The sequence below is a fragment of the Dehalococcoidia bacterium genome (assembly GCA_035310145.1).
Classification (GTDB): domain Bacteria; phylum Chloroflexota; class Dehalococcoidia; order CAUJGQ01; family CAUJGQ01; genus CALFMN01.
In genome coordinates this window covers 1-92,731 of the sequence record DATGEL010000061.1, presented here as the reverse complement: position 1 = coordinate 92,731, position 92,731 = coordinate 1, and the positions used below count along the sequence as shown (strand labels likewise).

The window sequence follows — 92,731 nt, the reverse complement described above, 5'->3', positions numbered from 1 at the left end:
CGAACCCGCCCCGTTCGAGCCCAGCGCGTAGATGCTGTTCAGCGAATCCACGCCCAACGCGCCCAGCACCAAAAACTGCCCGCCACCGCGGCCGGCGCTGCCCCATTCGCCGAGATACTGCCCGCGCGTATCAAATTGCTGGATCCGATGTCCCCAGGCATCACCCACGTACACGTGGCCGTGCCGATCGATGGCGATGCCGCCCGCCTCGTGAAACTGTGCTGGCCCCGTGCCGTAGCGGCCAAACTGGCCAAGAAAGCGACCGCTGGCATCGAAAATCTGTACACGCTGCCGCCGATCGGCGTCATCGGTGACGTACACATTGCCCGACGGATCGAGCGCAATCTGTGTTGGAACGCCAAACTCGCCCGGACCGGTGCCTGGCCGGCCCCAGGACAGCAAGAACCTGCCGCGGGCGTCGAACTTCTGCACGCGCGCATTGCCGCCATCGGTCACGTAGAAATTACCTGCCGAGTCCACGGCCATTGCCGTGGGGTGGTCGAACTGTGCAGGGGCGTGTCCATGGCCAAAGAGATGCACACTCAAAAAGGTTCCGTGGCTGCTGAAGCGCTGCAAGCGCCCGGCAGCATCGAGCACGAGCACCGTGCCGCGAGCGTCCACGCCGATGGCGCCGGCGGGTCTCTCCTCCGTACGGAAGTTGAATTGCCCGTTCCCGGAACCGGTGCTTCCCCAGGCGCGGACCAGCCGGCCGTTACGGTCGAACTGCATGAGGCGATTCCTCGCGCCGTCGAGGACGTACACGGCGTCCTGCGGTCCGATCGCGAGGGCGAACGGTTCGACGAGTGGCTCCGCCGCCGTACCCGAGGTTCGCCAGCTGAACAGCACAGGGCCGCGCCCAACCGCACTGCTGGCTCGGTCGTCCGAGAGCGGCGTTGCGGTGTCAAGGCCTGCGGATCCGCCAGTGATCGGGCGATGCGGAACGTCTGGTACCCGCGCACAGCCGATCGTCAGTAACAGCATCGCGGCAAGCGCAAACGACTCGCGGGGAATCCCTATCACTGGCCACTGCCCAGGTGCACGCCGGACACGCTCCCCGAACCTCAGGATCCTTTAAACCACGCCGCTAAACCACGCCGCCGCCGGGCATCCCAGAAGCAGATCGCGTGCATGATCATGATGCTTCACGGCCACGCCTCGCCCGTGCGCCGGCGAGGGCCGCGGCCGCACCCGACCAGATCCGCTCGCCCTGGCCGCTTGCGTCAGCAACCCCCTGCCAGTACTGCACGTTGAACAGGGCACTGCAGGCGAGCCGTTGAAGCGGCGCCATCCGTTCGGGCAATCGTAACGCGAGCAGCGGACGCGCCGCCAGGATGATCAGGCGCTCGCGCCGGGCATGCCCGACGCAGAGTCGGGGAAGCGCACGATTCAAAAGGTGGCGGCGATGCCACTCATCGTACGAGTAGCGCAACACCGCCGGCCGCTCCATTCCGGCCAGCACATCAAAGCGGCCGTATTCTCTCGCTACGCGCAGCCAGCCAGCGAGCGTGCGATCCGGTTCATGCGTGACTACCGCCCGCGGCTCGAAGTGGAAGCATAAGCCGAGCGCCGCCAGGCGGTACGCCAGGTCCACATCCTCGGCCCGCCGGTAGCGCTCGTCGAATCCGCCGGCCCGAATGACATGCCTGCGCCTGACCGATGCATTTGCCGTGTAGAATTGCCGCGGTGTCGGTGTGAACTGTCCCGCGGCCATGGCGCGATACTGCTTTTGCAGCATCAGCGCTTCCCACTCGAGCCAGGGCGGCATCCGCCGTCCGCTGGGCGGCAACATTGGCCCCATCACCACGGCGTCGTCAGAATTCTGATGAATTGCCACGTGATGCGCAATGGTTCCCCGCTCCGGCACCACGTCGTCGTCGAGAAAGAGCACGATCTCGCCATGGGCTAACGTAATTGCATGATTTCGTGCCGAAGCTGGCCCACGATTTGCTTGAACAGCAGCAATCAGCGGGTATGGCGGATGAAACGTATTGATAAACGCGAGTGTATCATCATCCGACCCATCAATCACTACGACAACCTCAAACGAGTGAGGTCGAGCGTATTCCTCGGAGAGACGTTGCAACAAGCGGGATAGACGTGTTCGTCGATTGTGCGTGGGCACAACGATGCTCAACATACCACAGTTCTTTGCTAACGAATCGTTCTTCACCGCTTCGTCTTTCGGTACGATGTGAGATAGTCGTTGCACGAGAATGCGTCAGTGCATCGCGATTCTAGCGATACTTGTGCTCTCGGATATTCATCAGTCAGCTTGCTCCACGTGACCAACCATTTGGGCAAATACTGTGCCGTTCGGTGTCAGACACGTGCCGGATCGTCCATCCTTGCGGGACTGCAGGTGTCTACCCGCCGCCGTCAGAGTTCGTAGCGGGCAGTGTGTCAGGAAGCGGCGTGAGGAACGGTTGGGATCGTTCTGAGGCGCGAAGAGCATGCGCAAGCTGCCGTACCGAGGCGTCACGGAGTTCGCGCAGTGCAGCAGCTGGCACGAGACGCAGTACCCAGATGCTCGCGGCGTACACGACGGCGCCAGCGGCAATTGCCAGTGGCACAGACCAGTGTAGTGCAAGACTAGCCGCGGCAGCCAGGACGATGGCGCAGAGCACAAGCTTGCCCGCCTGTTTGATGCACGTCCGATCGAACACACCTTGCGGCAGCAGCATGACTGCGCCTGCCAGCATAATGATCTCGGTGATGACTTCGACTACCGCTGCCCCTGCCGCGGGATTCCCCGTCAGGTGGCCAGACAATGGCACAGCGATCAGGTTTGAACCGATGTTGAAGATCGCCGCGCCGATCGCGACCTTGAGCCAGTGACGCTCGCGGCCGAGGGCGAAGAGCGCCGTGCCGAGGAGGGTATCGACGGCGACCAGCGGGTAGGCGATCGTGAGCGTCATGATCAGCACACGGCTATGCTCGAACTCCGCTGGCCAGTGGAGCAACCCAGGAACGGCGGGGGCCAGCGCGAAGATTCCCGCGCTTGCCGGCACCGCCAGCAGCGCTGCGGCAAAGACCGTGCGGCGAAGGGTCCGCCGAAATTCGCTCGAATCATGCACCGTGCGGCTCAACGCGGGAAACAGGGGCGTGTTAATCAGCGTCGGTATGAAGGCGGGGATCGCAATGATACGGTAGGCTGCCGCAAGCCAGCCCGCCGCGCTGCTGCCCGCCAGCGCGGCGACGATCACGATATCGATCTGCGCCCGCACAATGATGGTCACGTCCCAGCCGAGGAATGGAAACCCGCCATGAGCAAGCCGGCGGATTCCGGCCGGTGACAGAGCCCGCCGGGTAAACTTGAGTCCGGCCCAGCGCCAGGCGACGATCGTCACCCCGATCGTGCCGAGCACATTTGCCGCGGCGAACGGCGTGACGCCGCCCCCCGCGATCAGCACCGCGATACCGGCCCAGGTGCTCACCACCACGCCGCCGGCGATACACCAGGCGTAGCGCGCGTGCCGTTCCTGGCCCTGCAGCAGCGACGTCATCAGCCCGAGGCAGTTGGCTGCCACGCTGCCCACGAGCAGCACCCGCAGCAGCCCGACATGTTCGGAGAAGACGCCGAGCCTGGGCAGAAGCAGGTCAGTCGCCGCGGCCGCCAGCAGGCTAACGGCGCCAACGTAACCGATTGCAAGGCTGACCAACTCCATCGCTATGCTGGGTCGCCGAGCGACCTCGCGTGTCAGGTACCCTGGAACGCCCATTGCTGAGAGCGCCTTCACGAGGCCGGTCACCGTCAGCGCGACGGCGAGGACGCCGAGTTCTCGTGCTCCGAGATAGTGAGGCAAGAGGGCGGCCAGCACGAAGCTGCTGATCCAGGTCAGCGGCTGCGTGCCGATCAACATCAGGGCTCCGCGCATAACGCTGGCCGAGGGCGAGTGATACGGCCCAGCGCCACTCCGAGCCGGGACACTCTCGGCTGGTACCGCCGTCGCGGCAGGGGTCGGAGACACCTTGAAGCTCACGCGCTCTCCTCGGCCGACTTGCGGCCCCATACGCCGATCACGCCCAGGGCCAGTCCGAGGAAGGCGCAGAGTCGCACGCTGGTGAGACCGATGTCCACGTAGCTGTAGATCGGAACCATCAGCAGCCCGCTCACCAGCGCGGCGATGAACGGCGCCGACTCGCTGCGGCTGCGTTGCTTAAGGAGTTGCACACCGCGGGCAATGCCAACGCCGATCAGCGTGAGGAAGGCGACGAAGCCCGCCGGTCCCGTCTTCAGCCAGAGCCACAACATGGCGTTATGGGGAACGTAGTGCCAGAAGGGCCACCAGCTCAGGTCGGGCAACGGGATATAGAAGACGTACGGTTGCCCGAAGCCGAGGCCCGTGAGGGGGTGCGCATGAATGTTTTGGCGCACGTCTCCTGTCTCCGTCTGGCGGTAGAGATTTGAGGACAGATCGCGGCCTTCGGGGTCGCTGATCGAGCGCACGGCCCGCGCCGGCTCCGCCAGCGCGCCCTGCGCGTTCCAGAAGGTGACCAGGTAGCCGCAGTAGATCAGCGCCAGCGGCAGCACCAACAGATAAAAGTGGGCGCGGCGCAGGCGGAACATGAAGACGGCCAGCAGAATCAGCGCAACGTCCAGTCCGACCCAGCCGGCGCGGCGTCCGGTCAGCATCTCCGCCCAGAGGATAATCGGCACCATGAGCACCCAGAGGCGCTGCCGCGGCCGCGCCGGCCAGATCAGGCGAGCCAGCAAGAGCACCACGGTGAAGTTCATGAAGACCGGCGTCTCGTGCCCGAAGGCGAGGTCGGTGGTGTCGGCGGCCGCGCCAGGCAGCACGGTGAACCGCCGCACGATAATCTCGACGCTCAGCACGACCACGGCCACGGCCATGACGCTGAGGAACCGCTCCGTTTGCGCCCGCGTCTCCAGAACGGCGGGAATGAGCAGCGCGATCGTGACGCCAACGACGAGGTTGCGCATCTCCCACAGCGCCTTGTTCGCGCTGCCGCCGCCGCGGCCCACGCCCCAGAGCACACTCAGCACGAGCAGCGCCAGGAATACCAGCAGCGGCCCGAGCAGTTGGGCGCGCGGTGGCGCCCGCCGATCCAGTACGGCGCGTCCGAGCACGGCCAGCGCGGTCAGCGCGACCAGCGCCTCGACCGGCGTGAAGACGAGGAAGGAGAGGGGACTCCAACTGCTGACGTCCGACTGCGCGATCCAGCCGACCGTCATCACGGGGTCGATCGTGATCGGCTCGAGGGCGACGGCCAGCAGCACCGCCAGATAGAGCCCGACGCGGGGCCGCCAGAGCGTGAGTGCGCCGCCCAGTACCGCCGCCATGACCGCCAGCGCGTACTGCTGCAGGACCAGCGTGGCCGCGACCGCAGCGAGCGAGGCAACCACCAGCGCCGCGCCCGGCAGCAGCCGCGGCGGCAGCGATGAGAGTGGGCGTGGCGCCCGAGCGGTTGCAATCACGTCATGAACCGTCGTGTGAAGAAATAGAGCGCCGTGGTCAGCAGCGCGCCGGCGAGCACCACGGCGTACAGCCGGCGATCGAGCCTATCGCTGAACAGGCCGACGCCAACCACCGCAAACAGATAGATCAGCAACAGTCGCATGTGCCGTCCTACGCCTGCATCAGGCGGCGTACCAGGTCGGGCAGTGCCGGCCGCACGCGATTGAGCAGCACGCCGTAGACGTTCGCGCCCTGGAGCAGCCCCATGGCTTGTTCGACGGCCCGCACGTCGGTGTTGCCGGTGCGCACGACAAACAGGGTGCCCTCGCTTAGCTGAGCCAGGACCGCGGCGTCGCTGCTGTAGAGCACGGCCGGCAGATCCAGGATCACGAAGGGGAAGCGCTCACGGGCCTCGTCGATCAGGCGCTGCATCCGTTGCGAGCGGAGCAGCCGGGACGGTTGGTCGGGTACCGACCCTCCCGGCAGAATCCAGAGATTGGGAATGGCGCTTTGGTGCAGCCCAAACTCGAGCTCGTCGTTCCACTCCAGCAGCCGGCTCAGGCCGGCGACGCTGCCCAGGCCCAGATCCGTGCGCAGTCGCGGCTGCCAGAGGTCGCATTCGATCACCAGCACGTCGCAGCTATGGTCGCGTGCCATCACCGTCCCGAGTGCGACCGATACCGAGGTTTTGCCTTCGCGCGGGACAGCGCTGCTGACCGAGAGGACGTGGCCGGGTCCCTCGGGGACCTGAGTCCAGCCGATCTGCGTGCAGAGATGACGCAGCGTTCGCTCGATCTCCCCATAGCCGAACCGATCCCACGTCTCCGCGGGACCCTCGATTCGCTCGGGCCGCGCCGGCATGTCTCGAAACGCGGGTTCGGCGAGTGCGAGGCGCTCGGCCTTAGCGCGAGGTTTCCAGGGTGCTCGGAGCACTCGCAGCATCAGGTATGTTCCTCTCTAGATCGCTGAATACGGGGTACTGTGCAGGAGCTGACGGCGTTTGTTGAGCGGCGGATCTCCCCCTGCGCGTGTGATATACCGGCCCATCGCAGTCGCAAACATTGGCTTTACTACTGTTCCGGAATCTCCGCACCTGCGCGTACGGTAGCGACTAATCGCCGTACCAGAAATCGGTCGCTAGATATCGCCGTTACGCCTCACGATCGTGCATGCCGGCGCTACCAGGCGAAGTCGCACAACATCGTGTGTCTTGCGCCGCCACAACCACCGCCGCGCGCGCAGCGCGTGCGCCCGGCGCTTGAACGGCCAGCGGAAACCACGCAGCTCACCAATCTCGCCAAGCACGGGCACCGCCAGCGCACCTGCAAAGTCGTACGAGCCACGAGCCGTCCGGTCGGTCAGCACAAGGAAGACCGCCGCCACCAAACTCAGCAGTAGTCCGAGGGTCAGGGCGATCGCCGGCAGCTTGTAGATGTCTACCCGCTTGGTCGGCACGGGCAACTGTGGACGCTGGGGCTGGTCGACCACGGTAAGGGTGAACGGAACACCCGCCTGGCCGGCCGCGGCGTCCTGCTGCAGCTGGCCCTGCTGCTTTTGCAGACCGTCGAGACTCTGCTGCGCCGCCGCGAGTTGGTCCACGAGCTTGGCGAAGTTGGGATCGCGCTCCAACGGCGAGAGGGTGCTATCCACGGACTTGCTGGTGAGCTGCGGGTGCGCGGTCAGATAGGCGCTGAGATCGTTCTGCGCCTTGGTCAGCGCGTCTTGCGCCTGCTTGGTCGCGTCGGTGTTGATCGTCAGTGCGGCCGAGGCCTGCGCCGAGCGCTGTGCCGCCAATGAGGCCTGAAAGTTGTCGAGCATACCTTGCATAATCTCGAAGGCGAGGTCGGGATCGTTCATCGTCACCGAGACGCTCATGAAGCTGTTGCCGCTCGGCGCCACGGCGACCGCGCGACCGAGCTGTGTCAGCGCCGCATCTTCGCTCGCGGGCGTCGCCAACTGCGGAGCCAGCCGCGTCTCCTTGAGGACCGCGATCGCGAAGCCGCGGGTGTGGATGAAGTCGTTCAGCAGCTGGGCCTGGTTGATCGCGGGCGTCGCGCCCAGACGGTCGTCGATGAACAGCGGACGATACTGGTCGACCCAGATTCCCGCCGTGACGCGCCACTTTGGCGCCGGCGTGCGCCGGGCGAGCAGCACGGCGATCGGTGCGATGAGCACCAGCGGCAGCAGGATCAGAAACTTGTGCTTGAACAGGACTTCCATCGCGTGCTGCCGCATCGAGTTCACTCCTCGGGCCTGCGCCGCCCAGCGATTGATCTTCGGCCTTCACCCTATCGGGGCAGAGGTTGAGAATCCGTCTTCCCGCGGTTCAGGCCAGGTGAAGAGACGAGAGAGCCAGGTTGCGGGGGCCGCGGCGCGCAGGCACTGCCTGCACCGCTCCTCTACCGGCTTGCGGCGCCACCTTCACCGTGGCGTATCTACTATGGGTTTCGGCGGTCGGCACGATACCTACGCTGAGAACTACGGTAGGGCCGGCCGTCCCAGCATCGCCACCTTGCAATCGGGTATCGAAGGAGCCGTGATGTCGGTTGGCGCTCCTCGTCCGAGCGGCAGTGGCGCGGCGGTCACGGCGGGCAGGGTGACACAAACTCGGCAACCCTCGGCGCCGCGCGTTCTCTTTCTCGGCACCCTCTATGCCGGCCATCGCACGCGGTTTCTCAACCTGCAAGCCAATACGCGGCTCGATCAGCGGATCCGTCCAACGTATCGCACGGTCACTGGCTGGCGTGAGCGGGGTCTGATTGAGCGGCTGACGTGGATCCCGCGTGCGGTTCGCGGCCGGGCGCGCGCCGTGCTCGAGGCCGCACCGTTCGCGACGTTGCCGCGTCCGGATGTCCTCTGGACATCGTCAGCCGAGGTTGTGCTGCCCCATCTGTGGGCGCAGGCCGGCCCGTTGCGCCGGCCGCTGATCCTGGACCTGGATTGCACCGCGCTTCAGCTCGATGATCTCGCGCCAACGTACTACGGCCGTACCAGCCGGCGCGGCGTCGCCCGCGCAGTGCTGGAGCGCCGCGAGCAGGCGCTGTGGCACTTCGTCACGCTCTTCACGCCCTGGTCGACCTGGGCGGCCGACGATTTGCGACGACGCGGCGTGCCGGACGACCGCATCCGCGTGCTGCCGCCGGGCGTGGACTTGGACACCTGGACTCCGCGCACGGCGCGCGCCACGACCACCGGCAGCCCACTGCGCCTGCTGTTTGTCGGCGCCGACTTTGAGCGCAAAGGCGGGCCGCTGCTGCTCGAGGCGCTCCGTGCGCCGCTCGACGTTGAGCTGGAGCTGGACATCGTGACCCGCAGTCCGGTTCCCGCCGCACCGGGCATCCGCGTCCACCAGGCCGAACCCAACTCGGACGCGTTGCGTGAGCTGTACGCCAGGGCCGACCTGTTCGTGCTGCCGACGCGAGCCGAATGCTTCGGCATTGCCACCGTAGAAGCGATGGCCTCCGGCCTGCCGGTGATCGTTTCCGACCTCGGCGGGGCGAGTGACATCGTGAGCGCTGGGCAAACCGGCTGGCTGATCAGACCGGCGATGTCCGATCTGGTGGCAGCCCTGCGCCAGGCGGCGGCATCGCGCGATCGGTTGCAACAGATGGGCAGGCAAGCTCGCCAGGTGGCGGAGCAGCGCTTCGATGGCGGCAGCAACGACGCCCGCATCGTGAGCTGGTTGATCGAGCTCTGGCAGCAATTCCGGCAGAGGAAAAGTGATGTCTCCGCAAACATACATGCCGTACGAGATTGACCGTACAAAGCAGGGACTGCACCCCGATCCGCTGGATCCCGCGCAGCCGCGGCCCGACCGGGCGAGCTGGACACCGCGCCGGCGGCGGGCATATGCGAGCGAGGCGATGCAGCAGTTCCGTTCGGGATTGATGCTGGAATCTTTCACGGACGTGCGGGGCGCCGTGCTCGACGATCTCAGCGTCTACTTCGGTCTGGAGCCGGAGGAGTGCGCGCAGCGGTGCATCAACTGGGAAGCGTGGAGCGTGGCCGAGTGGCAGCGGCGCTCACGCGACTCTTCGGCGGCGCTGGCCGAGTTCTATCACTCCACGCAGTCATGGGCGTTTGACCTGCTCTGGTACGCCTATCTTCAGGCCGAGGGGTATGCCTACCCGGTCAGCGTGGCGATCGCCGGCACTGTCCCTGCCAAAGGCGCAGGGAGACGGCACCTCGACTTCGGCTCAGGGGTGGGGACGACGAGCCAGCTCTTCCGCCGGCTCGGCTATGAGACGGACCTGGCCGACATCTCGACCTCGCTGCTCGCTTTCGCCAAGTTTCGGCACCGGCGGCGGGGCGAAAACCACCGCTACATCGATCTCAATCGCGAAACGCTGGAGCCTGGGCGCTACGATGTGATCACCGCGGTGGATACGCTGGTGCACGTGCCCGATCTCCCGGCGACCGCGCGAATGTTGCACCGCGCCCTGAAGCCCGGCGGCGTGCTGTTCGCCAACTTCGACACGCGCCCGCAGACGCCGGAGAACGCCTGGCACCTGTACACCGATGACTTGCCGCTGCGCTGGCACTTGCACCGCGCCGGCTTCGAGCCCAGGGAGCAGATCGATAGCTGTGCACACCGTTATAGCTACGTTCCGAGTCACGGGCCTGCGCACGTGCTGCGCGGAACGCGAGACTGGCTGCTTCTGCGAAGCCCGTTACGTCCGAGTTATCGCATGCTGCGAGCAAGAGCGCGGCGCATGAGGAGCGAGCGGCGAGCCTGATAGACCCTTGAGTCCCTGCTTTGGTCGGCGCTCTGGCGTCATTGAGCGCAGGGGATCCGCTTGAATGAAATCGGCCGGAGGAGCACTCTACCTGATGGTCCACAATAAGGAACATGTTAGACTGAAATCGATCAATCGTGTGATGTTTGTGCTAAATCCACTGGCCATAGGAGGCATGGAAACACTATGTTTGTATTTGGCGGATGAATACCGCAGGCGTGGTATCCAGGTTGGCGTCGTTATTCCTGAATCGGACTATCTGGATCCTCTGGCAGATATGTTCAGTAACTGCGATGTTGCTGTTACTCGGTTGGATACTGATCCGCGCAGCGGTAGATGGGTGCAGTTCTTACATCTCAGCAAATTGGCCATCAACTTGCACAAGTGGCATCCTGACGTGGTTCACCTGCACACTGGAGCATATGGAGGGGTCGGTGTTGCGGTGGTCACGCGTATCTTGAGCAATGCGACAGTCGTGGTCACAGAGCACGACATACCTGTTCCCCGTCCACCAATCTACGATAGGATTGGTAGATACCTATTGGATCGATTGGTTCATGCACTGGTATCGGTATCGAGACGTAACGCTGGTCTCCGGCGTCGTCGATTAAGAAATGTTACTTCTCGTACCGCAACAGTACTCAACGGCACACCACTGCGCGTCGTGACTTCGGCCGAATCTCTCGAGAATAGGACCAGGATTCGCCGTGAGCTGGGGATCGGCGACCAGACGGTAGTGATAGGCAGTCTGGTACGACTCGCTCCGGGCAAAGGCCTGCACGACCTCATTCAGGCATTTGCACGGCTGAAGCAGCGCGATTGCAGGCTCGTGATCGTTGGTGATGGTGAACTGCGAGACGAGCTGCAAGATTTGGTCCGCCGTCTCGATATCTGCGCATCTGTCCACATTCCAGGCTTCCATCCTGATCCTGCGCCCTTCCTCGATGCGTTCGATGTCTTTGTGCTGGCCGTGCCCAGTGGCTCGATGTCCATCGCCCTGCTTGAGGCGATGGACCGCGGCCTGCCGCCGGTCATCACCTTTGGCGGGCCAGAAGAGGCGGTGATTCCCGAGGTCACCGGACTTGTCGCTCCCCCGAGCGACCCCGCGGGGCTTGCCCAGGCGCTGCAGCGCCTGGTCGATGATCCGGCACTGCGGCGGCGTCTCGGCGCGGCAGCAGCAGAGCACGTTCGCTGTCACTATTCGATCGGCCGCGTGGCAGACGACTTGTTAGAGCTGTATGCGGGAGCGCGTGCCGGTCGGATTCCAGCGCGACTGCGTTCCGACGGGCCGCCGGATCCCTTCCCGGGACGGCGTCGGTCGCAGCAGGCCGCCTCCCTCACCGCGCAAACAGCGGATACACACGCAAACGCAATGGGGCCACTCGACTGAGGCAGGCCAACGGTTCGATACTCCACAACGGGGCGGGCTGCCGCGGCGTGATGTTGCCCAACGCAAGCCACATTAGCTCTCCGGTACAATGTCACAACCCCCGAAAGCGCGTGAGGAGTGCGAGGTTGGCCCGCATCATCTTCGGCCCACCCGCTGATGACGGGCGGCGGCATCTCCGCGGCGTGGTAGCGCGGTTGTTGCCGGTAGTCCTTGGCGTCTGCCTGGTCGTTGCCTGCAGCGGGTCGAAGACGCCGAAGCCCGTGGCGACAACCGGCACCGCGGCGCCGGCAGCGACGACGCCGGCGGCGGTGGCGCGGCCAACCGTCCGCGTGCTTACCATTCCGACGGCCGGCGCCGGCAGCGGCGGGACGGCGCCCACGCGGACGGCAACTCCGCCCAGCGCCGCCACGCCGCAACCAAGCGCAACGCCCGCGCCCGCCGGGCCCTGCCAGGCCGATCGGGAAGCGGTGCGCACGCTGGCCGATCCCGACGGTGCGCTCGTCAGCCTGAACCCGGCGGCAACGCGGATCGGCGACCTGGCGCGCCAGACGCCGCCTCGGCTGCTCGGCGATCTTCCCGGACGCAGCCGCGTCGCTCCACTGGAGTTGCAAACCTATGCGTTCACCGCCAACGTCTCCGGCGCTCAGCTCCTGGCAAACGGCGCGATTCAGGTCAGCCTGGTCGATCCGCAGGATGCCGCGGCGAAGCTGACGATCGAGCTGCCCGATCCGGCGGGACCGTGCGCCAAGTTCACGGAGCTTGGCGCGCTTGGCCGGATGAAGGCGGCGCGCGACGCCTTCGTGGCCGCCTTCGGGCAGCCGCCTGAAGGCGGCGTCAAATCCCTTTCGGGCAGCGTCCAGGTTGCCGGCACCGGCTTCTTCAGCACCGGCGCCAGCCAGCAGCGCTTCGGCGCTACGGCCGTGGAACTTGCCCCGGTGATCAGCTTTCAGGTGGCCGGGGCGCCGCCGCAACCGACGCCCACGACTCCGGCCGCGGCCGGGGGGCACACCTGGTATACGAGCGGCGCGGAGTTTACCGGCCTCTATTACTGTGATGACGACCCAGGCTGGAAACAGATCCCGGCCACAGCCCTGCGGGCGTACGCCTCCGTGGACGCCGTGAAGAACGCCAACCCCGTCAAGCGCCTCAACAAGTCCTGCGCCGACAGCAGCCACTGAACGCAGCGACAGGACGATAAGCCGCCGACCCGCATCGCCGAGGGTGCGCACAGCGAGCGGCGCGAGGGCACAGCATCCGCCGGACGGGCGATCGGTTCAGGCGGTGCGCCAGGCGGTGAGGTCGCGATCCAGCAACCGTTCGAGACGGCTGATCTCCTCCGCGAAGCTACCGATCAGCTCACGGCGGAGGGAATTCGGCAGCTCGGGGCGCCTCAGGTTGCGGCGCACGATTGCCCACTTCAGCTTCTGGCGCGGACCGGCGGGGAGGGCGATCCTGGCGAGACGTGCGGCCCGCCCGTCGCGCAGCAGCAGCCGGTGCAGGCGATGGTGCTTCGGCACATAAGACACATTCGGTCGTGCGGACGTATCGGGCACAAAGGCAGGATCGACGCCGATGAAGGCAAAGATGTCCTGGATCACCGTGAGGGGCGTGGCAAGAAAGTCATCGTACAGGTAGATGCGAAGCTGTTCGCGAGGAAAGATCGCCAGAAAACGCTCCAGCTGCTCTGCGTACCGGCCCATCGCCCGGTAGTGCCAGATCGGCTCCCAGCCGGCGGCGATCCTCCGCGGCTCGGCCTGCAGCGCCCTGGCGAATTCGGTTTCTGGCTCCCGCGCGTCGCGGTGCAGCATGGCGAAGGCCGAGAATGCCCGGTCAAGCGGATGGCGCAGCACGGCGATCAGCCGTGCCTCCGGCAGCATGCCGCGGATGCGATCCGGCACTTCCGGCCGGTACAGGTACCACGGAGAGGCCTCGCCGATCGCCTTTGCGCCGGCCGCCGCGGCGAAGAGCGACAGATACTCCGTCTGCGAAACGATTCGGCATTCGTCCAGCGCGCGCTCGTCACCCGGGCCGGAGAAGTGCAGCCGCTCGCCGCAAAAGACGAAGTAGTTCGTCTCCTTGACGGGACTCACGTACACCTCTGGATGTTGGCCCAGTTGACTGTAGATGGCATCCGTCCCGGCCTTCGCCGCGCCAAGCACGAGAAAGGTGGGGGTGACGGGCATGGTTGCAGCGGGCGGCCGAGAGGCCGCGGGCGCGGCCAGTCGATCAGACATGCCTATCCATACCCCCTGCCGCCACGCGATGCGTCAGATCGCCGCTCATCATGGGCTCGCGAAGGTGTCCGTTCTGGGAAGACGGCAGGGCAAGGAGGCTGCGTGCGCGAAGGCAATCAAGGATCGTCTCCACGCTCTCCTGCACGGACTGCCTCGCCGTGCGGCAGATAGCCTCCGGCGCAAGCGGCGGCTCGTACGGATCATCGATGCCGGTGAAATGCGCAATCTCGCCGGCGCGCGCGCGCCGATACAAGCCCTTCACATCCCGCTGTTCGCACACGTCGAGGGGTGCATCCACATACACCTCGATGAAATCGGCGATGCGGGCGCGGACCTCCGATCGTGCCTCGCGATAGGGCGAAATCGCCGCGACGATGGCGAAGACGCCGTGGCGCGTTAACAGCTCAGCGACGAAGCCGATACGGCGGATGTTCTCGTCCCGGTCTTCCTTGCTGAACCCCAGCCCCTTGCACAGACGTTCGCGCATCACGTCGCCGTCGAGGCACTCGACTCGCCGGCCGTGAGCGCGCAGCGCCGTCACCAGGGCCTGCGCGATGGTACTCTTTCCAGCTCCGCTGAGCCCGGTGAGCCACACCGTTGCGCTTCGCTCCGTCATCGCGCCACCTCGCTTGCCGCCTGGGCGTAGGCATCGGCCAGTATGCGGGCCACCTCGGGCCGTGTGAAGCGCTCGGGCAGCTGCTCGCCGCGCTGCAACATGCCGCGCACGGCCGTCCCGGAGAGGTGGACGTGCTCGGAGCGGTCGTGGGGGCAGGTCTTGGCGGTCGCCATCTGCGCACAGACGGTGCAGTAGAAGGCGTGCTCGAGTTTTACCGGGGTGATGCCCAGCTCCGCCGGAGCAAACTGGGCGAAGATCTCCTGCGCCGCGTAGGTGCCGTAGTAGTTGCCAACGCCCGCATGGTCCCGGCCGACGATGAAGTGCGTGCAGCCGTAGTTCTTGCGGGCGAGCGCGTGGAGGATCGCCTCGCGCGGACCGGCGTAACGCATGGCGGCGGGAAACACACCGAGCAGCGTCCGCTGCGCCGGGTAGTAGCGTTCGAGGATGACCTGATAGCTCTGCATACGCACCGCCGCGGGCACGTCATCGTCCTTCGTAGCGCCAACGAGCGGATTCACGAACAGGCCATCGACCGCTTCCAGCGCCGTCTTTTGCAGGTATTCGTGTGCGCGATGAATCGGGTTGCGCGTTTGGAAGGCGACGATGCTGCGCCAGCCGCGTCGCCTGAACTCGGCGCGGGTCTGGCTCGGGGTAAGACGCAGGTCCGCGAACTCTCGGGCGGGCAGCCGATCGATGAGCGAAATCGGACCGCCAAGATAGAGTCCGCCTCGGCCCATCAACGCAGCAACGCCGGGGTGGTCCGTGTCCGCCGTGCCGTAGACCTGCACCGCCTCTTCATGGAGGTCAACGGCGAAGCGGTCATCGACACGCATCAGCGCCAGCGGCTGGGAACGCCAGGTCAAGGCAATCTGACTGCCGGCAGAGATTCCCTCCGCCGCGTCCTGCGCGATGGAGAGCGTGATGGGGATCGACCACGGCAGACCGTTGGCAAGCCGCATCTCGCTCAATACGGAGCGATAATCCGCTGCGCCCATGAAGCCGCTGAGCGGAGAGTAGACGCCGGTGGCGATGCACTCCAGGTCGGCAAAGGCTCTGAGGTCAAGCTCTATATGGCGGAGGCCGGGCAACGCCGCGCGTGCGGCGAGCAGTGGTTCACCGACGAGCTGGCGGTCAACCAGCGTGCCGCCGTGCGGCGCGATCAGCTCCGAGGCGCCAGATCGCTCGCCGGTTTCGACGGCGCCGTTGGGGTGGAGCTCAGCGGCGGTGACTTGCGCCGGCAGGGACATCGCAGCGCACCTCGTGATCAAGCTCATACGTACCTGTCACTCACCTTATCCATTGCGGTGCACGGAACTGGTGCGCCGTGCGTGCGGTTCGAGTGGAGAGGCTGGGAACTGATGGCTGGCACGCGTGAAGGCACCTGAGCCGCGCCGGGGTGGTTCGGGCCACGGCGCGATCGGGCGCGCTGCGGCCAATGCGGGCTCATGCGACGATGTCGTCCATGCCCGTCAGGTCGTTCCGGCGGATGTAGGCCCAAAGCTGCCGCAGCCGTCGCCACATGCGTTTCGCTCCAAGCTCACACCCGAGCGGGCAGGGAGGATGGCCGGCGCGGTGCGGCGCCCTCCTGGCCGTGCGGGCGCCGCGCCGCTTCCGGCTGCGCCGCCGTCTCGAAGAAGGAGCGCACGGCCGCGCAGGTGCGCGCGATCTGCGCGTCGCTCAGTTCGGGATACATCGGCAGCGAGAGCATGCGCCGGGCAGCACGCTCGGCGTTCGGGAAGTCGCCGGCATGGCCGCCAAGCGCCGCGTACGCCTCCTGGAGGTGGATGGGCACGGGATAGTGAATGCCCGTCGCGATGCCGGCGTCGGTCAGGTGTTGCTGCAACGCGTCGCGCCGCTCCGTTTCCACGATGAACAGGTGGTAGATATGCGTCGACCACGTCGCGCAGACCGGCAGCGCAAGGTCGCCGACATCGGCGAGCTGCCGGCGGTACGCGGCGGCGTGCGCGGCGCGCTCGCCGTTCCAGGCGTCCAGATGGGGCAGCTTCACCCGCAGGATGGCGGCCTGCAGTGTATCGAGCCGGGCATTCAGACCCGGTTCGACATGGACGTACTTCGCCGTTTGGCCGTTGTCGCGCAGCCGGCGAATTCGCTCTGCCAGGTACGCATCGCCGGTCGTCACCGCCCCGCCGTCGCCGTAGGCGCCCAGGTTCTTGCTCGGGTAGAAGCTGAAACAGCCGATATCTCCCAGCGACCCGCAGCCACGCCCCTGATACCGCGTGCCGTGCGCCTGGGCAGCGTCCTCGATCACCGCGACACCGGCGCTACGGGCGATGCCGAGAATCGGGTCCATGTCGGCTGCCTGGCCGGCGAGGTGCACGGGGATGATCGCCCGCGTGCGCGGCGTCAATGCCGCCGGCAACAGCCGCGGGTCGAGCGTGTAGGTTCCGGGTTCGCAGTCGATCAGCACCGGGCGCGCGCCGACGGAACTGACCGCGAGCGCCGTGGCGATGTAGGTATTCGCCGGCACGATCACCTCGTCGCCCGGCCCGATGTCGAGCGCCAGCAAAGCCAGCCGCAGGGCGTCCAGGCCGTTACTGACGCCAACGGCGTGCCCCACATCGAGGTACCGCGCGAACTCGGCCTCGAAGGCGCCGACGTCCTGGCCGAGCACGAAGTCGCAGCGGCTCAGCACCGCGGCGATCGCGTGCTCGACTTCCGCGGCGATGCGCCGCTGCTGCGCCGCGAGATCCACGAAGGGGATCCGCTCCATCACGCCGTTACCTCGCTCTCGGACTCGCAGGCAAGCCCGGCAGCGCTCAACCGGTAGCGCAGACCGCAGGCGGCACAGGCAGCCCGATCGTGCGCAAGCGCGAGCGACTGCCCGCAGCGGCAGACCCAGCCTCGCCGCCGCGCCGGATTGCCGTAGACCAGCGCGTGCGCTGGAACATCGCGTGTGACCACGGCGCCCGCGCCAACCATCGCGAAGGCGCCGATCCGGACGCCGGCGACGACAACGGCGCGGGCGCCGAGCGAAGCGCCCGCCTCAACGATGGTCGATACCAACCAGTCGCGCTGCGGCGCGACGGCGGTGACAGCCTCCGTGCGGGCGGAGCGCGGGCGGCGATCGTTGGTGAAGGTGACGCCCGGGCCGATGAACGCGCCGTCGCCGATCGTCACGCCGTCCCAGATCAGGCAGCCGTTCTTCACCGTGACGCCGTCGCCGATGCGGCTGCCGCCCTCGATGAAGGTGTGGTCGCCGATGTTGCAGTTGCGGCCGATCCGCGCACCCGGGAGTACGTGAACGAACGCCCAGACGCGCGTGCCGGCGCCGATGTACTCCGATTCCACCAGCGCCGTTGCATGGACCATGGTCTCTTCCACAGACTCCTCCGGCCGAGCCGCGTCAGCGCGGCGGCAGGCTCACTCGGCCGCCGCTGTCCGCCGCCGCGGTCGCTTTATCAGCGCGCCAAACGTCGACCACAGGGCACCGGGACGTGGCAGATCGCGCAGGGCGTGGAGCGGCGCAATACGCAGCGCCCGCGTCAGCTCCCGTGCGGCAGCGCGTCGTTCGTTCGCATGCGCGTGTTCCAGGGCGCTCCACAGAGAGATGCCATAGTACCAACCGCAGTGCCGCAGGTAGCAGCGCGCCAGGTACGGGAGCGAGGGCCGGCGGCTACTCGCCCGGCGCACGTTGTTGAGAAAGACCCGCCGTGTGTACGGCCAGCGCCGCCAGCGCAGATCGTCGTCGGCCGTGACCGGCCGCTGGCGGAAGAGCACGCAGGGCACCGGCACAAAGCCAACCAGGTGCTTCAAGGCGATGCGGAGCTGCCAGTCCCAATCCTCGTCGCTCAGCAACGTCTCATCGAGCTCGCCGACCGTCTCGCGCACGGAAGCACGTGCCACGAGCGCACCGATTTGCGGCATCTGCGCGAACAGGTCGTGCAGCACGTCGCCGTCGCCCGCAAGCCGCACCGGCCCCGGGCCGTAGAGCGGTGTTCGCTGCTCGTCAGTGCACTGGGCCTGGCCCAGCACGGCGGCGAGCTCTGGCCGCCGCGAGAGCAGCGCCAGCTGGGGCCGCAGGTGTTCAGCCAGCCAGACGTCGTCGTCGTCGAGGAAGGCGAGGAATTCGCCGCTGGCGGCACGCAGGCCGGCGTTGCGCGCCGCGCTTGCTCCCAGGCGTTCCGCGCGCACGCAGCGGGCGCCGAATTCGCGAGCGACCGCGCCCGTCTCCGGATTCGCGCCGTTGTCCGCGACGATAACTTCAAGCGCCAGATCCGGTCCCTCCAGGGCGCGAATGCTGCCCAGCGCTTCGCGCAGCAGCGCCGGGCGGTCGCGGGTCGGTACGATTACCGAGACCAGTGGTGGCGCCGGCAGGCTCACACCCACTCCTCCCACGTGTCGAACGCGCCTCGCAGCGCGGCATTGAACAGACGTTTGCCGTCAAAGCGCGTGATGAACGTGCGGGCGACCGTGCCGGCCGGGCGTGTCTCCCCGGCCTGGGCGTACACCAGCTCGTAGCCGGCCGCCTCCGCTGTGGCCTGTGCCGTGGCGTTCCAGTTGTCAGACTGTCCAAGCGGGATAGCGAAGCTTTGCGGCACGATGCCGAGCCGCTGCTCGATCACCTGCCGCGACTGCTCCAGCTCAACGACCGTGCGGTGTTCGTCGAGCCGGCCGAAGTTCGGGTGCGTCACCGAATGGCTGCCGATCGCGGCCCCCTGCCCCGCCAACCGCTCGATCGCGGCCCAGTCGAGGAAGGTGCCGCGCTCAAAGTCATGCCTTCCCTCTGCCCAGTCCGTGACGACGAAGAGGGTCCAGGGAACGCGCACGCTCGCGAGCAGCGGTGCGGCGTTGCGCTCGACGCTCGCCAGGTTGTCGTCGAAGGTAAGCGCCACGTCGCGCGGGCCCGCCTGGCCGCGCGCGATCGCCTCGGCGGGCACGATGCGGCAGCCGGCGTCGAGCAGCCAGTGCAGGTGCTGCGCGAAGCGGCGCGGGCTGACATCGTTCACACCCCAGGCGGGCGTCCCGACCGAGTGATAGCAGAGGATGCGCCCACTCGCGGCCGTCCGGGAGCGGGGCACCGCCGCCAGCAGCGCCCGTTCACAGCACATCCGCGCGGCCGCGACATGGTGGCGACGGAGCCCTGTCCGTCGCGTGAGCCGCTTGAGCACTAACCTGGTCGACATGCCTGCTCTCCGGCTATCAGCGCAGCGCCGTGCGTAACGCTGCCACGACCGCGTCCTGTTCGTCCCCGGTCATGCCGACGTAGAGGGGGAGCAAGAGCGTTTCCGCCGCCGCGCGTTCCGTCTCCGGCAGGCACAGATCGGGCGTTTGTTGGCGGTAGTACGGTTCGAGGTGAATCGCCATGACGCCGCGGCGCGTGGCGATGCCCTTGCCGGCCAGCTCTGTCATGATCCGCGCGCGCGGCCGGCCGCCGCGCAGGCGCACGCAATACGATTGATACGTGTGCCGCCGGTCCGCCGGCTCAGCCGGGGTCTCGAGCCGCGCTTCGCCGGCGAAGGCGGCGCGGTAGCGTTCGGCCAGCCGCCGGCGCTCGCCGAGGATCTGCTCCAGCTTCTGTAACTGCACCAGCCCGACCGCGGCCTGCATGTCGGTCATCCGGCAGTTGAAACCCAGCTCCTCGTACGTCTCCAGCTCAATGCTGCCGGACCGGTGGCGGGCCAGGTCGGAGGTCGAGGCCGCGTGCGAGCGCAGGCGACGCAGGCGATCCGCGGCCTCGGTGTTGTCGGTCGTGATCACGCCGCCCTCGCCCGTGGTGATGCTCTTGCGCGGGTGAAAACTGAAGCAGGTGAACGACGCGAGGCTCCCGACCCGCGCTTCTCCCACCGTCGCACCAAGCGCGGGCGCCGCATCCTCCACGATCGGCAGACCGTGGCGTTCCGCGATCTCGCGGATCGCGGCCATATCGGCCGCCAGCCCGATCTGATCCACCGGCATGAGCGCCGCGGTTCGGGCGGTGATCGCCGCTTCCAGCTGCCCGGGATCGACGGTGTACGTTGCCGGATCGATGTCGACAAAGACCGGCGTTGCGCCGGCATGAACAATCGCATTGGCGGTGGCGATGAAGCTGAAGGAGGGGCAGATCACCTCGTCGCCGGGACGCACGCCGGCCGCGAGCAGGGCCAGGTGCAGGGCTGTCGTGCAGTTGCTGGTTGCCACCGCGCACCGCGCGCCGACATAGCGCGCCAACTCCACTTCGAAGGCCTGCACGCGGGGGCCCTGCGAAAGCCAGCCCGAACGCACAACCTCGGCCGCCGCCGCCGCTTCTTCCTCGCCGACCCATGGCCGGGTGATGGGGATCATGGCACGGCCGCCAGGGCGCCGGGCGCAATGCCCTCGAACCAATGGACAAGCGAGCGCAGTCCCTCACGCAGGCCGATACTCGTCTCGAAGCCGATGCGCTCGTGCGCCAGCGAGACCGACGCCTGTCTGCGGCTGACCGGGTTCACCTTCCGCGGCGCCTGGAACTCCGGCTCTATCTCCGGCCGTTCCATCGCCTCGCAGAGCAAGCCACACAGGGCGCGGAGACTGGTCTCCGTGCCGGAGCCAACATTCAGCACGACGTCGCTTGCCGGGGAAACTGCCGCGAGCAGGTACGCGCGCGCCACGTCCTCCACGTGCACGAAGTCCATGGTCTGGGTGCCATCGCCGAAGATCACCGGCCGCTCGCCGCGGGAAAGCCGTTCGAGCCAGCGGATCATCACCTCGGTGTAGACGCCGTAGATGTCCATCCGGGGGCCGTACACGTTGAACGGGCGCAGAGCCACGTAGTCGAGCGCATACATCTCGTAATAGGCCCGCAGCAGTTGCTCGTTGGCGATCTTGGCGGCGCCGTAGAGCGTGCGGTTGTTGAACGGGTGGATCTCATCCATGGGTAGGTAGCTCGCCTCGCCGTAGACGGAGGCGCTTGAAGCCGCAAGGATCTTCTGCACCCGCGACTCTCGTGCCGCGTCGAGCACGTTCTGCAGCCCGTGAACCATCACCTGGATCGCCCGCACCGGTTCCTCGGCGCAGTGCGTAATGCGCAGCGCCGCCTGGTGGAAGATGAGGTCAACCTCGCGGGTTGCCTCGAAGATCAGCTCGCGGTCGCAAATGTCGCCCTGCAGCACGGTGACGCGCCCGCCGGCGATCGCCGCGTCAAGGTTCTCCCAGCGACCGCGGACGAAGTCATCCACGACGACAACCCGCGAAGCGCCGGCCGCCAACAACTGATCGGTGATGTAAGAACCCACCAGCCCGGCGCCACCGGTAACCAGAGCCCGCACGCCAGTCAGATCACCCATCGCTTGTTTCCTTGGATTCTTGAACGGTCCGCACCGCGCCGCGAACCGCCGGCGCCTTTGTGCTCGCGGCGATCAACGGGAGAGGACCTGCGGCCGCCCGTCGTCTCGCAGCGATTGCTCGGCTGCCGCCAGCAGCCGGACCACGCGGAGACCGGCTTCGCCGTCGCTCTGGGGCGTCGATCCGCTGCGCACGCAATCGATGAAGTGGGCGCACTCGACCTCAAGCGCCTCGGTCTGGTCGAGCCGTGGCGCGTACATGTCGCCCAGGCGGTAGGCCACGTTCACCGTGCGGCGCAGGTCCGAGGGATCGTTCGTCCACAGCACGCCGCGGTCGTACACCTTCACTTTTTCCGTGGGTTCGATGTCGTCGTACAGCACCATGCGGCGATTGCCGCCGATCAGCACCTGCCGCACCTTTACTGGAGAGAGCCAATTGACATGAAAGTGGGCGATCAGGTTGTTGTCGAACTGCAGTGTGAGATAGGCCACATCGGCAACGCCTCCCGGAAAGTGCGCAGCGGCGAGAGCGCTGATTCGTTGTGCCTTGGCCGGGACAATGTAGTCGATAATGGATAGATCATGAGCCGCCAGATCCCACACGACGCTGACGTCTTGTTGAAAAGCTCCGAGGCTCACCCGAACCGAGTCGTAATAGTAGAGATCTCCCAGTTCTTCCGTGGCGACCAGTTGCTTGATACGCTGCACGGCTCCGGTATAGATAAACGTGTGATCGACCATGAGTGTCAGACGCCTTTGGCAGGCCAGGTCGACCAGCATCTCCGCGTCTGCCACCGATGCGGTCATCGGCTTTTCAATGAGGACGTGCTTTCCGGCCAGCAATGCCTGGCGGGCCAGGGTTGCATGCGATGAAACAGGGGTCGCGATCGCGACGGCCTCAACCGCCGGATCGGCAAGCATGTCGCTGAAATCGGTCGTCAGCGCGACGCTCGGATAGCGGCGGGCGATCGTTTGCAGCCGCTGCGGCTGCTGATCGCACACGGCGACAACGCGCGCATCGCCGAGCTGGGCAAAGTTCCTGATGAGGTTGGGACCCCAGTAGCCGGCGCCCACAACGGCCACGCCCACGCCCTGCGCCGGCTCGCTCGTCACTCGTTCCGGGCTGCCCAGTACCGTCGTCACGCGTGGCACCTCCACCGATGCGGCTGCATTGCTCTTCGAGCGGGGTAGCGCTGCAGATGCCGATCGTGAAGCCATATCCTTTTCCCCCGCGGCGTGGTCCAGTTCCCCACGCTCACCGTCACCGGTATCGATGGCCGGACGCCGATTCAGTAGGCGCCGTCGGTGCGGATAACCGCGACCACCGTGAGCAGCAGGATCTTCAGATCCAGCCAGAGCGACCACCGCTCGATGTACTGAAAATCCAGCTTGACCATCTCTGAGAAGCGCACGTTGCTGCGGCCGCTCACCTGCCAGAGACCGGTCATGCCCGGCTTCACCGCCAGGCGGCCGTGTTGCCAGGCTTCGTAGCGCGCCGCTTCCTTCGGCACCGGCGGCCGAGGCCCAACCAGGCTCATCTCGCCACGCAGGACATTCCACAGTTGGGGCAGCTCGTCCAGGCTCGTCTTGCGGATGAACCGTCCGACCCGCGTCAGGCGCGGATCGTGTTTCATCTTGAAGATCGGGCCATCCGCCTCGTTCAGGGCGTCCAGTTCTGCCTGGCGCGCTTCGGCGTCGGCCACCATGCTGCGAAACTTCAGAAAGCTGAAGAAACGACCATCCTTGCCCAGCCGCGTTTGGCGAAAGAGGATCGGGCCGCGGCTGTCCAGCTTGATCGCCAGAGCGATGGCCAACAGCAGCGGCGCCAGCACGATCAGCAGGATCGACGCGCCGACGACATCCATCGCTCGCTTGGCCGGACGCTGCCACCCATTCCAACTCGCCGCGTGGCACAGTTGCGGAACCTCGGCCGGCGTGTCGCGGGATACCGCTTCGCCATCCGTGGTTGCTGTCCCCAGTCGGATCGCCATCGCCTGCTACCTCATCCCCACTTCACCGCCGGCCACACCCAGGGGTGTCGCGGACCGATGATCCATCGCTTTCTGCCCATCAGCGCTGGCGCCAGCCTCACTTCAGGACCCATCCCGGCGAACGTGCCGCGTGCGCACCGTGCCGCCGTTAGGCGGGCATCGAGGCGAACGTCGGCTCGCTTGCGTTCGGCCGCCCGCCGTAGGCGAATTCGTCGGCCCGCTCCTCCACGGCCAGCGCTGCCGGGCGCCCGATCCCGGCGTACGTGAAGCCGCTCTGCCGCATCACCGTCGGCTCGAAGAGATTGCGTCCGTCTATCACCAGCGGCGAGCGCATCAACCGGCGCAGCGTGCCGAAGTTGAGCCGCCGAAACTCCTCCCACTCGGTGACGAGCACCAAGGCATCCGCGTCCCGCGCTCCCGCGTAGGCGTCGGCGCAAAGCTCGATGTCGGGCAACTCCCGGCGGGCCCGCTCCAGCGCCACCGGATCGTAGGCGCGAATGTGGCACCCCTCCTGGCGCAGCAGCTCGATCAGGTCGACGGAGGGTGCGTTGCGGAGGTCATCGGTGTTCGGTTTGAATGAGAGCCCGAGCAGCGTGATCGTCCGCCCCTCCAGCGAACCGAGATAGTGCTTCAGCTTCTGGATCACGCCCAAACGCTGGTCATGGTTGATCTCCACCACCGCGCGCAACAGTTGCGGATGCGATCCGCTTGCCGCCGCCATGTGGATAAGTGCGCGCACGTCCTTCGGAAAGCAGGAGCCGCCCCAACCGATGCCGGCGTTGAGGAACTGGGGGCCGATCCGCTGATCATAGCCCATTCCCCGCGCGACCTCGGTGACATCCGCACCGAGTCGTTCACAAACGGCGGCAATCTCATTGATGAAGGAGATACGGGTAGCAAGATACGCGTTCGAAGCGTATTTGATCATTTCTGCGGTGCGAATGTCCGTGATCAGTATCGGGCAGTCCAGCGGACCGTAGAGCGCGGCGACACGCCGAGCCGCCTCAGGATCGCGCGAGCCCAGCACGAGTCGATCCGGATGGCGGAAATCGTGTACGGCGGAGCCTTCGCGCAGGAATTCTGGATTCGACACCACGCTGAATGGAACACGAGTGCACTGAGCGATCAGGAACGCTACGAGATCGCCGGTGCCGATCGGCACGGTGCTCTTGTTGACGATGACCGTATCAGCACTCAGCAGTGGCCCCAGGTCGCGTGCCGCAGCCCTCACTGCCATCAAGTCTGCCTGGCCTTCGGCGCTTGATGGCGTATTGACGGCGATGAACACTGCCTCCGCACCGGGGATGGCGTCGGCATAATTATGCGTAAAGCGGATGCGACCGCTGGAACGCACCTGCACGAGCAGCTCGTCCAAACCAGGTTCGTAGAACGGCGAATCGCCGGCCCGGAGCTGCTGGACCTTGGCGGTATCGGTGTCCAGGCAGACGACGTCGTGTCCCCGTTCAGCCAGACAGGCGCCGGTGACAAGGCCGACGTATCCCGCCCCAATAACACAGATACGAGTCATGGTTTCGCTCTCCCCAGAGGCTGCAAATCAACCACCACCGCACCGTCCAGCCCCGCCATCGACTTCCTGTCTATTTCCGGCGAACGGTGCATCTCCACGTCTCGTTGTTCGGCTGGTCGGATCACTTGTCTGTTCATTAATCCGTAGCCGTAGCGCGGAAACGATCGAATCTCGATGAGTGTTCCACCAACCACCGATAACTTGTGACGGAGGCGCGAAATGTGCACTTTTAAGCTACGGCGTTCGCTGGCCGATGAGTCTGCCAGCGCGTATCGTGCGAGCTCGTCGGCGGGCGCGATGGTCTCAGCGCGCTCCATGAGGTATTCGAGGATACGAAACTCTGTTCGCGTCAGAGTCAGCGGTTGGTGGTTCTTCTGAACGGACATCCGCGGGCGATCGAGCACCAGGTCGCCGAAGATGACCTGGACGCTGTCGTGTCTCCGTGGTGTGGACGGCGACTGCACGCTTCGCCGCAGCAGCGCCTCGATTCGCAGCTGCAACTGCCGAATACCAAATGGCTTAATGATGCAGTCGTCGGCCCCGCTTTCATAGCCGCGAATCAACTCTTGCTCATCCAGGGGACGAAGGAACAAGACGACGGGAATCGCCGAGCTCAGGCGGATCAGCCGGCATACATCGAAACCGCTCAGCGTGGGCAGGTCCCCGTCGAGCAGCGCCACATCGTGGCGGCCGTTCAGCCAGAGCATGAGCGCGTCAACGCCATCGGCGGCGGTCTGCACCTCGTGCCCAAGCCACTCCAGGCCGTAGCCTGCGATGCCCCGCAGTGCCGTGTCGCCACTGGCAAACAGGACCTTCATGGGTTGCTCTCCGTCAACGCAGCGCCGGTGCCGGCAGCCGGCGACCGTGGTAGACAGAAGCGGTGCGCCGGCTCCAATGGTTACGGTATGGCTAAGGGCATCGCCGTTCGGGTGGGGCGGCCGTGAAGACTTGGTGGAGAAAACGGCGCTGGCGAGAGCGGGCCGGCATTGAACCGCATTCGGCCGGCCGCGGGCCGTGGAGGCCGGCGCTGGCCCTCAGCGCACTCTCGGCCAGGCGCGAAGGACGCAGGCGTCGCTGGATCTGAAGGTTCGAGCGAGGCCGAAGCTCGACTCCGGCGCGCAGACAGGTGGCACGGTGCGCCCTGGCCGGCCGGTTCGACGTTCGCGGCGCCGGCAAGGGCTGGCCGTTCGGAAGGTCGCCTCGGTGGGAGGATGATCGGCGCCGTTCAGCGGATATTGCCAAAGTTACGACCCAGGCGCTGCCCCTCGTTCTGGGCCGGATGTGGCAGAACGGGATCGCCGGGCGGCGCCGCTGCCCGGGCGCTAGCCGCCTCGGACCCCTTCGACCGCGGGCACAATCGTCGCATCATCCAGATCGACGTGCAGCGTGGCAGACAACTGGTGAAGAACGCCGCTCCGCTTCCAGCGCTCGTAGGTTTGCCATGCCCGGTCGTCGTGCGGCAGTTCGCTGGGAAGATCCAGCCATGCATCGCCGGTGATCGCCCGGTAGAGCACCGCATCCACGAGCGATCGACCGACGCCGAGATCCATCACCGTGGCTGGGTCGCCTCCGGCGATAATTGGGCGAAGACGATCCCAGAGGGCGTCCGAGATATGCGGTACGCTCGGCACGGCGGGTTCCCTCTCTGCATCACTTCGAAACGCGACGGCATATCAATTCGACGTTGCGAAGCGGCTGTTAGGATATAACGGTTTGGCGAGAGCATAGGGCGCGACGGCGGAACGAGCAAGACGGCATTCGGTGAAAGCCAGGTGCGGATCTGGCGCGCGACAGTTGCGAACGGTCGCGGTGTACCGACGCGCTGGTCGCCGATCGCCGGCCGACCGCTTCGGTGGCTGGTGATGCCCAGCCAACTCCGGCGCTCCAGGCGCCAGCGTGCCGCCGCAGCAATCCCCGCGGGGCTCAGCCGGGCAAGCGCACCTCACCGCCAGTCGGATCGAGCGCCTGGCAAACGATGGCCCGATAGAACGGCGACAGTTTGCTCGCCTGCTGAAATCGCCAGCGGCGGTGCTCGACGCTGAGCTGAATCGACCCGGGCATGAGTACAGCGCGATAGATCGCATGCAGTTGGCGGCCCGTGGCATCGCTGCAGGTGCCCACCCGCTCTAGCGCGGCGAAGGCGAGGCCGAGCTCCTCGAAACCCTCTCGACGCATTGCCGTGTCGAAGCTCTCGCCGAAGTCCACGGTTCCGCCGGGCAGCTGCCAGCGGCCCGAGTAGCTCGAGTGCAGGGTGAGCACCCGGCCGGCCGCATCCGTGACCACGGCATGCACACCCAGGCGGTAGCGCGGGGAGAGGAGCCAGACCAGCCGTTCCTTCACCCGCAACGGCAGAGGGAGGAAGCGGATCGTGTAGACCTGCAGCGCGTGCCAGGCCTTGTGTCGGGGAACGGTCTGCATACCCCTTCAGCCGCCTCCGGCGAGACCGTATGGCGATCGGTGGCCGCCTGTGGGACGTCCACCGGACCACCGCCGCGCACTGCTCCGTGCTGAGCTGCAACGCGCGCCCGGCGCATGGCGGCGTGGGAAGAAGTCCCTGAACGCCGCGAACACGCCCGGTCGGGTAATCGGCGCCGCGGGTGGTTGCTCACACGGCAGCATTTGCCGGTCCGTGCAGGCAGATTCCACGAAGCCGCCACTGCCGCAACCCGGGGCGAGCAGATGGTTGCTCCCGGTCGAAGCGGAGGCCGGGATCGGTGAGGACAGCATCGGCAGTCGCTCGCATCGAGCGTCCAGGTTGTGCAGCGCTACGGCGTCGCGGGCGTCGGGTCAGCGAGACAAGCCGACGCCAGCCATGAGACAGCCGTCTCGCTCAGGCGAGCACTGCCGCCCGCGCCTCACGGCAGCGCCCGAGTTTCAGACGACTCGGGTTTGCGGCGGAAGGTATAACCCACGCCGGCGACGGTCTGGATGTAGCCGGACGAAGCGGAGTCATCCTCGAGTTTCCGCCGCATATTGCGGATGTGCCCCTTCAACAAGCTCGCGTCATCGACGCCTTCGTACCCCCACACGCGGTCGGTGAGTGTCTGGTGCGGCAAGACCTGGCCCTCGTGCAGCACAAGTTCGTACAGCAACTTGAACTCGATCGGCGTCAGATGGATGTCGTGCCCCGAGCGCGTTACGCGGCGCCACTGCGGATCGAGGCGCAGATCGCCCGCGCTGATCGTCTGCCATCCCAGGCGCGGTTGCGTCGGATTCTCGTTCGTCCGTCGCAGAACGGCCTGCACGCGCGCGAGCAGTTGCGTCGGGCTGAACGGTTTGCAGATGTAGTCGTCGGCTCCCAACTGGAGCCCTCGCACGACATCCTCATCGGCCGAGCGGGCGGTCAGCATGATGATCGGCGTTGATGACTCGTCCCGGATCGCCTTACAAACCTCCCAGCCGTCCATGCGCGGCATCTGCACATCAAGCAACACGAGTTGCGGTTCCTTCCGCCTGAACAGCTCCAAAGCCGCGGCTCCGTCGCGTGCGGCGACAACATCGTGGCCGGCTCGGCGAATAGCGAAACAAAGGATATCGAGGAGATCAACATCGTCTTCGGCAACAAGAATCGTCATCCCTGCCACTCCGTCCCTATGCCCCCTATGCCGTGCGGGGCTGCGGCTTTCCCGGCTCCAGACGCGGGCTGATCCCGATTCGCCGCCTGCCGCCGGTCAATGTGCAGTGGGCCGCCGAAGCCCGCCGATGGCATCGGTGAACGGATCACCCCGCGCAGCGATCGGCCGCTCCGGCGTCTGCCCGCAAACCATTCAGCAACTCTACTGTGACCGGTGCGTAACCCGGTTACGCTCGCATCTGTTGTATGACACCGGCCTGCCCCCCGGCCAGCCTTATGGGTGGGCAGCGGGTAGAGATCCGGTTGGGAAGTCGTACGACTTCCCTGCCCACGCCTGCCTCGGCAGCCAGCGAGTTCCAGGCGAGCCACGGCGCCGGGATGGCGCAGCAGCCCGCGCGGTGGTGCCTGCCCAGGGTAATGATCGAAGCCGCGAGCGATTCCTGCAGCCTCAACCGCGATTCATGCCTCAGGCTTGCGACGCACGCTCGCGCCGCCACCGGGCGCATGAGGCCGGAACGGGCCACGAGGACATGCCACCGTGTGGCGTCAGCTCTGTGACAGCGGAATTGGGGCCCCTCAGCGTGTCGCTGCCGTCTCGCGATCGCTGGCCGGAGCGGGCGGCAAGGCGGCCGCCGGCCCAGGCAGGAGCCGGGCAAGGGCGACCACGGCAAGCGACCAGCCCAGCAGCCAGGCGCCGATCACCTCGTCGCTGTAGTGGTCGCCCACTGAGACACGGCTTACGCCAACCGCCAGCGCCAGCGCAAACAGGCCGAGCCGCAGGGACCGCCGTTTCACCACTGGCGCGCTCACGCCGGCGAGAAACAGCGCGCGCAGGGCGTGGCCGCTGGGATAGGACCCGGTGGAGGGATAGAACAGCCACTGTTTCAGTGCGGCCTCGATCAGCAATCCGACCGCGAACGCTGCGAGGATACCGGCGGCTCGCCAGGGGTTGTGCTGCGCGGTGGCCGCGCAGATCACCAGCACTACCGCGGCCGACAGGACCGGCGTGCCGGGGAGCGCCAGAACGCGGTCGAGCCGCAGCAGCCACGCGCTGTGCGCCGCTCGAATGGTATGATCGAGCGGATTCGATACCAGATCTGAGAGACCGAGACGGACGATTAGCGTCCAGGCCGCAAAGAGCAGCAAGCCCGCGCTTCCTGCCCGCAGCCCTGGTGTCAACCGTTTGGATTCGCGCATAATCCGGAAGCCGCTTCCCCGTGAAACTTGTTGGCCGCTTCCGCGCCGGCCGCGGGCAGATTCCCCACACCTGCCCCCGCCATGGTAAGCACTTTTCGCGGAGGACCCTCATGCAGCGCCGCGGCGCGAGCATGCTCCGCCACGCGGGCGGGGCGGTGGTCACTCGTCCCACCGCGAAGATCCAGAGGGCGACGGTTCACCAGAGCGGGAGCTCGACCCGCACGTCGACGGCCGCGCCACCCTGAGCCGGTTACGGTGGTGCGAGCGCGGAAGCGGCGCCGAGTCCGGCGCGAACCGGCCGGCCGAACGGCCACGTTTTCCTGCACCGGCGCGCGTCGATGAGGAGCGTGTGCGTCCGCCATCACTGGCGGAGGGCGTCGGTCTCACCCCGGCGGATCAACCGTGACGGTCGAAACGTCCAGAGGAGCCTGGCGAAGAAGGGAAGATCGTTGAGCAGGTACCGCCGCCACAACCGTCGCGGCTCCTGCTGCAGCCGGTACAGCCACTCGAGGCCCACGCGCTGCATCCAGCCTGGAGCCCGGGCGAGGCGGCCGCCGAGCAGATCGAACGTCCCGCCAACCCCCATACAAACCGGCACGCCAAGCTCGTGCAGATGCCGGTCGATCCAGAGGTCCTGTCGCGGCGCACCGAACGCCACAAAGAGAAACGCGGGCCGAGCCGCGGCGATCTGGCCAACGATCCTCTGCTCTTCGTCGGCGCCGAGCGGGCCGAAGGGAGGAGCGTAGGCTCCCGCAATGCGCAGTCCTGCGTGCCGGCGCCGCAGTGCCGCGGCCGCCTCCGCGGCTACCCCTGGCGCGGCGCCAAGCAGATAGATGCTCCAGCCACGCCGTGCCGCCAGGCCCGCCGCCTGCTCGACGAGCTCGACGCCCGTCACCCGCGCCGGCAGGGGAGTTCCGGCCAGCCGTGAAGCCCAGACCAGCGGTGCACCGTCGGCGACGGCGAGGGCCGCGGCGTTGAGCACGCGCCGAAACTCGGCGTCCCGCTGTGCCAGGCGCAGGAAGTCGAGGTTCACCGTGACGACCTGATGCGAGCCGCCGGCAGTGACGAGCGCCTCCAACCGCGCTGCCGCCTCGGGCAGCGTAACCCGGTCGATACCCACGCTCAGGATGCGGCACTCCTTCAGCACCATGACCTCCGGCGGCTGCGGTCGGGCAGGGTCGAGCCGTGTTTGCACGCTCGCATAGACGCTCCTGGAGTCCTGCAGCGAAGCGATCGTCGCCGCGATGCGGCTTCTCGCCGGGGACTCCAGGAGCACGAACCGAGGCTAGCCTGAGTCCGGCGCAGAGCGGGTGCAGGACGATGGACGATCCGGTGCAAAGGTTTCAATGCAGCGTGGGAGTCGAGTATTCAGCGCCGCACCGGCCCCTTTGGCCCGCGCGTCGGCGGGCATCACAGCGCAGCCGCGTCAGGGCCGGCTTCGGACCGATCCCACGCGGCGGCCGGCGGTTCGCTCTGCGGAACCACGCCATTGCGCAGGGCAAGCGCCACGAGCCGCGCCCTGCTGGTCGCGCCGAACTTGCGCTTCAGGATACGCAGTTCCGTCCGTATGGCACTCTCGGAGAGAAAAAGACAGTCACCGATCTTCGCGGCGCTCATGCCGCCCGCAAACAGCTCCAGAATCTGCCGTTCTCGCGCTTCGAGCGGCATGACCAGCGCGGGTCGATCGCTTCTCCTTGAGAGATACTCCTCAACCAGTTCGCCGACGAAGTTGCGGGGCAGTCCCCATTCCCCGCGCGAGACCGCCTCAATGCAGGCAAACAGCGAGCCGGCGCTGGCCCCGTGCGGAATAAACCCGCGGGCGCCGGCCAGCAGCGCGACTTCGATCTGAACCGGCTCATCCGGCGCGAGGACGACCACGGCGGGTTCGCTGCCCGCACCATTGAGCATGGTCGCGTCCGCGATGCGCTGGACGCGGCTGATCGCGTCGACGAGGACGACCGTTGGCGCCCAGGACTGCAGGGCATCGGTCAGCGCCCGCTCCTCACAGGCGACCCGGGTGACGATGCCGGGCCGCTCGTGAGCGAGCGAGCGGATACCCTCCGCCAAGAGGACGTGCTGCGTCGAGATCAGCAACCGTACCGCCGCGCCCTGATGATCCGCATCCGGCAGCGCACCCGCCTGCTTCATCAGCCCCCCTCCCGGAGTTCCACGACGTCGGTATCCGCGATCCCGCCGGGTGGACGCTCCTCCTGATACAGCCCGGCGCCGATCAGCCAGCTCACCGCCTGGGCGCGGTTCCGTGCGCCGATGCGCCTGTAGGCCGTCCGCAGGTGCGCCCGAACGGTGTGTTCGGAGCGGCCGAGTCGCCAGGCGATCTCGCGATTCGAATGGCCGGCGGCCACAAGGTCGAGCACCTCGAGTTGATGTCCTGTCAAGCGAGCCGGGGCGGCAGCCCGTGGCGGGGCAACGCCTTCGTCGGATGTGAGCAGAACTGGGAGAGCAAGGTTGCTGCCGGGACCGCGTCTCTCGACCTGGCGCGAGCCGACGACGCTCAGGAGCTGGACGAACTGTGCCGCGGTGGTATCTGGCGCGATGAGGCCACGAACTCCGGCGCGAAGCAGCTCACTGGCGGTATCCGCCGCAGGGTTCGCGCCATACACCAGCACCGTGGTATACGGCGCGGCCGAGTGTAGCCGATCGAGCCAGGCCGGGCTTGTGCTCAGCAGCACCGCGTGGGCCAGGCAGACGGCGGGCTGGTGGTCGGCGGACATCGCGCATGCGGACGCTTCACCATCGGCTTCACCGATGAGGACGATCCCTTTGTGCCGGCGCAGCACGTCGCCGATCGCCAGCCGCCGAATAGCGCTCGGATCGGCGATGAGGACACTGATCGCTTCCCGTGCAGGCAAGGGCTTCCTCAGCTCGGGGAGTGTCGCATCGCCAGGGCGGCGCTCGCCGTACCCCTGGCTCCGCAGGGAGCGTCTGCCGGCGAACGGAACATCCCAGCGGCGCCAATCATAGTCCAACTCGCTAGCCGTTGTCTCGCACCCGATACCCATTCGTGCACGAAAAGGACGACGCGCCGTGGTGAATCTCGGATCGTCACCGGGTTACGATAACTCGGGTCCTTCACCATTTCTACACCCGATGCCCGGTCAGATCGCACGAAAAGGTTGAGACGGCTGGCTTCAGATCCGTAGGATCGCGCGACACGCTGCACGATCACTGTGGTCGGGCGGCCTGGAGTAGAGGGCGGATGTTGCAGCAGCCAGCAGCCCGCGGTGGTTCGGCCGAAGGCCGTGCCGCCGCCGAACACGGTTTCGCCCGAGCGTGGGGTCCGGTGCGGCTGCTCGCAGGTGACGCAATCGCTGCCGTCCTCGCCATCGCCGCGTTGTACCTCGCCCATCAGCGTTGGCCATCGATACTTGATGTAGCTGGCCTCGGCATCATCGCCCTGGCCACCGGCGTTGCGGTCTTCGGCGTGCTTGCGCGCGCGAAGGCACGGAGGCCCAGGCCAACCGAGGTCGTGTTGCTCGTGCTCGCAGAGCTTACCCTCGCTGCCGTGGTCGCCATCGCCTGCGTCGTCCTGCTTGCCTGGACACCGGCGTTGACGCTGCTTGCGGTCCTCGCAGGTGCAGCGGCAGGCATCGCCGGTCGAATGCCGGCATCCGCGAAGGGCTGGCGCGCCCGTCGCTTCCATCGCCGGCGGACCACCGCGCCAGGCGGCGTCGAGAGTTCATACAGCGCCGAAGGCGCCGACCCAGACGCTGTCCTCTATCCCCTTGCGGCCCAGATCGCGGCCACCGGCAGCTTTGCCTGCGTCCGCGTCTTTACCCTGAGCGACGACCAGCGCGCCCTGGTCCTGCGTGCCGCGGCATCGGCCGAGCAGGGCTGGGTCGCGGCCCCGCCCGAACATGTGCGGCTCGTGCTGGATCGCTGCCCGCTCCTTGCCGAGGTTCTGAAGCACGGTTCGTGGCGGCAGCCTGGCCTGGGAATTGAGCGCGAGGCGTTTGGGCAAGACGTCGGCGCCGGCCTGAACGCGGACGCGATGATTGCGGCCGGCCCGCTGATCGCCACGGAGCCGGCGCGCGGTCTGGTGGTCGTGAAGGCGAACGCCACCGCTTCAGCCAGCGCCTTTGAACGCGATCTTGCGACCCTGCGTGTGGGCCTGGCCCGCCGCCGCCCCGAGATCTGCGCCGCCCTGGCAACGGATCTCGTCAGCCAGATCGGGCTGCCGTTCGGTCGCCTGCTGCGCGACCTCCCGTCGCCGCTGCTGCTGCTGAATCGCTACGCCCGTGTGATCGTGGTCAACGCCGCCGCGGAGCGGGCGCTGGGACGAGTCGCCGCCAGCCTCATCGGCCTCAGGCTCTGCGCTGGTCCGCAGGAATGCGACTGTGTGCTGCATAGGGCGCTGCGCGGCGAAGGTCCGATCGTGACCGCCCTGGACACCATCCTCGTCGACGTTGTTCTGGCCGAGTCCACGTCCACCGCCAGCGTCTGGGCGGTGGCAGCCCCGGGTCAGTCGGGCATCGTTGCCGTTAGCCTCGCGCCCGAGGGGCACGCGAAGGGCGGCACGCCGGAAGACGACCTGAGCGGGCTCGATCTTACCGCGATGATGGCCCACGACCTCCGCTCGCCCCTGACCGCGCTTCGCGTGGCGAGCCAGCTCGCGATCGAAGACGACGTCACCACCGACGAACGCCTCTATCTGATGGGCAACGTCGCGCGTCTCGTCGAGCGCACCGACAAGATTGCCGCCGATGTGCTCGACGCGTACCAGGCTTCGGCGCGTCCCGAAACCTGCCGACGTGACCGGGTAAACCTGCGCCAGGGGTGTACGGCGCTGATCGACGAGCTGGCGTTGTCGGCTGCCGACAGCTCGCGCATCCACATCTGCCTCGATCCGGCCCTGACCGTCTTCGCCGACGGCGCAAAGCTGCGGACCGTGCTGCGCAACCTGCTGACGAATGCGATTAAGCACACGTCACCAGACGACAGCATCTCCGTCTCTGCCTGCCGGTTCGACGGCGAGGTGCGCATCACCGTCCGCGACAGCGGTCCGGGGATCGCCGCCGAGGTGGCGCCGCGCGTGTTCGATCGCTTCTACCGGGGTGGAGCCGCGGACGAGCGCCCGGCCGGCCATGGCCTCGGTCTCTTCATCGTGAGGCGGCTGGTGCACACGATGGGCGGGCAGATCTGGTTGGAGCCCGGAAGCGGTCAGGGCGCCGCATTCACGTTCACGCTTCCCGAGCTCGCGCCGGTGGAACTCGTCAAGCCGGCACTCACGCCGACCGCCGTTGCCGTGGCTCGCAGCGCCTGAGCGGCCCATCCGACGGCGCCGACCCGCATCGCCATTCGACCATCCCCGGCGTCCGAGCCGCGGCGGTATGGGCTTGTTGCGGCACAGGTTCGAGTGACATACTCGGTGCGTGTGCGAGGCAAGACGGGCCGGCGAGCGAGTGTCCACCACGCCGGCTGCTCCCGCCGGCCATGAATCGCCAGACTACCTTGTCGATACTCGCCCGCGCGCCATCCGCGGTCTCGTGATCGGCCTGCTCATCAGCATCGTCTTTTGGTGCCTGGTTCTGCTCGTTCTTCTGTTTTTGGGCGTGATTTAGTCCGAACGCGACGGGGCGGCAGGCCCGCGGCCCTGCGCGCACGGAGAGCTCCGGCCGCCGCTCAGCGGCCGGTTTGATAGCCGGCGGCGTTGGCCGCGGCGACGTTCACGTAGCAGGTGACGGGCACCATCGCGGTGTAGCGGCTGCTGGTGACGTCGTATGCGCGGTTCTGCATCGTAACCTTCACGGGGAAGTCGATCGGGCAGCCGTTGTCGATCGGCGCGGCGGTCTGCGGCGGCGGGGTCGGCGCCGGCGTCGGCTCGGGCGTGGGCGAGGCGGTCGGCTGCGGGGTCGGTGACGGCGACGGACTCGGCGTTGGGCTGGGCGATGGCGTGGGGCTCGGCGACGGGCTGGCGCCGACCGCCGGCGACGCCGTGGCCGCGGGCGAGGCCGCCGCTCCTGCGTTCGGCGTGGAACGCACGATCGCCGCGACGCCGGGTACGCCCGCCGATGCTTCCGCCGTGGGCGTCGGCGGCAAGGCGGTGCCGACGGCACTGCTGCCCCGGTCGCTGCCGTTCACGCGCCGGCTCTCGTAACCACGGCTGAAGGCAAGGACGCCGGCAAACGCGAGGGCGGCGATCACCGCCGCGCCCGCGAACAGACGGCCCCGCCCGCCGCGCCGTCGCGAACGTCCGGAGGCCGGCGGCAGCACGTCCAGCGACACTGCGCCCCGCGTCTTCGTCTCTACAGCGGCCAGGCCGGCGTACTCCCGATGCTGCGGGCAGTCTGCCTCGATCAGTGCCTGCGCGGCCTGCGCCGCGCGATGCAGATCGTCCGCTGAGGCGCCCTCGGGCGCGTTGAGCGGGAAGACGCGCAGGCAAAGGGGGCAGTGCACGCCGCTTGCATCGGCGTCGTCGGGCGCACGTTCGCCCTGCGCACGCGCTTCCGCGCGTTCGAGCAGATCGTCGAGCGTGACAGCTTCTTCGGGCATGGTCGCGGTGCCGATCGCCATCGTCGCGGCGCGGTTGCCAAGGCGGCGTAAGAAGCCGAGCGCCGCCTTGCGATTCGTCTCTGGCAAGACGGCGGCGAGGCGCGGCCGATGCCCGGCGAGCCTGCCCAGCACGTCGCAACTGCGCAGCGTGTGCGTGAGAATCTCACCGGCCAGCGGCAGATCCGTCGCCGTCTTCAGGTCGAAGACGACGACCGTTAGCGGCCGGCGGTAGCGGCGCGCGCGATGGACCTCTTCACCGGCACGGGCGTTGAAGGCCGCCGGTTCCAGCATGCCTTCGGCCAGCGGCGCGTTCTGCCGCTCCAGGTGCCGGCCGGCAGCGGCCGCCGCGTGCGCCAGCACGCCTTCCAGCAGCGCCGACCGCTCGGCGCTGGCGACCATCGCGATCAGCGCCCCCTGCACGCCGCGCGAGCCGTCGATCGGCATGCACAGCGCGGCAGAGGTGCCGCAGCGCACTTCGAGCGCGGCGCAGGTGCGGGCGCCCCAGCTCTGGCCCAGCGTCGCCGCCAGTGGATACGGCGCGAGCGCTTCGGGCGGAGTAAAGCGGAAGGAAGCGAGCGGCACGCCAAGCTGATCGAGCGGCAACGGCCGGGCCGAGGCGTCGAGCAGCGCCGCCAGCCGCCACTCGTCGCTGGTGGTGTCGCGTACCAGCGCCAGCAAATAGCAGGCCGCATCCAACCGGCGCGCCGTCGCCACCGTGGCGCGCAACACGCCGGCGAAGTGTGGCTGGCGGTGTACCTCCAGCGCGTTCCAGAGCGAGACCGCGGCCAGGTGTTCGCCGGGCGACGGATCGACGGACTGTGCGTTCAACCTGCCCTCCCGGCGATACTCATCCCCCTGAGTCCCGGAATCAGTATCGGCGGGCAACAGCACGATCTTTACGTAACCGTTACGGCGCCAGGCGGCTGAGGTCGCGCGGAAACAGCGTCGCCTCGCGAATATTGGCGGCGCCGATCAGCCGGCCGACGAAGCGCTCCAGGCCGATGGCAAAGCCGCCGTGCGGCGGCATGCCGTGCTTAAACGCTTCGAGATAGCCGGCGAAGTCCGCCGGATCGAGGCCGTTCCGCGCCAGCGCCGCCAGGTAGTCGGCATACAGATGCAGGCGCTGGCCGCCGGTTACCAGCTCCAGCCCGCGGAAGAGCAGGTCGAAGCTGTTCGAGAAGGCGGGCCGCGCCGGATCCGGATGGGTGTAGAACGGCCGCTTCACCATGGGATAGCCCGCGACGAAGAGGAAATCGGAGCCGTGCTCGCGCCGCGTCCACTCGCCCAGCCAGCGCTCGTGCGCCGGCGCCAGGTCCGGCTCGCCACGCGGATCTTCACCGCTCTCGCGCGCCAGCAGCGCCTGCGCCTCGGCGAAGTGGATCGCGGGAATCGTCTCGGGCACGCTCGGCAGCTCGACGCGCAGCAGGCTGAGTTCGACGGCGCACTCTGCCGCGACGGCGGCCAGCATGCCGCGGAGCACGTCGCCGAGCACGGCCATCACGCTCGTGTGGTCGGCGATGAAGCCCAGCTCGGCGTCGAGCGAGACGTACTCGTTCAGGTGGCGCGGCGTGTCGTGGGGCTCCGCGCGGAACACCGGCCCCACCTCGAACACGCGCTCGAACACGCCCACCATGATCTGCTTGTAGAACTGCGGGCTCTGCGCCAGATATGCCGGCCGGCCGAAGTAGTCGAGGCGGAAGACGTTGGCGCCGCCCTCCGTCGCGGAGCCGACCAGCTTGGGCGTCTGGATCTCGACGAAGCGCCGCGCCCGCAGGGTTTGGCGGAAGCCCTCCATTGCCGCTGCGGCGAGGCGGAAGCGGGCACGGTGCGCCGGGTGGCGCAGGCTCAGCGGCGCGTGGTCGAGGATCGTGGGCAGCAGCGCCTTGATCGCGGGGCGGAAGAGGTCGAATGGCGGCGGTTCGGCGGCGGGCGCGATCGGCTCCACGCTCGGCTCGTGCAGCTCGACGCCGCCCGGCGCCTGCGGCATCGCCACCGCCAGCCCTTCGACCGCGAGCACCGACTCGGCGTGCAGTTCGGCCAGGCGCGCATCGAGCGCCGAGTCGTGGACGACGACCTGGGCGAGTCCGCTCGCATCGCGCAGCACGAGGAATGTCACCTCGCTCAGGCGGCGCAGGCGGTGCAGCCAGCCCTGCAGGCGCACGCGCTCGCCGGCATGGTTCGGCAGTTCGGATGCGAAGATACGTTCCACGGCGACACCTCCAGCGCGGCACGGCGCGCACAACAGCAACGCCCCCTCGTCGTGCGGACGAGGGGGCGCCCGTGGTGCCACCGCACTTCGCCGCGCCGGCCGGAACGCATTCCGGCGCGCTGCCGTGCTCAGACGGCACGACGCGGCCTTGATGCCTGCTAACGGGGGCTGGCCGGCGGGGCTTGGGGGCGAAGGGCGCCCGTTCTTCCCCGCGCTCGGGAGGGTCTTGAGCGGGCAGCGCAGGCCGCATTTGCAGCATCGGCGGCTCTCTGGGCTGCGCTGTGCTCCGCCGCTTCTCTCCGTCGTCGCGTTGGCGATGCAGGCGCGCGACGCGCCCTTGTCCCTCGATCATAGCCGCCGCCTGCCCGCGCGTGAAGCCGGCTGAGAAGGACAAGGCGTGAAGCGCCCACTTTGCCCGCTACCCTTCGCCCTCGCACCGGCGCTCAGCGGTGGGACCATATCCGGCGAAATCGTATGGTGCGTATGTAGGCATGCGGTTCATCCCGCAGGAGGATCCCTGATGCCCGACATTTCTGCCACCTTGCCGCTCGCGCTGGCGGCCGAGCAGCGCAGCGCTGCCGGTCTGCGCCAGTTCGTCGCCGCCCACCCCAACGTGCGTTTCGTTTCGCTGGTCGGCGTCGACCTGGGCGGCAACGAGACCGACGAGCGCATCCCCGTTTCCACCTTCCTGCCCGACGCCGAGACCTTGCTCGCGGGCGGCGTGCAGACCGACGGCTCCAGCGTGGTGCTGCCCGGCATCGCCACGCTGAACGACGGCAAGGTCGATCTGATCGCCGACCCCGCCGCCCGCTGGATCGTGGATTACAACGACGACTACCGCGACGAGGCCACGGGCCTGCCGGTAGGCACGGTCAAGATCCCCGCCTCTTTGGAGCATGCCGGCAAGCGGGTGGATGCCCGTGCCGTGCTGGCGCGGGCCGAGGCCTCGGCAGAGCGCCGGCTGCTGGCGCTGTTCGCGCAGCATCCCGCGGCGGCGCGGGCGCTGGGTTTCGAGCCCGGCGAGGTCGCAGACGTGCTGCTTACCAGCGCCACGGAGCTCGAGTTCTGGGTGCGCACGCCGGGCACGCGCGAGGAGGTCGAGCAGCTCGCCGTCTCGCAGGCGCTGCAGGAGCAGTACTGGAAGCCGACCCGGGGCGCCGTGCGCACGGGGCTCGAGCGGGCGCTGACCCTGCTTGAGGCCTGTGGCCTGCGGCCGGAGATGGGCCACAAGGAGGTCGGCGGCGTCGACGCGCGGCTGGCGGGCTCGCACGGCATCGCCGTGATGGAGCAGATCGAGATCGACTGGCGCTTCGCCACGGCCCTCGAAGCCGCCGACAACGAGCTGCTGGCCCGCAGCCTGATCGCCCGCGCTTTCCGCTCGGTGGGCCTGGAGGTGACGTTCCTGGCCAAGCCGATCGAGGGCGTGGCCGGCAGCGGCGAGCACACGCATATCGGCATCGCCGTGCGCCTGCGCGACGGCTCGGTCAAGAACCTGTTCACCGCCGCCGAGCCGGGGCGCGACTACCTGAGCCCGATCGGCTGGGGCGCGCTGATGGGCCTGCTGCGCCGCTGGGACGTGGTCAGCCCCTTCGTCACCTGCTCCACCGACGCTTTCAACCGGCTGAAGCCCGGCTTCGAAGCGCCGGTCTGCGCGGTCGCGGCCGTCGGCCACACGGTCGAAGAGCCGTCGCGCAACCGCAGCGTGCTCGCCGGCCTGGTGCGCGACCGCGAGAGCCCGCTGGCGACGCGCTTCGAGGTGCGGGCGCCGAACCCGCACACCAACAGCTACCTGGCGATCGCGGCGATGTACCAGGCGATGCTGGACGGCATCTCGTATGCGCTGAAGTCGGGCCGCTCCGCCGGCGAGCTGCAGGCCGAGTTCTCCAAGAAGCCGGGCGAGCCAGGCGCCTACCTGGAGACCGCGCGCGCCTACCGCAGCGAGGCGGACGTCTTCGAGCACTACGACCAGGCCGAGCGCGACCGTCTCTTCGGCAAGCCGCCGGCCACGGTCTTCGAGACGCTGCGCACGCTGGACGCCGATGCCGAGGGCCGCTCGGTGCTGCTGGCCGACGGCGTGTTCGACGAGCGCACGATCAATTCCTACGCCGAAGCGATGCGCACACGCTGGCTGCTGGAGCTGAGCGAGCGCATCCTGGCCGCCAACATGGACGCCGTGCGCGAGTGCCGTCGCATCCACGCCAACGAGCAAAGCGATCTGGTCGACGAGCTGTGGAGCGAGGTCGATGCGCTGCGGCGCCAGTTGGCGCAGGACCGCCGGCTTGAGCCCTCGCTCTTCTCGCGCGTGCGCGCCGCCATCGCCCACCCGGACCATGCGGAGGTGTCCGCGCTGCAGCAGGAGATGAACACGCAGATGGGAGAGCTGCGCCGGCGCTACGTCGCCTATACGCGCAACGTGCTCGATCCACTGCCCGATGCCGCCGCCGTGGACTCGCTGCGCCTCTTCTCCGCCGTGGCGGCCAGCGGCGCCGAGGTCTGAGACGGCAGGCAAGCATGGAGCCGCTGTTCCGCAGGATCGACAGCATCCAGATCGCCGTGCCCGACCTCGAAGCGGGGCTGGCCTTCTACCGCGACAAGCTCGGCCACCAGCTCAACTGGCGCAGCGCGACCGCGGCCGGTCTGCGCCTGCCGGAAGGTAGTGAGGAGCTGGTGTTGCAGTCCGAGCGGCCCGGCCCGGAGATCGACTGGCTGGTCGATTCCGCCGAGGCTGCGGCCGCGCGCTTCGTTGCAGCGGGCGGCAGAATCGTCGCCGGGCCGTTCGCAATCGCCATCGGCCGCTGCGTGGTGGTCGAGGATCCCTGGGGCACACAACTGGTGCTGCTCGATATGACCACCGGCCCGCTGCGCACCGACGCCGCGGGCAGGGTGATCGGCGCCGGGCCGGCCGAAGATGCGTTATGATAGCGTATGAGCATCAATGGTACGGCGCTAACCGCACGAGGGACGCCATGGCCGTCGAACAGGATCTCGATCTGATCACGGTGAAAGAGGCGGCGCAACTGCTCCGAGTCAGCCAGGTAACGATTCACCGCTGGCTGAAGCAGGGCCGGCTGCGGGCGTATCACGTCGGCCCGCGGGCGCTGCGCCTGCGTCGGGAGGATCTTGCGAACCTCGTGCTTCCGGTGACGGCAGCCACCCCGGCTGGAACCACCCGTACCGGAGCTGGCGGGGAGATACCGCGGCCTCGACGCCTGTCGGATGAGGAGGTGCGGCGCGGGCTGGCCGCGCTCGAGCGCTCCCGACAACGCATGGCGCGCATGCGTGCTGAGCGCGGCGCGCCGCTTGGCGAATCCTGGCCGATCATTCGCGCGGCCAGAGAGGATCCCGCGCGACATTGGTAGGAATCGCGCCAATCGTGGTCGATGCCAGCGTCGCCGTAAAGTGGGTGCTCGAAGAAGAGCACAGTCAGCAGGCGATCGCTCTCCTGATCGACAGCCTGCGAGAAGATTGTCCAATCACTGCGCCGCCATCGATGCTTCCCGAGGCAACCAATGCCATCTATCAGCGACTCCGTACAACCGATCCAATCATGGCGATCCCGTTGGCCGAGGCCGCCGGCGCTATCGTGGATCTTCTCGACCAACCGCTCGAAGTACTGGCGCCGTTTGGCATCTATGGGCATGCCCTCGATTTCGCCACGGCCCACCGCCTGCCGAGCGTCTACGACGCGATCTACGTCGTGCTCGCGCAGATGCTCGGCGCCGAGTTGTGGACGGCGGACCAGCGCCTGCTCACCGCACTCAACAGCGCCGCGCCGTGGGTGCGGGACATTGCCAGCTATCCTCTCGCTTGATGGTCACGCGCGACATAGCGCGTGCAGCCGGCTCAATGTATCCTGCATCTGCCACGGTATACCGTGCTATTAATGGAACGGAGCGTGTCACATGAGCCGCATCCGTTTGCGTCTTCCCGAACTCCGCGCCAGCCGGCGCCTGTCGCAGCGCCAGGTCGCCGCCGCCGCCGGGATACGGCCCGACACCGTTTCTTCGCTGGAACGCGGCGCGGTACACGGCATCCAGTTCGAGACACTGGCCCGGCTCTGCGACGCGCTCGGCTGTGAGCCCGGCGACCTGTTCGAGTTGGACCGCAACGGCAGCGCGGGTCGTAACAGCGCGGAGGCTGAGCAGATCGCTGCATTGCGGGCGCAGATCAGGCCGCTGACCGACGAAGAACGCGAGCGGGCGCTGGCGCTGTTAGAAGAGTCGCGCCAATCACTGGAGGAGCAACTGGCCGCGCGAGGCGGCGTGCCGTTCGATGAATCCTGGCCGCTCATTAATGCCGCGCGCGACGAGCGCTCGCGGCTGCTATGAATCGACCACCGGTGGTCATTGATGCCAGCGTTGCGATCAAGCTCGTAGTCATCGAGCAATCTACAAACAACGCACGCGCTTTGGTCGATGATTGCATTCGAGACGGACGCGGGATGTTCGCTCCGCCCCACATGCGCGGCGAGGCCGCCAACGGGATCTACCAGCGTCTCAGAACCGCCGACCAGGCGAAGCGGCTCGATCGTGTGGGAGTGGACAACGCGCTGAGCCAGTTGCTCCGCTACCCGATCGAGACGCTCGATCCGCCAGCCCTCTACGAGCGAGCGCTCGACTTCGCGGCGCTCCACCACCTTGGGGCGATCTACGACGCGCTCTACGTCGTGCTCGCGCAGCTATTCGGCGCCGAGCTGTGGACGGCGGACAAGCGCCTGCTCACGGCGCTCGGCGGCCGAGCGCCGTGGGTCCGGGACATCAGCAGCTATCCGCTCACGCCGTAGCGCTCAACCGCCACGACGTTCCCCTGTTGCACGCCATCGCCACCGAGCACATTCCCGCGATCCTGAATGTTCCGTACGCCGCGGGCAGGCCGAAGACGGGCGACCTCGCCCACGTCCGCGCCTACGATCTGCGCGTCAAAAGGTGTCGCCTACCGGCTGGTGTACACCATCGAAGCAGACGTCGTGGTCTTCGTCAGCAACGGCCCGCACGATACGGCATACGCCCGTGCACGACGGCGCTGGAGCCTGTTACGAACTTGGGTGCTCCAGTGCAAACGACTGATGCTGGGTCCGCACTGGGATCCCCCAGACGATCTGCGCAGCAACTTGGAGGGTTATCGAGCCGTTGGGATAGGACTCGATCAGTGACCGGCGTGCCTCCTGGTCGAAAGCCGCCGCTCGCTCCTTGCCCAGCCGCTCACGGGCGAAGCCAACACGGGAATGATACGACGCAATATAGGCATCAATCGACTGAGCAAAGGGAACCTTCTCGGTGACCCGTTCGCCGACAGCCTGGAAAAAGCCGCGCTGCTGCAATTCCTCGATCATCGGTCGCGCTGGCGCCCGATACGTATCAACGCGGTAGCGCGGGATGATATCGCCAAGCGCCGACCACACGTCCGGGGTGATCCGCTGCTCAATGAAGACGAGGTAACCGCCGCACGCAAGAGCGGCCTGGAGACGCGGGAAGACGACGGGCCACGCCATCCAGTGAAGGCTGGCGCCGGCCGTAATGAGCGCATAGGGCGGATCAAGGGGTGCATCTTCGATAGCTCCACAGAGCCACCGGAGCCGTGGATCGTGCCCTCCAGGAAGCTGCTTCCCCGTCTCAATCATGGCTGACGAGAAATCCACAGCATCGACGTGCTCGACCCGCCGGACGAGGTAGCGTGCTATTTCCCCAGATCCACAGCCGACATCGAGAACCCGATGCGGCACCACCGTGATCAGATTGGTGAGGAGATCGAATACCTCCTCGGGGTACGGCGGTCGATATCGGTAGGCTGCCACAACGTCCGGGTTGTGGAAGACCGCTGCATCTGCGGCTGCAATATTCTCACGATCCACACTCACCTTGCTCACGCTCCATCTCGCGTGACGGACCAAAAGAATCGCCGTGCGACTTACTCACTGCGCTCTGGCCGTTGGACCTATCGGCCTCACCCGTGGCGTGGGATGGGATGCATCGAGATTAAGCGAAACGCCCAGCCGCACTCATCGCTCGTTGGCCGCTTACGGCGGCTCAGTGCACCAGCTCTTTGAGGCTGCGCAGGTGGCGGTGGACGATCGTCATCGGGCCGTCTTCGGTCAACGCCAGGTGCGGCGCGGCCTTCCAGAAGAGCGGCAGGTAGGCGTCCCAGTTGTCGAGGATCTGGCGGGCGCGCTGGCTGCCGGTCAGCTCGTGGTGACGGCGGATCAGCGTCTCCATCATCTCGATGTCCGCCGCACCCGTCACCTGCGCCAGCCCCACCAGCTCCGGGTTGATCTTCTTGGGGAATTCGCGGCTCTCGTCCAGCACGTAAGCGACGCCGTTGGACATGCCCGCGCCGAAGTTGCGCCCCGTCTCGCCCAGGATCACGACCACGCCCTCGGTCATGTACTCGCAGCCATGGTCGCCCACGCCCTCGACCACGGCGAGGGCGCCGCTGTTGCGTACGGCGAAGCGCTCGCCGGCGCGGCCCGCCACGAACAGCTTGCCGCCCGTGGCGCCGTAGAGCACGGTGTTGCCGACGATCGTGTTCTCGTGGCTGGCGAAGCCGGACTCAGCCGGCGGCCGCACCACCACCTCGCCGCCGCCCATGCCCTTGGCCACGTAGTCGTTCGCCTCGCCCGTGAGCACAAGCTGCATGCCCTTGTAGGTGAAGGCGCCGAAGCTCTGGCCGGCGCTGCCGGTGAAGTGCAACTCGATGTTGCCTGCCGGCAGGCCGTCGTCGCCATGACGGTAGGCGATCTCGCCGGCCACGCGGGCGCCGACGGTGCGGTTGCGGTTGGTGATCTCGTAAGAGAGCCGGATGGGTCGCGGCGACGCGATCGCGTCGCCCAGGTCGGCGAGGATCCGGTCGTCCAGCGGCTGGTCACCCGGCTCCGTGTTGCGTTCCTGCTCGTGCCGGTGCGGGCGCCTGCCCTCCGGGTCCACCTGCTTGAGCACGCGCGCGAGGCTGACCAGGTGTACGCGCGGATCTTCGCCGGCGCGCACCTGGCGCAGCAGGTCCGTACGGCCGACGATCTCGTCTACCGAGCGGAAGCCGAGGCCGGCCAGCGTCTCGCGCACGTCCTGCGCCAGGTGCATGAAGAAGTTGACCACCATCTCCGGCGTGCCGATGAACTTGGCGCGCAGGTCCTCGCGCTGCGTGGCCACGCCCACGGGGCAGGTGTTGAGATGGCACTGCCGCGCCATCTTGCAGCCCACGGAGACGGCGGCCGCCGTGCCGAAGCCGAACTCCTCGGCGCCCAGCATCGCCGCCACGATCACGTCACGCGCCGTCTTCATGCCGCCGTCCGCGCGGACCTTCACCCGGCCGCGCAGATCGTTCATCACCAGCACCTGCTGCGTCTCGGAGAGACCCAGCTCGAAGGGGGCGCCGGCGTTCTTGATCGAGGAGAGCGGCGAGGCGCCGGTGCCGCCGTCATGGCCGGAGATGTGGATCGTGTCGGCGTAGCCCTTGGCCACGCCGGCCGCGATCGTACCCACGCCCTCTTCGGCCACCAGCTTCACGGCCACGCGGGCGCGCGGGTTCACCATCTTCAGGTCATAGATCAGTTGCTTCAGGTCTTCGATGCTGTAGATGTCGTGGTGCGGCGGCGGCGAGATCAGCGGCGTGCCCGGCAGCGTGTGGCGCAGCGCCGCGATCGTGGCCGAGACCTTGAACGCGGGCAACTGGCCGCCCTCGCCGGGCTTGCTGCCCTGCGCCATCTTGATCTCGAACTCCTCAGCCGAGGAGAGATAGACGGGCGTAACGCCGAAGCGGGCCGAGGCCACCTGCTTGATCTTGCTGTTGGCGGTATCGCCGTTGGGCAGGATGGCGCGGCGCTCGCTGTTCTCGCCGCCCTCGCCGGTGTTGCTCTTGGCGCCGAGCCGGTTCATGCCGGTCGCAATCGTGCCGTGCGCCTCGGGCGAGAGCGCGCCCAGCGACATCGCCGTGGCGACGAAGCGCTTGACGATCTGCTCGGCCGGCTCGACCTCATCGAGGGGCACCGGGTCGCCGGGCACAAACTGCAGCAGGTCGCGCAGCGTGGCCGGGTGGCGGCTGTTCACCAGCTCGGCGTAGGCCTTGTGCTCGGCGAAGTCGCCGCCCTGCACCGCCTTGTGCAGTTGCCGCCAGACATCGGGGTTGAAGCTGTGGTACTCGCCGTCGCGGCGGTAGCGGTAGTAGGCGCCGGCGTCCAGCGCGGGCGCGGAACCGTTGGCGAAGGCGACGCCGTGCCGCTGCAACGTCTCCTCGGCCAGGTGGCGGATGCCGACGCCGCCGATGCGCGACTCGAGGCCGGCGAAACAGAGGTCGAGCGTGGCCTGGTCGAGGCCGATCGCTTCGAAGATCTGGGCGGCGTGGTAGCCGCTGATCGTGGAGATGCCCATCTTGGAGATGATCTTGAGCAGGCCGGCGTCGATCGCCTTCTCGTAGTTCTCGGCGGCCTTCTCCTCGCTCGTGCCCTTGAGCGTGTCCTTGGCTGAGGCGTTTCCTTCCTCGACCAGCGCCCGCAGCGTGGCGTAGGCCAGGTACGGATTCACCGCGCTGGCGCCAAAGCCGATCAGCAGCGCGATCTGGTGTACGTCGCGCGCCTCGCCGGTTTCGGCGATGATGCTCGCCTTCATGCGCTTGCCGCCGCGGATCAGTTGATGATGCACCGCGCCCACGGCCAGCAGCATCGGGATCGGCGCCTTCGTCGCCGTGATGCCACGGTCGCTCAGCACCAGGATCGTGGCGCCGTCCTCGACCGCGATCTCAGCCTGGGCGCAAAGCCTCTGCAGCGCCGACGCCATGCCCTCGGCGCCGTCCGCGACATCGAACGTGCAGGGGATCGTGATCGCGTGGAAGGCCGGCTCGGCGATGCGACGCAGCGCGTCCATCTCCTCGTCGATCATCAGCGGGCTGGCCAGGTGCATCAGGCGCGCGTGCTGCTCCGTCTCTTCGAGCAGGCTGCGCCGCCGGCCGAGGTAGCTGTCCAGCGACATCACCAGCTCTTCGCGGATGGGGTCGATCGGCGGGTTGGTGACCTGCGCGAACTTCTGCTTGAAGTAGGAGGAGGCGAGGCGCGGGCGCGAGGCGAAGACGGCCAGCGCCGTGTCGTCGCCCATCGAGCCGACCGGCTCCTTGCCCTCGGCCGCCATCGGCTTGAGCACGAACTCCAGCTCTTCGGAGGTGTAGCCGAAGACCGCCTGCGCCCGCTGCAGATCGAGCGGGTCGGCGGGCAGATCGCTGGGCGAGCGCGTCTCCAGCCAGGAGTCGAGGTGCAGCAGTTGCCGCTTCACCCAGGTGCCGTAGGGCTGCTGCGCGGCGATCGCGTCCTTGATCTCGTCGTTGTAGAGCAGCTCGCCCTTCGCCGTGTCGACGCCGATCAGGTGGCCTGGGCCGAGCCGGCCCTTCTCCACCACGTCCGCCGGGTCGAGATCGACCATGCCCGCCTCGGAGCCCATCACGATCATGCCGTCGCGGGTGAGCTGGTAGCGCGCGGGCCGCAGGCCGTTGCGATCGAGCGTGGCGCCGACGAAGACGCCGTCGGTGAAGGCCATGCTGGCCGGGCCGTCCCAGGGTTCGCTCAGGCAGGCGTGGTACTCGTAGAACGCCCGCCGCTCTTTGGGCATGTTGGGCATGTTCTCCCACGCCTCGGGGATCAACATCATGAAGGCGTGGCGGATGTCGCGGCCGGAGAGCACGATCGTCTCCAGCACGTTGTCGAGCGCCGAGGAGTCCGAGCCGCCCGGCTGGATCAGCGGCTCGATCTCGCGCACCGCGTCGCCCCAGATCCCGGACTGCAGCTCGGCCTCACGCGCCCGCGTCCAGTTCGTGTTGCCGGCCAGCGTGTTAATCTCGCCGTTGTGCGCGAGCATGCGGAAGGGCTGCGCCAGGTACCAGTTGGGGAAGGTGTTGGTGCTGTAGCGCTGGTGGAAGACGGCCAGCGCCGTTTCGTAGCTCGGCTCGCGCAGGTCGCGGTAGAAGGTCGGCAACTGGTGCGCGACGAGCAGCCCCTTGTAGACGAGCGTACGGTTCGAGAGCGAGGGCAGATAGAAGCCCTGGATGTTCCCTTCCAGGGCGCGCCGCTCCATCTCCTTGCGCGCCAGGAAGAGCCGCCGCGTGTAGTCGAGCGGCTTGAGCGCAGCCGGCCGGCCGACCAGCACCTGCTCGATCCAGGGCCGCTCGCGCGCCGCCATCTCACCCAGCACCGAGGCGTCGACCGGCACGGTGCGCCAGAGCAAGAGGCGCAGCCCCTGGCGCTGCAAGGCCGCCTCCGCGATCGCCCGCGCCCGCTCACGCGCGGCCGGGTCGCCGTTGGGCAGGAACACCATGCCCACACCGAGGTCGCCGTCGTCTCCCAGGTGCAGCCCTTTGCGCTCCAGCAGCGGGCGGAAGAGCTTGTACGGGATCTGGGTGGTGATGCCGGCGCCGTCGCCGGTGCGGCCGTCGGCGCTGATCGCGCCGCGGTGCGTCAGGTTCGTGACGCACTCGATCGCCGTGGCGAGGATGCGATGGCTCCGCGCCCCCGAGGTGTCGGCCACGAATCCCACGCCGCAGGCATCGTGCTCGTGTTTCGGGTTGTACAACGACCCGCGCAGATCGAGCGCCTGGGCGCCGGGGCCAGCCGGCAGAGCAAAGGGGGAACGTTCAGTCATCGGCCCGCGTCTCTCATAAATGCGAATGCCGCCGATGCCGTCTCGTCTGTGCTGCGAATCGCCCTGCTGCGACGAGCGGCGCCTGCGTGGGGTCCAGCAAATGCCCGGTAGACCGCCGTGGGGATGATCCGCGTACGCCCGAGTTGACTCGTGATCGTACCACGGATCCGAAGCTCGTCAAGACGCCGGGCCCGCGGATTTTGCCGCGGGCATGTGTGAAATTATACACATTCCGCCGCGCCGCACCAGCCCTGGCCGTGATTCGGCCAGATTGCCGCGCGGCGGGCGCCCGGAACGAGCCATCGCGACCGATCCACGGCGGCCACGGACGCCAGGCAAACGGCGGCGGCATGGCCAGCTCGAGGCCACTCAAGGCCAGGGCAACCGGTGTAACGTGAGCCGGCCGAGCGCGGCGAAAGACGACTCGGCCCCGCTCGGGCGCCTCGTGCAGCGTGCCCTCTGGCCGTGCGGCGCTCAGGCGGCGGCTTTGGTCGTGGCCAGGCGCCCGCGCAGCAGGGCCATCGGGATCGTCCAGCCCCACGCGGCGCCAGTACGCAGCGCGAACGCTTCGACCGCGGCGGGCGGGGCGGTGGCGAAGACGGCTTTGATCGCGGCCACGCGCTCGGGCGCGGTGCGGCTGCGCTCCACCCAGGCATCGCCTTCCAGCGGAATCGCGCCTTCCAGCAGCGTCTCGCAGGCGAAGCCGGCCGTGCTGAACAGCCGCGTCCACTCGGAGATGCGGCAGTTGCGCACATGCGAGGGGTCGCGCAGCAGCTCGACCGCGTTGAAGAAGGTGTCGAGGAACGGCGTCTCCGGCGCGGACGTGTCCACCAGCAGAAAGCGCCCGCCCGGACGCAGCACCCGCGCCGCCTCGCGCAGCGCCTGCTGCGGATCGGCGTAGTGATGGGCGCTGTAACGGCTGGTGATGACGTCGAAGCTGGCATCGGCGAAGGGCAGGGCGAGCACGTCAGCGCGGCGGAACTCAACATTCGTCACGCCGCGCTGCACGGCCAGGCCCGCGGCCACCTCCAGCATCTCCGGCGTGACGTCCACGGCGATGACCCGCGCCACGCGCGGCGCCGCGGCCAGCGCCGTGTGCCCGGCGCCGCAGCCGAGGTCGAGCACGGTCTCGCTGGCGGTGAACTCGGCGGCCTCGATCAAGTGCGCCAGGTCCGGCCCGGAGGCGTGCACAGCGCTGACGGCGTAGGCGGCCGCGATCGCGCCGAACTGCTCGCGCACGCCGGCCACATTATGTCCCGAATCCACAGCCATCGCCTCGCCCCGTCTTTCAGCAAAGAATCCATGAGGTCAGTATCGCCCGTGCAATGCCACGCGACTACGATATGGATCGCATCGCTTGCATAGACGAAGGGCATGAGGTGGAGCTGCATCAACTGCGCTACCTGCGCGCCGTGGTACGCGCGGGCAGCGTCACCCGCGCCGCCGAGGCTGAACACGTCGCTCAGCCATCGATCAGCAAGCAGATCCGCGTACTGGAGCGCGAGCTGGGCACACCACTCTTCCACCGCGTGGGCCGGCGCGTGCTGCCCACCGACGCCGGCCTGCTGCTGGCCGAAGCGGCCGAGCGCGTGCTCGACGACCTGGCGGCGACGGCGAGCGCGATCGCCGGCCTGCGTACGAGCCCGGCGGGCAGCCTACGCGTCTGCGCCACCGAAACGGTGACCGACAACATTCTGCCGCCAGCCCTCGCCGCGCTGTGCCAGACCAGCCCGCGGGCGCGGATCAGCGTGGAGATGCTGGGCACGGACGACGCGCTGCGCCGCATCCTGGCCGACGAGGCCGATCTGGCGATCGTCGTGCTGCCGCTTGCCGACTCGCGCCTGGCGATCCGTCCCCTGTTCGACGAGGAGATCGTGCTGGCGCTGCCGCCGGATCACGCCCTCGCCGCGGGCGCGGCCGTTCCGCTGGACACGGCTCTCTCGGAGCCGGGGCTGCTGCTCTCGATGCCGGGGCACGGCCTGCGCGCCCAGCTCGAGCGGGAGGCGCAGGTGCTCGGGCTGGGGCTGGAGAGCGCGATCGAGCTGCGCAGCCAGCACGCGCTGCTGCAACTGGTGGCACGCGGTGCCGGCGTCTGCTTCGCGCCGGTCAGCAGCACGCTCGAGTTCCGCTCGCTGCTCGCCGTGCGGCCGCTGCTGCCCGCGCTGCAGCGCCGCATCGGCTGGGCGGCACGGCGCGGCCGCCACCTCTCACCGCTGGCGCTGGCCTTCATCGAGCAGGTCAAGCAGGCCGCGGGCGGCGCGCTCGGCCCTCACCCCCGGCCCCTCTCCCAATCCTGGGCGAGGGGAGACGGTTGGTTGGGCACTCCGATTGGCTAACGGTTAACCCGGCGCCGATCGAGCCGTGCTCCGCCGGATCGCCCCTTTCCCTCCAGAATTGGGGGAAAGGGGACGGGGGATTGAGGGCCGACCGGCCTCAACGTGCCGCGGCGGGCGCGCCCGCCGCGTGCAGTTCGGCGAGCATCGCCTTCGCCCGCGCCTCTTCCTCCGGCGTGCGCGCCGGCAGCGAGAGCGAGACGCGGGTGCAGATGCCGCCGAAGCGCTGCGTGATGCGCTGCACGATCTGGTCGTAGGTGCCGGCCACGACGAAATGCTCCAGCACGTCGTCCGGCACGGCGCCGGGCATCGCCTGCCATTGGCCCTTGAGCGACATCTCGTGCAGGCGCGGGCCGATGTCGCTCCAGCCGTGCGCCTCGAACACGCCGTGGTAGGAGCGCGTCGAGCCGTAGAACGAGACGCGCGTGCGCGCCGCCTCTCGAGCCTTCTCCACCTCGGCCTGCGTCTCGCCGGTGACGATGAAGCCGCCGCCGGAGACCTCAAGCGTCTTCGGATCGCGGCCGGCGCGCTCGGCGCCGATCTTGAGCTCGGGCAAGATCACGTCCTGGATGTATTTGGCGGTGCAGAAGCCGTGCATGCGCACGCCGTCACACAGCTCGCCGGCCAGCCGCGCCATGTACGGTCCCACGGCCGAGACCACGATCTTCGGCGCGCCCGACGCCAGCGGACCGGGGTTGAACTCCGGCGTCATCAGTGTGTGCGTGTAGTACTTGCCGCGGAAGTCGAGCTTCTCGCCCGTCTGCCAGGTGTGCCAGATCGCGCGCAGGGCGCCGACGTACTCGCGCATGCGCGGCTGCGCCGGGCCGACCCATGGCGTGCTGTAGCGGCGCTCGTTGTGGCCCTTCACCTGCGTGCCCAGGCCGAGGATGAAACGGCCGCTGGAGGCGCGCTGCAGGTCCCAGCTCATCAGCGCCGTGATCATCGGGCTACGCGGGAAGGCGATGGCGACGGAGGTGCCGAGCGAGACGCGCTCCGTCGTCGTGGCCGCCACGGCAAGCGGCAGGAACGGGTCGTTCTTCACTTCCGGCGTGACGACGCCGTCGTAGCCAAGCGCTTCGAGCCGCTGCGCCGCCGCGCCCGCCGCGCGCAGGTCGTTGGAGGGAATGCCGGTTTCGACGAGCATGGTAGTCCTGTCCACGGTTCGTGCGGGAAGGCAGTGCTCCCGCCGAGCGGCATGGTAGGGCGGACGCCACGGCGGGTCAATCCAGAATCGGGATCTGCGCCGGCGAGCTATGCCGGCAATCGCGGTCGCGGCCGGGGGCCTAACCCTGGTTTCGCTTGCGAAACCTGTCCCTTTTCCCGGCGCGGGAAGGGTGGGGACTGAGGACAATAGGTACCTCGCGGACAACCCTTCTCCGGTGGGGAAGGGAGACGCGGCGTACTTCAGATCGCCGCAGGGCGGCGATGTCGAAGCAAAGCGCGGTTAGGCACGCGGCAGCAGCGTGACCTGCACGGTGCGCACGGGGTTGTCGATGTTGGTGTCGACCAGCACCAGCGACTGCCAGCGTCCGAGCTGCAGCCGGCCTCCGCGCACGACGAGCGTGATCGCGGGCGGCAGAAAGGCCGGCAGCAGATGATCGCGGCCGTGACCGGCGGCGCCGTGCGCGTGCTGGTAGCGGGCATCGCGCGGCAGCAGCGCATCGAGCCGGTCAAGCAGGTCGCGCTCGCTGCCGGAGCCGGTCTCGATCAGGGCGAGGCCGGCCGTCGCGTGCGGCACAAAGATGTGCGCCAGGCCGTCGCCGCGGCCTGCCAGCGCCTGCTCAACCCGGCCGGTAATATCGACCACGACGGGCTGGTCGCCGGTGCGCACCTCGAAGCTGGCTGAGTCCATCGCCTTTCTCTCCCGGGATGGCGCTGTCGCTCGCCCATCGTAGCGCCGCGCGTGGGCGGCGCGCTTGCGGCTCAAGCGGCGGGTTGGGTAGATAAAGACGGACGCCAACCGGCGGCGTCGCCCGAGGCCCCTACCGCACATCCGGGTCAGGCCCGGCAGAGGAGGATACCTCAGATGACCACGCGCAGAGCGAGGGCGTTGCCGCAGCCGACGCCCGAAACCCAGCCCTACTGGGACGGCTGCAAGCAGCACGAGCTGCGCCTGCAGTACTGCAACGACTGCAAGGCGTTCTTCTTCTATCCCCGCGCCTTCTGCCCCGAGTGCCTCTCGGACAACTTCGAGTGGAAGACGCTCTCCGGCAAGGGCACGCTGCACACCTACCTGATCAGCCAGCGCCCGGCTCCGGGCTTCGAGGACGAGGCGCCGTACGTGATCGCGGTCGTCAAGCTGGACGAAGGCCCGCACCTGATGTCCAACATCATCAACGTCGAGCCGAAGCCGGAGAGCCTCAAGCCCGACATGCCGCTCGAAGTCGTATTCACCGAGATGAGCGAAACGATCACCCTGCCGCGCTTCCAGCCGGCGCAGAAGCAAGGAGCGTAGGCGATGGCACCCGATCTGCGCAAGCAAGTGGCGATCATCGGCGCGGCCGAGACGGATACGGTCGGCGTCATTCCCGGCGTCTCCGAGATTCAACTGCACGCCAACGCCGCGCGCAACGCGATCCGCGACGCGGGCATCGACAAGAAGCTGATCGACGGCATCGCCAGCGCCGGCCAGTCGCCGGTGGCCGTGGCCGACTACCTCGGCATCGTGCCGCAGTACGTGGACGGCACCTCGGTCGGCGGCTGCTCCTTCATGATCCACGTCTCGCACGCCGTGGCGGCGCTGACGGCGGGCTACTGCAACTTCGTGCTGATCACGCACGGCGAGAGCGGGCGCTCGCGCGTGGGCAAGGGCGGCTTCGGCGGCGGCGCCAGCTCGATTCCCGGCCAGTTCGAGGCGCCCTACGGGACATTCGGCGCGCCATCGCAGTTTCCCGTGCCGATCGTGCGCCACATGCAGAAGTACGGCACCACGGAGGAGCAGCTCGCCGCCGTCGCCGTCTCCACCCGCGCCTGGGCGGCGAAGAACACGCGGGCGATGATGCGCGACCCAATCACAATCGACGACGTGCTCAACTCGCGCCTGATCAGCTGGCCGCTGCACCTGCTCGAATGCTGCCTGGTGACCGACGGCGGCGGGGCGCTGATCCTGACCACGGCCGAGAAGGCACGCGACTTCAAGAAGCCGCCGGTCTACGTGCTGGGAACAGGCGAATCGTGCGAGGACGTGATGGTCAGCACGATGCACGACTTTACCGAGTCGCGATCGTTCAAGACCTCCGGCGACCGCGCCTTCCGCCTGGCCGGCATCGAGCGCAAGGACGTGGACCACCTGCAGCTCTACGACGCGTTCGTGCACACGCCGATGTACGCGCTTGAAGGGCTGGGCTTCGTCAAGCCGGGCGAGAGCGGGCCGTTCTTCGCGGAGATGCGCGGGGCGCCGGGCGGCGAGCTGCCGGTGAACACCAACGGCGGCGGCCTCTCCTACACGCACACCGGCATGTACGGCATGTTCGCCTTGCAGGAATCGGTGCGGCAGTTGCGCGGCGAGGCCGAGGCGCAGTTGCCAAACGTCAAGATCAGCATTGCCCACGGCCCCGGCGGCATGTTCTCCGCCGCCGGCACGGTGATCATGACCAACCAGGGGTAGCGGCGGCAATCCCAGCCCCGCTGCCCTCGCACGGCGCCCGGAACGCTTCTGCGACGCCTGCCCGCGTCGGGCCTGGAGTCGCACGTCTTCGTACAGCGCTCCGAACGCTCCAGGCGACCCTTCCCGACGCGGGAAGGGACGGGTTTCGCCAGCGAAACGAGGGTTAGGCGCCGCGCCCCGGCTGCCGGCGCGTGTTTTCACCGGCGCAAGATCGAGCCACATTCGGGTACGTAGGCGCCAGGTCTGGTATCATACCAAAGCGATTCGGCTCGGAACGTTCCGCGCCGGACGGCGGGTCGTGCGCCGCCCCTCGCGCCTGGATCAATCCATGTCCGCTACGCTGCTGCAATCGGATCCCCCGGCCGAACGGCTGCTGGGCGCGCTGAACAGCGTGATCGAAGCCGCGATCCGCCAGACGGGCGCCGAGGCCGGAGCAGTCTGCCTGATCGACGTCGAGGCCAACGAGCTGCGCTACGTCGCCGGCAGCGGCATCGATCCGTCCTCCACGCTGACGCCCGGCCTGCGCCTGCCGCTGCACGCGACGATGCTTGGCCGCACCCTGCGCATCGCCGAGCCGGCGATCGTCGACGACGTGACGCGGCTGAAATTCTACGACGGCGAGTTTCGCGCCCGCATTCCCGGCATCCGCGCCCTGCTCTGGCTGCCGCTGAAGACGCGCGACCAGGTGATCGGCGTGCTGGTGCTGGGCGATTCGCGCCCCGGCTACTTCCGCGACGAGCCGCTGGCGGGCCTGGCGGGCCTGATCAGCCAGGCGGCGCTGGCGATCGAAAACGCCAGCCTGTACGAAGCGGCCGAGCGCCGCCTGGCGCAGCTCGGCTCGATGTACAAGGTCGCGCAGGCGCTCAGCGCCTCGATCGACATGCAGCCGGTGATCGAGGCGATCGTGCGTGTCGCCACCGAGCACAGCTCATTTCCGATCGCGGCCCTGGCGCTGCTGCAGCCGCGCACGCTGCTGGTCGATTTCGTCGCCTCGGTGAACGTGCCGGAATCCTTTCGCGCGAGCCTGACCGGCTTCCCAATCAACGCGCCGCCATTGCGCGGCAGCGTGCTGCACCTGGTGATGAGCACGAAAGGCCCGGCGATCGTGCAGGATGTGGCCGCGGAGATGGCGCCGGGGCCCGGCCGGCAGGCAATGCTGGCGGCGGGGCTGCTCGCCAGCGTCTGCATCCCGCTGGTGGCGAAGGGCCGCTTTGAGGGGGCGCTGTTCGTCTATGACACGCGCCCGCGGCCCGACGCGGTGAACGAGCTGCCCCTGCTCTCGGCGCTGGCGGACCAGGCCGCCGTCGCGATCGCCAACGCGCGGCTCTACGAGGAGATGGACGAAAGCCTGCGGCAAACCCGCGCCCTGCAGCGGCTGACCTCCGCCGTCGCCGGCAGCCTCGATCTGCGCGAGACGCTCGAACACGCGCTCAACGCCGCGGCCCAACTCTTCGGCGCCGATCGCGCCGCCATCTACATGCAGGACAAGGCGGGGGGCGAGATGAGCCCGGTCGCCTCCCACGGGCTCTCCGCCGAGTATTTGCAGGCGGTGCGCAAGCGCTACGAGACGGCGCCCCAGGAGCCGCCGGAGCTGCCGTCTGACTACCGCTACATCGCGGACGCCACCACCGACCCGCGCATGGGACCGCTGCGGGAGGTTGCCACGCGTGAGGGCTTCCGCTCGATGCTGTTCGTGATGCTGCGCTACCGCGGCGAGCAGCGCGGCGTCTTCGTGCTCTACCACGATGAGGTGCGCACGTACTCGGAAACCGAGATCGGCCTGGCGCGGACGTTCGGGGAGCAGGCCGCGATCGCGATCGAGCACGCGCGCCTGTTTGAAGAGAGCCGCCGCCTGGCCGTCGTGGACGAGCGCAACCGCCTGGCGCGGGAGCTGCACGACTCGGTCACGCAGTCGCTGTTCAGCATCTCGCTGATCACGAAGGCGCTGATGGAGATGCTGGACCGCGACCCCGCCCGCGCCCGCGAGCGCGTCGAGCGGCTCTCGGAGCTGGCCGGCGGCGCCCTGGCCGAGATGCGCTCGCTGATCTTCGAGCTGCGGCCCGCGGCGCTGGAGCAGGAAGGGCTGGTCTCCGCGATCAGCAAATATGCCGCCGCGTTCGAGAGCCGCGAAGGCGTGAAGACCACGGTCACGGCCACGCAGGAGCGGCGCCTGCCGCTGGAACAGGAAGAGGCGCTCTTCCGCATCGCGCAGGAGGCGCTGAACAACGTCGCCAAGCACGCCGGCGCCGGCGCCGTCGCCATCGGCCTGCACTTCGACGAGGGCCGCGCCACGCTCTCGGTGCGCGACGACGGCGTGGGCTTCAACCCCGCGGCGCAGCCGGCGGGCCGCCGCGGCTTCGGCATGACCAGCATGCGCGAGCGGGCCACCCTCGCCGGCGCCACGCTCGACGTGCACAGCGCGCCGGGCGCCGGCACCGAGGTGCGCGTGGCGCTCCCCTGCCGCGCGGCGGCGTCAGAACGGCAGGACTGAACGAAACGGTGGCCGGCCTTGCCCATCTGCCTGTATCCTGTTTGCAAGGCGGGAGGGTTGGCGCATGGCGGACGAAGGCGCGATCCGGGTCGTGATCGTGGATGACCATGCCGTGGTGCGCGAAGGGCTGCGCACCTACCTGGAGCTGAGCGACGAGATCGAGGTGGTGGGCGAGGCGCGCAACGGCCGCGAAGCCGTCGATCGGGCGCGCCAGCTCAAGCCAGACGTGATGCTGATGGACCTGCTGATGCCGGAGATGGACGGCATCGCGGCCACGCGCGGCGTCAAAGAGGTTAGCCCCGAGACCAACGTGATCGTGCTGACCAGCTTCACCGACGACGAGCACATCATGCCCGCCCTGCGCGCCGGCGCCACGGGCTACCTGCTCAAGGACGTCTCGGCGACCGACCTCGTGCGCGCGATCGAGGGCGCGAACAAGGGCCAGGCGCAGTTGCATCCCGAAGTGGCGCGCAAGCTGATGGAGCAGGTTTCGCAGCCCGCCGCGCGCCAGGAACCGCCCGGCGCCGCACTCACGCCGCGCGAGCTCGAAGTCTTGCGCCTGATCGCCAGCGGCATGAGCAACAAGGAGATCGCCCGCGAGCTGGTGCTGAACGAGCGCACGGTGAAGGGCCACGTCAGCAACATCCTCAGCAAGCTGGGCCTCGCCGACCGCACGCAGGCCGCGCTCTACGCCGTGCGCGAGCGTATCGTGCCGATGCGCTAGCACGCCGGTGGTCCACGCCTCCCGCCGCTGGTCGCATCCGCTTGAGCCGCGCTGAGCGCGGCTTATACACTGTGCGGGTGTCCGAAGGCGGCAACGCGCATGCTGTGCCCGCCCCCGGCCCGGCCAAAGGTCGCGCCGGGCGGCGCAAAGCCGCGAACACGGCGCAGTGGAGACGAGTTCCGCGATGAAGGTTGTGTTCCTCGAATCGATTCCCAATGGGCCGCGTGTGGGCGACGTGAAGGACGTGAAGAACGGCTACGCCCGCAACTTCCTGCTGCCGCGCGGCGTGGCGCTGCCGGCGTCGAACGCCGCGATCGAGCGCGCCCAGGCCGCCATGCGCCGCGAAGAGCGCCGCCAGGTGGCGCTCGACACCGACGCCTCGAAGCTGCGGGAGCGCATCGGCGACCAGCCGTTCGTGCTGCGCGCCCGCGTGGGCGAAACCGGCCGCCTCTATGGCTCGGTCACGGCCGCCGACATCGCCGAGGCGATCGATGCCCGCGCCGGCACCGAGATCGACCGCCGCACGATCGAGCTGGGCGAGCCGATCCGCCAGGTGGGCGACTACACGATTCACATCCGCCTCACGCGCAACGTCGGCGCCGACGTGCAGGTGCACGTCCGCGGTGAGAACGACGAAGGGCCGGCCCACTACCAGCAGGCGCCGGCCGTGCCGGCTGCCGCGGCGCCGCCGGCCGAATCCCCGGCCGATGCACCCCAGCTTGACGAAACCAACGAGCTGGATGAGGAAGAAGCGTAGCTCGATCGGCCAGCGGCGCGAAAATGAGCGGGAGATCCTTGCGGGGGTCTTCCGCTCTTGTTATACCATTACAACCGGAGGGCCGGCGCGGGCGCCGCGCGGCCGGAGGCGGGCGTCGTGGTCACCGAGAAGCTGCCGCCCCATGACGTGGCCGCCGAAGAGGCGATCGTCGCCTCGATCATGGTCAGCGACGAGGCGATCTACCAGGTCGCCCCGATCGTGCGGCCGGACGACTTCTTCCGCGAGCGCAACGCCTGGATCTACGACGCCGGCCTCGCGCTCTGGCAGCGCAACGATCCGATCAACCAGATCACGCTGGCCAACGAGCTGCACAGCCAGGGCCGGCTGGAGGCGATCGGCGGCTCCGCCTATCTCGCCCGCCTCACCACCGATCTGCCCACCGCCGTCGGCGTCGAGTACTACGCCCGCATCGTCGCGCGCGACTCGATCTACCGCCGCCTGATGACCGCCGGCCAGCAGATCGCGCAGATGGCCTGGGAGGGCGGGCCGGAGCTCGACTCCGTGATGGCGCGGGCCGAAAACCTGCTGATGGCCGTGCGCTCGGCCCAGGGCGTGGCCGACTTTCAGCACATCCAGGACCTGCTCAACCAGTTCCTCGCCGATGTGCACGCCGAGGAGACGGAAACCGCCGACTCGATCGCCTACCTGCGCACCGGCTTCCCCGCGCTCGATACCTACCTTGGCGGCCTGCACCGCTCCGACCTGGTGATCGTCGCCGCACGGCCGGGCCTCGGCAAAACCAGCCTGGCCGTGACGATGGCGCGCAACGCCGCCGTGGCCCAGGACGCGAAAGTCGCGATCTTCTCGTTGGAAATGTCCAGCGACCAGCTCGCGATCCGTATGCTCTCGGCCGAATCCGGCGTGGAGGCGAGCCGCCTGCTCTTGCTGGGCCATCTGCGCGAGGACGAAGAGCGCGAAATCATGGACAGCGTCGGGCGGCTCTCCGCGCTGGGCATCTACATCGACGACACGGCGGCGCTCACCGTTGCCGAGCTGCGCTCGCGCGCCCGCCGGCTGAAGCACGAGAAGGGCCTGAACCTGATCATCGTGGACTATCTGCAGCTCATGCACTCCGGCTTCACCGGCGGCCAGGAGAACCGCGTGCAGGAGATCAGCTTCATCTCACGCTCGCTCAAGCAGCTTGCCCGCGAGCTGGACGTGCCGGTGCTCGCCTGCGCCCAGCTCTCGCGCGCCGTCGAGTCGCGGACACCGCACATCCCCATGCTCAGCGACCTGCGCGAATCCGGCAGCATCGAGCAGGACGCCGACGTCGTCATGTTCATCTACCGTGAAGACGCGTACATGCGCAAAGACGACTGGCAGGACGCGCATCCCGACCAGCCGGGCCGCTCATACCCGACGGGCATCGCCTCGATCATCATCGCCAAGCACCGCAACGGTCCCACCGGCCAGGTGGATCTGCGCTTCCACAGCCGCACGACAAAGTTCGAAGACCTGCACCTGCGTGATTAGCACGCCAGCAAGCGAACGGAAGGATCGGACGGGCGTGGCGGAGCCGGCGGGCGGCACGGTCGGGCGCGGGGGCTTTCCCGAAGGGGCGCGCGCCACGCCGGTGCCCAGTCTCTTCTTCAGCGACGTACTGCCGGCGATCGACGATGAGGCCGAGCTGCTGGTCACCCTCTACGCCTTCTACCTGCTCGGCAGAAAGCGGCCGGCGAGCCGTTTCTTTGTGGAGAGCGAGCTGCGCGCCGAGGCGCCGTTGCTGCGGGCGCTCGACCGCCTGGCGGGCGGCGCGGACGAGGCGCTGCGCCGTGGCCTGGCGGCGGCCGTGCGGCGCGGTACGCTCCTGCGCGCGGTCAGCCGCCGCGACGGCAAGAGCGTGGACCTGTTCGCCCTGCATTCGCCCGCGGGGCTGGAGCTGCTGCGCGGTGTGGCCGGTTTGGACGCGGTCGAACCCGCGGGCGGCGTGATCGAGGCGATCACGGGGCCGCTGCCGAATATCTTCGCGCTGTACGAGGCGAACATCGGCGTGATCTCGCCGCTGCTTGCCGAGCAACTGCGCGAGGCCGAGCGTGAGTTGCCCTGGCCGTGGATCGAGGCGGCGTTCCGCGAGGCGGTGGCGCTGAACCGGCGCAACTGGCGCTATATTGAACGCATCCTGGAACGTTGGCGGAGCGAAGGGCCAGACCTTGAGGCGCTTAGAAGAACTGCTGAAGGCGAGAGCCGTGGCCTTGCCGGACGATACTGGCGTCACGTTCAGCGCTGAGCCGCTGCCGGAGGCGTCGTCGGCGCTGGCGCCGGCCGCGGGCGCGGGCGATCCGGACTGCCCGCAGTGCGCCGGCATTGGCTTCGTGCGCCGCGCCGTGGCCTTCGGCCACCCCGATTTCGGCCGCGCAATCCCCTGTGTCTGCGTGCTGAGCGAGCACGACGACGAGCGCCAGGACCGGCTGCAGCGCTACAGCAACCTCGGCGCCCTCGCCCGCCAGAGCTTCGCCACGCTGCTGCCGCGCGGCCGCAGCCCTGAGCCATCGCATCAAGAACGCTTTGCCCGCGCCCTGGCCGACGCGGAGCGCTTCGCCGAGCAGCCGGAGGGCTGGATCGCCTTCGTCGGCGAGAGCGGCACGGGCAAGACACACCTGGCCGCCGCGATCACCAACCGGTTGATCGAGCAGGGCGTGCCCGTCTTCTTCAGCGTCGTGCCCGACCTGCTGGATCACCTGCGCGCCGCCTACGCGCCGGCCAGCGAGCTGCCTTACGACCGGCTGTTCGAGACGGTGCGCTCGGCGCCGGTGCTCGTCCTGGACGCGCTGGGGACGCAGTTCAGCACGCCCTGGGCGGAGGAGAAGCTCTTCCAGATCCTCAACCATCGCTACAACGCCCAGACGCCGACCGTCTTCACCTGCTCGGCGCCATTGGACGAGCTGGACGAACGGCTGCGCACCCGCCTCTCCGATCCGTCGCTCACGCGCGTGCACGTGCTGGAAGACGGGCCGGGCCAGGGACGCGGCCTGCCGGACGCGCTCTCGCTGCCGCTGGTGCGCGGCATGACCTTCGCCAGCTTCAACTACAAACCGGCGCCGCCGCAGATCAGCGAGCAGGTCTCGCGCGGCCTGCAGCGCGTGCTGCTGGCGGCGCGCAACTTCGCGGAGCATCCCGAGGGCTGGCTGGTGCTGCTGGGCGAGACAGGCAGCGGCAAGACGCACCTGGCCGCGGCGATCGCCCATGCCCTGCGCGAACAGCGCCGCCTCGCCCGCTTCGTCGTCGTGCCGGATCTGCTCGACCACCTGCGCGCCGCCATGCACGCCGAAGACGGCGTGCGCCGCGACGTGGTGGAGGAGATCCGCACGGCGCCGTTCCTGGTCCTGGACGACCTGGGCGTGCACAGCGCCACCAACTGGGCGCAGGAGAAGCTCTACCAGATCCTGAATTACCGCTACAACGCGCGCCTGGCGACGGTGATCACGATCTCGGGCTCGCTCGACGCGCTGCCGCGGGCCTGGGTCTCGCGCATGTATGACGACAAGGTCTCGATGATCATGGAGATCCAGGCGCCGGACTACCGCGGCCTGCAACGCGCGGCGCGGCAGGAACCGGCGCGACGGCGGCGGCCCTCATAACCCCCGTCCCCCTTCTCTCCCAATCCTGGGAGAGAAGGGGCGATCGTGGGGAGGAGGCGCGTGGCACGGCCTGGTTAGTGCGGCATCGTGGGGCGGCAGCCATGCACGGCCGCGGCGGAAGCTGCACACCGTCTGGATCGCTCGACGCCGGGTCGCCCTTTCCCTCCCATACGCCCGCCAAAGGCCGCAGATCTCGCGAAACCCAGTGCATGCGTGCGAAAGGGACGGGGGTTACACGCGCCGCAGCCCGTGTCAGCGTCCTGCAGAGAGCAGCGTGCCCGGCGCCGCCAGCACGGCGGGGCCGCGCGTGACGATCGTGAGCAGCGTACCGGGCCCAATCGTCGGCGCGGGTGTGCCGGGATACCAACTGCTGCTCGTCTGCTGCGCGTTCACGTACCAGACGACGACGAGCTGGCCGCCCAGCGATGCCGTGATCTGATCCAGGCTCGCCGCCTCGCCGGCGTACTTGAAGACGTTCGCGCCGGCGCCGAGCGTGGTGCTGCCCGTGACGGGCGGCAGCACCGTCGAGGCACGTGTGCCAACCGGAGTCGGCACGGACGACGTGGAGGTACGAGCCGGCGTCGGCTCCGCAGCGGTGGTGGGCGGCGGCGAACCGCCGGCCGGCGCCAGCGCCGCGGGCAGCGGTGTGCGCGCCGGGTTCGCCGCCACCACCGCCGGCTCCGGCGTACCGCTCGCGGGCGGCGCGCTCGCCGGGGTGCTGCTCGCGGGCGGCGGGCTGGGCGTGCGCACAGGCGTGCTCGACGGCGTGCTCGCGGCCGGGCTTACCGCCGTGTTCGCCGGCGTGAGCAGGATTGGCGCCAGCACCGGCGCCTCGCGCGTGGGCACGGGGGTCGGCGCCGCGGTGGCCGACCCGCTCACGACGGTCGAGGTGCCGCTCGCCGTCCCCGTAGCGGCGGGTGTGCCGGTTCCGGACGGCGTGCCCGTGCTGGCCGGCGTGCCGGTGCCCGGCGGCGGTGTGGCGGCGGACGCGGTCGGCGGCGGCGTGGTGACGACAGTAGCGGGCGTGGCGTTCTGTGTGGCGGTCACGGCAGCGGTCGCGGGCGAGCGCGTCGGGCTCGGCGGGTTGCCGGCCGATCTGGGCGTGGTCGTGGGTACCGCCTGCGCCACCGTGGCCGCCGCACCGGTCTCGTCCTTCGCGTTCTGCGCCGCGCTGTTCACCGGGTCGGAGGGTGGCACGCTCTGCTGCACCTGGCTGAGCACATCGGTCGCCTTGACGGTGACGTTGACGAACTGATCCTTTTGCGCGGCGGGCAGCGCTCCGGCGGACTGCGTGCTGGCCGTCACCTGCGCGATGTCCGCCTGGTAGTCATGGATCACCGCGATCACGTCGGAGCGCTGCGAGGCGACGTGCCCGGTAGCGTTGAGCCGCTCGATTTCGTCCAACCGCCGCGCGGCAAACTCGAGGCGCAGCAGCCGGCGCTGGCCCGGATCGGTGGTGATAGCGAGGCGGATGCGCTCCGTGGCCCGCTTGAAGCCGTAGTTCCAGTCACCGGGCGTCGAGCCGGTGTCCATTGAGCCGACCACGGGGATGGCGATCGCCGCGAACAGCGCGGCCGCGACGGCGGCCGGCGCGAAGGCGATCCAGGGGCGCCGGTGCACGACGGGTCGCGGCGTGATCGTCGCGGGCTGGCGGCGCTGCGCCGCGGCCTGCAGGAACGCGGCGCGCCCGGCGAACCGCGCCTCCTCGGACGGCGCGATGCGGCTCAACACCTGCAGGCGCGCCGCGGTGCGCAGCAGCGGCTCCAGCTCGGCCGCGAACGCGGGATAGCGGCGCAGGCAGTCGTCGACGGAGGCCGTGCCGGCGCGCACCGCGTCCAGCGACGCGGCCAACGCCTCGGCCAACCGCCGTTCCCGGCTACGCCCGCTCAGCCCGAGCATCGTTCTCCGCCAGCGCCTTGCGCAGCTTCGTCAGCGCCTTGAACGTCAACTGCTTGACGTTGTTCTCCGTCTTGTTCGCCGCCGCCGCCGTCTCCGCAATGCTCAGGTCGGCCGCGTAACGCAGCAGCAGGATCTCGCGCTCCGTCTCGGTGAGCAGCGGCAGCGCCCCGGTAACTTCCTCCAAGGCGAACTGCATGGCCATGGTCTCCGCCGGATCGCCCTCGCCGATCAGATCCAGATCGCCCACGTCCACGCCGATCGGTGTGCCGGCAGCGCCGCGGCGCCGGTAGTGGTCGCGTACCAGATTGGCCGCGATCTGCATCAGCCACGCCCGGAACGGCGCGCCGCGCTGTTCGTAGCGATCGAGCGCGTCCAACATGCGTATGAACGTTTCCTGGGCGAGATCCTCGGCATCTTCCTGGTTTCCCAGCTTGTAGCGGATGTAGCCGTACACCCGCGGGTAATGCGTGTCGTACAGCGCGCCCAACGCAACGGCATCACCGGACTGCGCCCGTGAAACCAGTTCGCGCTCGTCGTGCTGCACGGTCTGGGACGGCGTGCGGGCGTCCGGGGCGGGCTCGCTGCCGTCCGGTGCCACCCGCCTGGCGCCGGCGACGGCGCCTGGCGGAAGACCGGCGGCGCGTGGTCCGTCCATAGGTTCAAACGTCCGGCGGACGGGAAAGTTAACGCCCGCGGCTTCGCAGAGCGGCCTCTACGGCGGCCGCACGTGAGGATTCGCTTGCTGGTGCGGCAAGCGAAAGTGGCAGGACCGCCCGCGTTATGGAGAGCAAGACCGAGGCAGCACACCGGGCGCGTCCGAACAGCGGGGGCGGATAATCGACAAAACGGATCGGCACGCTTCCCACGGGCTCACGCTACTATAGCTGTACCGACGAGACAAGCCGATAACGGTGATAGCGACGTGCCACATCTCCCCGCGATGCCGCGCGCGTTTGACCGAAATTGTACAGCCGGGTAAACCGGAAGCAGTGTTACTTTCGGCGCCGCGGTCACAGTACGGATCCAAAATTCTAGGACAGGTGGCATGACGGAGCGGATGCGGGGATGGTCCGGCGTATTCAGGCCGGGCGGTGTGGCGGCGGTCGCCCTCCTTGGCGGTGTGTTGATCACGGGTGTGGCGGGGGCCACCCCGCCGCGGGCGCTGGGCGCCACGCGGCCGGCGACGCCGCCGCAGCGCTCGCTGCCGCGGCAGACGGGCGGCCTCAGCGCCGTAATCGCCGATCCCGGCGATCTGACCATCGGCAGCACGGTCAGCCTCGACGGCAGCAGCTCAACGGGCGACATCGCGAACTTCAGCTGGGACTTCGGCGACGGCACGACGCCCAGCGGCGGATCGAAGACCACCCACCTCTACCGCGGCGTCGATGACTACACGATCAAACTCACCGTGCAGGACCACCAGGGTCACACGGATACGGCATCGCGCAACGTACGGGTGATCCCCGCGATCACCGAGCTGGACGGCCGGCCCGCGCTGGGACAGATCACCCCGGCGTCCTCCTTCACCGCCCTGCTGGCGCTCAACGCCTCGGGGCCGGCCACCATCTCCGCCAAGATCGGCGGAACCTTTCTCTACAGCGACCGCTGGGATTTCCAGGGCGGCAATGCGCCCGCGCTGCTGGAGATCCCCGACGTGCGCGTGGTCAACGAAGACGACTCGGACCTCGCCTCGCTGATCGACGAGAGCGTCAGCAACATCCCGCTGGCCAACAACGTGACGCTGACGCTCGGCTATCCGGTCTCCGGCGGCGGCAGCGAGAGCGTCACGTACACGACCTCGTTGCTAAAGCCTGCCGGCTTCTCCGTGCCGATTCAGGGCGCCCCGCCCACACCGATCCCTTCGCCGACGCCGAGTCCCGCGCCGGCCTCACCCGCGCCGGACGCCGCGGGCGGTGTGGCGCCCACGCCGTCGCCCACCCACGCGCCGGCCGGACGCAGTTACGCGCAGGCGACCGCCGCGCCGCGCACGGCGACGCCCGCGGCGCCGGCCCCCGCGACGCCCCCAGCGCCGGCCCCCACGGCGCCACCACCCAACATCTGGGCCGTTACCTACCCGACGTATCTGCCGATCGTCGGCCGCCCCGCGAACGAGGACGACGTCGACGACTACTACCTCAAGGGCGACAAGGACTTCCACGCGGCCGACGATCCGATGCTGCGGCGCTGGGCGATCAAGATCGCCCGCAACGGCGGCGTCTTCCCCAACGACCCGCAGCGCGCGGCGGACAACATCTACCGGTACGTGAACGGCGTGCTCGGTATCGGCGATCCGGGCGAGTTGCAGACAGACCTGGTGCTGCTGGGCCGTATCGTCAACGGCTCGCTTGTGCCGGGCGCACGGCGCGGCGAGTACATCTGCATCGCCCACGCCTACTTCGTCTCCTCGCTCACGCGCGAGCTGGGGCTGCCGACGCGCGAGCTGACGATCGGCCTGGCACGGCCGAACTTCCAGGACAACTCGGGCACCTGGCACGTGACGTATTACCAGGAGGGTGCGAACCAGGTCTGGTATGCCGGCGCCTGGCATCACTACGACACCTGGCTGGGCACGCGCGACCGAACCTCCTACACGGATACCTACCTGCAGTACATCGCCTGGTACGCCTTCAGCACACAGCAGTCGGCCTTCACCGACGTGAACGGCAACCCCGTGGGGCTCTCGGGGCACGACTTCTCGATCGGCAAGTTCGCCGGCTCGCCGGGAGCGCCGGAGCAGTGGCGCCTTTTGGACCAGGGCACGCGCACCGGTCTCACGATCGCGGAGCCCGGCCCGGACGCCTATCAGTCCGCCGAGGCGGCGCCGCGTCCCGAGCCTGCGGTGGAGGCGGGTATCCAGAATCCACCGGCCGACGGCAGCGGGCACTAGTGCTGCGCTGAAATCTCTGCTCCGTTCGCCGGCTGAGCCCGGCGACAGGGCATTGGCGCGCTTGCCTTCTCGCGCGGCGGCCGGGCTAAGCTGGATCAGGCGGAGGCGCGCACGCTGGTATCCGGCCGGGTGGCGGAACCCGAGTCGCAGTGGTGGAGGAACCCCGGTAGATGAACGAACGGCACACTTTCACACGCGGCGGGCGCGGCGCAACCCTGGCGCTGGGGCTCGCGGGCGCGCTGTTGCTGGCGGGCTGCAGCAGCGGCAGCAAGTCGAAGACGCCCACGGCAACGCAGACGGCGAATCCGCCCGCAACCAGCGGCATCAGCCTGCCCGGAACGACGCCGGCCGCGGCCGTCAGCACGCCGCAGCCGACGCCTGAAGTCGCCCTGCGCCCGCCCTCGGCGACGCCGACGGAGACGCCGGACGATTCGCCGCTGGCACGGCTGGTGATCCCCAAGATCAGCGTCAATGCCCGCTTCGTCACGATCGGCCTGATCGCGGGCACAAACGAGATGGACTCGCCCAAGACCAAAGATGACGTCGGCTATTACGACTTCTCGCCGCTGCCCACCCACGGCGGCAATACCCTGGTCTCCGGCCACGTGGACTGGTACACGCACCAGACCGGCGTCTTCTGGGATCTGAAGAAGCTGGAGAAGGGCGACGACATCCAGCTCGTGCTGCAGGACGGGCGCACGCTGCACTACACCGTGACGGATACAGAATTGTACGACGCCGACAAGGCCCCGGTTGACGAAATTGTGGGCGACACTCCCGTCGAGTCGCTTACCATGATCACCTGCGAGGGCACGTTCGATCAGGCCTCCGCGGAGTACAACAAGCGGCGCGTGGTGCGGGCCGAGCGCGTCTATTCGTAGCTCGCGGCACGCGCGGCGCACGCACCACCCCCCGCCACGCGGCGCGCGCAGCCAGGACGGCTTCAGAATCGGCCCTGGCGCCGCCAGGGGTGCCCTCCAGGCTGCCGAACGCCGGTGTTGAAGCGCTGTCTGCGAACGTGGGACGGCCTTGCAGCGGCCGTCCGGGTGTTGGGCGTGAGCCTCCGCTTCCCGCTCGTCCTGGGCGCCATCGTCGCCTGCTTCCTGCTGGGCATCTCCACCGACGCCACGGCGCGCCCCACCGCGTCTCCGCCGTCCGAACCGCAGGTGACCCACTTGCCCGCGCCGGACACGCTGCTGGTGAAGCTGCGGGATCGCTCGCTCGATCCGGCCGAGCTGCGCGACGCCGGCGCCTTCGCCCTGGTACGTGCCCTGCCGGAGACGGGCGTGCTGGTGCTGCGTGCGCGGCGCGGCGCGGTGAGCGCGGCGCTGCGACGGCTCAACGCCGACCCGCGCGTGGCCTGGGCCGGCGCCGACCACCTGCTGCATGCCGCGCTGTCGCCCGGCGATCGCCTCTACGCGCGCCAGTGGGCCTTGCAAACGATGCAGGTGCCCTGGGCCTGGGAGCTGAGCCGCGGCGCCAGCAGCGTGATCGTCGGCGTGCTGGACTCCGGCGTGGACCTGAGTCATCCCGACCTCGCCGGGCACCTGCTGCCGATCGGCTGCAATCTGATTGCCGACCGGCGGTGCTTTCCAGACGGCAAGGGCACACCGCCGCAGGACCCGGAGGGCCACGGCACCAACGTTGCCGGCATCATCGCCGCGCAGACCGATAACCGCGAAGGGATCGCCGGCGTCGCCTGGAACGCCTCGATTCTGCCGGTGCGCATGACGCAGAACGACCAGGGGCTGGAGAGCGACTTCATCACCGGCCTGCTCTGGGCCGTAGACCACGGCGCCAATGTGCTGAACTTCAGCTTCAGCGGAGCCTGCGGTGCGCCCGAGTCGCCGCCGATGCGCGACGCGATCAGCTACGCCTGGAACCACGGCGCCGTGCTGGTGGCCTCGGCGGGCAACGGCGGCGGCTGCAACGCCGGCGTCTTCCCCGCCGCCGATACGCACGTGCTCGCGGTGGCCTCCACGGACATGAACGACCAGCCGTCTTCGTTCTCCAACTTCGGTCCCTGGGTGAAGGTCGCGGCGCCCGGCGAGCGCATCCTCACCACCTTCCCCGGCGGCGAATATTCGATCGGCAGCGGCACCTCGTTCGCCGCGCCGCAGGTCGCGGGCATCGCGGCGCTGCTGATGGCGCTGCCCGGCGCCACGAACGCCAACACCGTCAAATGGATCAGCTCGACCTGCGACGTGCCCGACGGCTGGAATCCGGCCTACGGCTGCGGCCGCGTGAACGCGTACCGTGCGCTGACGCTGGCGGTGAAGGGCAAGGACCCGCATGGCAGCCCCACCACGCCGCGGACCGTGCACCTGCAGCAGGGCTGGAACAACCTGCTGTACGAGGGCCCGACCCGGCGCATCGACACGGCGCTGGCGCCGCTCAAGGGCAAAGTCAGCAGCGTCTACCAGTGGGATCCGCTGCGGGCGACCTGGTCCGCCTATCTGCCCGCCGCGCCCGCGGCGAGCGACCTGCAGCTCCTGGTGGAGCGCGGCGCCTACTGGATCTTCCTGCAGGAGGCCGCCGACTTCACGACGACGCCCACGGGCACGGATCCGCCGCCAACGCTCACCTTGTCGCCCGGCTGGAACAATCTCGAGCTGCCGGCAGGCCCACCGGCCGCCGCGCTCAACGCGTTCTCGGCGCCACCCAGGAGCCTCTTCGGCTGGGACGCGGCCGGCGCCGTCTGGCGCGGCTTCTTCGGCGACGCGGCCGCGCCCAGCGACCTCCAGACGCTGAGCGGCGACGCGCCCTATTGGGTCTATGCCACGGCGCCGATCGTGCTGCACCTGAGCAGCTCGCCCTGACGGCCGGCGGCGGGAAGACGGGGCCGGCTGTGATACCGTGGCCGCGATTGGGGGTGGGGTGGCGGTGATGAAACTGATCTGGAGCGGTTCGTTCACGAGTTCACGACTGCAGCGCGCGGCGGCGCTCGCAGCCGCGCTGATGCTGGCGCTGTGCGGCTGCGTCTCGTCACACGCGCAGAGTCGCCGGCCCGCTGCCCGTGCGGCCTTCGCCCAGGCCAGCGCCACGCCGGCGCGCCGTGCGGCGACGGTGCAGCAGAGCGCGCAGAACGGCCTGCCGGCGGCGGCCTTCACGACGGCGGACGGGCAGCAGGTGCAGCTCTACGTCGAGATCGCCGACACGGAGCCGGCGCGCGAGCTGGGCCTGATGAACCGCCCCAGCATGCCGGACGACCAGGGCATGGCCTTTCTCTGGAGCACAGAGGTCACCGAGTCGTTCTGGATGAAGGACACGCTGATTCCCCTTTCGATCGCCTTCATCGACGCCAACGGCACGATCGTGGACATCCAGGAGATGCAGGCGGAGACGCTGGACGCGCACACGCCCGCCGCGCCCTACCAGGTGGCGATCGAGGCGAACGCAACGTGGTATGCCCGCAACGGCCTGCAAGCCGGCGATTCCGTTGATCTCTCGCAAGTCTTTGCCGCATCGAGCCTGTTCAACCCGCAGGCCAGCCCCACGCCCGACCCCGGCCAGTAGCGCGGCGTAGTAGGATGGTCTCCCGGCGTTGATCCGGCGCGACGCCGGGCGCCGGAAGCGATCGGGCCGGGCGGCGACGCATGACGCTGGCAACCGCCGTTTCGCGCGTTTGGGCGGCAGGACTGGAGCAGCTTCTGCCCGCGCGCTGCGGCGTGTGCGGCGCCTTCGGCAGCCTCCTCTGCGGGCGCTGCCGCGGCGCGTTGCCGGCGGCAGCGGAGAAGCGCTGCACGCGCTGCTGGCAGGCGTACGCCGCCGGCGAATGCCCGCGCTGTTCCGCGTACGGCTGCGAGTGCACGGCGATCCGCGCACCCTTCGTCTACCGCGGTGGCGCGCGCCGGCTGGTCACCGCGGTGAAGTACGGCGGGCAGTACGCGCTGGCGGCGCCGATGGCGGCGCTGCTGGCCGCGGCGTGGCCGGGCTGGCGCCTTGCCGCCGATCTCGTCGTGCCCGTGCCGCTGCATTCGTGGCGCCGGCGCTCGCGCGGCTTCAACCAGGCCGAAAAGCTGGCGCGGCCCATGGCGCAGGCGCTCGGGCTGACCTGCGCACCGGAGCTGCTGCTCCGCACCCGCGCCACGTCGCCGCAGGCGCGCACGATTTCCGAGGCGGAGCGGCGGGCCAACATCTACGGCGCCTTCGCCTGCGCCGACGAGACACGTATCAAAGGGCGTCGCCTCCTGCTGGTAGACGACGTCACCACCACGGGCGCCACGCTCGGCGCCTGCGCCGATGTGCTCTTCCAGGCCGGCGCCGAGGCGGTCTACGGCCTCGCCTTCGCCATCGCCGGCTGATCAGACTCGGGCCACACCCGGCCCGCAGGGAGCGGGGACGATGCAGCTTACCTTCAAAGGTCAGGGGCTGGCGGTGCCGGACCCGATCAAGGCGCATGCGCGGCGGCGCTTCACGCGGCTTGACCGCTACCTTCCGGAGAGCACGGAGCTGGTGCTGGAGCTGCGCCGCGAGGAGACGCGCGCGGCCGAGCAGCGCTACATCGTGCAGGCCACGCTCAACGACGGCCGCCGCATCGTACGCGCCGAGGAACGCGCCCGCGACCTGGAGGCCGCCATCGATGCGGCCGCCGACAAGCTGGCGCGCCAGGCGCGGCGCTACCGGCAGCGCCGCCGGCAGAAGGACCGCACCTCCTTCACCCGCTCGCTCGTGAGCGAGCCGGCCAACCCCGCCGTGGCGGAGATCGACGTTTCGGATGACGACGACGAGGCCGCGCCGATCTCGCCGGAGGACGTGGTCCGCGTCAAGCGCTTCCCGATGAAGCCGATGACCGTGGAGGAGGCGATCCAGCAGGCCGATCTGCTCGGCCACGATTTCTTCCTCTTCTTCAAAGCCGACGAGAAGACGTACGGCCTGCTCTACAAGCGCAACGACGGCGGCTACGGCCTGATCCTGCCCGAGGTATCGTGAGACTCGTTTGACACTACCCCGGGCGCGGGCTATCGTCTTTGCAGATCGATCGCGGCCCGGAGCCGGCGCGCGGCGGGAGAGCGGGCAAGCCCCGGGCGCCTTCGGGATGCGTCCCGCGAGCCACGACAGCGATGACGTGGCTCTTTTCGTTGTCCCGGCGCTCGCGCCGCAGGAGCGACCACGATGGCGCAGTTGGTCGACGCACGCCAGAGCCTTGCCGAGCAAGACCCGGAAGTCTTCGCCGCCGTGCGCAGCGAAGAGCACCGCCAGCGCTTCAAGCTGGAGATGATCGCCTCTGAAAACTACACCAGCCAGGCCGTGCTCGAAGCCGTCGGCACCGTGCTCACCAACAAGTACGCCGAGGGCTACCCCGGCGCCCGCTACTACGGCGGCTGCGAGTTCGTCGATATCGTCGAGAACCTGGCGCGCGACCGGGCGAAGCAGCTTTTCGGCGCCGAGTACGCCAACGTGCAGCCCCATGCCGGCGCCCAGGCGAACATGGCCGCCTACTTCGCCGTGCTCGAGCCGGGCGACACGGCGATGGGCCTCAACCTCGCGCAGGGCGGGCACCTTTCGCACGGCCTTCCCGTCAACTTCTCCGGCCGGCTCTACAACTTCGTGCCCTACGGTGTGGACCGCGAGAGCGAGCAGATCGACTTCGCCGCGCTGGCGCAGACGGCGCGCGAGTGCCGGCCGAAGCTGATCGTCGCCGGCGCCACGGCATACCCACGCACGCTCGACTTCGACCAGTTCCGCGCCGTGGCCGACGACGTTGGCGCCAGGCTGATGGTGGACATGGCGCACATCAGCGGCCTCGTCGCCGCCGGCGTGCATCCCAGCCCCGTGCCGATGTCGGATATCGTCACATCGACCACGCACAAGACCCTGCGCGGCCCGCGCAGCGCCTTCATCCTCTGCAAGGCCGAGCTGGGCAAGGCGATCGACCGCGCGGTCTTCCCCGGCCTGCAGGGCGGCCCGTTAATGCACGTCGTCGCCGGCAAGGCCGTCGCCTTCGGCGAGGCGATGCGGCCCGCCTTCCGCGACTACCAGCTCGCCGTGCTGCAGAACGCCCGCACCCTGGCAGCGGACCTGCAGGCCGGCGGCGTGCGCATCGTCTCCGGCGGCACAGACACGCACCTGCTGCTCTGCGACCTCACCGGCCTCGGCATGAGCGGCAAGAAGGCCGAGCGCCTGCTGGACGAGGCCGGCATCACCGTCAACAAGAACACGATCCCCTACGACCAGCGCCCGCCCACGATCGCCAGCGGCATCCGCGTCGGCACGCCGGCGCTGACCACGCGCGGTATGGGTGTGGCCGAGATGCGCCGCATCGCCGGCTGGATGCTCGAGGTGTTGCAGAGCGGCGGTGAGGCGACGGTGACGCAGCGCGTGCGCGGCGATGTCGAGGAGCTGTGCGCCCGCTTCCCCGTGCCGGGCATCGCTGCCTGAGGCCGCCGGGGGGAATGCCGCAAAGCTGTTATGCTATACTCTACGGGCGGTGCGCCGAGCGCGGGCATCGCCGGCCTGGAGGGAAACCCGGTGCATCAGTACGAGCTGGTCACGATCCTGAGTCCGCAGATCGGCGAGGAAGAGGTGCCGGCCGCGGTCGAGCGGATCAACACCTACATCGCCAACCGCGGCGGCGAGGTCACCAATGTCGACCAGTGGGGCCGGCGGCGGCTGGCCTATCCGATCAAGCGCTTCACCGAGGGCACGTACGTGGTGACGGAGCTGAAGCTGCCGGCGCCCAGCGTGGCCGAGCTGGAGGCGAACCTGCGCATCTCCGAAGAGGTGATCCGTCACCTGATCGTGCGCACGGACGAGAAATAGCCCCGCGCAGCTCGGTGGAAGTACAGGAGGTGCGGTTGCACGATGACAGGGCCCGCGGCTTGCAGGACGGCCGCACGGGCGGCCGCCGGGCGGGCAGCCCGCGGGATGTCGGGACGATGAGTACAGCAGCGAGCAACGGATAGGGAGCGAGAGGAGTTCCGGCGATGGCGGGCCTGAACAAGGTGATGATCATCGGCAACCTCGGCCGCGACCCGGAGATGCGGTTCACGGCCAACGGCAGCGCGGTCACGAACTTCACCGTCGCGGTCAGCCGCCAGTACAGCTCGGCCGACGGCGAACGCCGCGAAGAGACCGAGTGGGTGCGGGTGGTGACCTGGAACAAGCTGGCCGAGCAGTGCAACCAGTTCTTGCAAAAGGGCCGGCGCGTCTACGTCGAGGGCCGCCTGCAGACGCGGTCGTGGGACGGGCAGGACGGCCAAAAGCGCTACACGACGGAAGTCGTGGCGCAGGACGTGCAGTTCCTCGATCGCGCGGGCGCGCCCGCTGCCGCTGGCAACGGCGGCCGCGACGCGATGATGGACGGCGAGATCAACGACCCCGACGATCTGCCGTTCGAGTAGTGCGCGGTGTGCGGCGCCCGGCGCCGTCCCCGGGCGCGGCCGCGGCAGCGTTTGACACAGCACGATGGCGCCGTGAGGCGATGATGATGAGAGGTACGCTACGGTGACAACGCAACCTGAACCTTTTCCCGGCGCTGCGCCGCCTGCACCCGCGGCGGGCGGCCCGGCCGGCGCCGCCCCCGGAGGGCCGGGTGGACCCGGCGGGCCGCGCGGCGAACGACCGCGGCGCAGAACGCGCTTCATACCGCGGCGGCGGGTATGCGACTTCTGCGTCAAGAAGATCGATAAGATCGACTACAAGGACACGAACACGCTCGGCCGCTACATCTCCGAGCGGGGCAAGATCGAGCCGCGCCGCAAAATGGGCACCTGCTCCAGGCACCAGCGCACGCTGACCGTGGCGCTGAAGCGCGCCCGGCACATCGCGCTGCTGCCCTTCACCGGCGTGCACATGCGCGAGTCCGGCTTTTACCGGCCGCGCGGCTAGCCGGCGTCGCACGGAGGTCGTCCTGCCGGCGGGCAGCGGCAGCCAGTAGATCGCAGCAGGTAACCGTGGAGAACAAGCCCGCAGTCCCCCCGAAGGGCGCGCCCCCGCGCCGCAACGCGACGGCAACCCGCGCCGGCGCCACGCGTCCGGCAGCGAGAGCCGGGCGTACGCGCACGGTGGTGCGTTCGCACCAGCACAACGATCGGGGCGCCCGCCTCGCCTGGCTGGTGGGCGGCGGCATTGGGCTGCTCGTGCTGCTGTTGGTCGGCGTCGGTTACTACAACGACAACATCGGCCCGGCCCGTGACACGGCGCTGCGTGTCGGCAAGCACAACGTGAGCCTCGGCTACTTCCGCGACCGGCTGAAGGCAGCGACGTTGGACAACAACGGCCCCGGCACACAGGCCGACGCCTTCAACAAGCTCACCGCGGTCACCGACACGATCGAAGAGGAGCAGGTTTATCTGCAGCGCGCCGCCTCGCTCGGCGTCAGCGTCGACGATCAGGACATCGCCGCCGCCGCGGCCCAGCTTGTGCAGGCGCCGACGAGCAACGGCAAGCTCGACCCCAAGGACTACGCGGTCTACGAATTCGACGTGCGGGCTCAACTGCAAAAAGACGGCCTTTCGCTTGGCCAGTTCCGCGAGATCGCCCGCGCCAACGCGCTCAAGAGCAAGCTGCTCGACCATTTCAAGGCCGGCGTGCCCGCGCAAACGCTCGCCGTCAAAGGCGAGGCGATGACCTTCACCTCAGAAGAGAAGGCCCGCGCGGCGCAGCAGCGGCTCGAAAACGGCGACGCCTTTACCGATGTCGCCAGTGACCTGATCGCCAGCCCCAGCGACGGCCACGCGCGGCCCTTCGACTTCACGCCCGTGCCCTACGGCATCCTGGTTTCGCCGCTGGGCGCGCCGAACGTCGAAGATGTCGCCAGCAAGCTCTCGCCGGGAGAAGTGAGCGACGTGATCAAGATCGACTCGACCAGTTCCAGCAGCACGCCGACCTGGGTGCTGCTCACGATCACCGATCGCGATGCGAGCCACACGGTCAGCGACGTGCAGAAGCAGCAGATCGCCTCGGCGCAGCGCGACAAGTGGCTGGCCGACCAGAAGACGGCACTCGGCGTCAAATCGTTCATGGACCAGGGCAAGCAGCTCTGGGCCGTGCAGCACATGGGCCTGCCGCTCCAGGCCAGGGCCACGCCGACGCCGGCGGCGCCGCCCGGCAATCCGGGCGCGGCGCCCGGGGCGCCGGCCGTGCCGGGCAGCCAGTCCGGCCCGCAACTGCCCTCCGCTTCCGCGCCGGCCGGAGTGCCCGCGGGCGTCCCCACCGCGCCATCGCTGCCGCCGGTGCCCGGTGGCACCCCGTAACGGCGCCCGCGAAGGCGCGATCGGCATCGGCCTCATGGGCCTTGGCACCGTGGGCGGCGGCGTCGCCGAGATCCTGACGGAGCGGGCGGAGGTTTACGCCCGCCGTGTGGGCCGGCCGCTGCGGCTTCGTGCCGTGCTCGTGCGCGACGGCACGAAGCCGCGCCGCACCAGCATCGACCGCGGTCTGATCTCCACCGACCCGCGCCGCATCCTCGACGACGACGCGATTCAGATCGTGATCGAAGCGATGGGCGGCGAGCATCCGGCGCTGGAGTACATGACCGAGGCGATCGAACGGGGCAAGCACGTCGTCACCGCCAGCAAGGAGGTGATGGCGAAGCATGGGCCGCGGCTGCTGGCGCTCGCGCATGAGCACGGCGTCGAGATCCTCTACGAGGCCAGTGTCGGCGGCGGCATCCCGCTGATCGCGCCGCTCAAGCGCGACCTGCTCGCCAACGAGCTAACCAACGTGCGCGCGATCATCAACGGCACGACCAACTACATCCTCACACGCATGAGCAACGAGGGCAGCGACTTCGCGGTCGCGCTCGCCGCCGCCCAGAACCTCGGCTACGCGGAGCCGGACCCGACGGCCGACGTGGAAGGGATCGACGCCGCCTACAAGCTGGCGATCCTCGCCAGCCTCGCCTTCCGCTCGGAGGTGCACCCCGACCAGGTCTACCGCGAGGGGATCACCAGGCTCACCGCGCGCGACTTCCGCTACGCGCAGGAGCTGGGCTACGCGATCAAGCTGCTGGCGATCGGCCGGCGCAGCGACGGCGGCCTCGAGGCGCGGGTGCATCCGGCCTTCGTGCCCGCCGACGCGCCGCTGGCCAAAGTCGACGGCGTCTTCAACGCGGTGCAGCTCGAAGGCGATCTGCTCGGCGCCGTGCTCTTCCAGGGCCGCGGCGCCGGCTCGATGCCCACCACCAGCGCCGTCGTCGCCGACGTGATCGACCTGGCGCGCACGCTGGCGCAGGGCGGCGCCGAGCCGGCCCCGCATGTGCGGGATCTGCCCTGCCTGGTGCGCGGCATGGAGGCGGTGCGCACGCGCTACTACATCCGCATCCAGGTCGCCGACCAGGCGGGCGTGCTGGCGCAGATCACGCGTATTCTGGGCGAGGGCTACGGCATCAGCATCGCCTCGGTCATCCAAAAGGAGACCGACGAGGCCGCGCAGACCGCCGAGCTGGTGATCATGACGCACGAGGCCGTCGAGGCGTCCATGCAGAAGGCGCTGGGCGAGCTGCGGCAGCTCGCCGTGGTCGCGGCGATCGGCAACGTGATCCGGGTCGAGGACCACGCCCATGGTCAGCAGTGAGCGCCAGTCGGCCCAGATCGCCAGCACGCTCGCCTGGCTCGAAGACACGGCGCGCGAGTCGAAGAGCCAGATCGGACGCTGCCTGCAGCAGATCGAGCAGGCGACGACGCAGATCTGGGAGCTGACGCACCGCCTGCAACGCTCGGAGGAGGTCGCGCAGGCGCTGGCCGCCGAGCTGGGCATCATTCCCCGCCTGGACGAGAACCTGACCACGCTCGCCGACAAGATCGTGCGCGCCGAAGACCGCCAAACGGCGCTGGAAACGCGGCTGGTCGAAGTCACGCGCCAGGAGCAGGTGGACGCCGACCGCGCCCGCGGCGAATTGAACGAGCAGTTCAAACGCATCGAGGCCTGGGAGCGGCTGACGCAGGGTTGGTCCGGCCGGCTCGACGTGCTGGAAGAGGCCAGCCGCCGCGCCAAGGAGAGCGCCTCGATCGTGCAGCAGCGCGTCGACGACTTCGAGCGCTACGTCGAGGCCGTCGATCAGCGCGCCGCACGCACGGCCGACACGCTCAAGCACGTGAGCGGCGAGTTCACCATGCTGCACACCGAGATCGAGGCGCTGCAGAAGATCGACACGGCCCAGGGCGAGCGGCTGCAGGTCTACGCCGAGATGATCAAGCGCGTGGAGGAAGAGATCGCCGCCGTGGCGCAGCAGCAAGACGTGCGCCGCGAGTTTGCGGAAAAGTTCGAGCTGCACCGCACCAACCTGCGCCGCATCGAGGAGCGGATCAACGCCGTCGAAGCCGCGGACGACAGTATGCGCGGGCAGATCGACGAACACACCCGCGCGGTCGCGCTGATCGACGCGCGCGACCGCGCCTTTCGCGACCGCGTGGGCGAGCTGAACGAAGAACTGGCCGCCTACCGCCTGCATCTCGCGCAGTACTTTGCCCAGGTGCAGGCGCTGGCGGAAAAGCAACGCAAGCAGCGCATCGAGGCGCTGGAACGCGAGATCAGGGAGTTGAAGGTCAATGCCTACCGACGTGCGGATGACTGAGCAGCAGCAGGGCGTGCTCGCCCGCTACGCCGACCGTCTGCCCCTGACCCCCGCGACGCCGCGCTTCACCCTCGGCGAAGGCAGTACACCGCTGGTGCGATCGCGCCGCCTGGTCGAGCGCGTCGGCTGCGAGCGGCTCTACTTCAAGCTGGAAGGCTGCAACCCCAGCGGCTCGTTCAAGGACCGCGGCATGGTGGTGGCCGTGGCCAAGGCGGCCGAGGCCGGCGCGAGCGCGATTATGTGCGCCTCCACGGGCAACACCAGCGCCTCGGCCGCGGCGTACGCCGCCTACCTCGGGCTCACCTGTTATGTCGCCATTCCCGCCGGCAAGATCGCGATGGGCAAGCTCGCCCAGGCCGTCGCCTACGGCTCGACCATCCTCGCGATCGAGGGCAACTTCGACGACGCGCTGCGACTGGTACGCGAGCTGACGGCGAAGCACGGCATAGCGCTGGTCAATTCGGTCAACCCGCACCGGCTCGAAGGTCAGAAGACGGCGGCGTTCGAAATCGTCGATACGCTGGGCGACGCTCCGGATGCGCTGTGCATCCCCGTGGGCAACGCCGGCAATATCTCGGCCTACTGGCAGGGATTTTGCGAGTACGCCGAGGCCGGCCTCGCCTCGAAGCACCCGCGCCTGCTCGGCTTCCAGGCGGCCGGCGCCGCACCGCTCGTCTCCGGCACGCCGGTAGACGTGCCGAAGACCGTCGCCAGCGCGATCGAGATCGGCCGTCCCGCCTCCTGGCCGCTCGCCGTGCGGGCGCGCGACGAGTCGGCCGGCAGCATTACCGCGGTGACGGACGACGAAATCCTCGCGGCGCAGCGGCTGCTGGCTTCGGAGGAGGGCGTCTTCGGCGAGCCGGCCAGCGCCGCGCCGGTGGCCGGCCTGCTGCGGCTCGTGCGTGAGGGACAACGCTTCGCCGGGCAAACGCTGGTCTGCGTGATCACCGGCAACGGCCTCAAAGACCTCGACGCCGCGCTGCGCATCGCCCCGCTGCGCCACGATGTGCCCGCCGACGCCGCGGCGATCGAGCGAGCGCTGGGGCTGGGCTGAGGCGGCCGCCGGTCTGGCAACTCTGCCGCAATCTGCCGATCTCTGTGTATGCGCGGTCACGGGAACCGCGCATCTTTCGTCAGTCGCTCACGTCCGGTGAGCGATGCTGGAACGGCTGTGCTAGGATCGGGAAGGCTCTACGGCTCCTGACAGACGGCCCGGCCCGGGAGGAACAGACGGAAACATGGCATCCCAGTTCAGCACGAACGGCAAGACGGCAGACAGCAGTACCCACCCGGGCGGCATCGACCAGGAGCGTGTGCAGGCGGCGGTACGGGAGATCATTGAGGCGGTGGGCGAGGATCCGCGGCGCGAGGGGCTGATCGACACGCCGCGGCGCATCGCCGACATGTACGGCGAGATCTTCGCCGGCCTCTGGCAGGATCCGCGCGATCTGCTTGCCGTGACCTTCGACGAGGGCCACGACGAGATGGTGATCCTCAAGGACATCCCCTTCTACTCGCTCTGCGAGCACCACTTCCTGCCCTTTCACGGTGTGGCGCACGTCGGCTACATCCCCGAAGGGCGCGTGGTCGGCATCAGCAAGATCGCCCGCGTGGTCGAAGCGTTCGCCAAGCGGCCGCAGTTGCAGGAGCGGCTCACCGCGCAGATCGCCGACTGCATCCTCGACGCGCTGCAGCCCGACGGCGTGGCCGTCGTGGTCGAGGCGGAGCACCTGTGCATGACCATGCGCGGCGTGAAGAAGCCCGGCAGCCGCATGGTCACCTCGGCGGTGCGCGGCCACTTCAAGGAGCGCAGCGTCAGCCGCTCCGAGTTTCTCACTCTGCTGCGGAGCAAGGCGTGAGCGCCACGACCGAACCGCTCCCCTGTACCCCGCCGGCCGGCGGCACTGAGGGCCGCCGGCGCCGGCTGGCCGTGCTTTGCTACCACACCTCGCCCGCCGCGCGGCCCGGCGGTCAGGACGCCGGCGGCATGAATGTGTATGTGCGCGAAGCGGCGCGGGCGCTGGCGGAACGCGGCTGCGCCGTCGACATCTTTACGCGCGCCACGAGCATGAAGGCGGCGACCGAGACGCTGGCGCCGGGCGTGCGCCTCGTCCACGTCGAGGCCGGGCCGCGCCGGCGCGTGGAGAAGGCGCGGCTGGGCGAGTTCCTGCCGGAGTTCGTGCGTGGCGTGGCCGAGTTCCGCCTGCAAACCGGGCTGCGCTACGAGCTGCTGCACAGCCACTACTGGCTCTCGGGCCTGGCCGGCCTCCAGCTGCAGCGGCGCTGGGACGTGCCCCACGTCACCATGTTCCACACGCTGGGCGAGGTGAAGAACCGGGCGCGCGTGGGCGAGCACGAGAGCGTCGAGCGCATCGCCGGCGAGCACGCGATCGTGCGAAGCGCCGATCGCATCGTCTGCGCCACCGCACACGAGCGCAGCCTGCTGCGCGACCTCTACCACGCGCAGGCCGACGCGCTGGAGACGATTCCCTGCGGCGTCGATGTCTCGCTCTTCTACCCGCGAACCGCCGCCGAGCAGGCCTCTGCCCGCGCTCAACTCGGCCTGGACAGCAGCGAGCGCGTGCTGCTCTACGCGGGGCGGGTCGAGCCGCTGAAGGGGCTGGACGTGGCGATCGACGCGCTGGCGACGCTGGAGCAACCGCGTCCGCTGCTGCTGATCGTCGGCGGCGACGGCCACGCGGCGGGCGAGATCCGGCGGCTGCGGGCGCGCGGCGAGGCGGCGGGCGTGGCGGATCGTCTGCGCTTCGCCGGCTCCGTGCCGCAGGCGGAACTGCCGGCGATCTACTCGCTGGCGGACGTCTGCGTCGTGCCCTCGTTCTACGAAAGCTTCGGCATGGCGGCGCTGGAGGCGCAGGCCTGCGGCACGCCGGTCGTCGCCTCGCGCGTGGGCGGGCTGCCCTCCGCGGTGCGCGACGGCGTCACCGGTTTTCTCGTACCCTGGCGCTGCCCGCAGCCCTTCGCCGAACAGATCGACCTGCTCCTGCGCAACGAGGCGCTGCGCCGGCGCTTCGGCGAATCGGCGCACGAGTGGGCGCTGGGCTTCCGCTGGCATGCGATCGCCGAACGGCTGGATACGCTCTACGACGAGGTGCTGGCCGAGCGTGCCCTCGCCCGCGCCTGCCACCCCGACGAGGCGGACGGCCACAAAGCCGGCCATGTGCGCTGCGACGTAGCGTAGTCGGCCCTCGGCCCCTCCCCTCTCCCAATCCTGGGCGAGGGGGATCGTTGTGAGAACGTTCCGAAAGGGCGCCGGGTTAACCGCAGGCTGGTCGGAACGCCCGCCGCCGGATCGTCACCTTCTCCCAGGATTGAGAGAAGGTGAGAAGAGAGGATGAGGGCCGAACGGCATGACGACAGACGCCACGGAACAAGCGCAGCCCGCCGAGCCGCCGCGACCGAAGCGAGCGCTGGGCATCTTTGCCCACCCCGACGACGCCGAGTTTCTCTGCGGCGGCACGGTGGCGAAGCTCTGCGCCGCCGGCTGGGAGGTGCGCTACATCGTCGCCACCAGCGGCGACAAGGGCACCAAAGATCCGGCGCTGACGCCCGCCATGCTCGCCAACATGCGCGAGGCCGAGCAGAGTGCGGCCGGCGCGGCGCTGGGCGTCAAAGAGTGCCTCTACCTGCGCCACCCGGACGGCTTCCTGGAGGACGGTCCGGCGCTGCGCGGGCAGATTGTGCGCCTGCTGCGCCGCTACCGGCCAGACACGGTGATCACCTGGGACGGCTTCCGCCGCGGCTTCAACCACCGCGACCATCGCAACATCGGCATCGCCACCTACGACGCGCTCTTTCCCGCCGTGCGCGACCCGCTCTACTACCCGGATGACATCGCCGACGGTATGCCGCACCACCGCGTGGGCGAGATCCTGCTTGCCGGCAGCGACCAGCCCGACTATTTCGTGGACGTCGCCGACTTCATCGAGACGAAGGCGCGGGCGATCTACTGCCACTGGAGCCAGATCGAGCAGAAACCGTGGGAGGAGTTCTACAAGGAGTACCGTGAGCGCGGCGAGAAGGGCGGCCGCGAGGGCGGCGTGCCTTTCACGGAAGCGTTCCGCCGCGTTACGATGCGAACGTAATCGCGCGAACGGCGGCCGCGCAGCCACCCCGCGCGGCGCGCAACACTCCACCGGGCGAGTCAGGGGCTGCCGTCCGCTGCCGGGCAGGCGGCGGCGCGGGGAGGACGCGGCATGTCTGGTCTCGCGGGGTTTTCCGAATCGCTGTACTGGTGCGGCATCGTCTTCGCCGCGCTGGCGTCGATTCTGTACATCGCGGCGGCCTGGGGCTGGCGCGTGGTCGCGCAGCAGGCGGCGACCAGCGCCGGCGAGGTGACGCTGAGCGAGCGGCAGCCGCTGCCGCCGATCGTGGGCCGGCTCGCCACCGCCTGCATGGTGAGCACCGTCGCCTTCCTGCTCACGGCGATGACTACGCGCTCGATCGCCACCGGCCACCCGCCCTACTCCGACATGTTCGAGTACCTTTCGGCCTTCGGCACGACGACGGCGGTCTTCTACCTGATCTTCGAGCGGCGCTATCACCAGCGCACACTCGGCGCCTTCGCCATGCCGCTCTCGCTGCTCTTCCTGCTGCTGGCGCAGTGGGTGTTCTCGCCGAAGGTCGAGCCGCTCGTGCCGGCGCTGCAAAACAACCGCCTGCTGGCGATCCACGTCGCCTGTATGGTGATCAGCTACGGCGCCCTGACCGTGGCCTTCGCGGCGACGGCGCTCTACCTGGTGCAGGGCGACGCGAACCGCTTCCCGCGGCTGCCGAAGGCGCGGGTAATGGAGTCGCTCTCGTACAAGGCGGTGCTGGTCGGCTTCCCGCTTTTGGGGCTGGGCATCGCGCTGGGCGCTTACTGGGGCAACATCGCCTGGGGCCGCTACTGGGGCTGGGATCCGAAGGAGACGACGGCGCTGATCACCTGGCTGATCTTCGCCGGCTTCCTGCACGCCCGCAGCCTGGCCGGCTGGCGCGGCAAGCGCGCCGCCTTCATCGTCGTCGCCGGCTGGGCGATGATCACCTTCAACATCTTCGTGGTGAACTTCGTCATCTCCGGCCTGCACTCCTACGCCGGCGCGTGAAGCGCGGCCCTCACTACGCTCATCCCCTTCTCTCCCGTACACGGACGGCAGAGGCTTTGCTACCCCAGACGAGCCTACGGGAGAGCAGCGGCGACGGGGGAGCCTGAAGCATGGACGATCGGTCCTCCGGTGCGCGGAGGAAGGAGCATTCACGTCCTTCCGACGCCCGCCGCTCTATTCCCTATTCCCTATTCCCTCCGTTGTGCCGGCTGCAAGCCGTCTGTTAGCATGGTGCCGTACAAAAGAGCGTGAAAGACGCGCCCGACTGCGAGAGCGGGCACCAGAGAGAAGAAAGGCGCATGCTAACCAAGGAAAAACGCGAGGAGATCATCTCCTCATACCGCGTGCACGACACGGACACCGGCTCGCCCGAAGTCCAGGTCGCCCTGCTGACGGCGCGCATCACCGAGCTGACCGACCACCTGCGCACGCACAAGAAGGACCACCACTCGCGCCGCGGCCTGCTCAAGCTCGTCGGTCAACGCCGCCGCACGCTCGCGTATCTCAATAAGAGCGACGTCGAGCGCTACCGCGCCGTCATCGGCCGGCTGGGCCTCCGCAAATAGGCGCGGGGGCCTTTCGCTTGCGCCGGCCGGCCCCCATCCCCCAGGTCATCTCTTCGCCCCCAATCCTGGGGGAAGGGGAGAGCGATGCGCGGGGCAGCGGGGCTGAATGGCCCGCATCCAGCGCAGCGCACTGGCGCGCTTGAGCGCGGCTTTCGCCGGCCGCGACCGCTGCAGCGCCCGCGACCAGACCTGAACGGCCCAACGGGCCAATGCTCCCGCGAAGACGCGGTTGAGCGAACATAGAAAAGACAAGGACCAATGGCAGACTACGTCGAAACCCAGATTAATGGCCGCCCGCTGCTGATCGAGACGGGGACGCTGGCCCAGCAGGCCGGCGGCGCCGTCAGCGTGCGCTACGGCGACACCGTGGTGCTCGTTACCGCCACGGCGACCGCCGAACCCCGCCCGCTCGACTTCTTCCCCCTCACCGTGGACTACGAAGAGCGGCTCTATGCCGCCGGCAAGATCCCCGGCAGCTTCTTCCGCCGCGAGGGCCGACCCGGCACCGAGGCGATTCTCGCCGCCCGCCTCACCGACCGGCCGATCCGCCCGCTCTTCCCCAAGGGCTTCCGCAACGACGTGCAGGTGATCATCACCGTGCTCTCGGCCGACCAGGAGAACGACCCTGATGTGCTGGGCACGATCGGCGCCTCGGCCGCGCTGATGATCTCCAACATCCCCTTCGATGGACCGGTCAGCAGCGTGCGCGTCGGCCGCGTGGACGGCCAGTTCATCGCCCTGCCGACCTATGCCGAGCTGCAGAAGAGCGATCTCGACCTCGTGGTGGCCGGCACGCGCGACGCGATCATGATGGTCGAGTGCGGCTCGCAAGAGGTCTCCGAAGACGACATGGTGGCGGCGATCCGCTTCGGCGACGCGGTTAACAAGCAGATCATCGCCGTGCAGGAAGAGCTGATCGCCCGCAACGGCAAGCCGAAGATGGAGGTCGCGGTCAAGAAGATCGACCCGGAGGTCGACCAGGCCGTGCGCGCGTACCTGGCCGACAAGATCGGTCCGGCGCTCGGCGGCAGCTCCAAGGAGGCGCAGCGCGAGGCGGAGCACAGCGTCAAGGCCGATGTGCTCGCCCACTTCGCCGAGCAGTACGACAAGGACGCGGTGGACGCCGTGTTCGAGTCGATGCTCAAGGACGGCGTGCGCAACGCGATCATCGACGGGGCACGCCGCCCCGACGGCCGCGCCCTCACCGAGATCCGCCCGCTCAGCTGCGCCGTCGGCATTCTGCCGCGCACGCACGGCACGGGCCTCTTCCAGCGCGGCGAAACACAAATCCTGACGATCGCCACCCTGGGCGGCGTGGGCGAGGCGCAGAAGATCGACAGCCTCAACCCGGAAGACAGCAAGCGCTACATCCATCACTACAACTTCCCGCCCTTCTCCGTGGGCGAGGTGCGGCGCATCGGCTCGCCCGGCCGCCGCGAGATCGGCCACGGCGCCCTGGCCGAGCGGGCGCTGTTGCCGGTGATTCCCCCGGTGGAAGATTTCCCCTACACGTTGCGGCTCGTCTCGGAGACACTCGGCTCAAACGGCAGCAGCTCGATGGGCAGCGTCTGCGGCAGCACGCTGGCGTTGATGGACGCGGGTGTGCCCCTGAAGAAGCCTGTGGCCGGCGTGGCGATGGGCCTGGTGATGCGCGACGACGGCAAGTACACCGTGCTGACCGACATCGCCGGCATCGAAGACCACCTGGGCGACATGGACTTCAAGGTCGCCGGCACCAAAGACGGCATCACCGCGCTGCAGATGGATATCAAGGTCAAGGGCATTACGCCGGAGATCATGGAGAAGGCGCTGGCACAGGCCAAAGACGGCCGCATGGTCATCATGAACGCGATGCTGGAGACGATTCCCGAGCCGCGTGCAGAGATGTCGCCCTACGCGCCGCGTATGTACACGATCCACATCAACCCGGAGAAGATCGGCGCGGTGATCGGCCCCGGCGGCAAGACGATCCGCTCGATCATCGATGCGACCAAGGCCACGATCGACATCGAGGACGACGGCACGGTCTTCATCGGCTCGGCCAACGAAGAGGGCGCCCGCAAGGCGATCCAGATGGTCGAGGGGCTGACCAAAGAGGTCGAGGTCGGCCAGGTCTACACGGGCAAGGTCACGCGCATCATGCCGTTCGGCGCCTTCGTGGAGATCCTGCCGAACAAAGACGGCCTGGTGCATATCTCCGAGCTGGCCGACCACCGCGTGGAGCGCGTGGAAGACGCGGTCAACATCGGCGACGAAGTGACGGTCGTGGTCAGCGAGATCGACCACATGGGCCGCATCAACCTCTCGCGTCGCGCCCTGCTCGAAGGCGGCGACCGCAACGGCGCCGGCGAGGGTATGGCCGAAGACATGGAGGGCCGGCGCGGCGGCTCGTTGATGGGCGGCCGCGGCCCACGGCCGGGCGGTGGCCGACCCGGCGGCTTCGGTGGGCGCGGCCCCGGCGGACCCGGCGGCGGCCCGCCGCGGCGCGGCCCGGGCGGTCCCGGCGGCGGTAGCGGCGGCGGCCCGCGCCGGCGCTAACCCGTCCCTTGGATGGAAGCTATTCCGGCGGGTCGGCGTTGTGCTGGCCCGCCGGTCCGCATCTGCGGCTCGCACCGCATGCGACAATGGGTGGGAACGTACCTCAGGCGGTGAAGCGATGACGACGAGCACACCGGTGGATATCGGCACCCTGATTCACTCCGACCCCGAGCTGCATTCGGGCCGCCCTTGCCTCGCCGGCACCGGCATGACCGTGCACGCTGTCGCCGCGCGCTACAAGCGGGGCATGAGCGCGGAAGAGATCCAGGACTCGATCCCGGATCTCGACCTCACCCTCTTCTACGCCGCGATCACCTACTACCTGGCGAACCGCGCTCGCATCGACGCCGAGCTGGCCGCCGACCAGGCGCTGGGGGAGGAACTCGCGGCGCGCTACCCTAACGGCTGGGGCCGCGAGGATATATAGCCGCGTGTTCCCACTATATGTGGATGAAGACAGCATGGACCGCGGGCTGGTCGCGGCATTGCGCCGACAGGATGTGGACGTTGTCACGGTACAGGAGGCGAACACGCGCGGACGCACCGATGCAAGCCAGCTGGCCTTCGCGACGGCTGCCGGCCGCGCCCTGTATTCAGCGAACGTGCCCGACTTTGCTCGCCTGCACCACCAACTCCTGGCGCGGGGAGAGCACCATGGCGGGATTATCTTGCTCACCGATCAGAGCTGGTCCGTTGGCGAACAACTGCGCGGGCTCATGGCCATCCTGACCGCGAGGAGTGCGGAAGAGGTGGCCGACAAGCTGGAGTTCCTGAGCAACTGGCGGTGAAGCGATGACGACGAGCACACCAGTGGATATCGGCACCCTGATTCACTCCGACCCCGAGCTGCATTCGGGCTGCGCTTGCCTCGCCGGCACCGGCATGACCGTGCACGCCGTAGCAGACCTATACAACCAGGGGATGAGTGCAGAGCAGATTCAGACGGAGTTTCCCGATCTCGATCTCACGCTGTTCTACGCGGCCATCACGTACTACCTCGCTAACCGCGCCCGCATCGACGCAGACTTTGCGGCCGACGAGGCGCTCTACGACGAACTCGCCGCCCGCCATCCGCATGGCTGGGGCCACGAGAACGTGTAGTGGCGCGTGTTTTCGCTCTACTTCGACGAAGACAGCATGCAGGGCGCGCTGGTCGCGGCGCTACGAGCGCGCGGCGCCGATGTGCTCACCGTCGCCGAGGCGGGAACACGGCACTGGAAGGATGCCGAGCAGCTTCACTTTGCGACGGAACGCAGTCGAGTCATCTGGCAGTGAAACGATGATGACGAGCACGCCGGTCACTAACTGATGGGGCTGGGCGAGACAACGCGCTCAACGGCTTGATGCGCCTGCAGCGTCTGCGGCCGATCGCCAACGTGCACACGGCCGCCGGTCACAATGTGCGCCCGCAGGCCGCCGCGGGTGGCCAGCTCGCGCATGGCGCCGGAGCGCGTGAACCGTTCGATGTAGCGGCAGGGATCGCAGCGGCGCACGCCAAGCAGCGTGGCCTCCCCGATCTGGAACGTCACACCGATCAGCGCGTCCAGGTCCACGCCGCGGGTGACGATATTGCGGCGCAGGCTGGCCGGGTCCAGGCCGAGAGCCGTAGCCGTCTCGGCCATCAGCAGCGTCAGCTCCTGGTCGGGCCAGCGCGGATCGCTCCAGTAGCCCGTGCCCAGCGCGTAGCGGTCGCCGGCGACGCCGACGCCGGTGATCAGCTCGATCTGCCGGTGGCGCTGCATCGGCGCGCCGGCACTTCCGGCGGTGTAGAGCGCGGCGACGTGGCCGACGACGGCTTGCGCTGCTGTCATGCGTTCAGTGTAGCCGGATGACTTCGGCGGTGCGGCAGTCACTTCAGCCGCCGCACGCCTTGCAGCACGAACAGGGCGCCGATGGCAATGGCGAACCAGCCGCGCGCCCCGCCGGCGCCGGCCAGCGCCAGGTCGCCGTAGACGAGCCAGAGCAGGCCCGTGGCCGCCTGCGCCGTGCCGAGCGCACGCCGGGTCAGCGGGCGGACCGCCCCGCTGCGCACACGGCGCAGATCCACAAGCAGCGTGGCGCAGGCCACCGCCAGCGAGGCGAGCACGGTGAGCGCGAGCAGTGCAGTCAACGTGCGTCACTGGTTCCAGGCATAGACGCCGGCCGCCACGTCGGTGAGCTGCCAGCGGGCGTCCTGCTGGCCGAGTTGGATCACCCACAGCGCCCCGGTGGCGCCGCTGGCCAGCGCGTATTCGCCGTGCACGGTCGCCGGCGCCAGCAGCGGCCGCAGATCCAGCAGACGGTCGCCCGCCGCCTCCGTGATCGCCGCGCGCGAGCCGTCCGAGGTGATGCGGCGGATGATGCGGTCCGGCAGCTCGATATCGGCGAGGCCGCGCGGCACCTCCTCCTCGATGCGCAGCGTGCGGCTGTCCGGCTCGTAGACGGCGCCGATGATGTTCCGATCGATGCGCAACGGCCAGGCAAGCGGGTAATACGTGGCGCTGTGCGGCTCAAGCACATTCATCGGCAGGCCGACGGAGAGCTGTGACTCGTCGTCGCGCCCTTGCAGGCGGCTGGTGAAGGCGAGCTGCTTGCTGTCCGGCGACCAGGCGACACTGCCCGCCTTCGCGCCGCGCGGGCAGCGCAGTTGCCCCGCCTTCACCGCGTAGGCCGGGTCGGCCTGCAGCGAGAGCAAACAGAGGTCGAAGGAAACCGAGTCGCAGGCGGCGCCAAGCAACAGGGCGATGTAGCGGCCGTCCGGCGAGGGCGCGATACCGGCGACGAAGCCCTGCACCGTGCCGCTGTAGAGATCCGTTGCCTGGTTGTTGGAGCGGTCTACCAGTTGCAGCGCGTACCTGTTGAAGTCGCGCTCGCAGGCGTTGCCCGGCAGGTCATAGTCGGCCACAAGCAGGTGGAAAGAATCGGACGACCACGAGGCGGCGCCCGGGTAGCCGCCGCTCGCGCTCCCCGGCGCCGAGACGGTGTGCAGGCCGTTCTTCGCGTCGTAGACCTGGAGCAGGCGGCCGGAGTCCGTGTCCGCGCTGAGCAGCAGCTCTCTGCCATCGTGCGACCAGGCGAGGCCGGAATAGTAGACGCCGGCGTTCTGGTCGCCGCCGGCGCCGGTGATCTGCCGCGCGCCGGAGCCGTCGCCCGCAATCGTCCAGACGTTGCCGTCGGGCGCCGTGTAGGCGACGGTGCCCAGGTCGTGCGGCCGGGCGGCGAAGTCGACGAACGTCTCGGCGGGGTTTTGCAGCGGTGTCAGTCCTTCGGGATAGGTGTAGCCGCGTCCGGCGAGATGCACCACCTCCTGCCCCTGCACCGTCTGCACGCTGTCGACGAAGACCAGCAGCCGGTAGGGAAGGCAGTCGATCGCCTGCGAGTCCTGCTCGAAAGAGAGTCGCACTTTGAGGCAGCCACCCAGCGTGTTCACCTCGCCCCAGGTTCCCGCCTCGATCTTCGCCGGCGGCGTGGCCTCCGGCACGAGCGGGCGCGGCGCCGGCGTCGGCGTCGCGGTCGCCGGGACGGCTGCGGTTCCGCTGAAGGCGGCCGCCGGGGCCGGCGTGACCGCCGTGGTCGGGCCGGCCGGCACGGAGGCGCCGCCTTCGGGCGTTCTGCCGCGAGCCGGCGCCGCGGCCGCGGCCGCCGGCGTGGCCACGCTGCTGGGCGCCGAGGCGGATTTGCCGCCGGTGCAGGCGACTGCCAGCAGCAGCACCGCCAGCAGACTCAACAGCCGCGGGACGGGCGCGGCGTGGGCACGCCGTCGCTCGGCTCTGCCTGCGCCGTGTTCACTCCTTGTCATCGGCCGCGATCCCGCGCTGCGTGCCTGCCGCACCTCTCTCGCGTCGCTCGCCTCAAGGCGTAGGCTTCGGCGAGGCTGCGGGGGCGACGAACGGCGTCGGGGTCTGGTCCGTCTCCTGGATCGTGATGCTGATGATGCGGTCGCCGGCCGGCGCGGCCGGGTTGGTGGCAGGATCGCGCGGCGTGAGCTTCGTCACCACGTCCTGCCCGGAGATCACCTGGCCGAAGACGGTGTAGTGGCCGTCGAGCGAGGGCTGCGGCGCCATCGTGATGTAGAACTGGCTGCCGGCCGAGTTGGGATCGTTGGTCTTGGCCATCGCGATCGCGCCAACATCGTGCAGCAGCGGGCTCTTCTCGTCGGGAATGGTGTAGCCGGGTCCGCCGCCGCCCGTGCCCAGCGGGTCGCCGCACTGCGCCACGAAGTTCGGGATCACGCGGTGGCAGGTGGTGCCGTCGTAGAAGTGCTGGCGGGCGAGAAACACGAAGTTGTTGACGGTGAGCGGCGCCGCCTTCGCGTTCAGCTCGACAACGACGTCGCCCTTGGCGAACTTGATCGTGGCCACGTAGCCCTTGTTCGGGTCGATCGTGAACGGCGGCGCCTTGTCGAACCTGATAATGCCGCCCGTGCGTGCACCGGAGGCGACGGGCGTGGGAGCGGGTGTACCCGGCCCGCCGGCCGCCTTCTTGTTGCCGTTGTTGTTCGAGCCGCACGCCGTGCCCGCGAGCAGCAGCGCCGCAAGCAGCGCGGCGCCGCACGCGCACCACGACTTCACCCTCACCCCATCCCCCTTGGCCGCCCCATGGTTCTCGCTTCGCTCGCGTCGGGACCGCGCCGGCGCCACGCGCGAGGGCCGCGCCTCACGGCGTGCTGGTGGCCGCTGCGGCGCCGTCCAGGTCCAGGGCATTCGCTGCCGCGTTCCAGACCGTCTGCGCGGCCGCGGCGCCGTTGACGCGCAGCTCGACGGCGACGCCAGCGCTGCCGCAGCCGGCCTGCATCGCCGCCGCGGGCACGAGTAGAGCATACGAGGCGCGGCCGTTCTCGGTGAAGCTGGCGGTAGAGGCGCAGAGCGCGCCGTTAACATATGCCTCAATCAGCGTGCCGTCCGGCGCCGGCTCGCCCTCAATCGTCACGGCGCCGGCGAAGCCCGCGGGCACGAGCCGCAACGACGCGGCGATGTCGATCGCGCCCGCACCGGCCCAACCGGGCGTGCTGCCATCCGCCAGCGGCCGCGCGCCAAGCGCCAGCAACTGCGTGAGCCAGTCGGGCGTGAGCAACGGGTTCTGCGAGAGCAGCAGCGCCGCCGCGCCGCCCACGAGGCCCGCGGCGAAGGCCGTGCCGTAGCTCGTGGCGTAACGGTCATCGGGCGGCGTGCGGCCGGGCTGCAACGGGATCGTGCTCGCCAGGTCGAGCGCGGGCGCGGCGACCGTGATCTCCGCGCCCCAGTTAGCCGCCGTGCGGCCGCGGCCCACACGCAGCCGCGTGCGCGCGGGAAGCTGGTAGCCACCAACCGCCAGCGCTTCGGGCGCCGCGGCGGGATCGGCCACACAGGGCTGGTCGCTGTCGCCTGCCGGCGCGACGACCAATACACCGCGGTCGCGGGCGTACTGCACCGCGTCGGCGAGCAGGCGGTTCGGCGCGCGGCAGCCGCCGCCCGA

Annotated in this window: 86 protein-coding genes; 45 read left to right on the top strand and 41 right to left on the bottom strand. The window is 68.8% G+C overall.

The features are described 5' to 3' along the window. From VKV26_12330 to VKV26_12300, 7 genes are all read right to left on the bottom strand, one after another. A partial coding sequence (locus VKV26_12330; GenBank protein ID HLZ70679.1) for a 6-bladed beta-propeller occupies window positions 1-729 on the bottom strand: 729 nt, incomplete at its 3' end. A 403-nt stretch (window positions 730-1,132) separates the two neighbouring features. Beyond that, a complete protein-coding gene (locus VKV26_12325; protein ID HLZ70678.1) occupies window positions 1,133-2,137 on the bottom strand; it encodes a glycosyltransferase in 1,005 nt (334 codons plus the stop codon). A 226-nt stretch (window positions 2,138-2,363) separates the two neighbouring features. Beyond that, entirely contained in the window at window positions 2,364-3,875 is a 1,512-nt protein-coding gene (locus VKV26_12320) for an oligosaccharide flippase family protein (protein ID HLZ70677.1), read from the bottom strand. 101 nt (window positions 3,876-3,976) lie between these two features. Beyond that, complete coding sequence (locus tag VKV26_12315; protein ID HLZ70676.1) at window positions 3,977-5,437, bottom strand: O-antigen ligase family protein; 1,461 nt, start codon at window positions 5,435-5,437, stop codon at window positions 3,977-3,979. Then, window positions 5,434-5,580, bottom strand: coding sequence for a hypothetical protein (locus VKV26_12310; GenBank protein ID HLZ70675.1), 147 nt, complete (start codon window positions 5,578-5,580; stop codon window positions 5,434-5,436). The genes VKV26_12315 and VKV26_12310 overlap by 4 nt, the downstream gene beginning before the upstream one ends. Before the next feature lie 8 nt (window positions 5,581-5,588). Beyond that, window positions 5,589-6,278 carry a CpsD/CapB family tyrosine-protein kinase gene (locus tag VKV26_12305; protein HLZ70674.1) on the bottom strand — a complete coding sequence of 230 codons (690 nt, stop codon included), beginning with the start codon at window positions 6,276-6,278 and terminating at the stop codon, window positions 5,589-5,591. 276 nt (window positions 6,279-6,554) lie between these two features. After that, window positions 6,555-7,652, bottom strand: a complete 1,098-nt coding sequence (locus VKV26_12300) for a hypothetical protein (GenBank protein HLZ70673.1) — start codon at window positions 7,650-7,652, stop codon at window positions 6,555-6,557. A 205-nt stretch (window positions 7,653-7,857) separates the two neighbouring features. Between VKV26_12300 and VKV26_12295 the strand changes: the two genes are divergently transcribed. From VKV26_12295 to VKV26_12280, 4 genes are all read left to right on the top strand, one after another. Continuing rightward, entirely contained in the window at window positions 7,858-9,174 is a 1,317-nt protein-coding gene (locus VKV26_12295) for a glycosyltransferase family 4 protein (protein ID HLZ70672.1), read from the top strand. Then, the gene (locus VKV26_12290) at window positions 9,140-10,153 is read left to right on the top strand and encodes a class I SAM-dependent methyltransferase (protein HLZ70671.1); all 1,014 of its coding nucleotides are present in this window, start codon (window positions 9,140-9,142) and stop codon (window positions 10,151-10,153) included. The genes VKV26_12295 and VKV26_12290 overlap by 35 nt, the downstream gene beginning before the upstream one ends. A 64-nt stretch (window positions 10,154-10,217) precedes the next feature. Continuing rightward, window positions 10,218-11,543: a glycosyltransferase family 4 protein gene (locus VKV26_12285; protein HLZ70670.1), complete on the top strand. Its 1,326-nt coding sequence runs from the start codon at window positions 10,218-10,220 to the stop codon at window positions 11,541-11,543. A gap of 125 nt (window positions 11,544-11,668) precedes the next feature. After that, window positions 11,669-12,721, top strand: a complete 1,053-nt coding sequence (locus tag VKV26_12280; protein ID HLZ70669.1) for a hypothetical protein — start codon at window positions 11,669-11,671, stop codon at window positions 12,719-12,721. Window positions 12,722-12,817: 96 nt separating this feature from the next. Here VKV26_12280 and VKV26_12275 read toward each other — a convergent pair whose 3' ends face one another. The 20 genes from VKV26_12275 to VKV26_12180 form a co-directional block, all read right to left on the bottom strand. Then, complete coding sequence (locus VKV26_12275; GenBank protein HLZ70668.1) at window positions 12,818-13,777, bottom strand: sulfotransferase; 960 nt, start codon at window positions 13,775-13,777, stop codon at window positions 12,818-12,820. Further along, entirely contained in the window at window positions 13,770-14,393 is a 624-nt protein-coding gene (gene cysC, locus VKV26_12270) for an adenylyl-sulfate kinase (protein HLZ70667.1), read from the bottom strand. Before cysC ends, VKV26_12275 begins: the two co-directional genes overlap by 8 nt. Next, entirely contained in the window at window positions 14,390-15,640 is a 1,251-nt protein-coding gene (sat, locus tag VKV26_12265; protein ID HLZ70666.1) for a sulfate adenylyltransferase, read from the bottom strand. Before sat ends, cysC begins: the two co-directional genes overlap by 4 nt. 290 nt (window positions 15,641-15,930) lie before the next feature. Continuing rightward, the gene (locus VKV26_12260; protein ID HLZ70665.1) at window positions 15,931-17,124 is read right to left on the bottom strand and encodes a DegT/DnrJ/EryC1/StrS family aminotransferase; all 1,194 of its coding nucleotides are present in this window, start codon (window positions 17,122-17,124) and stop codon (window positions 15,931-15,933) included. After that, a complete protein-coding gene (locus VKV26_12255; GenBank protein HLZ70664.1) occupies window positions 17,124-17,723 on the bottom strand; it encodes an acyltransferase in 600 nt (199 codons plus the stop codon). The genes VKV26_12260 and VKV26_12255 overlap by 1 nt, the downstream gene beginning before the upstream one ends. A gap of 51 nt (window positions 17,724-17,774) precedes the next feature. Further along, window positions 17,775-18,734 (bottom strand): glycosyltransferase, encoded by a 960-nt coding sequence (locus tag VKV26_12250; protein ID HLZ70663.1) that lies wholly within the window; start codon window positions 18,732-18,734, stop codon window positions 17,775-17,777. After that, window positions 18,731-19,537: a polysaccharide deacetylase family protein gene (locus VKV26_12245; protein HLZ70662.1), complete on the bottom strand. Its 807-nt coding sequence runs from the start codon at window positions 19,535-19,537 to the stop codon at window positions 18,731-18,733. Before VKV26_12245 ends, VKV26_12250 begins: the two co-directional genes overlap by 4 nt. A gap of 16 nt (window positions 19,538-19,553) precedes the next feature. Beyond that, window positions 19,554-20,675, bottom strand: a complete 1,122-nt coding sequence (locus tag VKV26_12240; GenBank protein ID HLZ70661.1) for a DegT/DnrJ/EryC1/StrS family aminotransferase — start codon at window positions 20,673-20,675, stop codon at window positions 19,554-19,556. Beyond that, complete coding sequence (locus tag VKV26_12235) at window positions 20,672-21,646, bottom strand: NAD-dependent epimerase/dehydratase family protein (protein HLZ70660.1); 975 nt, start codon at window positions 21,644-21,646, stop codon at window positions 20,672-20,674. Before VKV26_12235 ends, VKV26_12240 begins: the two co-directional genes overlap by 4 nt. 81 nt (window positions 21,647-21,727) lie before the next feature. Continuing rightward, entirely contained in the window at window positions 21,728-22,795 is a 1,068-nt protein-coding gene (locus VKV26_12230; protein ID HLZ70659.1) for a Gfo/Idh/MocA family oxidoreductase, read from the bottom strand. Between the two features lie 146 nt (window positions 22,796-22,941). Next, on the bottom strand, window positions 22,942-23,643 hold the full coding sequence (locus VKV26_12225; protein HLZ70658.1) for a sugar transferase: 702 nt from the start codon (window positions 23,641-23,643) through the stop codon (window positions 22,942-22,944). 148 nt (window positions 23,644-23,791) lie between these two features. Next, on the bottom strand, window positions 23,792-25,171 hold the full coding sequence (locus VKV26_12220) for a UDP-glucose/GDP-mannose dehydrogenase family protein (protein ID HLZ70657.1): 1,380 nt from the start codon (window positions 25,169-25,171) through the stop codon (window positions 23,792-23,794). Next, on the bottom strand, window positions 25,168-25,989 hold the full coding sequence (locus VKV26_12215) for a response regulator transcription factor (protein HLZ70656.1): 822 nt from the start codon (window positions 25,987-25,989) through the stop codon (window positions 25,168-25,170). Before VKV26_12215 ends, VKV26_12220 begins: the two co-directional genes overlap by 4 nt. A 504-nt stretch (window positions 25,990-26,493) precedes the next feature. Then, window positions 26,494-26,802 carry a transposase gene (locus VKV26_12210; GenBank protein ID HLZ70655.1) on the bottom strand — a complete coding sequence of 103 codons (309 nt, stop codon included), beginning with the start codon at window positions 26,800-26,802 and terminating at the stop codon, window positions 26,494-26,496. A 292-nt stretch (window positions 26,803-27,094) separates the two neighbouring features. Then, window positions 27,095-27,589 carry an NUDIX domain-containing protein gene (locus tag VKV26_12205; protein ID HLZ70654.1) on the bottom strand — a complete coding sequence of 165 codons (495 nt, stop codon included), beginning with the start codon at window positions 27,587-27,589 and terminating at the stop codon, window positions 27,095-27,097. A 437-nt stretch (window positions 27,590-28,026) separates the two neighbouring features. Next, window positions 28,027-28,746 (bottom strand): response regulator transcription factor, encoded by a 720-nt coding sequence (locus VKV26_12200; GenBank protein HLZ70653.1) that lies wholly within the window; start codon window positions 28,744-28,746, stop codon window positions 28,027-28,029. 575 nt (window positions 28,747-29,321) lie between these two features. Then, window positions 29,322-29,891 (bottom strand): phosphatase PAP2 family protein, encoded by a 570-nt coding sequence (locus VKV26_12195; GenBank protein HLZ70652.1) that lies wholly within the window; start codon window positions 29,889-29,891, stop codon window positions 29,322-29,324. A gap of 412 nt (window positions 29,892-30,303) precedes the next feature. Then, complete coding sequence (locus VKV26_12190) at window positions 30,304-31,137, bottom strand: WecB/TagA/CpsF family glycosyltransferase (GenBank protein ID HLZ70651.1); 834 nt, start codon at window positions 31,135-31,137, stop codon at window positions 30,304-30,306. Between the two features lie 215 nt (window positions 31,138-31,352). Continuing rightward, a complete protein-coding gene (locus VKV26_12185) occupies window positions 31,353-32,090 on the bottom strand; it encodes a response regulator transcription factor (protein ID HLZ70650.1) in 738 nt (245 codons plus the stop codon). Beyond that, a complete protein-coding gene (locus tag VKV26_12180; GenBank protein ID HLZ70649.1) occupies window positions 32,090-32,812 on the bottom strand; it encodes a response regulator transcription factor in 723 nt (240 codons plus the stop codon). The genes VKV26_12185 and VKV26_12180 overlap by 1 nt, the downstream gene beginning before the upstream one ends. A 347-nt stretch (window positions 32,813-33,159) precedes the next feature. Here VKV26_12180 and VKV26_12175 point away from each other — a divergent pair, with 347 nt between their 5' ends. Beyond that, complete coding sequence (locus tag VKV26_12175; GenBank protein ID HLZ70648.1) at window positions 33,160-35,223, top strand: HAMP domain-containing sensor histidine kinase; 2,064 nt, start codon at window positions 33,160-33,162, stop codon at window positions 35,221-35,223. A gap of 139 nt (window positions 35,224-35,362) precedes the next feature. Further along, window positions 35,363-35,521, top strand: coding sequence for a hypothetical protein (locus VKV26_12170; protein HLZ70647.1), 159 nt, complete (start codon window positions 35,363-35,365; stop codon window positions 35,519-35,521). 61 nt (window positions 35,522-35,582) lie between these two features. Here VKV26_12170 and VKV26_12165 read toward each other — a convergent pair whose 3' ends face one another. Then, a complete protein-coding gene (locus tag VKV26_12165) occupies window positions 35,583-37,280 on the bottom strand; it encodes a hypothetical protein (protein ID HLZ70646.1) in 1,698 nt (565 codons plus the stop codon). Between the two features lie 79 nt (window positions 37,281-37,359). Next, window positions 37,360-38,661 (bottom strand): aspartate--tRNA(Asn) ligase, encoded by a 1,302-nt coding sequence (gene aspS, locus VKV26_12160; GenBank protein ID HLZ70645.1) that lies wholly within the window; start codon window positions 38,659-38,661, stop codon window positions 37,360-37,362. 520 nt (window positions 38,662-39,181) lie between these two features. On the opposite strand from aspS, the gene VKV26_12155 reads away from it, so the two are divergent. From VKV26_12155 to VKV26_12130, 6 genes are all read left to right on the top strand, one after another. Continuing rightward, on the top strand, window positions 39,182-41,158 hold the full coding sequence (locus VKV26_12155; protein HLZ70644.1) for a glutamine synthetase: 1,977 nt from the start codon (window positions 39,182-39,184) through the stop codon (window positions 41,156-41,158). Between the two features lie 14 nt (window positions 41,159-41,172). Continuing rightward, window positions 41,173-41,580, top strand: a complete 408-nt coding sequence (locus tag VKV26_12150; GenBank protein HLZ70643.1) for a VOC family protein — start codon at window positions 41,173-41,175, stop codon at window positions 41,578-41,580. 47 nt (window positions 41,581-41,627) lie between these two features. Next, window positions 41,628-42,020 (top strand): helix-turn-helix domain-containing protein, encoded by a 393-nt coding sequence (locus tag VKV26_12145; GenBank protein HLZ70642.1) that lies wholly within the window; start codon window positions 41,628-41,630, stop codon window positions 42,018-42,020. Between the two features lie 14 nt (window positions 42,021-42,034). Then, entirely contained in the window at window positions 42,035-42,472 is a 438-nt protein-coding gene (locus tag VKV26_12140) for a type II toxin-antitoxin system VapC family toxin (GenBank protein HLZ70641.1), read from the top strand. Window positions 42,473-42,563: 91 nt separating this feature from the next. Continuing rightward, window positions 42,564-42,989 (top strand): helix-turn-helix domain-containing protein, encoded by a 426-nt coding sequence (locus VKV26_12135; protein ID HLZ70640.1) that lies wholly within the window; start codon window positions 42,564-42,566, stop codon window positions 42,987-42,989. Continuing rightward, window positions 42,986-43,444: a type II toxin-antitoxin system VapC family toxin gene (locus tag VKV26_12130; GenBank protein HLZ70639.1), complete on the top strand. Its 459-nt coding sequence runs from the start codon at window positions 42,986-42,988 to the stop codon at window positions 43,442-43,444. The genes VKV26_12135 and VKV26_12130 overlap by 4 nt, the downstream gene beginning before the upstream one ends. Before the next feature lie 249 nt (window positions 43,445-43,693). On the opposite strand, the gene VKV26_12125 is transcribed toward VKV26_12130, so the two are convergent. From VKV26_12125 to VKV26_12115, 3 genes are all read right to left on the bottom strand, one after another. Continuing rightward, a complete protein-coding gene (locus VKV26_12125; GenBank protein HLZ70638.1) occupies window positions 43,694-44,527 on the bottom strand; it encodes a class I SAM-dependent methyltransferase in 834 nt (277 codons plus the stop codon). Between the two features lie 160 nt (window positions 44,528-44,687). Beyond that, on the bottom strand, window positions 44,688-49,274 hold the full coding sequence (gene gltB, locus VKV26_12120) for a glutamate synthase large subunit (protein ID HLZ70637.1): 4,587 nt from the start codon (window positions 49,272-49,274) through the stop codon (window positions 44,688-44,690). Between the two features lie 474 nt (window positions 49,275-49,748). Continuing rightward, the gene (locus VKV26_12115; protein HLZ70636.1) at window positions 49,749-50,546 is read right to left on the bottom strand and encodes a methyltransferase domain-containing protein; all 798 of its coding nucleotides are present in this window, start codon (window positions 50,544-50,546) and stop codon (window positions 49,749-49,751) included. Between the two features lie 107 nt (window positions 50,547-50,653). Here VKV26_12115 and VKV26_12110 point away from each other — a divergent pair, with 107 nt between their 5' ends. Next, complete coding sequence (locus VKV26_12110) at window positions 50,654-51,610, top strand: LysR family transcriptional regulator (protein ID HLZ70635.1); 957 nt, start codon at window positions 50,654-50,656, stop codon at window positions 51,608-51,610. A 97-nt stretch (window positions 51,611-51,707) separates the two neighbouring features. On the opposite strand, the gene VKV26_12105 is transcribed toward VKV26_12110, so the two are convergent. Both VKV26_12105 and VKV26_12100 read right to left on the bottom strand, forming a co-directional pair. Then, window positions 51,708-52,751, bottom strand: coding sequence for a TIGR03617 family F420-dependent LLM class oxidoreductase (locus tag VKV26_12105; GenBank protein ID HLZ70634.1), 1,044 nt, complete (start codon window positions 52,749-52,751; stop codon window positions 51,708-51,710). Between the two features lie 300 nt (window positions 52,752-53,051). Next, entirely contained in the window at window positions 53,052-53,459 is a 408-nt protein-coding gene (locus VKV26_12100) for a YjbQ family protein (GenBank protein ID HLZ70633.1), read from the bottom strand. A 174-nt stretch (window positions 53,460-53,633) separates the two neighbouring features. Between VKV26_12100 and VKV26_12095 the strand changes: the two genes are divergently transcribed. The 8 genes from VKV26_12095 to VKV26_12060 all read left to right on the top strand — a co-directional run bounded on the left by VKV26_12095 (window position 53,634) and on the right by VKV26_12060 (window position 62,785). Beyond that, the gene (locus VKV26_12095; protein HLZ70632.1) at window positions 53,634-54,062 is read left to right on the top strand and encodes a Zn-ribbon domain-containing OB-fold protein; all 429 of its coding nucleotides are present in this window, start codon (window positions 53,634-53,636) and stop codon (window positions 54,060-54,062) included. A 3-nt stretch (window positions 54,063-54,065) separates the two neighbouring features. Continuing rightward, window positions 54,066-55,214 carry a thiolase gene (locus tag VKV26_12090; GenBank protein HLZ70631.1) on the top strand — a complete coding sequence of 383 codons (1,149 nt, stop codon included), beginning with the start codon at window positions 54,066-54,068 and terminating at the stop codon, window positions 55,212-55,214. A 328-nt stretch (window positions 55,215-55,542) separates the two neighbouring features. Continuing rightward, window positions 55,543-57,705 (top strand): GAF domain-containing sensor histidine kinase, encoded by a 2,163-nt coding sequence (locus VKV26_12085; GenBank protein ID HLZ70630.1) that lies wholly within the window; start codon window positions 55,543-55,545, stop codon window positions 57,703-57,705. 64 nt (window positions 57,706-57,769) lie between these two features. Next, complete coding sequence (locus VKV26_12080; protein ID HLZ70629.1) at window positions 57,770-58,429, top strand: response regulator transcription factor; 660 nt, start codon at window positions 57,770-57,772, stop codon at window positions 58,427-58,429. Between the two features lie 184 nt (window positions 58,430-58,613). Continuing rightward, complete coding sequence (gene rplI / locus VKV26_12075; protein HLZ70628.1) at window positions 58,614-59,186, top strand: 50S ribosomal protein L9; 573 nt, start codon at window positions 58,614-58,616, stop codon at window positions 59,184-59,186. Between the two features lie 117 nt (window positions 59,187-59,303). After that, window positions 59,304-60,680: a replicative DNA helicase gene (gene dnaB / locus VKV26_12070; GenBank protein HLZ70627.1), complete on the top strand. Its 1,377-nt coding sequence runs from the start codon at window positions 59,304-59,306 to the stop codon at window positions 60,678-60,680. Window positions 60,681-60,714: 34 nt separating this feature from the next. After that, on the top strand, window positions 60,715-61,434 hold the full coding sequence (locus VKV26_12065; protein ID HLZ70626.1) for a DnaD domain protein: 720 nt from the start codon (window positions 60,715-60,717) through the stop codon (window positions 61,432-61,434). Beyond that, window positions 61,394-62,785: an ATP-binding protein gene (locus VKV26_12060; protein ID HLZ70625.1), complete on the top strand. Its 1,392-nt coding sequence runs from the start codon at window positions 61,394-61,396 to the stop codon at window positions 62,783-62,785. The genes VKV26_12065 and VKV26_12060 overlap by 41 nt, the downstream gene beginning before the upstream one ends. 252 nt (window positions 62,786-63,037) lie before the next feature. Here VKV26_12060 and VKV26_12055 read toward each other — a convergent pair whose 3' ends face one another. Both VKV26_12055 and VKV26_12050 read right to left on the bottom strand, forming a co-directional pair. Continuing rightward, complete coding sequence (locus tag VKV26_12055; protein HLZ70624.1) at window positions 63,038-64,684, bottom strand: DUF5667 domain-containing protein; 1,647 nt, start codon at window positions 64,682-64,684, stop codon at window positions 63,038-63,040. Beyond that, window positions 64,662-65,339, bottom strand: coding sequence for a sigma-70 family RNA polymerase sigma factor (locus tag VKV26_12050; GenBank protein ID HLZ70623.1), 678 nt, complete (start codon window positions 65,337-65,339; stop codon window positions 64,662-64,664). The genes VKV26_12055 and VKV26_12050 overlap by 23 nt, the downstream gene beginning before the upstream one ends. A gap of 480 nt (window positions 65,340-65,819) precedes the next feature. On the opposite strand from VKV26_12050, the gene VKV26_12045 reads away from it, so the two are divergent. From VKV26_12045 to VKV26_11930, 24 genes are all read left to right on the top strand, one after another. Next, window positions 65,820-67,571: a PKD domain-containing protein gene (locus tag VKV26_12045; protein ID HLZ70622.1), complete on the top strand. Its 1,752-nt coding sequence runs from the start codon at window positions 65,820-65,822 to the stop codon at window positions 67,569-67,571. 170 nt (window positions 67,572-67,741) lie between these two features. Next, a complete protein-coding gene (locus VKV26_12040; GenBank protein ID HLZ70621.1) occupies window positions 67,742-68,452 on the top strand; it encodes a sortase in 711 nt (236 codons plus the stop codon). 174 nt (window positions 68,453-68,626) lie between these two features. After that, a complete protein-coding gene (locus tag VKV26_12035) occupies window positions 68,627-70,390 on the top strand; it encodes a S8 family serine peptidase (GenBank protein ID HLZ70620.1) in 1,764 nt (587 codons plus the stop codon). 67 nt (window positions 70,391-70,457) lie between these two features. Beyond that, window positions 70,458-71,087 (top strand): DUF192 domain-containing protein, encoded by a 630-nt coding sequence (locus tag VKV26_12030; GenBank protein HLZ70619.1) that lies wholly within the window; start codon window positions 70,458-70,460, stop codon window positions 71,085-71,087. Window positions 71,088-71,167: 80 nt separating this feature from the next. Continuing rightward, window positions 71,168-71,875 (top strand): ComF family protein, encoded by a 708-nt coding sequence (locus VKV26_12025; GenBank protein HLZ70618.1) that lies wholly within the window; start codon window positions 71,168-71,170, stop codon window positions 71,873-71,875. Between the two features lie 40 nt (window positions 71,876-71,915). After that, window positions 71,916-72,503 carry a ribosome-associated translation inhibitor RaiA gene (gene raiA / locus VKV26_12020; protein ID HLZ70617.1) on the top strand — a complete coding sequence of 196 codons (588 nt, stop codon included), beginning with the start codon at window positions 71,916-71,918 and terminating at the stop codon, window positions 72,501-72,503. Window positions 72,504-72,686: 183 nt separating this feature from the next. Next, entirely contained in the window at window positions 72,687-73,952 is a 1,266-nt protein-coding gene (glyA, locus tag VKV26_12015; GenBank protein HLZ70616.1) for a serine hydroxymethyltransferase, read from the top strand. A gap of 90 nt (window positions 73,953-74,042) precedes the next feature. Then, a complete protein-coding gene (gene rpsF, locus VKV26_12010) occupies window positions 74,043-74,333 on the top strand; it encodes a 30S ribosomal protein S6 (protein ID HLZ70615.1) in 291 nt (96 codons plus the stop codon). Between the two features lie 164 nt (window positions 74,334-74,497). Then, window positions 74,498-74,914: a single-stranded DNA-binding protein gene (locus tag VKV26_12005; GenBank protein ID HLZ70614.1), complete on the top strand. Its 417-nt coding sequence runs from the start codon at window positions 74,498-74,500 to the stop codon at window positions 74,912-74,914. 103 nt (window positions 74,915-75,017) lie between these two features. Beyond that, entirely contained in the window at window positions 75,018-75,401 is a 384-nt protein-coding gene (gene rpsR / locus VKV26_12000) for a 30S ribosomal protein S18 (GenBank protein ID HLZ70613.1), read from the top strand. Between the two features lie 176 nt (window positions 75,402-75,577). Further along, complete coding sequence (locus VKV26_11995; protein HLZ70612.1) at window positions 75,578-76,768, top strand: SurA N-terminal domain-containing protein; 1,191 nt, start codon at window positions 75,578-75,580, stop codon at window positions 76,766-76,768. Beyond that, window positions 76,755-78,089, top strand: coding sequence for a homoserine dehydrogenase (locus VKV26_11990; protein ID HLZ70611.1), 1,335 nt, complete (start codon window positions 76,755-76,757; stop codon window positions 78,087-78,089). Before VKV26_11995 ends, VKV26_11990 begins: the two co-directional genes overlap by 14 nt. Beyond that, on the top strand, window positions 78,076-79,089 hold the full coding sequence (locus tag VKV26_11985) for a hypothetical protein (protein ID HLZ70610.1): 1,014 nt from the start codon (window positions 78,076-78,078) through the stop codon (window positions 79,087-79,089). The genes VKV26_11990 and VKV26_11985 overlap by 14 nt, the downstream gene beginning before the upstream one ends. Then, window positions 79,064-80,143, top strand: a complete 1,080-nt coding sequence (gene thrC / locus VKV26_11980; protein ID HLZ70609.1) for a threonine synthase — start codon at window positions 79,064-79,066, stop codon at window positions 80,141-80,143. Before VKV26_11985 ends, thrC begins: the two co-directional genes overlap by 26 nt. 184 nt (window positions 80,144-80,327) lie before the next feature. Further along, a complete protein-coding gene (folE, locus tag VKV26_11975) occupies window positions 80,328-80,948 on the top strand; it encodes a GTP cyclohydrolase I FolE (GenBank protein HLZ70608.1) in 621 nt (206 codons plus the stop codon). Then, window positions 80,945-82,288 carry a glycosyltransferase gene (locus VKV26_11970; GenBank protein HLZ70607.1) on the top strand — a complete coding sequence of 448 codons (1,344 nt, stop codon included), beginning with the start codon at window positions 80,945-80,947 and terminating at the stop codon, window positions 82,286-82,288. The genes folE and VKV26_11970 overlap by 4 nt, the downstream gene beginning before the upstream one ends. Window positions 82,289-82,457: 169 nt before the next feature. After that, window positions 82,458-83,192: a PIG-L deacetylase family protein gene (locus VKV26_11965; protein HLZ70606.1), complete on the top strand. Its 735-nt coding sequence runs from the start codon at window positions 82,458-82,460 to the stop codon at window positions 83,190-83,192. A gap of 111 nt (window positions 83,193-83,303) precedes the next feature. Continuing rightward, window positions 83,304-84,194, top strand: coding sequence for a c-type cytochrome biogenesis protein CcsB (gene ccsB / locus VKV26_11960; protein HLZ70605.1), 891 nt, complete (start codon window positions 83,304-83,306; stop codon window positions 84,192-84,194). A gap of 299 nt (window positions 84,195-84,493) precedes the next feature. After that, complete coding sequence (gene rpsO / locus VKV26_11955) at window positions 84,494-84,760, top strand: 30S ribosomal protein S15 (protein ID HLZ70604.1); 267 nt, start codon at window positions 84,494-84,496, stop codon at window positions 84,758-84,760. Between the two features lie 258 nt (window positions 84,761-85,018). Then, entirely contained in the window at window positions 85,019-87,298 is a 2,280-nt protein-coding gene (locus VKV26_11950; protein ID HLZ70603.1) for a polyribonucleotide nucleotidyltransferase, read from the top strand. A 118-nt stretch (window positions 87,299-87,416) separates the two neighbouring features. Beyond that, window positions 87,417-87,725 carry a DUF433 domain-containing protein gene (locus tag VKV26_11945; GenBank protein HLZ70602.1) on the top strand — a complete coding sequence of 103 codons (309 nt, stop codon included), beginning with the start codon at window positions 87,417-87,419 and terminating at the stop codon, window positions 87,723-87,725. Between the two features lie 4 nt (window positions 87,726-87,729). Further along, window positions 87,730-88,086 (top strand): DUF5615 family PIN-like protein, encoded by a 357-nt coding sequence (locus VKV26_11940; GenBank protein ID HLZ70601.1) that lies wholly within the window; start codon window positions 87,730-87,732, stop codon window positions 88,084-88,086. 4 nt (window positions 88,087-88,090) lie between these two features. Further along, on the top strand, window positions 88,091-88,399 hold the full coding sequence (locus tag VKV26_11935) for a DUF433 domain-containing protein (GenBank protein HLZ70600.1): 309 nt from the start codon (window positions 88,091-88,093) through the stop codon (window positions 88,397-88,399). A gap of 6 nt (window positions 88,400-88,405) precedes the next feature. Further along, window positions 88,406-88,573, top strand: coding sequence for a DUF5615 family PIN-like protein (locus tag VKV26_11930; protein HLZ70599.1), 168 nt, complete (start codon window positions 88,406-88,408; stop codon window positions 88,571-88,573). 26 nt (window positions 88,574-88,599) lie between these two features. On the opposite strand, the gene VKV26_11925 is transcribed toward VKV26_11930, so the two are convergent. From VKV26_11925 to VKV26_11905, 5 genes are all read right to left on the bottom strand, one after another. Continuing rightward, window positions 88,600-89,109, bottom strand: coding sequence for an MOSC domain-containing protein (locus tag VKV26_11925; GenBank protein ID HLZ70598.1), 510 nt, complete (start codon window positions 89,107-89,109; stop codon window positions 88,600-88,602). Between the two features lie 38 nt (window positions 89,110-89,147). Next, window positions 89,148-89,408 (bottom strand): hypothetical protein, encoded by a 261-nt coding sequence (locus VKV26_11920; protein ID HLZ70597.1) that lies wholly within the window; start codon window positions 89,406-89,408, stop codon window positions 89,148-89,150. 6 nt (window positions 89,409-89,414) lie between these two features. Next, window positions 89,415-91,076, bottom strand: coding sequence for a hypothetical protein (locus VKV26_11915; GenBank protein ID HLZ70596.1), 1,662 nt, complete (start codon window positions 91,074-91,076; stop codon window positions 89,415-89,417). A gap of 52 nt (window positions 91,077-91,128) precedes the next feature. Beyond that, a complete protein-coding gene (locus tag VKV26_11910; protein HLZ70595.1) occupies window positions 91,129-91,854 on the bottom strand; it encodes a peptidylprolyl isomerase in 726 nt (241 codons plus the stop codon). Window positions 91,855-91,933: 79 nt separating this feature from the next. Further along, window positions 91,934-92,731: S8 family serine peptidase (locus tag VKV26_11905; GenBank protein HLZ70594.1), on the bottom strand; the 798-nt coding region annotated here is incomplete at its 5' end.

What these genes read in the sequence shown, in the direction of transcription:
- VKV26_12325 (HLZ70678.1), bottom strand. Translation starts at nt 2,137, where the DNA reads ATGTTGAGCATCGTTGTGCCCACGCACAATCGACGAACACGTCTATCC.
- VKV26_12320 (HLZ70677.1), bottom strand. Translation starts at nt 3,875, where the DNA reads ATGCGCGGAGCCCTGATGTTGATCGGCACGCAGCCGCTGACCTGGATC.
- VKV26_12310 (HLZ70675.1), bottom strand. Translation starts at nt 5,580, where the DNA reads ATGCGACTGTTGCTGATCTATCTGTTTGCGGTGGTTGGCGTCGGCCTG.
- VKV26_12305 (HLZ70674.1), bottom strand. Translation starts at nt 6,278, where the DNA reads ATGCCGGCGCGGCCCGAGCGAATCGAGGGTCCCGCGGAGACGTGGGAT.
- VKV26_12300 (HLZ70673.1), bottom strand. Translation starts at nt 7,652, where the DNA reads ATGCGGCAGCACGCGATGGAAGTCCTGTTCAAGCACAAGTTTCTGATC.
- VKV26_12295 (HLZ70672.1), top strand. Translation starts at nt 7,858, where the DNA reads ATGGGTTTCGGCGGTCGGCACGATACCTACGCTGAGAACTACGGTAGG.
- VKV26_12290 (HLZ70671.1), top strand. Translation starts at nt 9,140, where the DNA reads ATGTCTCCGCAAACATACATGCCGTACGAGATTGACCGTACAAAGCAG.
- VKV26_12285 (HLZ70670.1), top strand. Translation starts at nt 10,218, where the DNA reads ATGAAATCGGCCGGAGGAGCACTCTACCTGATGGTCCACAATAAGGAA.
- VKV26_12275 (HLZ70668.1), bottom strand. Translation starts at nt 13,777, where the DNA reads ATGTCTGATCGACTGGCCGCGCCCGCGGCCTCTCGGCCGCCCGCTGCA.
- cysC (HLZ70667.1), bottom strand. Translation starts at nt 14,393, where the DNA reads ATGACGGAGCGAAGCGCAACGGTGTGGCTCACCGGGCTCAGCGGAGCT.
- sat (HLZ70666.1), bottom strand. Translation starts at nt 15,640, where the DNA reads ATGTCCCTGCCGGCGCAAGTCACCGCCGCTGAGCTCCACCCCAACGGC.
- VKV26_12260 (HLZ70665.1), bottom strand. Translation starts at nt 17,124, where the DNA reads ATGGAGCGGATCCCCTTCGTGGATCTCGCGGCGCAGCAGCGGCGCATC.
- VKV26_12255 (HLZ70664.1), bottom strand. Translation starts at nt 17,723, where the DNA reads ATGGTCCATGCAACGGCGCTGGTGGAATCGGAGTACATCGGCGCCGGC.
- VKV26_12245 (HLZ70662.1), bottom strand. Translation starts at nt 19,537, where the DNA reads ATGTCGACCAGGTTAGTGCTCAAGCGGCTCACGCGACGGACAGGGCTC.
- VKV26_12240 (HLZ70661.1), bottom strand. Translation starts at nt 20,675, where the DNA reads ATGATCCCCATCACCCGGCCATGGGTCGGCGAGGAAGAAGCGGCGGCG.
- VKV26_12225 (HLZ70658.1), bottom strand. Translation starts at nt 23,643, where the DNA reads ATGGCGATCCGACTGGGGACAGCAACCACGGATGGCGAAGCGGTATCC.
- VKV26_12220 (HLZ70657.1), bottom strand. Translation starts at nt 25,171, where the DNA reads ATGACTCGTATCTGTGTTATTGGGGCGGGATACGTCGGCCTTGTCACC.
- VKV26_12215 (HLZ70656.1), bottom strand. Translation starts at nt 25,989, where the DNA reads ATGAAGGTCCTGTTTGCCAGTGGCGACACGGCACTGCGGGGCATCGCA.
- VKV26_12205 (HLZ70654.1), bottom strand. Translation starts at nt 27,589, where the DNA reads ATGCAGACCGTTCCCCGACACAAGGCCTGGCACGCGCTGCAGGTCTAC.
- VKV26_12200 (HLZ70653.1), bottom strand. Translation starts at nt 28,746, where the DNA reads ATGACGATTCTTGTTGCCGAAGACGATGTTGATCTCCTCGATATCCTT.
- VKV26_12185 (HLZ70650.1), bottom strand. Translation starts at nt 32,090, where the DNA reads ATGAAGCAGGCGGGTGCGCTGCCGGATGCGGATCATCAGGGCGCGGCG.
- VKV26_12175 (HLZ70648.1), top strand. Translation starts at nt 33,160, where the DNA reads ATGTTGCAGCAGCCAGCAGCCCGCGGTGGTTCGGCCGAAGGCCGTGCC.
- VKV26_12155 (HLZ70644.1), top strand. Translation starts at nt 39,182, where the DNA reads ATGCCCGACATTTCTGCCACCTTGCCGCTCGCGCTGGCGGCCGAGCAG.
- VKV26_12150 (HLZ70643.1), top strand. Translation starts at nt 41,173, where the DNA reads ATGGAGCCGCTGTTCCGCAGGATCGACAGCATCCAGATCGCCGTGCCC.
- VKV26_12145 (HLZ70642.1), top strand. Translation starts at nt 41,628, where the DNA reads ATGGCCGTCGAACAGGATCTCGATCTGATCACGGTGAAAGAGGCGGCG.
- VKV26_12135 (HLZ70640.1), top strand. Translation starts at nt 42,564, where the DNA reads ATGAGCCGCATCCGTTTGCGTCTTCCCGAACTCCGCGCCAGCCGGCGC.
- VKV26_12130 (HLZ70639.1), top strand. Translation starts at nt 42,986, where the DNA reads ATGAATCGACCACCGGTGGTCATTGATGCCAGCGTTGCGATCAAGCTC.
- gltB (HLZ70637.1), bottom strand. Translation starts at nt 49,274, where the DNA reads ATGACTGAACGTTCCCCCTTTGCTCTGCCGGCTGGCCCCGGCGCCCAG.
- VKV26_12115 (HLZ70636.1), bottom strand. Translation starts at nt 50,546, where the DNA reads ATGGCTGTGGATTCGGGACATAATGTGGCCGGCGTGCGCGAGCAGTTC.
- VKV26_12105 (HLZ70634.1), bottom strand. Translation starts at nt 52,751, where the DNA reads ATGCTCGTCGAAACCGGCATTCCCTCCAACGACCTGCGCGCGGCGGGC.
- VKV26_12100 (HLZ70633.1), bottom strand. Translation starts at nt 53,459, where the DNA reads ATGGACTCAGCCAGCTTCGAGGTGCGCACCGGCGACCAGCCCGTCGTG.
- VKV26_12095 (HLZ70632.1), top strand. Translation starts at nt 53,634, where the DNA reads ATGACCACGCGCAGAGCGAGGGCGTTGCCGCAGCCGACGCCCGAAACC.
- VKV26_12090 (HLZ70631.1), top strand. Translation starts at nt 54,066, where the DNA reads ATGGCACCCGATCTGCGCAAGCAAGTGGCGATCATCGGCGCGGCCGAG.
- VKV26_12085 (HLZ70630.1), top strand. Translation starts at nt 55,543, where the DNA reads ATGTCCGCTACGCTGCTGCAATCGGATCCCCCGGCCGAACGGCTGCTG.
- VKV26_12080 (HLZ70629.1), top strand. Translation starts at nt 57,770, where the DNA reads ATGGCGGACGAAGGCGCGATCCGGGTCGTGATCGTGGATGACCATGCC.
- rplI (HLZ70628.1), top strand. Translation starts at nt 58,614, where the DNA reads ATGAAGGTTGTGTTCCTCGAATCGATTCCCAATGGGCCGCGTGTGGGC.
- VKV26_12055 (HLZ70624.1), bottom strand. Translation starts at nt 64,684, where the DNA reads ATGCTCGGGCTGAGCGGGCGTAGCCGGGAACGGCGGTTGGCCGAGGCG.
- VKV26_12050 (HLZ70623.1), bottom strand. Translation starts at nt 65,339, where the DNA reads ATGGACGGACCACGCGCCGCCGGTCTTCCGCCAGGCGCCGTCGCCGGC.
- VKV26_12040 (HLZ70621.1), top strand. Translation starts at nt 67,742, where the DNA reads ATGAACGAACGGCACACTTTCACACGCGGCGGGCGCGGCGCAACCCTG.
- VKV26_12030 (HLZ70619.1), top strand. Translation starts at nt 70,458, where the DNA reads ATGAAACTGATCTGGAGCGGTTCGTTCACGAGTTCACGACTGCAGCGC.
- VKV26_12025 (HLZ70618.1), top strand. Translation starts at nt 71,168, where the DNA reads ATGACGCTGGCAACCGCCGTTTCGCGCGTTTGGGCGGCAGGACTGGAG.
- raiA (HLZ70617.1), top strand. Translation starts at nt 71,916, where the DNA reads ATGCAGCTTACCTTCAAAGGTCAGGGGCTGGCGGTGCCGGACCCGATC.
- glyA (HLZ70616.1), top strand. Translation starts at nt 72,687, where the DNA reads ATGGCGCAGTTGGTCGACGCACGCCAGAGCCTTGCCGAGCAAGACCCG.
- VKV26_12005 (HLZ70614.1), top strand. Translation starts at nt 74,498, where the DNA reads ATGGCGGGCCTGAACAAGGTGATGATCATCGGCAACCTCGGCCGCGAC.
- VKV26_11985 (HLZ70610.1), top strand. Translation starts at nt 78,076, where the DNA reads ATGGTCAGCAGTGAGCGCCAGTCGGCCCAGATCGCCAGCACGCTCGCC.
- thrC (HLZ70609.1), top strand. Translation starts at nt 79,064, where the DNA reads ATGCCTACCGACGTGCGGATGACTGAGCAGCAGCAGGGCGTGCTCGCC.
- folE (HLZ70608.1), top strand. Translation starts at nt 80,328, where the DNA reads ATGGCATCCCAGTTCAGCACGAACGGCAAGACGGCAGACAGCAGTACC.
- VKV26_11965 (HLZ70606.1), top strand. Translation starts at nt 82,458, where the DNA reads ATGACGACAGACGCCACGGAACAAGCGCAGCCCGCCGAGCCGCCGCGA.
- ccsB (HLZ70605.1), top strand. Translation starts at nt 83,304, where the DNA reads ATGTCTGGTCTCGCGGGGTTTTCCGAATCGCTGTACTGGTGCGGCATC.
- rpsO (HLZ70604.1), top strand. Translation starts at nt 84,494, where the DNA reads ATGCTAACCAAGGAAAAACGCGAGGAGATCATCTCCTCATACCGCGTG.
- VKV26_11950 (HLZ70603.1), top strand. Translation starts at nt 85,019, where the DNA reads ATGGCAGACTACGTCGAAACCCAGATTAATGGCCGCCCGCTGCTGATC.
- VKV26_11945 (HLZ70602.1), top strand. Translation starts at nt 87,417, where the DNA reads ATGACGACGAGCACACCGGTGGATATCGGCACCCTGATTCACTCCGAC.
- VKV26_11935 (HLZ70600.1), top strand. Translation starts at nt 88,091, where the DNA reads ATGACGACGAGCACACCAGTGGATATCGGCACCCTGATTCACTCCGAC.
- VKV26_11925 (HLZ70598.1), bottom strand. Translation starts at nt 89,109, where the DNA reads ATGACAGCAGCGCAAGCCGTCGTCGGCCACGTCGCCGCGCTCTACACC.
- VKV26_11915 (HLZ70596.1), bottom strand. Translation starts at nt 91,076, where the DNA reads ATGACAAGGAGTGAACACGGCGCAGGCAGAGCCGAGCGACGGCGTGCC.